This is a genomic window from Stenotrophomonas sp. Iso1, from assembly GCF_027497995.1.
Taxonomy (GTDB): Bacteria; Pseudomonadota; Gammaproteobacteria; order Xanthomonadales; family Xanthomonadaceae; genus Stenotrophomonas.
In genome coordinates, this window is the sequence record NZ_JAODBT010000002.1 from 806286 (window position 1) to 917469 (window position 111184).

The window sequence follows — 111184 nt, forward strand, 5'->3', positions numbered from 1 at the left end:
TCCTTTTGGCGCCCTCTCCCGTATACGGGTGAGGGGAACGGCGGCTTCTCAGCCCGCGTCATGTGGTGCGCGATTGCTTACCCCTGGCCACCACGCAGGCCATCCACGTCGAGAATCAGCGCCATGCGTCCGTCGCCGATCAGGGTGGCGCCTGCATATCCGCGCAACCCTCGCAGCGCGCGCGGCAGGGGTTTGATGACCACTTCCTCGCGGCCGCGTACCTGATCGACCACCAGCCCGAACCGGGTTTCACCCATCTGCAGCACCACGATCGTCAGCAACGTCGTGGGCATCGGAGTGACACCGAGCCATTGGCGCAGGTCCAGCAATGCCAGCGTGTGGGTTTTGCGGTCGAGCACGGCGCGGCCGTCGAACCAGCCCAGCGAGGTGGCGGGTGCATGCAGCACTTCCATCACGCGCGCCAAAGGCAGGGCATAGACGTCCTCGCCAGCCTGCACCAGCAGCGTGGGCAGAATGGCCAGCGTCAACGGCACGCGGATCAGGAAGCGGCTGCCACGGCCCAGTTCGGATTGGATCTGGATCTGCCCGCTGAGTTCGCGGATGCGCGATTGCACGACATCCATGCCGACGCCGCGTCCGGAAATATCGGTGACCTGCTGCTTGGTCGAAAAACCGGGCAGAAACACAAGGTGCAGACATTCCTCGCTGGTCAGGCGAGCGGCGGCTTCGGGATCGATCAAGCCCTTCTCGCGGGCCTTGGCGCGCAGGCGCTCCGGGTCGATACCCGCGCCGTCGTCCTGCACTTCGATGCTGACGTAGTCGCCTTCCTGTTGTGCGGAAAGCCGCACGCGGCCCATGCGCGATTTGCCCTGGGCTTCGCGCAGGTCCGGCATTTCCACGCCGTGGTCGATGGCATTGCGGACCAGATGCACGAGTGGGTCAGCCAGCGCTTCGACCAGGTTGCGGTCCAGCTCGGTGTCAGCACCGATCAGTTCCAGGTCCACTTCCTTCTGCAGTGAGCGAGCCACGTCGCGCGCCACCTTGGGGAAGCGCGAGAACACTTTGCCCACCGGCTGCATGCGGGTGCGCATCACCGCCGATTGCAGGCGGGCGGTGGCGATATCCAGGGTGGATACCGCACGGTCGAGTTCTTCGTCTTTCAGGCGTGTGCGCAACGTCTTGAGACGATTGCGCGACAGCACCAGCTCGCCGATCAGGTTGACGATGGCATCCAGACGTTTGGTGTCCACGCGCACGGTCTGCTCAGGCTCGGCAGCCTTGGCTGCCGCTGCTTTAGGCGCAGTCGCAGGCTTGGCAGGCGTAACGGCTTCAGTAACCGGTGCCGCATGCACTGCGCCCGGTGCAGCACCACCATGCAACTGATCGAGCAGTGCTTCGAATTCGTCCTCGCTGATCAGCGCGTCATCCACCTTGGCCGGCACAGCGCCCGGCACGGTGCCGCCATGCAGTTGGTCGAGCAGGGCTTCAAACTCGTCTTCGCTTATCAGGTCACTGCCTGCGTTGACCGGCGCAGTCGTTGCAACCGGTGCGGTGCTGACATCGAACTGGGCAATCAGCGTTGCCGGGGCATGTTCCGGATCGGTGCCATTGGACACGGCATCAAGCATCGACTGCAGCCAGTCCAGCGATTGCTGGGCTGCGTCGAAGTGATGCGCCTGCAGTTCTGCCTTGCCGGCGCGGGCCATGCCCAGCGTTTCTTCGGCGGCGTGGCACAGCTCGACCATTGGTGTGATCGCCAGAAAACCAGCGCCACCTTTGAGCGTGTGGAAGCCACGGAACACGGCGTTGAGTTGGTCGCTGTCCTGCGGCGCCTGTTCCAGGGCCACCAGTTGTTCGCCCAGCCGGTCGAGGATCTCCTGCGCTTCGAGGATGAAATCGGCGGCGATGTCGTCGGCAAAGGCGCTCATGACTTACAGCCCCAGGTCCGATAAGAGGTCGTCGGCGTCGTGCTGTGAAACCGCGTGACGGTCCAGGCCCTTGAGCGCCGGCCCGGCCAGACCCGGATTGCGGGCTTCTTCTTCCGTTGGCGGCAAACCCAGGGCGCCGAAGCCCTCGTGCACACGGCGCACGATGCCGACCACGCGGCGGATGATCTGCCCGGTGAGGTCCTGGTAGCTCTGTGTGAGCGCCACTTCGGTGAGGTTGTGGCGGATGCGGTCGAGCAGTTGGTCTTGATCCGGGTTGAGGCCTTCTGCGCGCAGACGTTCGGTCAGCTCGCGGCATTCCTCGGCCAGATCCAGGGTGCGATGGGTGGCCTGTTCGGTCATCTGCACGACGTGGTCCAGACGTGCGCAGGCATCGTCCAGTTCGCCGGCTTCGGACGGTACGCTCGGCAGTTCGCCCAGCGCTTGCCCCAACTCGCGGGCCAAGCGACCCAGGCCGGCCATCATCGGTTGCGTGCGCGCTGCGGCCAGCGCGTCGATTTCCCGCCGCCAACTGGCTTCGTCACCGTTTTCCAGCGCCGCCAACGCATCCTGCAGGCGCTGCACCAGGGCCGACTTGTCGCTCAACGCTTCGGCGTGCAGGTCCATCAGGCGCTCGCTGCCAGGCGTTCAAAAATCTTGCCGAGCTTTTCTTCCAGCGTCTGTGCGGTGAACGGCTTGATGATGTAGCCGTTCACGCCGCACTGGGCGGCTTCGATGATCTGCTCGCGCTTGGCTTCGGCGGTGACCATCAATACCGGCAGGGTCTTGAGTTTGGCGTCGGCACGGATGGCCTTGAGCAGCTCGATGCCGGTCATCACCGGCATGTTCCAGTCGGTGACTACGAAATCAAACGGCTGGCTCTGCAGCAGGGCCAGCGCAGCATGCCCGTCCTCGGCTTCGGCAGTGTTGGTGAAGCCCAGATCGCCGAGCAGGTTCTTGACGATGCGACGCATGGTCGAGAAGTCGTCAACGATCAGGATGCGCATGTTCTTGTTCAAAGGATGTTCCTCTTCATGGTTCCCCAAGGCCGGCGTCAGCGGCCTCGAAACTCTTCAGCCGGCCGCGTAGACGCAGCGTGGCCTGGCCGTGGATCTGGCAGACGCGCGACTCGCTTACGCCGAGTACCGCGCCGATTTCTTTCAGGTTCAATTCCTGCTCGTAGTACAGCGAGAGCACCAGTTGTTCGCGTTCGGGCAGCAGCGCGATGGCCTTGCCCAGCTCGGCGCCGAATTGGCTGCGTTCGAGCATCTGCTGTGGGGTAGGGCCGCCGGTGGTCGGGGTGTCCAGCTCGCCGTGGTCTTCGATGCGCGATTCCAGGCTCAACACCTGGCCGCGCGAGGCGTCTTCAATCAGCCGCATGTATTCGGGCAGCGGGATTTCCATTGCCTCGGCCACTTCGCTGGCGCTGGCGGTGCGGCCACTGGCTTGTTCCAGGCGTCGGATGGTAGCGGCGGCGTCGCGGGCACGGCGGTGCACGGAGCGCGGTACCCAGTCGCCACGGCGGATCTCGTCGATCATCGAGCCACGGATGCGGATGGACGCGTAGGTCTCAAACGAGGCGCCCTGTTCTGAATCGTAGCTGCGCGAGGCTTCTATCAAGCCCATCATGCCGGCCTGGATCAGGTCATCAACCTCGACACTCGCCGGCAGGCGCGCTGCCAAATGGTGGGCGATGCGGCGTACCAGATCCGCATGGCGGGCGATGCAGTCATTGGCGGCGTTGCGCTGGACTTCCCGGTATTGGGCTGCGGCATTCATGCGCTCACCTTCTGCTGGAGGATGCGTTCCAGGAAGAACTCGACGCCGCCGCGCGGTGCGGTGGGCGCCTGCCAACGGGCAGTGCGACGGGCGATCTCCTGGATCGCCAGCGACGCCGGGGCCGAGGGATAAAGCTTCACTACCGGTTGCTGGCGCTGCACCGACAGGCGCAGCCAGTCGTCCTGCGGCACGCAGCCCAGGTAGTTGAGCGAAACATCAATCAGGAACTTCTCGCAGACGCGCACCAGTTTTTCGTAGAGGGCGCGGCCTTCGTTGGGATCGCGGGCCATGTTGGCCACCACCTGGACGCGGTCCACGCCACGTTCGCGCGAGAGCACCTTGATCAGTGCATAGGCATCGGTGATGGAAGCGGGTTCGTCGCAGACCACGACCACGGTGTCCTGTGCGGCCTGGCAGAACGTCAACACGCTGTCGGTGATACCGGCGGCGGTGTCGATGATCATCACGTCCAGATCGCGCTCCAGCTCGGAGAACACATTGACCAAGCCGACATGCTCAGCGGGTTGCAGCTCGGCCATGTGGCGGCGGCCCGACGCGGCCGGCACTACCAGCACGCCGTTGGGGCCTTCAACGATGACTTCTTCCAGCGTGCAGCGCCCGGCGACCAGGTCGGCCAGGGTGTGCTTGGGGTGCAGGCCGAGCACCACGTCGATATTGGCCAAGCCAAGGTCGGCGTCGAGCAGCAGCGTGCGTTTGCCCATGCCTGCCAGTGCCACGGCCAGATTGGCCGAGACATTCGTTTTGCCCACGCCACCCTTGCCGCCAGTGACGGCGATGGTGCGCACCGGGCCCGCAGGATCGCGCCGGGTGGCCGATAGCGGGAAGGTGTGGGTCAGCTTGGCGTACTCACGCGACTGCATTGTTCAACTCCGGATTGCAGGGCATATCGGCCGCGCGCCGCAAATCTTCAAGGCGAAGTACAAGATTGGCTGCCGAAGCCCGGTGCAGGTCTTCCGGGACGTCCTGGCCGTCGGTCACCCAGGTGATCGGCAGGCGGTGGTCCACGGCCACTGACAGGGCCGATCCGAAGCGGCCGGTCTCATCCAGCTTGGTCAGCACCAGGCCCTGCGGGTTGGCGGCGCTGAAGCGGCGCACCACTTCGTCCATGTCCTGGAAGGAGGTGTTGGCTGGCAGTACCAGCAACGTGCGGATCTGGCCGGCAGCGCGCAGCCACTGCAGCTGGGCGGTGAGGGCGCGGTCGCGTTGGCCCAGGCCGGCGGTGTCGATCAGCACCAGCTTGTAGTCGGCCAGGCGTTCCAACAGCTGGTTGAGGTTGGTGCTGCTATTGGCCTCGTGCACGGCGATGCCGAGCTGGCGGCCGAAGCCGTACAGTTGCTCGCGGGCGCCGATGCGCTGGGTGTCGGTGGTGACCAGGGCCACGTCGCGGGCGGCGTGGGCATCGGCAAAGCGGGAAGCCAGCTTGGCGATGGTGGTGGTCTTGCCGGCGCCGGTGGGGCCAACCAAGGCGATCACACCACCGGTTTCGATGGGGTCGATGGGCGCAACCGGCAGCTTGCGGGAGATAAGACCCAGCATCAGGCCACGGGCGCGGGCCGGTTCAAGGTCGGCGGGGATCTGCATGACCACGTCACGCGCCAGACCAGCGTCGAAGCCGTATTCGTCCATCAGATCCAGCGCATTGCCACGGACCGCGCTGCCACGCAGGCGTTCGTCAGTGAAGCGGTTCATCTCGCGCTCGATCATCTGGCGCATGCCGACCACTTCCTGACGCAACTGGTTGAGTTCGCGCTCGTTGCCAGCGTTGGTGATCACCTGTGTCATTGGAGCAGGTGCGGCTTCGGCGGCTTGTGGCGCGGCAATGGGTTCTGCGATGGCCGGCGCGACAATCGAAGCAGCAGCGGCTACGGCTTGCGGCATCGCGGCGGCAACGGGTGTGTCGTCATCCTGCGCCGGCGGATCAATGAAGAAGCGTGCGCGCTCGACCGGCTTTTCGCTGGCTGCTGCCGGCAATTGCGGCGGCGCGATGTTGACCGGTGCAGCGCCTGCGGGACGGAAAACCGGCACTACCGGCGGTTCGTCAGCGCTGGCGGGCAGGGTGGCGAAGCGCTGTGCTTCGGCCGGTATCGGCAGCTGCACGTCATCCGATGACGGGCGCTTGAGCATCGAGGCAAAGCGGCTGCCCGGGGCCAGCTCAATGCTGCTGTCGATAGAGCGGCCAGTAGCGCCGACGGCGGAACGTGCCAGTGCAGCCACCGCCGAGGTGGTGGCAGTGACGGGTTCCGGCTCAGGCACCCGGCGGCGGGTGACGGCGGCCATGATGGCTTCGGCGGCGCTGCGTGGCTTGGACGGTGCCGGCGCGGCAGGACGACTGGCGGCTTCCAGCGCCTGCTGTACCGCGGTTTCGTCGTAATGGGCAGCTGCCACGATTTCGACGCCTTCCTCGATGCGGCGGTTGGAAAGGATGACCGCATCCGGCCCATGCTCCTTGCGCACCAGGTTCATGGCGGTGCGCATGTCGGCGGCGACGAAACGTTTGATCTTCATGTTCTGGTACCGGGAGTGGGGCTGGCCCGAAGCAGCGGCGTTGGCGATGGCGGTGTCCTGCATGGCGTGGCGTGCTCCTTCGTGCGGGGTGTCTGGTAATGGGTCAGGTGTCTGTTTTCCGTCGCCAGCGCTGATGTCAGTGTTGGTTTCCGGGCTGCCTCAGCTGATCGTGCCGACCAGCTTCAGCCGCTTGTCTTCCGGTACCTCGCTGTAAGCCAGGACCGACAGCGAGGGAACGCTGTGGCGGACCAGGCGCGCCAGCGCGGCGCGGACCGGCGCCGGTACCAGCACGACCGCGGGCTCGTTGCGGGCCTCCTGCTTGCCGACACACTCGGCAAGACTCTGGTGGAGGCGTTCGGCGAGACCGGGTTCCAGTGCGGCACCATTGCCTTGTGTTGACTCCTGCAAGACCCGTTCCAGTTGCGGGTTGAGGGTGAACACCGGCAGTTCCGGCGACATTCCGGCGATCTCCTGCACGATGAAACGGCCCAGCGCGTTGCGCACAGCGGCGGTGAGCGCGGCGGGGTCCTGGGTAATCGGCGCGGTTTCCAGCAAGGCTTCGGCGATCTTGCGCAGCTGGCGCACCGGGATGCGTTCGATCAGCAGGTTCTGCAGCACGCGCGCCACGGTGGACAGCGGCAACGCCTTGGGCGACAGCTCCTCGGCCAGCTTGGGCGCGCTCTTGGCCAGCGTTGCCAGCAGTTGCTGCACTTCCTCATGGCCGAGCAGTTCCGGTGCGTGCTCGCGGATCAGGTGCGACAGATGGGTAGCCACGACGGTGGCGGGATCGACCACGGTGTAGCCCAGCGATTCGGCATGAGCGCGCTGGTGCGGCTGGATCCAGGTGGCGTCCAGACCGAAGGCCGGATCCTTGCCGGCAATGCCCTCCAGTTTGCCCATGGCGCTTCCCGGGTCCAGCGCCAGCTCGCGGTCCGGGTGGATGTCGGCGGTGGTGACGGGTACGCCATGAATCAGCAGGCGGTACGCGGTGGCCGGTAGTTCCAGGTTGTCGCGGATATGGACTGGCGGAATCAGGAAGCCCAGGTCCTGGGTGAGCTTGCGGCGCACGCCTTTGATGCGCGCCATCAGTTCGCCCCCTTGGGTTTTGTCTACCAGCGGAATCAGCCGGTAACCCACTTCAAGGCCCAGCGGATCGACCGGGCGCAGTTCGTCCCAGCTGAGTTCGGCGGTGGGCGACGCTGGCGGCGCCAAGCCAGGGATACCGGTTTCGGCACCTGTTGCAGCGGCTGCCTGCGGGTTGGCGGCCGCGGCGGCTTCGCGCTTCCAGAGTTTCCAGGCCAAGAACGCCAGAATCGCGGCCAACGTGAGGAAGGCCACGTTGGGCATGCCCGGCACCAGGCCGACCAAGCCGATGATGCCGGCGGCAATGCCCAGCGCGCGGTATTGGCCGAACACCTGGCCCATCATGGCTTGCGCCATGTCCTGCGAACGGGAGGCGCGCGTGACCAACATGGCGACTGCACTGGAAATCAACAGCGACGGCAGCTGCGCCACCAAACCGTCACCGATGGACAGCAGCGTGTAGGTGGCGGCGGCATCGCCGAACGCCATGTCGTGTTGCAATACGCCCACGGCTAGGCCGCCGAGCAGATTGATGAACAGGATCAGGATGCCGGCGATGGCGTCGCCACGGATGAACTTGCTGGCGCCGTCCATTGCACCGTAGAAGTCGGCTTCCTCGCGCACCTCTTCGCGGCGAGCTTTGGCCTCTTCACGCGTCAGCAAACCGGCGTTGAGGTCGGCGTCGATGGCCATCTGCTTGCCGGGCATCGCGTCCAGGATGAAGCGTGCGGTCACTTCCGACACACGCCCGGCACCCTTGGTGATGACCACGAAGTTGATGATCGTCAGGATCGCGAACACCACGATGCCGACCGCGTAGTTGCCGCCGATCACGAACTCGCCGAACGCGGCGATTACCTTGCCGGCAGCCTCGTGACCGTTCTGCCCGTTGAGCAGGATCACGCGCGTGGAGGCCACGTTCAGAGCAAGCCGCAGCATCGTGGTGATCAGCAGCACGATGGGGAAAATGGTGAAATCCAGCGGCCGTTTCACGTAGACCACGGCCAGCAGCACCATCAGCGAGATGGCGATGTTCAGGGTGAACAAGGCATCCAGCACGGGCGCTGCCAGCGGCACCACGACCATGGCCAGCAGCGCCAGCACGATCAGTGGCGCGCCAAGTCCCTGACGCAGCATGTCCATTACGCGGCGCGCGTTGAACCCCGAGGTCAGCGCGCTCATGGCTTGGCTCCCGGGCCAAATTCGTCAACCTCGAGCGGTGGTTGCTGCGGCATCGGGCCGGTGCGCCATTGGCGCAACTGGTAGACGTAGGACAGGATCTGGGCGACGGCCGAATACAGTCTCACGGGGATTTCCTTGCCAAGTTGGCTTTCGCGATACAAGGCGCGTGCCAAAGGCGGTGCGGAGACGATGGCGACCTTGTTGCCGTCGGCCACTTGACGGATGCGCAGGGCGACTTCGTCCACGCCGCGGGCGACCACGGTGGGGGCATTCATGCGGCCGCTTTCGTATTTCAGGGCGACGGCATAGTGGGTGGGGTTGACCACCACCACGTCGGCCGTGGGCACCGCTTCCATCATCCGGCGCTGTGACATTTGCATCTGCATCTGGCGGATGCGGCCCTTGACCTCGGGGCTGCCCTCGCTTTCCTTCATCTCCCGCTTGAGCTCCTCGCGGGTCATCTTCAGCTTCCGCAGCCAGTTCCACTTCTGGTAGGGCGCGTCGATGGCGGCCAGCAGTGCCAACGCACCGCCGGTGGCCAACAGCAGCTTGAGGGTGAAGCCCAGGCCGTTGCTGACGGCGCGTTCAAGCGGTTGGTGCAGCAGGCCGCGCAGGATGTCCATGCTGTGCCAGATGCACAGGCCGGCAGCGCCGCCGATTAAGGCGACGCGCAGCATCGACTTGATCAGCTCGGCCACGGCCTCCCCGCCATAGAGCCGCTTGAGGCCGCTCATTGGGTTCATGCGTTTGAGATCGGGCATCAACGCCTTATTGGAAAAGCGCAGCCCCCCCATCAATACCGGGGCGATGAAGCCTGCCAGCAGACACACCGCTATCACCGGGCTGACCGCCAGCATCAGCCGCAGGATCAGCCAACCGGCGTGACCAAACAGTGCCTGGGGGGTGTCCAGCAGGGAGGGATCGGGGCTGAGCGCCGCCTTCATCCATTCGCGGGAATTGTCAGCGACCGGCCCGGACAGCGTCGCCAGCGCCACCACGGCAGCCGTGAACACGGCAGCGGTCGCGAGTTCTTTCGAGCGCGGGATATTGCCCTGTTCCTGCGCATCACGCAGGCGTTTTTCGGTGGGGAGTTCGGTTTTTTCCCCGGCCTGTTCGTTCTCGGACATGGCACGGCGCGGATAAGGAGGTTATCCGGGTCGTGCAAGAACTGTTCCGAAATCGGGTGGTGGCGATCAGGGCGCCCGGCGGTACGGTTCGCTGCTGAGTACGCGCCTCTGTCGCGAGGGAAAAGGGAGAAAGGCTTTAAAAGCCGCCGTGGCCGACAATGTCCAGGCTTGCGGCGCGCTGAGCGCCTCGCCTGCTGCGGAAGTGGGGGCGGGGAGGCGACGCTATTCCGATGAAAACGCCAACGGGCAGGTCATAGACCTGCCCGTTGAGTGCAAACCACAGCGATTGGATCAGCCAAGAATTCCCGGCAAATCCAAACCCTTTTCCTTCGCGCAATCGATGGCAATCTCATAACCGGCATCGGCGTGGCGCATGACGCCGGTGCCGGGGTCGTTCCACAGCACGCGGGCGATGCGCTGGTCAGCGGCCTCGCTGCCATCGCAGACGATGACCACGCCGGAGTGCTGCGAGTAGCCCATGCCGACGCCGCCACCATGGTGCAGGCTCACCCAGGTGGCGCCACCGGCGACGTTGAGCATGGCGTTGAGCAGGGGCCAATCCGAGACCGCATCGGAGCCATCCTTCATCGATTCGGTTTCGCGGTTGGGCGAAGCAACGCTGCCGCTGTCGAGGTGATCACGACCAATCACCACCGGCGCACTCAACTCGCCGTTTCGGACCATTTCGTTGAAGGCCAGGCCCAGCTTGTGGCGCAGGCCCAGGCCGACCCAGCAGATGCGCGCAGGCAGGCCCTGGAACGCAATACGCTCACGTGCCATGTCCAGCCAGCGGTGCAGGTTCGGGTCATCCGCGATGATTTCCTTCACCTTGGCGTCGGTCTTGTAGATGTCTTCCGGGTCGCCGCTCAGCGCCACCCAGCGGAACGGGCCGATGCCGCGACAGAACAGCGGGCGCACGTAGGCGGGCACGAAACCGGGGAAGTCGAACGCGTTTTTCAGGCCTTCATCGAACGCCATCTGGCGGATGTTGTTGCCGTAATCGACGGTCGGAATGCCCGCCGCATGGAAGGCAAGCATGGCTTCCACATGGACCCGCATGGCGGCCTTGGCGGCATCGCGCACCTTTTCCGGGTTGGCCTGCTGTTCGGCCAGCCATTGCTCCACGCTCCAGCCCAGCGGCAGGTAGCCGTGCACCGGGTCGTGGGCGCTGGTCTGGTCGGTGACGCAGTCCGGGCGAACACCTCGGCGCACCAGCTCCGGCAGGATTTCAGCCGCGTTGCCGAGCAGGGCGATGGATTTGGCTTCACCGGTAGCGGTGTATTTGGCGATGCGAGCGAGCGCATCGTCGATGTCGGTGGCCTGTTCGTCCACGTAGCGGGTACGCAGACGGAAATCGATGCTGCTCTGGCGGCATTCGATGGTCAGGCTGCTGGCACCCGCCAATGACGCCGCCAGCGGCTGCGCGCCGCCCATGCCGCCGAGGCCAGCGGTGAGGATCCACTTGCCGCTCAGGTTGCCACCGTAGTGCTGGCGGCCCATCTCGACGAAGGTCTCGTAGGTGCCTTGCACGATGCCCTGGCTGCCGATGTAGATCCAGCTGCCTGCGGTCATCTGCCCGTACATCATCAAGCCCTTCTTATCGAGCTCGTTGAAGTGCTCCCAATTGGCCCAGTGCGGCACGAGGTTGGAGTTGGCGATCAGCACGCGCGGTGCGTCCGGGTGGGTGGGAAATACACCGACCGGTTTGCCCGACTGCACCAGCAGGGTCTGGTTGTCATCCAGGCGTTTGAGCGTTTCCAGAATCTTGTCGTAGCTCTCCCAATCACGCGCGGCGCGACCGATGCCGCCGTACACGACCAGCGAGGCGGGGTCTTCGGCAACCTCGGCGTCGAGGTTGTTCTGCAACATGCGGAACGGTGCCTCGGTCTGCCAGGACTTGCAGTTGAGCGTGTTGCCGCGCGGAGCGCGTGGGCTGCGGGACGGATCGTGACGGGTCATGCGTTTCTCCGGGAAGCGAAATCCAGGCAAGCGGCCAGCACTTGCTGCAAGGTGTTGCGGACGGGGGCGGCGTGCGCCGGGTCATAAGGCGTGGGCCAGCGGTGTTCGTCGACGTCGGCAGGGGCCGGCTCGTGCATGTAGCCACGGCAGCCCAGCTCCATCTGCAATGTGTGCACGCCATTGGCGGTGTTGCTGTAGTGGCGTGTAATCCAACCACCTTTGAAGCGCCCGTTGCGCACGTGGCTCATGCCACTCAGCGCGCACAGGTTTTCCACGACGTCAGTCAGTGCGTTGTCGCAGGATGTATCCGGCGCGCCGCTGGGGCCTGCACTGCCGATGTTGAACTGCGGCAGTTCGCCGTCGAACAGATGTGGGATGAGCGAACGAATGGAATGCGCGTCGTAGACGACCACGGTGTCGTGCAGCCCGCGCAGGCGGGCGATCTGGTCTTCCATCGCAGCGTGATACGGATCGAACCAGGTTTGCCGACGGCGCTGGATTTCAACGTCATCCGGCACGTGACCTGCGCGATACAGCGCTTGGTTGTCGAAGGTAGTCGTCGGGCACAGACCCGTCGTGTTCTGGCCGGGGTACAGCGAGATGCCAGACGGGTCGCGATTGACGTCAATCACTGAGCGCGAGATCGCCGTGCGCACGGTGGTGGCACCCAGTTCCCTTGCAGCGAAGGCGTATAGCTCGTGGACCCACCAATCGGCATCACGACGCGCCAGCCATGGCGAAACAAAATGGCTGACCAGTTCGTCAGGCAGCTCGGTGCCGGTATGCGGGAAGCTGACGATCAACGGCGCTTGCCCTTGGTGGATCTGCAGCCAATCCGGTTGGGTGGTCATGGTGAATTCCTGGGCTAGGCGGGGGAGAAGCAGGTACGTGGAAAAGATCGCGGCGTGGGATGGTGAAATCCGATGCAGTCTCTTCTCTCGCTTGCGGGAGAAGAGATTGCATTGCTGCTTGCAGCAATGACTGCATGATCTGAAAGATCACGGTGTTGGTTAGCGAAGTGCAGTGCAGTCTCTTCTCCCGCGAGCGGGAGAAGATGCCCGAAGGGCAGATGAGGGGAGCTCTTTGCGGTGAGCTTCAAAAGCCCCCTCATCCGACGCTTCGCGCCACCTTCTCCCGCAAGCGGGAGAAGAGATTGACGCACGGCGGGCACACGACGCCACATCCGCAATCCGCTCAGCTACCCACGACATCCACGCCCGGCAGCTGCACGCCCAGGCCTGCAGCCAGCGCACCACTGCGCACCAGCTCAGTGGCGAGCACCATGTCCGGGTGGAAGTAGCGGTCGTCTTCCAGCGTCGGCACCTTTGCACGCAGCGTGGCGCGCACCTGCTCCAGCGCATTGCTCGAACGCAGCGGCACGTGGAAGTCGCAACCCTGGCCGGCAGCCAGCAGCTCGATGCCGATCACATTGGCGGCGTTCTCGGCCATCGCGATCAGACGGCGCGCACCATGCGCGGCCATCGATACGTGATCTTCCTGGTTGGCCGACGTCGGGATCGAATCCACACTCGCCGGGTAGGCGCGCTGCTTGTTCTCCGACACCAGCGCCGCAGCGGTGACCTGCGGAATCATGAAGCCCGAGTTCAAACCCGGCTTCGGGGTAAGGAATGCCGGCAGGCCCGACAGCGCGGGGTCCACCAGCATCGCGGTACGGCGCTCGCTGATCGAGCCGATTTCGCAGATCGCCATCGCCAGCATGTCGGCGGCAAACGCGACCGGCTCGGCGTGGAAATTGCCGCCGCTCAGTGCTTCGCCGGTATCGGTGAACACCAGCGGGTTGTCGGAGACGCCGTTGGCTTCGATCTCCAGCGTGGTCGCCGCCTGACGCATGATGTCCAGCGCCGCACCCATCACCTGTGGCTGACAGCGCAGGCAATACGGGTCCTGCACACGCACGTCGTTGTCGCGGTGGGATTCGCGGATGGCCGAACCCTGCATCAATTCGCGCAGCACCGCAGCGGTGACGATCTGGCCGCGCTGACCACGAATGCTATGGATGCGCGGATCAAACGGGGTGTCCGAGCCCTTGGCAGCTTCCACCGACAGCGCGCCAGTAACCAGCGCGGCCTGGAACACGACTTCGATCTCGAACAGGCCCGCCAATGCATAGGCCGTGGAGTACTGGGTGCCATTGAGCAGCGCCAGGCCTTCCTTGGCACCAAGCACCAAGGGCGTCAGGCCTGCCTGTACGAAAGCCTGCTCAGCTGACATGCGCACGCCATCGACGAAGGCTTCACCGACACCGATCATCACGCTGGCCAGGTGCGACAGCGGTGCAAGGTCACCTGAAGCACCAACCGAACCCTGACACGGCACCACCGGCACTACGTTCTTCTGCAACATGGCTTCCAGCAGTGCCAGCGTCTGCGGACGAATGCCCGAAGCACCCTGGGCCAGGCTGGTGAGCTTGAGCGCCATCATCAGCCGTACGACGTTGGCCGGCATCGGCTCACCGACGCCCGCAGCGTGCGACAGCACGATATTGCGCTGTAGGGTTTCCAGATCCTCGCGTTCGATGCGCACACTGGCCAGCTTGCCGAAGCCGGTGTTGATGCCATAGACCGGCTCGCCCTTGGCGACGATGGCATCAACCACCTGTGCACTGCGCAGCACGGCAGCCTGTGCCGATGCGTCCAGACGGATATCGGCGCCACGATAGATCTGCCGCCATTGCGCCAGCGGAACGTGACCGGGAAGAAGCGTAAGGGTGATGCTCATGAGTGCTCCAGCTGTGCGTGTAGTGCGATATTTCAGACAGGCAGCCCGCGCCAGATGCGGGCGTGCAGGGGGTTGAAGCCGATGCGGTAGACCAGATCGGCAGGTGCTTCGATGTCCCAGATGGCAAGGTCGCATTCCATGCCGGGCGCAAGTTTTCCGATGCGGTCGCTACGGCCTAGTGCGCGGGCGGCTTCGCGGGTAAACCCAGCGATGCACTCGTCCACGGTCAGGCGGAACAGGGTGGCGCCCATGTTCATGGTCAGCAGCGGGCTGGTCAGTGGGGAGGTGCCGGGGTTGCTGTCGGTAGCCAGCGCAATCGGCACGCCGGCATCACGCAACTGTTGGATTGGCGGCAGCACCATTTCGCGGGTGAAGTAGTAGGCGCCTGGCAGCAACACCGCGACCGTGCCGGCCGCACGCATCGCGGCAATGCCGGCAGCATCAAGGTGTTCAATATGGTCCGCCGAGAGTGCGCCATGCTTGGCGGCCAGTTCGGCACCGTGCTGGTTGGACAGCTGCTCGGCATGGATTTTTATCGCCAGTCCATGTTGCTGTGCAGCTTCAAAAACCTGCTGCGCCTGTGCAGGCGAAAACGCGATGTTCTCGCAGAAGATGTCGACTGCTTCAGCCAGCCCCTCGGCAGCGATGGCAGGAATCATCACCGCGCACACTTCATTGATGTACGCCTGTGCCTCGTGGCCCGGCGGTACCGCGTGTGCGCCGAGGAAGGTCGGCACCACTTCCACCTTGCGCAGCGTGCCCAGTTCGCGCGCCACGCGCAGTTGCTTGCGCTCGTCGGGCAGGCTCAGGCCGTAGCCGGATTTGATTTCGAGGGTGGTGATGCCTTCGGCCAGCATCGCGTCGAGCCGGGGCAGGGTGGCCTTCAACAGCGCCGCATCGTCGGCGGCGCGGGTGGCGCGCACGGTGGAGACGATGCCGCCGCCGGCGCGTGCGATATCGGCATAGCTGACGCCCTGCAGGCGCTGCTCGAACTCACCGGCACGGTTGCCGGCATAGACCAGATGGGTGTGGCAGTCGATCAGGCCCGGGCTGATCCAGCGGCCTTCACAATCGACGCGCTGGTCGGCCTCGAAGGCGGGCGCGGCATGTGCGGGGCCTGCGTAGACGATGCGGCCATCGCGTGCGGCGACCACGCCATCATGGACCAGCCCAAGGCCGCCGCTGGCGTCGTCCAGTGTCATCAGGTTGGCGTTGTGCCAGAGTGTGTCGCAGCGCATGTGCACTCATTCCGTCAATTTGTATATACAATAACGACGGAAAACGGAGAGTGTCCAGTGATGCCTGACAACGCCAGCAAATCAGTTCGTTTCCACGCCGCCCAGGCGCTGCTGCCCGAGGGCTGGGCGCAGGATGTGCGCATTGAAAGTGTGGATGGGCGCATCACTGCGGTGACGACCGGCACCGCCCGGGAAACGGGTGACCAGGCATTGGGTACCGTTGTGGCCGGGTTGGGCAACCTGCACAGCCACGCCTTCCAGCGCGCGATGGCTGGCTTGACCGAAGTGGGCGGGCGCTCGGGCGACAGCTTCTGGAGCTGGCGCGAGCTGATGTACCGCTTCCTCGATCGCATCAGTCCGGATGACTTCCAGGCCATCGCTGCGCAGGCCTACATGGAAATGCTGGAAAGCGGCTTCACCCGCGTCGGGGAGTTCCACTACCTGCACCATGCTGCCGACGGCAGCCGCTATGACGATCATGCCGAAATGGCCGGCCGGGTTGCCGCCGCTGCCAACGAATCCGGCCTGGGCCTGACCTTGCTGCCGGTTTTCTATGCGCATTCGGATTTTGGCGGTGCCGCACCGATGCCGGCGCAACGTCGCTTCCTGCACGACCTCGACGGCTTCTCCAGGTTGCTCGATGGTTGCCGCAGTGCTTTGTCGCGCACACCTGACGCGGTGCTGGGGCTGGCGCCGCACAGCCTGCGCGCCTGCACACCACAGGAACTGCAGGCCCTGGCCACCATGGCGCCGGGGCCGGTTCACATCCACATCGCTGAGCAGACGCGCGAAGTCGATGCCTGTCTGGCCTGGAGCGGACAACGCCCGGTGGAGTGGCTGCATGCCAATGTGGACGTCGACGGGCGTTGGTGCTTGGTGCATGCCACCCACGTCACCGCGCAGGAAGTAACTTCGATGGCAAGCAGTGGCGCAGTGGTCGGCCTGTGCCCGATCACCGAAGCCAATCTGGGCGATGGCGTGTTTCCAATGCGCGAGTTCGTCGCCGCCGGTGGCCGGTTTGGTGTTGGCTCCGATTCCAATGTACTGATTGACGCCGCCGAAGAGCTGCGGTTGCTCGAGTATGGCCAGCGCCTGACACTGCAAGGCCGCAACGTGGTCTCGCCTGGCGCGCTTTCCAGTGGCCGCTGGTTGTATCAGCAGGCCGGCGACGGCGCGGCACAAGTGTTGGGTGTGGGCGCAGGATTGGCGGTGGATGCACCTGCAGATTTGCTTGAGCTGGAGACCGAGCACCCGTCGCTGCATGGACGCCAAGGCGATGCCTTGCTTGACAGCTGGCTGTTCGCCGCACGTAATGGCGCCCTCCGCAGCGTCTGGCGTAATGGCCGCGAATGGGTGCGTGCTGGTCGCCACGTCAATCGCGAAGCGATCACCACGCGCTACCGCGCCGCGTTGAGCCGAATACTGGCCTGACACACGCAACTGCCGGGCGCCGTCCATTCCAGGAATTCCGAGTGAAGAGCAAGAAAGCTCCCACCCTCAATCACCGCATCCGTAACGAGATCGAAAGCCGCATCCTCAGTGGCGAATGGGCACCGGGCTTCCGGATTCCATTCGAGCACGAGTTGATGGCGCAGTACGGCTGTTCGCGCATGACCGTGAACAAGGTGCTTACCACGCTGGCCGAGAGCGGCATGATCGAACGCCGGCGTCGCGCGGGTTCGTTCGTGGCACGGCAGCCTCCGCACCTGGAACAGGTAGCGCTGGAGATCCCCGACATTGAAGTCGCGGTCACCGAGCGTGGCCATGAGTACGGCTACCAGTTGCTTGATCACGCGCATCGCAAAGCCAAGGCGGATGCACCCGAAGAGCTGTTGTTGGTAGGCGAGGGCAAGCTGTTGGCAATGCGCTGCCTGCATCTGGCAGACGGCAAACCGCTGGCGCTGGAGCGGCGTTTCATCAACCCCGACGCGGTGCCGGAGACGCTGAAGGTGGATTTCGCCATTCACGCACCGGGCAGTTGGTTGCTGCAGAACGTGTCATGGACGCGCGGCGAGCATCGCATCAGTGCGGTAGCCGCCACCGCTGACGAAGCGGCGGTGCTGAAAGTGCCAACCGGTACGGCATGCCTGGTGATTGACCGCCAGACCTGGCGCGGTGATCAGCAGATCACCTGGGTACGGCAGAAATTCCTTGGCGACGCCTACGACCTCATTGCCCGCTTCGCTCCCGGCTCACGTTGACAGCGGAGCGGCGACGTCAAATACCTGCAAAAACCAACTCAGTACGTGCGGCACTGCCGCCAGCGCACGGACTCTTCAACACCCGGGCGCGGGTTGAGCTGCACGCGTACCGTGCGCAATGCCGGGTAGCGTTCCAGCTCCTGGCAGATCAATGGCCAGACTTGCGCATCGTCACCGCTGCGTTCGACCGACAGTGTGGAGCGTGTCAGCCAGATACCGCTGACCACGCCCGGTGTGCGTGCAAGCGCCTTGGAGACCGATTGTTGGTAGCGCAGCAGGGTGGCCGGATCCGGATCGGCGATCTGGGTGGCTGCATCGACCGGTGCGCCGGCTTCTTGGTCATCCGTGCTGGCCGTAACCGGAGCTGCAGCTTCATGGGTATCAGCAGCGTTCGCTTTGGCAGGAGCGAGCGCAGCACTCGCTGCGGATGAGGCCGCCTCATCCGTCTGCATCGTGAGGTAGCCCATGCCGGCGAGCAGGCCGATGGTCAGGGCCGCAAGGCCGGCAATACCGGTGTGGCGCGCGGCTTCGCGCTGGGCAATGCCGGTGACCGTTTGGCGCATGTCATCGGAGACGTAAGGCTTGAGCAGCTGCCACAGGTTGCGCTCGTCGAACACTTCGATGGACTGCTTCTGTGCTTCATTCAGGCCATCACGATCGACATGGCCCTCGGTGATGAGCAGGCCGCCCACCGCGCCGGTCAGACGCATGGCCGAGGCCAGCTCGCTCACCGCGGTGGCATCAAAGCGATAGGCGCGGCCATGTTTGCAGGACACCAGCCAACGTTGTTCGTTCTGTTGCAGCAGAAAGTCGCTGCTGGTGCCGCGGTCGTTGTCTTCGTTGTCGGTCAATGGCAGCAGGTTGCGTTGGTCGGCCATGGCTTGGCGCACGATCTGCGAGAACTCGCGCCAGCGCAGGCCGGCCAGTGCAGCCAAGCCGTGGCGGATTTCGGTTTTCCTGCGCTTTACCAGCCACATATACGCCGCAGCCAGCCCCCACAGAACCAGCGCGAGCGCCAAAGCCAAAATCCAGGAAAACATCAACAGCACCCAAAGCAGAGAGTTGGATCGGAAGTCTATCGTTGTTGGTGTGTTCGGAAGGTCGTCCTGCCCCGTCTATTTTCTGAGACGGGGTTGGCGATTCAGACTGCTGATGCCTAGCCCGGCCAATAGTGGCTGTCTGGCACGGCACGCGCGCCGAAGATTGCCTGACCGACGCGGACCACGCTGGCACCTTCCTCGATGGCGATTTCAAAATCGCCGGACATGCCCATCGACAGCTCATCCAAGCCAACGTTTGCTGGAGCGTCTTGGCGCAACCGGTCACGCAGCTCGCGCATGCGTACGAAGCAGGCACGCACGCGCTCGGCATCAGCTGAGAACAGCGCCAGTGTCATTAGCCCACGCACGCGCAGGGCCGTGAACTGCGGCAGCGCCCGGAGGAAGGCGGCTACATCGCTCGGTGGCAGGCCGAATTTGCTGTCCTCGCCTGAACTATTGACCTGCACGAATACATCCAACGAGCGGCCTTCGTGTTGCAGGCGGCGGTCCAGTGTTTCGGCCAGACGCAGGCTGTCCAAGGCCTGGAACTCGCTGGCAAAGCGCGCGACCAGCTTGGCCTTGTTGGTCTGCAGATGGCCGATGACCGACCACTGCAGGTCACCCAGATCCTGCATGGCTTCCCACTTGTGGTGGGCCTCCTGCACTTTGTTTTCGCCGAGCAGGCGGCAGCCGGCCTGGTAGGCCAGACGGATACGGGCTTCATCAATGGTCTTGCTCACCGGCAGCAGGCGCACCTGTGCGGGGTCGCGGCCGGCGCGCCGGCAGGCGTCGGCAATGCGCTTGTGCACCACCGCCAGGTTATGGGCGAACTCCTCGACCGTTTCGGCGCGGGGGTAGCGCCCGTGCTGGTCGTGGCGGGTGGGGGTGTCGGGCGATGCGGGGGACATGGCAGTTCTCTTCCCGGCGCCGTATTAAACGCCAGACACAAAAAACCCGCCATCCGGTGCCGTGAGGGGAGGGAGACTAACGGCGCGGTACTGCTGGCGGGTTGATTGATTCTTGCTCAGTCTTTGCTGCTTTGCAACATCAGTGTTCTTCAGGTTTCGCCGCTGTGTGTGAGGAGCGGCTTTCGGCCCGGCTCAGGCGCCGGTTGAGTGCGTCGAGACGTTCATTCAAGGCTTCGATGTCCGAGCGGCTGGGGATGTCCATCCGCCGCAGCACGCGGTGCACGCTGTCATCGAGGCTTTTTTCGACCCGGTCCCAAGTGCCGGCAGCGCGGTCGCGTGCCTGGCCCAAGGTGTTCTCAACGGTATCGCGCAGGCTCGCGCCTCCTGCCGATTCCTCGCGCGAGCGCGCTTCGGCGGTTTCGCCTTCCTTGACCAATGAATCGAACAGCCGGCTGCCTTCGTCCTGGGCGCGTGCCAGCGCGCCCAATCCTGCAAGCCAGACCTGCTGAGCGGAATGAGTCACCTTGCGTCCCAGGCGCTCGGCCTGGTCCTGCAAGCGGGGACCGCCGCCATTTTCGTCCCCGGTGCGATGTTCATGTGAGTTCATTACGGTGCTCCTGAGTCTGGGAATCTAGCGCCCAGAAACACCGTAACCGGCTGATTGCCAGCGCCGCGTGATGGGGCCCGATTCAGCCGAGCTTGTCAGTCAGCACGCGTTGAATTTCGGATTCGACCATGCCCTTCATCGCTGACAGCAGGAAGCCCAGTTGCGCTTTCACCCGCACTGCGCCGGGCAACAGTTCGATGGCACCTTCCACGCCGGACCGGGTGAAGTGCAGTACCTGGCCTTCCCAGCGGGTGGTGACATCAAAGCGTTCCTGCAGTTTTTCGGCTACTTCCCCGATGGCGCTGCGGGCCTTGTCGTCAGACAGGGAATGGGAATGCTGGATGTCGATGTTGGACATGGGGTGTTCCTGCGCACGGCTTGATAAAAGAGGTGCGGCATTGTGCGGACGTTGGCGATGCACTCCAAGCCCCGCCGCCATCTTCTGAATGATCCAGTGACCTGCTAGTCTGCCACCGGTGCGAACTTTGCAAGTCCATTTCAGCAATCGACAACAACCCGACCAGCCGATAACGCCGGGCGTTCAGCGCATTGTGCGCCATGCTTCGGGCCAGGTACGGCTGGGCGATGACAGCGTCGGTCCGATGTTGCTGGCCCAGTTCTGTTCCGATCAACGCGGTGTTTGGCTGCAGGTTGCCAGCGGCGTGCGCGGCATCCATGTGAACGGGCGGCCGGTGCGGCGCATGGCGCTGTTACGGGCCGGTGATTCGGTCTATGCCGACGGCGCCGAGATGTTGCTGCGAGGCAGCTGCGAGCAGATCCCGCACCCGCCAGAAGCGGCCGCCGATCAGGTCGAAGACCTGCGCGTGTTGCTGCGCGGCATTGGCGGCCGCCACCACGGGCGCAGTTTCACCTTGGAGCACCCTCGCACCGTTGGCAGCGAACCGGGCAGCGACATCGTCATCGACGATCCCGCATTTGCCGGGGCCCATGCCCGTTTTGAGCGGCATGGCGAGAAAGTTCTGCTGCGCGACCTGGGCTCGGCGGAGGGCACACTGGTCAATGGCGTGCTCAGCCGGCACTGCTGGCTGCAGGCGGGCGACCAGGTGGTGTTCGAGGGCAGCCACCGCTTCGTCTTGGAAATGCCACTGGGGCAGGGCGTGCCGAACCAGGCGTTTGTTGCCGACGAGGCGCCCTTGACCCCCGAACCCGAGATCCAGGCGCCCAGGCCGCCGCGTTCACGGCGTTGGCCGTGGCTGTTGCTCAGCGCCTTGCTGTTGGGTGCGGCGATCAGTGCCTTGCTTATGTTTGGCGCCCGCTGATCCAGCGCGGGTAGCGGCGGCCCATAATGCGGCGGCTGGCGGACAAATCGCCCCATTTATTGGGTGCAGATGCAACCTTTTCCGTGTCCCCAAAGGCTGTTGCGCTGCGGCATACTAGGGGTTCTGCCTAAAGGTGTGACATGACGCGCGCATTCAATTTCAGTGCCGGCCCTGCAACGCTGCCGGAGCAAGTTCTCCGCCAGGCGCAGGAGGAAATGTTGGAATGGAATGGCGTTGGCGCGTCCATCGTCGAGATAAGCCACCGCAGCGCCGATTTCATGGCAGTCGCGGCACAGGCGGAAGCCGACCTCCGCCGTCTGATTGGCATTCCGGATGATTACGCGGTGTTGTTCCTTGGCGGTGGCGCCACCACCCAGCAGGCACTATTGCCGCTGAACTTTGCCAGCCCTGGCCAGCGTGCCGACTACGTGGTCAGTGGTCATTGGGGCAAAACGGCAGTCAAACAGGCCCAGCCGTATGTGGATGCGCATATCGCCGCCAGCGGTGAAGCCAGCGGCTATCACGACATCCCTTCGGTGGCGCAGTGGCAGCTGTCCAAGGACGCGGCCTATGTGCACATCACCGCCAACGAAACCATCCACGGCATCGAGTTCCGCGACGTGCCGGACGTCGGCAATGTGCCGTTGATCGCCGACTTCAGTTCGTCCATTGCTTCCGAGCCGATCGACGTTTCTCGCTACGGCGTGATCTATGCCGGCGCGCAGAAGAATCTTGGCCCGGTGGGCATTGCGGTGGTGATCATCCGCCGTGATCTGCTGGAGCGCGCCGGCCAGCCGCGTGCGGATATCTTCGACTACAGCTCCCATGTTGCGCGTGATTCGATGCTCAACACACCGCCGACGTGGAACTGGTATCTGGCCGGATTGATGTTCAAGTGGATGCTGGCACAAGGCGGCGTGGAAGCATTTGCCAAGCTCAGCCAGGCCAAGTCGGCGTTGGTGTACGACGCTATTGACGGCTCGGGTGGCTTCTATCGCAACGACGTGGTGCCCTCGGTGCGCTCGCGCATGAACATACCGTTCTTCCTGCAGGACGACGCGCTCAACGTGCGCTTTGTCAGTGAGTCCAAGAACGCCGGGTTGCTGGCGCTGAAGGGTCACAAAGCGGTGGGCGGCATCCGTGCCTCGCTGTACAACGCCATGCCGCTGGAAGGCGCGCAGGCGCTGGCTGCATTCATGCTTGATTTCCAGCAGCGCAACGGCTGATCAACTTTTTACGCCGCGCGCCTGGCGCCGGCCTGCAACAGGTAGAAAATTCCATGGCATCCAAGCCACCCAAGACTCCCGCCAAGCCAAAGTCCGCGCTGACCAAAAAGATCGCGAAAAAGACGGCCGCGAAGAAAGATGTCGTCGTCCCCGTCGCCAAGCCGGTGCTGGCCGACGTACGCGCCAAGATCGATCACATTGACCGCAGCATCCAGGCGCTGATTGCCGAGCGCGCCCAGTTCGCCCATCAGGTCGGCAAGGCCAAGGGCAAGCTGGCCGCTGCGGTGGATTACTACCGGCCCGAGCGCGAGGCGCAGGTATTGCGCATGGTGGTGGACCGCAACGAAGGTCCGCTCAGCGACGAAGTGCTGGTGCATGTGTACCGCGAGATCATGTCCGCGTGTCTGGCCCAGCAGGAGCCACTGAAAATAGGCTACCTCGGTCCGGAGGGCACCTTCAGCCAGCAGGCCGTGCTCAAGCATTTCGGTCGATCGGTGATGGGCCTGCCGATGGCCAGCATCGAGGAAGTGTTCCAGGAAGTGGAAGCGGGCAACGCGGATTTCGGCGTGGTGCCGGTGGAGAATTCGGGGCAGGGCACAATCCAGATCACGCTGGATATGTTCCTTACGTCCAACCTCAAGATCTGCGGCGAAGTGGAGCTGCGCGTGCAGCAGTTCCTGATGTCGCGCAGTGGTCGTATCGACGACATCGAGCGCATCTATGCGCACCCTCAGTCGTTCATGCAGACCTCGGCGTGGTTGCGCGCCAACCTGCCCAAGGCCGAGAAGATTCCGGTTTCCAGCAATGCCGAAGGCGCGCGCCGCGCGCGCAATGCCGACGATGCAGCCGCCATCGGTGGTGAGAGTGCCGGTCATGTCTACGGCCTGAAGAAGGTGGTGACCAAGCCGATCCAGAACGACGCGGACAACACCACTCGCTTTTTGGTGATTGGCCGCCAGTTCTTCCCGACCTCCGGCCACGACCGCACCTCCGTGCTGGTATTCATCCACGACAAGCCGGGCGCGCTGTTCGACGTGCTCAGCCCGTTCGCGCGTCATGGCATCAGCATGAACCGCATCGAGTCGCGGCCGTCGCATCAGGCCAAGTGGGAATACGGCTTCTTCATCGACCTTGCTGGCCATATCGAAGACGAATCCATGCAGGCCGCACTGGCCGAACTCAAGGCGCACTCGGCAGAGATCAAGGTGTTGGGTTCGTACCCGGTCGCCGTGCCCTGAGTTTCTTGAGCCCTTCTCCCGAGTACGAGAGAAGGGTGAGGGCAGGTTGGCAGGCCATTCATCAGAATGGTCTTCACCAGTCGCTGCCCCGGACCCTCATCCGCCCTTCGGGCACCCTCTCCCGCTGGGAGAAGGAAATGCCAACACGCACACGCGCACCGAACACCAGAGAGAATTCGCATGACCTCCCAGCCCTACTGGATTGCACGCAAAGGTTCCGCCCTGCAGGGCACGCTCGACATTCCCGGTGACAAATCGGTCTCCCATCGCGCGGTGATGTTTGCCGCGCTGGCCGATGGTGTGTCGCACATTGACGGCTTTCTGGAAGGTGAAGACACCCGCGCCACCGCAAACATCTTCGCCCAGATGGGCGTGCGATTTGAGACCCCGTCGTCGTCACAGCGCATCGTGCACGGCGTGGGCGTGGATGGCCTGAAGCCGCCTCAAGGTGAACTGGATTGTGGGAACGCTGGCACCGGCATGCGCTTGTTGGCTGGCCTGCTGGCCGCCCAGCCGTTTGATACCACGCTGGTCGGCGACGAATCGCTGACCAAGCGGCCGATGCGCCGTGTTACGGGCCCCTTGGCGCAGATGGGCGCACGGATCGACACCCAGGACGATGGCACGCCGCCGCTACGTATCCACGGTGGCCAGTCACTGCAGGGTATTCACTACGAACTGCCGGTGGCCAGCGCGCAGGTAAAGTCGGCGGTGTTGCTTGCCGGTTTGTACGCGCAGGGCGAAACCACCGTGGTCGAGCCGCACCCGACCCGCGACTACACGGAGCGCATGCTACGCGCGTTCGGCGTGGAGATTGATTTTGAGCCGGGCAAGGCACGCCTGCGCGGTGGTCAGCGCCTGCGCGCGACCGATATTTTGGTACCGGCAGATTTTTCCTCTTCGGCGTTCTTCATTGTCGCTGCCAGCATCATTCCCGGCTCGGAAGTACGCCTGCGGTCGGTGGGCCTGAACCCGCGTCGCACTGGCCTGCTCACCGCGTTGCGCTTGATGGGCGCGAACATTACCGAAGAGAACCACGCAGAGCATGGTGGCGAAGCGGTCGCCGATCTGTTGGTGCGTTATGCGCCGCTCAAGGGTACGGAAATCCCGGTGGACGTGGTGCCGGACATGATTGACGAGTTCCCCGCATTGTTTGTCGCCGCCGCCGCCGCTGACGGCCAGACAGTGGTGCGCGGTGCGGCAGAGCTGCGCGTGAAGGAATCGGACCGCCTTGCAGCCATGGCGACTGGCCTGCGCACGCTGGGCCTGCGCGTGGATGAAACCGACGACGGCGCCACCATCTTCGGTGGCCCGCTGGGCAGCGGCACGATTGAAAGCCACGGTGACCATCGCATCTCCATGGCGTTTGCCATCGCTGGTCAGCTGAGCACAGGTGAAGTGCGCATCAACGACGTCGCCAACGTGGCAACCTCGTTCCCCGGCTTCGACACGCTGGCAACCGGCGCAGGTTTCGGGCTCAACGCCCGGTCCTGAACTCCACGGGCACTTGCACCACGCTCGGTACCGCCTGGCCATCATGCATGGCCGGGTGGAAGCGCCACTGACGCAACGCGGTCACGGCCGCATCATCCAGACGCGGGTCGGTAGCACCTTCGTGCGCGACGATACTCAGCTGGACCACGCGGCCGTTGCTGTCGATCTGCAGACGTGCGATCACGTCACCTTCAATTCCAGCCTGTAGGGCCTCTGCCGGGTATTCCGGCAGTGGATTGCCCGGCATCGGTTCGGCGTCGCCATTGGCCGTTTGCGGGGCGCTGACCGGCGTGTGGTGAATGAGATCAGCGGGCGCGGAAACCACAGCGGATGGGTTGTCTGAAAGCGGCTGCGCGAGGTGCCGGGCGAACAGCAGCATGCCAATTACCACGGACGCTGCCAGCAGCACCCATAGCCAAGCAGCCACCGCGCCCGAATGCGGAGTGGTGGTGTTGGCACTGGCTTGATCGTGGGGAATGCTGGACATCGATTTGACCGCCTTGCACGTTCTGCAATGGGGGCAGTCTGGCGATGGCGGAGTGACCTGAGGCTAAATCCGGACGTGGTCCGACGCTCAGGGTTCAGCTTACTGAGCGGGTTTGAAATCGAACGGGATTTCGAGAGTGCCCTGCATCGGCTGGCCGTTGCTCTGTGCTGGCTGGAAACGCCAGCCACGCACCGCATCCAATGCAGCACGATCCAACGCGCGTGAACCACTGCGCTGAATCACCTTGGCGTCCAAAGGCTGGCCTCTGGCGTCCACTTCCACCTGCACTACAACCGTGCCGCTCTCGCCACGGCGCAGGGCCGCCGGTGGGTAGCTTGGGGCAGGGCTTTGGTCGGGCAGGGGAACCGGCCGGTCGGTCGGCGCTGCGGCGATCGGAGCGGGTGCCGGTGCTGGCACGGGTGCGGGCTGTTCAGCGATAGGGGTCGGCGGCGGAGGCGTGGTTTCCACCAGTTCGGGCGTTTCCTCGACCACCCCCGGGCGTGCGTCAGGCATGTCACTGGCACCGGCGCCAGCCGGAAGGGGAGCCGGCAACGGCGTCACTTCGGCGACTTCTGCCTGCGGCTGGGCAGGCCCGGCACGGTAGAAATCGCTGTTGCGGCGGGCATTGAGCCAGACCAAGGCGAATAGCAGCACGCCAGCGCCAAAGGCGATGCCGGCTATTTTCAGCGCGTTGCGGGGCAACTGGAACGTGATGTTCTGGTCGGAGCGGGAGCGTGATGCGGACATGGGCTGGACCGGATTGAACAGGGCGATTCTTGCATAACCATAATGGCACGCGGCAGAAAGTCGCGGTTCGCGCGATAATCGCCTTTCATACCCGTACATAGTGCCTGCCCATGCTTGATCCAGCCCTTCTTCGCCAGCAGCCCGCCGAACTTGCCCAACGCCTGCGTGAAACGCGCGGCTACGAGCTTGACGTGGCCGCCTTCGAATCACTTGAGGCCGATCGCAAGCGCATCCAGGTGCGCACCCAGGAATTGCAGAGCCTGCGCAACAGTCGCTCCAAGGCGATTGGTTTTGCCAAATCAAAGGGTGAGGACGTATCGGCGATCATGGCCGAAGTGGCCGCGTTCGCCGATGAGCTGAAAGCTTCTGAAATCCAGCTGGACGTGTTGCGCGAAAAGATCGATGTGCTGTCGATGGGCATCCCCAATCTCCCGTCGGCCGATGTGCCTGCCGGCAAGGATGAGAGCGAGAACGTCGAGCAGCTGCGTTGGGGCACCCCGCGTGAGTTTGATTTCCCGGTGTTGGATCACGTTGAGCTGGGCGCCCGCAACGGCGGGCTGGATGCCGAGACGGCAGCCAAGCTGTCTGGCGCGCGTTTCACCGTGCTGCGTGGACAGATCGCGCGCCTGCACCGTGCACTGGGACAGTTCATGCTCAACCTGCACAGCAACGAGCACGGTTACGAAGAAACCAACGTGCCGGTGCTGGTCAACGCGGATTCGCTGCGCGGCACCGGCCAGCTGCCCAAGTTCGAGGAAGACCTGTTCAAGACCGCGCTGGGTGAATCCACGCGCTACCTGATTCCGACCTCGGAAGTGCCGCTGACCAATATCGTGCGCGATGAAATCATCGACGCCGAGCGCCTGCCGCTGCGTATGACCGCCCACTCGATGTGCTTCCGTTCGGAAGCGGGCAGTGGTGGTCGCGATGTGCGCGGCATGATCCGCCAGCATCAGTTCGAAAAGGTTGAGCTGGTCAGCGTTTGCGCCGCCGAAGACAGCGAAGCCGAACATCAGCGCATGACCCAATGCGCCGAGGCCGTGCTGCAGAAGCTCGGCCTGCCGTATCGCAAAGTGCTGCTGTGCACGGGCGACATGGGCTTTGCCGCGATCAAGACCTATGACTTGGAAGTCTGGTTGCCATCGCAGCAAACCTACCGCGAGATTTCCTCGTGCTCGAACTGTGGTGACTTCCAGGCACGTCGCATGCAGGCGCGCTGGCGTAACCCGGGCGGGAAGCCGGAGCTGTTGCACACGCTCAACGGTTCGGGCGTGGCAGTGGGTCGGACGATGATCGCGGTGATGGAGAACTACCAGAACGCTGACGGCTCGATCACCATTCCGGAGGCATTGCGCCCGTACATGGGCGGCGCTGAGCGCATCGGCTGACCCAAGTTCGCGCAGTTCGACGCAAGCAAAAAGCCCGCCTTCTGGCGGGCTTTTTTGTAGGTGCACATAGAAATGATTGAACCGTAAGAAGTTTTTGTTCAGGGAGCGAAATGCGCGTTGTTCCTAAATAGGACTGTTTGCAGCCTGATTTGCAAATACAGAACAAGGATGGTTGAATTCGGCAGTTCGTTCCATTTCCGGGATCAATCCATGCAAGACCTCAACGACCTCTACTACTTTGCAATGGTGGTGGATCATGGCGGTTTTGCCGCCGCTGAACGCGCATTGGGCATTCCCAAGTCGCGCCTGAGCCGGCGCATCAGTCAGCTGGAAACCGAGCTGGGCGTGCGCTTGCTGCAGCGGTCTACCCGCCGCTTCGCGGTAACTGACGTCGGCATGAGCGTGCATCGACACGCACAGACGATGTTGTCTGAGGCACAGGCGGCGCGTGAAGTGGTTGACCGATTGAGCGCAGAGCCGCGCGGTTTGGTGCGCGCCAGCGTGCCGGTGTCGCTGGCGCAGATGCAGCTGTCCAAGCTGCTGCCGAAATTCCTTGCGCAGTACCCGAAGGTGCGCCTGCAGTTGGCTATCACCAACCGGCGCGTGGACATCATCAACGAAGGTTACGACGTCGCGCTGCGCGTGCGCTCACGGCTGGACGACGATGGCAGCCTGGTGATGCGCAGCTTCGGTCAGGTGCAGGAACTGCTGGTCGCCAGCCCGGGTTATCTGGACCGTGCCGGCCGGCCGGCGTCGCCGCAGGATATTTCCAACCACGTCACCCTGAGCATCAGCGAAGACGAAGCGCGCCAACGCTGGGAGCTGCATGGCCCGGGTGGCGAAGTGCATCGCGTGGAACTGCAGCCGCGAGTGGCTGGCTCGGATTTCCCCTTGCTGCAGTCGATGGTGAAGGACGGCTTCGGCATCACCATGCTGCCGGAAACCATCTGCGCCGAAGCCGTGCGCAACGGCGAGCTGGAAGTGGTGCTGCCCGATTGGTCGCTGCCGCAGGGCATCTGCCATGCGGTGTTCGCTTCGCGTCGCGGTCTGTTGCCGGCGGTGCGCGTGTTCATCGACTTCCTGGCCGAACATCTTCCGCCTGAGCTTGAAGCCTCACGCCTGCATTGCGGCGGCGCCTGCGAACGGGCCAAGGAAAAGATCCGCGCCTCGACCGTCGGTGCATTGGCGATTGAGACGGGTTGAGCAAAACCCAGGCAAGCATGCGAGAATGCGCGCCCGGCCACGCACGTCGTCGCCGGGCTCAAGCACAGCAAGGACAGATGGCCGAGCGGTTGAAGGCACCGGTCTTGAAAACCGGCGAAGGGTTAAACCTTCCGTGGGTTCGAATCCCACTCTGTCCGCCAAAAGTTGATCTAAGCCACTGAAATAGGTGGCTTTTTTCATGCCGCAGAATTCTTCCCCGTGCTCTGCTCCACACTGGGTGGCATGTTTTTTCATACACAGCCCAATGATGAAGACATCGACTTGCGGGCAACCAGTGGCGTGGTAGGGCGTATGCATCGCTTCCCTGTAACTGGCCGTACTGATCGTCATTCCGCTTGTTCGACGGACCAGTGTTGCGTCGTACGTGCGACGATTTGGCATGTTCAACAAGCCCACCAAGCAGAGGTAAGGCGTTCCCGTGATAGAGACCCGCCTGCTTCAACAGTTCATTGCCGTCGCCGAGGAGCTGCATTTCAACCGCGCCGCGGAGCGTCTGCATATGGCGCAGCCGCCGTTGAGCCAGGCGATCCGCCGGCTGGAGCGCGCGATTGGTGCGCCCCTGTTCGAGCGCACCAACCGCAGCGTGGCACTGACACCTGCTGGTACGGCGTTCCTTGAGACCGCACGCAGCACGCTGCAATCGCTGGACGAAGGGGTGGCGCAGGCGCGTCGAGTTGCCCAAGGCGCGGAAGGTCACCTAACCCTGACATTCATCAACATCGCGCCTTATGTCCCACTGCTGCGTGCGCTGCGCAGCTTTCGACATGCCTCTCCCGGCGTCACCTTCAGCATGGTGGAGGCCACCACCCAGGAGCAGATCGAGGCTCTGGAGCGCGGCACCGCAGATCTCGGATTCATGCGAGCACCGGGGACGACGACACCGAAACTGCGTATGGCTACCTTGCTGCGTGAACGGATCTGCGTTGCGCTGCCCGCTGGTCATCGGCTTGAAGCAAACGTGACCATCGCCTTGGCAGCGCTCAAAGATGAAGCATTTGTTGCCTCGCCAAGGGCACTTGGCAAGGGATTCCACGATCAGCTCATCGGCCTGTGCCTGAGCGCGGGGTTCGTTCCAGACATCGTGCAACATGGTCGGCAAATGCAAACGTTGATCGCCCTGGTGGCCGGCGGCTTCGGCATCGCATTGCTGCCTGCTTCGCTGGCAACGGAAGTGCGGGAAGACGTCGTATTCCGCCCACTCGATGTGGATGCCACCGAGGAGCAGTCAAAACTTGACCTTCTCATGGCATGGAACGAGAACCATGTATCCCCCATTCGCGACAGGCTGATTCACGCGGTTCGGCATGCTCTGTTGACCGCCGTCTGAGGCGGTGAGACGCACCGCGTCTTATTCCGATATGAAAACGGTCCTTCACGGGTACGAAGCGGGCTACTAGTCTTCAGCAGCACTGCTGTTGGGGAACTGAAATGCCTGCTGCCATCTATGTGTTTTCGCTGTGCGCGTTTGCGTTCGGTCTCTCCGAATTCGTTGTCGCCGGCCTGTTGATCTCCATTGCCAACGACCTCGATGCGCAGATCGCCATCGTCGGCACCGCCATCGCCGCCTACGCACTGGGCGCGGCCATCGGCGCGCCCTTGATTACAGCCTTGGTCTCCCATTGGCGGGACCGGCAGATACTGTTGCTGGCCACTGCCTTGCTAGGGCTGGGTAGCCTGCTGATGAGCGCGTCTCCCAATGTCCTGGTCCTGCTTGCCATCCGCTTCGTGGTCGGGCTCGGTCACGGTGTTTTCATGGCGGTGGCTTCCGACGCTGCCACCCGACTGGTAGATCCGTGCCGTTCCGGTCGAGCGCTATCAGTGGTGTGGATCGGATTGACGCTCGCGCTGGCATTCGGTGTTCCCATCGGCACGTATCTGGGAAGCCTATGGTCGTGGCGGGTGGTCTTCCTTGCGATCGGTGTGCTCAGCGTGGTGGGTATGTTGGGACTGGCGTTGTGCTTGCCGCGGCACGAGGCCGAGGGCGACGCGCGACGCGCAGGTGCATGGCAGGGTATCCGGGCCATCACGCATCCCCAGCTCCTCATAACTGGCGGTGTGGGTGTGCTCGTAAGCGTTGCGACCTTCACGTTCTTCACGTTCGTCTCGCCCTACCTGCAACAGATCACCGCTGTAGACGTGCAGTGGTTGAGCCTGGGCATGCTGTTGTTTGGTGTCTGCTCGATTGCAGGCAATCTGCTGGGCGGATATCTGGCAGATGCGTTGGACGTGGATCGCAGTATTCGTTGGGCGTTGCTGGCATTGGCCCTGAATCTGTTCTGCCTGTATGGCTTCGCCAGCATGCCGGCCATGATGCTGCTCTTGATCGGCATGCTGGGCGTCTGCTTCTTCTCCATCGTGACGCTGCTGACATTGCGTCTGCTCAAGCAGGCCCAACGTTTCATTCCGGGCTACAGCACGGTGGCGGCTGGCTTGAATATCGCGTCCTTCAATCTGGGCACTGCGCTGGGCGGTGCATTGGGTAGCCTCACGATCACCTACACGACGCTGGCGCTGGTGCCCTTGGTGGGAGCGCTGGCAGCAGTGCTAGCGGTGGTAGTGCTACATCTGCAGGGGCGCCGTATAAATTCGCCGGAAGCCTCTGTCAGTTGACGATGCGCGGGGGCCCAGAGGCTGGCATGGCATGCAGTGATGGAAGGCTTATTCCCTCAATCTGGCGTGCAGCTATGGCAGCTGGCCAGATCGCACGCATCTACCCTCGCATTCCCGTCGTGGGAAGCGAGGACAGGAAGCAGGGTGATCACTCCGGCGTGTTGTGGAACGAGGACAGTCGCGCGTCCAATGCGGCTTGGCGGGCACTACCGCCATGCAGGCGAATGAAGCTTTCCGCGCTGACGGCGCGACCCAGCAGTACGCCCTGCAGTTGGTCGCAGCCCAAGCGTTCCACGTAGGCCCGCTGCGCCGGGGTTTCGATGCCGGCAGCGACCACCGACAGGTTCAGTGCATGGCCCAGGGCCACGATGGCCGAGACGATGACCACATCCTCGTCGCTTTCTTCCAGGGTCAGTACGAAGGCGCGGTCAATCTTGATCTCGCTGGCGGGCAGCCGCTTGAGATGCAGCAGGCTGGACACGCCGGTGCCGAAGTTGTCGATGGAGATGCCCACGCCCAATGCGGCAACGTTGCGCAGCACCGCGATCGTGGTCTCGGTATCACGCATCATCGCGCTTTCGCTGATTTCCAGCGTCAAGCGTGCCGGCTCCAGCTCATTGCGTTCCAGCGCGCTGCGGACATCGTCCAACAGCTGCTGCGAGCCCAGTTGGCGGTCGGACACGTTCACCGAGATGATCCAGTCGTGGTAACCGGCATCCTGCCAACAGCGCATCTGCCGGCACGCTTCTTCCAGTATCCAGGTGCCAAGCACGCTCATCAGTCCGTTTTGTTCGGCCAGGCGGATGATGCGCTCGCTGGGAACATAACCATGCTCAGGATGACGCCAGCGGATCAGCGCTTCGGCGCCGCTGACGTGCCCATTTTCAGCATGGACGCGCGGTTGGTAGTGCAGTGACAGCTGGGAGGTGCCGATGGCCTTGCGGAGGTCTTCGAGCAGGTGACGATCCTGCTCGACGTTGTCATTCATCCAGTCGGCGAACACCGTATGCGTGTTGTGCCCGGCCTGCTTGGCATAGCGCATGGCGGTTTCGGCCATGGCGATCAGTTGCGCAGGCGAATTGCCGTGGTCAGGATGCAGCGCCATGCCCAAGCTGCCGGTGATGCGCAGGTCGCGGCCGCCGCCACGCGCGGAATTGACGGCCAGAATGATGCGCTCGGCGTAGGCGTCGACTTCATTGGCGGTCTTCAACGTGGTGGCGATGACGAACTGATCGCCACCCAGCCGGCCAACCAGGTCTTCGGGTGGAAGCATCCGCCGCAGTCGCTCGGCGATGTCCATCAACACGGCGTCGCCCACGGGTGAACCGAAGGCACCGTTGATGTGGCGGAAACCGTCCAGATCGATCGACATCACCGCGAACGCGTTGCCATCCTGCAGGAGCTGCTCGATGCGCTCGTGGGACAGCTGGCGATTGGGCAAGCGGGTCAGGGCGTCGTGTTGGCTGGCGTGGAACAGCTCTTTGCGGGCATCGTCCAGCGACGCGGCCAGCATCGAATTGCGCAGATGCAGTAAACGCGACTGCATGCGCTGCTCCTGCAGCGAGAAGATCAGAACGATGGCCATGACGCCCACGGTCAACAAGACCACGCAGGCGGCGAGCCATTCGGTGGGAACGCCGCCGCTGGCTGCCGCGCCGCATACCGCGTCGGCCGGGAAGCGGGCAGCGGCCATACCGGTGTAGTGCATGCCGACGATGGCCAGGCCCATCACCACCGAGGCGATCAAGCGTGGCAGCAGCGCGTGTTCGACGGTGCGCAGGCGGAAAGCGATGTAAAGCGCACTCCATGAGGCACCCACAGCGATCACGATGGAAAGCACGAACCAGACGCGGTCGTAGTCGATGGCCGGCTGCATGCGCAGCGCCGACATGCCGACGTAATGCATCCAGGCGATGCCCAGGCCCATCAGCAACGCGCCCAGCGCGAGCCGCAGGTGAGGCAGGGTAGCCCGGGACACCAGCCACAATGCGAACAAGGACGCAGCCACTGCGACCAGCAGCGACTCCAGGGTGAGCCACAGGTCGTAACCCAGCGGAATGGGCAGGCGGAAAGCGAGCATGCCGACAAAGTGCATGGACCAGATGCCGGCACCCATGGCCACGCCACCGGCAAGCAGCCATCGGGCAGCAGTACGCCGGGGCTGGGTTGCAGATACCCGCGAGGCCATGTCCAGCGCCGTGAACGAGGCCAGGATGGCGACCAGGATGGAAAGCACGACGAACAACGGGTTGTAGCTGCCGACGAGCATCAAACCCACTCCCTTTAGTGTCCGTACCGCATGGCGCCATGCCCCCGCATGACGAATGACCATTCAATCCGTGCTGGTCTATTGCAGCTGACTATCGCCAGCTACCGCGATGGCGGCAATAGCCAGTGAACGCAATAGGAAAACCGGACGCACGAGCTGTGGAGTACATCACATTGTTACCTGCCGTGCTGCATCGAACGTGGCATCGAACAAGCGTTGCACCGGCGGACCCATTTCCCCGGACAGCAGCACCAGCAACAGCAGGCCCACCAGCAGTGCGACAGGCAAGCCAAGCTGGATGGGGTTGAGCGCAGGTGCTGCGCGGGCCAGTACGCCAAAGGCAAGGTTGATGGCCAGCATGGCGACCACCAGTGGCAATGCCAGCGACAGCGCGCCGCGAAAGATCTGCAGCGCCAGTGTGGGAGCAATGCTGGCAACGGCAAGCGGGTCGGGCAGGGCGGTTCCGATGGGCAGCGCCTTGTAGCTGTCTACCAGCAGTGCGATCACTGCCAGATGGCCATTGCTGGTGAAAAACAGCAGGCCGAACAACAGATAGAACCACTGCCCGATGACACCCGAGCTGCCGCCGCGCAGCGGATCACTCATCTGCGCGAATGCTAGGCCGGTGCTCTGCGCGACCATTTCGCCGGCCATGGCCCCGGCTTCAAAGATCAACCGTAAGAGAAAGCCCATGGTGATGCCCACGGCCAGCTCGCGCAGGATGGTAAGCACGGTGATGGAATCGAAGCCGTAGAACAGCGGTACCGGTGGCAGTACGGGCGCGAGTGCGACTGACAGCGTCACTGCCAACAACCCGCGAATGCGGCCCGGCACCGCGCGCGTACCGATCATCGGCATGGCCATCAACATGGCGCCGATGCGCAGCATGATCCACAGGGTATTGCCGATGATGGCGAAGGCCTGCTGGCCATCGACGACCATCTGGGTGGCGGAATCCATCGCCGTGCTATCCGATCAGGTGCGGTATGCGTTGAAACAGCTGGATGGTGAATTCGACCAGGTGGCCGATCAACAGGCTGCCCAGCGCGAACAACGCGGCGGTGAGGGCAGCGGCTTTTGCGACGAACGCGATGGTCGGTTCATTGAGCTGGGTGGCCGCCTGGATCACACCCACCACCACACCGACCACCAGGACGGTAAGCAGCAGAGGGCCGGCGACCCAGAGGGTGGCGACGAGGCCGCCACGCAGTTCGGTAAGGGCAAGTTCGGGGCTCATGCAGACATTGAATGCAAGGTTGGTGCCAGTGACGTGACGGAATTACGGCGGCGCGAGTTTGGCGGCGCGTCCTGCGGTGGCTTTCGTAGCGGCATAGAGTGTTTGCCCTCGTCTGCGTCGGGCACAGGGGAGGGAGAACAAAAAAAGCCGTGATCGGGTCACGGCTTTTTTGGGGGAACCATCTAGCGCAGGTCAAACCACATTGAAGCTCGCAGCCAGCGTGCCGACGACCAGCACCCAGCCGTCCACCAGCACGAACAACAGAATTTTGAACGGTGCTGACACCAGCATCGGCGACAGCATCATCATGCCCATCGACATCAATACGCTGGACACCACCAGGTCGATGATCACGAACGGGATGAAAATCAGGAAGCCGATCTCGAACGCGGTCTTCAGTTCGCTGGTCACAAACGATGCCACCAGTACCGGGAACGGAACGGCATCTGGACTCGCATAGGCGCCATGCCCGGCCAGCCCGGCGAAGGTCATCAGATCGGTCTCGCGTACTTGCGCCAGCATGAAGGCGCGCAGCGGGGCGGTGGTCAGTTGCCAGGCAGTCTGGAAATCGATCTGGCCATCCAGGTACGGCGCCATGCCGGTGGACCATGCCTTGTCCCACACCGGCATCATGATCATTGCAGTGAGGAACAGCGCCAGCCCCAACAGAATCTGATTGGACGGCGTCTGCCCGGTGCCCAGTGCCTGACGCAACAGCCCCAGCACGATGATGATGCGGGTGAAGGCAGTGAGCACCAGCAGCATCGATGGCAGCAGGGTGATGGCCGTCATCAGCAGCAGGGTCTGCAGCGGCAGGCTCACCGGCTGGCTGCCGATCTTGCCGACATTGACGTCCGGCAATGCCGGCATCTGCGGTGTGCCCGGTGCGGCAAAGGCGAACAGAGGCAGTGCCAGCATCGCCAGCAGCAGGAACAGTTGCCAGCAATGACGCTGGTTGAGGCGAAGACCCGGCATGATCAGGAATCCTTGCGCAGCTTCTGCGACAGCAGCTGTGCGAAATTCGGAAGTTGTTTGAGATTGGGGAGTGCGGGAGCGGACATCTGCGGCAGCGGCTCGGGCAGGGTGTGCAGGGCGCTGATGCCGCCTGCCGTCACGCCCAGCAGCAGTTGCTGGCCGTTGACGTCCACCACCACCACGCGCTCTTTGGCGCCGACGTTGATGCTCGCCACCACCTTCAGGCCTTCGGCCGGGCGGAACGCACCACCGGGCAGGCGTTTGAGCACCCAACCCAGGCCGATGATCAAACCCAGCACGACCAGCAGCATGAACACCGCGCCGAACATGCTGGGCGCGCTCGCCGCATGTTGGCCGACCGGCGTCGCCGCCTTGGCAGCAGGCGCAGCGATGGCGAGCAGTGCGATCAACGCAGTCTCCGGATCCGCTCGCTGGGGCTGACCACATCGGTCAGGCGCACGCCGAAGCGATCATTGATGACCACCACTTCGCCGTGTGCGATGAGCGTGCCGTTGACGAACACGTCCAGTGATTCGCCGGCGCCGCGTTCCAGTTCCACCACCGAGCCCTGGTTGAGCTGCAGCAGGTTGCGGATTGGCAGGCGGGCGCGGCCGACTTCCAGTGACAACGTCACCGGAACGTCAAGGATCACGTCCAGGTCGAGGTCGGTGCCGCTGGAGGCGTCGGCGTGCAGATTGGCGAACTGTGCCGGCGTGGCAGAGGCGACGGTATCGGGGGCTTCGGTGTCATTCATTGGATGTGTCCTGGATCACGGGAACGATGGGACGCTTGCCCGGCGGATGGGTTGCGGTGATCTTGATGGCGTTGCGGTCGTTGGCGACGCCAAACTGGCCGGTGAAAACCGGAATGCCCTCCACACACAGTGGAACTTCCTTGGGCATATCGATGGGCAGGATGTCGCCGATCTTCAGCTTGGTAAGTTCACGCAGGCTCATGCGGCGGTTCGCCAGCACGCTGGAGAGTTCGACCTCGGCGGTATTGAGCTGCTCGCGCAACATGATGGCCCAGCTCTCATCGCGATCATTGCGGTCGCTTTGAATGCCGGCGTCGAGCAGTTCGCGAATCGGTTCCAACATCGAGTACGGCAAGGTGATGTGGATGTCGCCGCCGCCGCCGTCGAGTTCGACGTGGAAACGGCTGACCACCACGTACTCGCGCGGGCTAACGATATTGGCGAAGTGTGGGTTGATCTCGGAGTTGATGTAGTCGAAATCGACGTTCAACACCGGGCCCCAGGCCTCGCGCAGATCAGCAAAAGTCTGCTTGAGCATCAGCTGGATCACGCGCATCTCGGTAGCGGTGAACTCGCGGCCTTCGATGCGGGTGGGGTAGCGGCCGTCGCCACCAAAGAAGTTGTCGACGATGGCAAATACCAGCGTCGGCTCGAACACGATCAAGCCGGTACCGCGCAGCGGTTTGAAGCGGATCAGGTTGAGGTTGGTCGGCACATACAGCGAGTGCAGGTAGTCGCCGAATTTGATCAGCTCGATACCGCGTACTGACAACTCGGCCGAGCGGCGGATCAGGTTGAACAAGCCGATGCGCCACAAACGTGCGAACCGTTCGTTGACCATTTCCAGCGTCGGCATGCGCCCACGGATGATGCGGTCCTGGCTGGCGAAGTCGTAGGAACGTGCTTCCCCGGGTACCGGGGCCGGCTCGGCAGTGCTGACATTGCCGGAATCGACACCATGCAGCAGGGCATCGATTTCGTCCTGTGACAGCAGGTCGTTGATGCTCATCGTGTTCCCTTACTGGGTGACAAAACTGGTGAACAGCAGGTCATCGGCCGACTTCTTGCCGGTCTCGGCTTTCATCAGCTTCTGCACCTCGGCCAATGCCGAGGCCTGCAGTGCTTCCTTGCCGGCGCGGTCGGCGATCTGCGCCGGCTCGACCTGCGAGAACAGCATCAGCAGCTTGGCGCGGATGGCCGGTGCGTGGGTCTGCATGGCCTGGAGCGCCAATGGGTCGCGGGTCATCAGCTGCACATCTACCTGCAGATAGCGTGGGCCATCGATGGGGCCGTTGAGGTTGACCACGAACGAGGGGTCCAGCGCGAAGTACTGCGCCGGTGCAGGCGTCGCAGCAGCAGGCTTTTTGGCTTTGGCGTCGCCTTGGCCCTGAGTGAAGTACCAGACCGCGCCACCGGCACCGCCGGCAGCGACCAGTGCGATCAGTGCGATTACCAACAGCGGACGCCGCGACTTACCCGTCGCCTCCTGGGTCGGTTCGGGTTTACGGGATTTGTCGGCGGCAACAGCCACGGTGTGCTCCTCAAGAATGCTGCCCGTTCACATGCAAGCAGCGTGCCGGAGGAGCAGAGGAGGGCGGTGGCGGAATGTTGACGGCGTGCTGATGGACCTCTGCAGAAGCAGTACCCCGGCACGCGCAGGAGCGGCCGAGACGACGCACGGAGGTTCCAGCGCGTCCGTTCACCCATGAACTGGCGATGGCGGCGCGCGCCGTTGGTCAGGCTTTACCCGCTTTGTGGGCGAAGCAACCGCATCCTGCGATAGCCGGTGTGCTGTTCAGGCGTAAGCATCCAACAACCCACGCATGCGCAAGGTTTGGCTGGTGGGTGCCGGCATATCGACGCCGGAATCCTGACCGTCGGTAAACGAGCCGCCGGCTGCCGCGTGGCCATCGCTTCCCTGCTGCTGCGAGGTCGGTTGCTGGCCGACGTCGGCTTGCGCCAGTTGCAGGCCTTGTTCGCCCAGCATTTCGCGCAGACGGGGCAGGCTGCTTTCCAGCGCATGGCGGACGTCGGCATGGGCGCTGGTGAAGCTGGCATGGACGCGGTCGCCGTCCAATTGCAGCTTCACTTCCACCAGGCCAAGGTCGTGCGGGGTAATGCGGATATGGGCGTGGCCGATCTTCTGGTCGGCCATCCAGCCGACGCGGGCACTGAAGGTTTCATCAAAGTCGCCGCTGTTGATGTCCGGCGTGGCGGTGGGTGCCTGCACGCTGCTGCCCGGCGCCGTGGGGCGCACATCGAGCAAGGCAGGGTTCTGCAGCAGCGCGTTGAACGTCGTGGGTACAGGGCTTTCTGCGCTATCGAGCGTGCTGCCGGCCATGTCATCCGCGCCTTGTGCGATGGCAGCAGTCAACGCGGCAGGGATTGGCTCAGCGCTTTCCGCCGCCGATGCCTGCGCCGCCGGGATTGCGAGCGTTGCAGGCAATGGCGTAGCGCCGGCCGGTAGCGCGGAATTGGCGCCTGGCCGGGCTTCGCCCTGAGCAACCGGTGACGTCACGGTCGGCGTCGGTGAAGGCTCGGGCGCCGGCATCAACATGGCCGACAGGCCGAGCGGCGGCCACGGTGCTTCGTCCGTTTGCTCGGCGGTGTTGCTGTTGGAATCCTCAGTGCTTGCGGGCGGCATGGATGCGGCGTCTTCGCCTTCGCTGTGGCTGGCTTCGTCGCTGGCTGAGGACGACTGGCTGGGTTTGGAGTCCTGGACTGCTGGCGACGTGGCCTCGCTCTTCTGCGTTGCCGGCTTCTCCTGCAGCAATGCGTCGAAGCCTGATTTTGATTTGCTGCCGGTGCTGCCGGTGCTGCCATTGGTGCGTGGCGGGCTGCCCGTTTCAACATTGCCACCAACAGACAGGCCCGAAGTCAGCACGTTCATGCGTCTTCTCCTTCCGCTGCGGCTTGCGCCAGACGCACGCGACGGGCGCCGATCTCATCCATCTCGCGCTGGTCGCGGCGATCTTCGGCTTTCTTTTCCTGCGCGCGATAGCTGGCCGCAAGCTGCTCCAGCACCTGCTTGTCGCGACTGGCCAGCAGCAGGCGGGCGCGCTCGGCATCCACGCGCTCGCGGTTGCTGTCCACGGTCTTGCTCTGAGCTTCCACGGCGTTATCCAGGCGATCCAGAAACGCGCGGCGGTTGAGCAACTGCGCGGCGCTGGTCGTCGACATCTGCGCGTTGGCATATTCCTCAGCGTACTGGCGCAGTTCGGACAAACGGGATTGATGGACGTCCAGCGCCTGCTGGCGCTCGGCCAGTTCCTTGGCAACTTCATCCTGACGGTCCTGCGCGTGGCGCAGCAGGGGATCCATGCGACGTGAGGGGCTCATGCGGCGCGCTCCTTATCTACCAACTGTTGCAATGCGTCGAGGCTGTGGCCGAGGTCGGCGGCGGCGTGCACGTCCTGACCGAGGAATTCCATGATTTCCGGCCAGCGATCCAGCGCTTCGTCGGTGACCGGATCGTTGCCGCGCTGATACGCGCCGATGGCGATCAGGTCGCGGTTGGCGGTGTAGGCAGATACCAGCCGCTTGAGCTTGCGGATACGCAAGCGCCATGCGTCGTCGGCGATGTCCTGCACCACACGGCTGACCGAGGACTCCACGTCGATGGCCGGGTACAAGCCGCTATCGGCGACACGGCGTGACAGCAGGATGTGACCATCAAGAATGGCGCGGGCAGCGTCGGCAATGGGGTCTTGGGGATCGTCGCCTTCGGTCAGCACGGTGTAGAACGCGGTGATCGAGCCGCGCCCTTTGGCGCCGTTGCCGGCGCGTTCCACCAGTGCGGGGAGCTTGGCGAACACGGAAGGCGGGTAACCGCGCGTGGTCGGCGGCTCGCCGACGGACAGGCCGATTTCACGCTGCGCCTGGGCAAAACGGGTCAGCGAATCCATCAGCAGCAGGACGTTCAAACCTTGGTCGCGGAACCACTCGGCGATGGCCGTGGCGCGGTAAGCACCATGCAGGCGTGCCAGTGGCGGGCGATCGGCGGGGCTGGCCACGACAACGGCGCGACGCAGGCCTTCTTCGCCCAGCGTGGTTTCGACGAAGTCACGGACTTCTCGGCCACGCTCGCCGATCAGGCCCACCACAATCACGTCGGCGGCGGTGTAGCGGGTCATCATGCCGAGCAGCGTCGATTTGCCGACGCCGGAACCGGCGAACAAGCCCACACGCTGGCCGCGGCCAATCGGCAGCAAGGCGTTGATGGCACGTACGCCCACATCCAGCGGCTGGATGATGGGTTCGCGGGCGAGCGGGTTGATCGACACGCCGGCCATGCTGACATTGCCTTCGGCGCGGATCGGACCCTTGCCGTCCAACGGCACACCGTCGCTGTCGATGACGCGGCCGAGCAGGCCTTCACCCACCTCCACGCCGCTGCGCCGGTACGACGGCACCACGCGTGCGTTGGGCAGCAGACCATGCAGTTCAGCGCTGGGCATCAAATAGGAACGGTCACCGGAGAAGCCGACCACTTCGGCATCCACCCAGCCGCCATCGATGATTTCCACTTTGCAGTTGGCGCCCATCGGCGCTTCACAGCCAACGGCCTCCAGCGTGAGGCCCACCGCGCGACGCAGAATGCCTTCGCGAACCAGACCATGGCCGCCCGTCGCATCCAGTGAAATGCCATCGAGTCGAGATGCCAGTCGCAGGTTGCGGGCGGCGGCCCATTCGGCGGGTGCAGGCGTGGGCGCGGCAGTCATGGGTTGGCTCCGGAACGACGCAGCACGGTGCTCAATGCGGCGCGTAGACGCGCGTCGAGCGTGCCATCGATGCGCACGGTCTCGGCGTGAACACGCAGGTCGCCGCGGCTCAGGCTGGTGTCGGCGGTAAGACGCTGGCCTTCCGGCAACGACAGCAGGCCGCTGAGCGCGGCGATATCGTCCGGGTGCAGTCGTACTTCAACCTCGCGGTTGGCGCCGCTGACGGTGTCCAAGGCTTCGTTGACCAGTTCGGACAACAACGAAGGATCGGCCTCGTAGGCGCGGCCGATCAATGAACCGGCAATGCGCACCGACAATTCGCCCAGCGCACCGACCACTTCATTCTCCAGACGCACCAGCGGCCGGCTGAAGTTGTCGAGAATGCCTTCAATCTGTGCGACCAGGCGGCGCACTTCAGCCTGACCCTGGGCGTAACCTTCCGTGTGGCCTTGCTGGAAGCCTTCTTCCTGCGCGGCATCGCGGATAGCCTGCACTTCCTCCAGTGTTGGCAACTGCACCGGTGGTGGAGCAGGTTCGGCGGTGATGGTTTCGATCAGGTCCGACGCGAACCCGGGTGCTGCTGTTTCAGCAGACACCGGCGTTGCGTTCAGGTCCGGCGCAAGCCAACGGACGGCATTGTTCACAGCATTGCCTCCGCGCTGCCGCCGAGGGTGACGGTACCTTCATCGGCCATGCGCTTGACGATGGCCAGAATCTCGCGCTGCGCACCTTCCACGTCGGACAGGCGCACGGGGCCACGGGCTTCCATGTCCTCAAGCAGAATTTCGGCGGCGCGCTGCGACATGTTGCGGGTGATCTTGTCGCGCACTTTGATATCGGCGCCACGCAACGCAAGGCCGAGGCGTTCGCCGCTGACTTCGCGCAACACCAGCTGCATTTCGCGGTCGTCCAGGTCCACCAGGTCGTCGAACACGAACATCAGGTCCTGGATGCGGTTGCCCAGCGGTGCGTCGATGCGCGCGATCTCGCTGAGGATGGTCTGGTCCTGACCGCCGTCCATGAAGTTGAGGATGTTGGCCGCGCACTGCACGCCGCCAATGTTGGACGATTTCAGATTCTGGTTGCCGGCGAACTGGCGCTCCATGATCTCGTTGAGTTCGTTCAACGCATTGGGCGGAATGCCGTCGAGCGTGGCGATGCGCAGCAACACGTCTACGCGGGTGCGGTCGGGCAGCAGCTTCAGTGCCTCGGCGGCCTGGTCGGTTTCCAGGTGGGCCATGACGATGGCAATGATCTGCGGGTGCTCGTTGCGGACCAGATCGGCCACCGCACGCGGGTCCATCCACTTCAACGCATCCAGCCCCGTCGTGTTGCGGCCGAGCAGGATGCGGTCGATCAGGTTGCTGGCTTTCTCGTTACCCAGCGCCTGCACCAGCATGTTGCGGATGTAGTCGTCCGAGCCGACGCTCAGCGAGGTTTTGTTGCCCAACTGCGAACCAAAGTCGTCCATCACCTGCTGCACCTGCTCGCGGGTGACATCGCTGAGCGTGGCCATGGCGATGCCGATTTTCTGTACCTCTTTGGGCTCCATGTGGCGCAGCACTTCAGCCGCATCGGTTTCGCCGAGCGACAACAACAACACGGCGGCGCGCTGCACGCCGGTCATGGGAACTACGTCAGTCATTTGCCACCCAGCCCTTCACTACTTGTGCGACACGCTTGGAATCCGTGCGCACTGCCTCGCGCGCCATACGTAGGCGTTCTTCATACGCATCGACCGGCAGGGCGAGCTTGGCGTCGTTGTCCAGACGCAGACGGTCAGCCGCCAGTTCGGGCATCTGCGCGCCATCGTCCAGCACCTGCACGTCGGCGCTGAGCGGGTCGTCGTTCTTGCCCGGCAGTGCCTTGGGTGGGCCGGAAATCTGGCGCAGCGCCGGGCGCAACACACCGAACAACAGGGCCAGTACCACGATGGCGCCGAGTACCAGGCGCAGTGCATCACGCAGCTGCGGGTTCTCCCACCAGTTGGGGGTTTCCACCGGGATGGTTTCACGCACGAACGGTGCGTTCATCACCGACACGGTGTCGCCACGCTCGGCACTGAAGCCCACGGCCTGCTTGACCAGCGCTTCGACGCGGGTGAGCTCGGCCGCGCTGAGCGGCTGATCGCTGACCTTGCCGTTGGCGCCGGCACGCGGCACGTGATCGACCAGTACCGCCACGGATACACGCTTGACCCGGCCTGCCGGCTGGCGGGTGTGCTGCAGGGTGCGGTCCAACTCGTAATTGCGGGTGGCGTTCTTGGAGGTTTCCGTCGGCGCCGCTGCCGTGGCCGGCGGAGGCGTTGCCGCTGCACCCGGTGGGGTATTGCTGGCAGCGCCGGGGATGCCCTGTGGGCCAGCGGTGCTGGTGGAGTTTTCGCTGATCTGCTCGCTGCGGATCTTCTGGGGCTCGGCGTTGTACAGCTCGCGCGCTTCTTCGGTGACGGAGAAGTCCATGTCCACGCTGACTTCCGGATTGACGCGGCCAGCGCCGGCCATCGGCTCCAGCAGTTCACGGATGCGTTGGTTGTACGAACCTTCCAGGCGGCGCACCTGATCAAACTGCGCAGCATTGAGTGCGGCATCGCTGTTGGGGTCGGCGATGGTCAGCATGCGGCCGCTCTGGTCGACCACGGTCACGCGCTCGGGGGCGAGATCCGGAATGCTCGACGCGACCATGTGCACGATGGCGTCCACCTGGTTGCGTTCCAGCTGTTGGCCCCCGCGCAGTTCCAGCACCACCGACGCGCTGGCGACATCGCGCTGACGGGTGAAGGCGCTGGGCTTGGGAATGGCCAGATGCACGCGGGCGTCACGCACCGGGCGCAGGGTGGAGATGGTGCGCACCAGTTCGGTTTCCAGCGCGTGCTGGTAGCGGGCGCTTTCAACGAACTGGCTGACGCCGAAGCCCGGGTCGCGCTCCATCATTTCAAAACCCAGACGGCCGCTCTCGGTCAGGCCGGAGCCTGCCAGCTTGAGGCGAGCGTCATGCACGTTCTTCTCCGGCACGCTGATGGCGCCGGTGGTGGCATTGAGTTCAAACGGAATCTGCGCGGCACGCAGCAGGTCGGTGGCCTCGGCGGTCGCCTTCTGATCCAGCCCGGTGTAGAGCGGCATCATCTGTGGCTTCTGCGCCCAGAAAAACACGAGCAACCCCGCTGCCACAGCCACGGTGATCATCGCCATCAATCCCAGGCGACGGGTGATCTGCAGGCTTTGCAGGCGGTCGAACCAGGCACCTGCCTGTTGGGTGTTCAACGAATCTTTTGGAAGCGCGAGGGCCATGCGTTTCTATCCTTACAGCGGCATGTTCATCACGTCCTGATAAGCCTGGACGAGACGGTTGCGGACTTCCACGGTGGCGCGGAACGCCAGCTGGGACTGTTGGGAAGCGACCATCACTTTGGCCAGATCAGCACCGGGTTCGCCGCGCTCGAAAGCGGCGGCCAACTGCCCGGATTTCTGCTGTGCCTCGTTCACCCCTTTGATGGCGCCCTGCAGGGTCTGGCTGAACGATGGCGCATTGACGTTCTGGCCTTCGCTCAGCCCTTGGATTGCATTGCTGCGCGGCATATCAGCAGGCGGTGCAACCTGAGCCACCTGGGTCTGCAGGGTTCGGATCTGGGAAAGAACAGAGGTGATGGAATGAGACATCGAAACGGATTCCGGAGAGAGAGCTTTCTGCCTTCACAGTTGCAAGTGGCGTGCCACGAATGTGAAGCCATTAATCCGGCACGGGGCAGGAATGCGACGTCTGCAATCGGGCGTGCTGTCGGGTTTCCGGCGTTACGGGGCGATCAGTGTTGGCACAGGGCAGGCCAGTGGTGATGCGGGAAGGGCGTCGCCGGTAGCAAAGGTGCCTGGATTCCATTGCCTTGATATGCAGTGCTGGGCTCAGCGGGGGCTTCCGGATAAAAGCCCGGCGCAACCTGGCGGGGCTCTAGAGGCTCGACAACCGCCTTGGCGGCGGTGCAGCCTCGGCTCATGCGCCTGCGTTGCTGTATTGCCGAGCCGTGCTCGGTGGTGTCTTGTGCGGTTACAACCCCGGCGCAGCGTGGCTACGCTCGACCGAACACTATCTGTAGTGGCGGTGGCACCGACGAGTACTTCATTTCGGCCTACGAGGTAGCAGGCCTGTAATGCAACGCGGTGCTCGGTTGAGCCCTCTCAGCCGGTAGCTTCTAGCTGATCGCGTTCGATGCCGTACTTGCGCAGCTTTTCCACCAGCGTGGTGCGGCGCAGGCCGAGCAGTTGGGCCGCATGTGCAACGACGCCCTGGGTGCGTTCCAGCGCTTCGTTGATCAGCGACAGTTCGATGCCGGCCATATGGTCGCGCAGGTCCATCCCCTCACTTGGCAGATGGGTTTGATCGTGCGCCGGCGTGGCATGCACACCATTGCTGATCGGCGTCGGGCTGCTGGCAACTGACACCGTTGTCGAGGTCGGCCGCAGTGGACGTTCGTCGTCGCCATGGGCAGCCTGCAGGGCCTGTTGATCACCGCGGTAGCGGCTGGGCAGATCCTGCACCCGCACCAGTCCATTGGGATGCAGCACGGCCAGGCGCTCGACCAGATTGGTCAGCTCGCGCACATTGCCCGGCCATGCATAGCCGGCTAATGCCTGAAGTGCTTCAAGGGTAAAACGCACTTCACCGCGGCCGGTGCGTGCCAGTTGCGTGGCAATGGTTTCCACCAGCGCGGGAATGTCCGTGGTGCGTTCGCGCAGGGCGGGCACGTCGATGGGGAACACGTTGAGGCGATAGAACAGATCCTCGCGGAATTTGCCTTCGGCGATGCGGCGCTCCAGGTCGCGATGGGTCGCGGCGATGACACGCACGTTGCAGCGGATGGTCTGGTTGCCGCCGACGCGCTCAAAGCTGCGCTCCTGCAGCACACGCAGCAACTTCACCTGCATCGGCAGGCTCATGTCGCCGATTTCATCCAGCAGCAATGTGCCGCCTTCGGCCATCTCAAAACGGCCCTTGCGTGCGCTCAGCGCGCCGGTGAATGCGCCTTTTTCGTGGCCGAACAATTCACTTTCCAGGAGATCCGGTGGGATCGCACCGCAGTTGATCGCAACAAACGCGCCGTCGCGGCGGGGCGAGCGCTGGTGGATGGCGCGCGACACCACTTCCTTGCCGGTGCCCGATTCGCCCAGCACCAGCACGGTGGTGTCGAAATTGGCGACTTGCTCGATCAGTTGGCGCAGGTCGGTGACGGCCGGACTGTGGCCGGTGGGGCCAGTGTCGTCGTTGGTGTTGGCCTGATGCTCGGCGTCGAGGCGGTTGAGGCTGGCACGGCGCAACAGTGCTTCCACCTGCGCATGACGCATGGGCTGCTCCAGCGGCCAGACGTTGGCCTCATGCAGGCCGTAGTGGCGAGAAAACGCCAGCGGATCACTTTCCGCCAGCAGAATCGGCGGCGGCAGCGATGCAGCCGCCAGCCAGTTGAAAAAGCCTGCCGCACGATCAGCGTCTTCCAGTGCGCCGACCACGATGGCCATCCAGTCGTTGGCGCGATGGCGGCGGGTGTCGATGTCCTGTGCTTCGCTGACCCAACGCGGGTTGAAATCCATGAATTCCAGCAGCGCGATGGTGCGCTCGGCCCGGACGGCATCGGCATCGATGACCAGAATGCGCGACTCACTCATGACTGGGATCCTTCAGTGTTTCCAGGATCGGCATGACTTCCTGGATATAAGACAGTTTGCTGACGAAGTTGTCGGCACCGGCGCGCAGTGCGTGCTCGCGGTGCTCGGAATCATCGAAATGGCTGGCGATGACGATATAGGGCGCGTCGTCCTGGCTCTTGATCAGGCGCGTGGCCTGCAGCCCGCCCATCTCGGGCATGGCCAGGTCCATCAACACCACCTGCGGGCGCATCGATTCAGAACGCTCAATCGCTTCCAGCCCGTTGGCGGCACTGCCGACAACCTCCAGCCAGTCGATCTTGCGGAAATGGCGCATGGCGGCGTTGATGAAACCTTCATGGTCGTCGACCAGCAATACGGTGAGCTTGCTCATGGGAATCCTTGGTTTCAGCCCACACGGGCCAGCGGTGGCTTGGCGTTGCAACGGCGACGTTCACGGGCCGGCGCGATATCAAGCTGTTCGCGATACTTTGCGACGGTGCGGCGGGCAATGTTCACCCCTTGGCGTGCGAGCAGTCCGGCGATGGCTTCGTCTGCCAAGGGGCGTGCAGCCGGCTCGGAGTCGATCAGGCGCTTGACCATGGCCTTGACGGCCTGCCCGGAGACGCTGGCGCCTTCCAGTCGTACCGCGAAGAAGTGCTTGAGCTCGAACGTGCCGCGTGGCGTTTGCAGGTACTTGCCCGAGGTGATGCGTGACACGGTGGACTCGTGCATGCCGATGGTGTCAGCCACTTCCTTCAGGGTCAGCGGTGCCATGGCTTCTTCACCATTGACCAGGAATGCAGCCTGACGCTCGATGATCACCCGCGCGGTACGCAGCAGCGTGTCGTAACGCATCGACAGCCCGCGCGTCAGCCAACGCGCTTCCTGCAACAGTTCGCGCAGCGGCTGTGCGGCTTCGCCTGCGCTGTCGGCCACCACGCGCTCGTAGCTGGCGTTGATGCCCAGTCGCGGTGTGGTCGCCGGGTTGAGCGCGATACGCCACTGGCCATCGGCGTGCCAGGCCACCACGTCCGGGATAACGGTCAACTCCGGTTGCGGCTGCAAAATTTCTGCCGGACGCGGCTGCAACGACAGCACCAGGCGGAATGCTTCACGCACATCGTCCAGCTCCGCGTCCAAGGCCTGCGCCAAGGCGGGGAGATCGTGATTGGCGAGTAGTTGGATGTCTGCATCCAACAGGCGTGCAGCGAGATGGCGCGCAGGGACGCGGCCTGGCAACGAGGTCAGCTGTGCCAACAGGCACTCCCGCAGATCGACCGCCGCCATACCGGCCGGCTCGCCATGCAGCAGGCGCTGGCGAACCATTTCGACATCAGCGCTAGTGCGGTCCAGTCGCGCACACGCCAATTGAGTAAGTGCAGGCAGTGATGCCTGCAGATAACCGGCATCGTCACACTGTTCCAGCCAGTACCGGGCGATGACGAGATCGGCTTGATCCAGTTCCAGTGCGAGCGTTTTGAGAATGCGCAGTTGCGGATCGCTGGATTCGCCAGCGGCAATGCGCGCCATATGGTCGTCATCGGCGCCGTTCCAACTGGAAGCGGGCACGTCCCACATGGTGCTTTCGGGAAGCTCGTCGAACGCAGCGGTTTCGACCTGCGCCTCATCGGCCGCAGTGGACGGGGCGGCGTCTTCGCGCTCTTCGCTCAACTCCAGCAGCGGGTTGTTTTCCAGCGCTTGCCGCACCTCCAGCTCCAGCTGCATGCCGTTGAGTTGAAGCAGGCGAATGGATTGGAGTAGGGCGGGGGTCAAATGCAGCTGTTGACCCAGTTGTGCGGACAGCGTGGTTTTCATGCGTATTTCCCGTTGCGCCGCTTCAACGGCACGTTGTGGAACGCATCTTGCGTGGCCGCTGTCAGGGCCGTAATAGGTGCCCGCCTGAGGGCTGTAGTTGCAGCACCCACATCATGTAGGGATTTCCCTTACATGGTGACGGTTATATGGCGCCTTAGTTGGCTGGAAATTATCCAAGTAGCTGATTTACAAGGATTGATGCTCAGTTGGCGTCGGAAACCCGTTTCTGTGACGTCCGGCAGGTTTGGCGGCGCCTGCGGGCTCAGGCCAAGTCTTTTTCGTGGCGTACGGCGAGCAGCAGCAGGTCATTTGCGCGGCGGCAGCCCAATACTTCCATCATCCGGGCGCGATGGGTTTCCACCGTCTTGACGCTGATGCCGAGTTCGGCCGCGATTTCCTTGGTGGTCTGACCATTGCCCAGATAGCGCAGGATCTGACGCTGACGCGGTGACAGTGCGGCAATGCCGGTAGGGCGAGCACGCGACAGCAGCGGGGCCAGCATCTTGGCGGAGATCTGTGGGCTCAGGAACACCTGTCCGGCATGTGCGGCCCGCAGCGCCAGTTCCAGTTCGGCCGTTGCCGCGTCCTTGACCAGGAAGCCGACCGCGCCGCGATCCAGTGCATCACGGACATGCGAGGCATCGTCATGCATGGACATGATTACCGCGCGTGCATGCGGAATGCGTTCGCGGATGTCGCTTAATGCGTCCAGTCCGCTGCGACCCGGCAGCGACAGATCCAGCAATATCAAGTCCGGCACATGAAACAACGCCATTTCCAATGCCTGCTCGGCATTGCTGGCTTCGGCGACGACTTCGATACCGTCGAACGACTGCAGCAACCGGCTCAACCCGGCCCGTACCAATGTGTGGTCGTCAACGATCAGAACGCGCACAGGAATGAGTTACTCAACGGAATGCAGCACCTTAACGGAGCAGGGGAGCAGGCGCCAGCAGGCCAGAAGTACCGGTTGTTTCAACGGTTGCGCCGACTGTCGGCAATTTGACGACGATGCAGGCGAAACAGGTGTCTTTCCAGTGCTGAACCGAGCGCATCGCTTGCATTCTGCAGCTGTAGCCACAGATGAAAGTGACCTGCTGTACCCGTCTCGGCCAGCACCACTACGGGCAGTTCGATAGTGTCGGGCAGCCAGTCCGCTGGTTGCAGTTTCACTAGGCCGTCGGTGCCGGGTGATACGCCTGTGGCGTGTTCAAGATCGATACGCAGACCGTGACGCGACCAGCGCACCGGGCGTGCCGGCAATGCGGCGCTGGATTGCTGCAGCAGACGCCCAAGCAGCACCAGGGTCAAATCCATGCGGGCTTCCAGGCGCTGCAGCTGCGCGCTGCTTTCGACGCGCTCCTCGCTGTCGTCGCTGCCACGCGAATCTTCCACCAGCGCAACGCTGCGCAGGAGCATTTCCGATGCTCCGGGGCGCTGCACGCTTGCACCGGCCTCAAACATCACCGGTAGCGTGACGTCACACGACAGGGTGTCGTCAAACAGTTCCACTTCGGCGGGATGCGAGAGGCTGGGGGTTGTCATGGCAATGCGCCGGCCTGTTGGTAGGCGTTGACCGCGCGGGTGGATTGCCGCTCCTGGCGCAAGTGGGCGGCAGCTTCATCGCGCAGCTCACGCATGCGCGCGATCAGTGCCTGCTGCTGTTTATGCAGCTGTTGCAGTGCCGGCATTTCCGTTTCCACGCCATTGGCCTGGACGTAAGCACGCAGGCGCTGGTCGTGATCGTTGACGATTTTCTCGGCCTGTGCGTGATCTTCGGCGTCAATGGCGTTTTTGAGCGATTCCAGATCGTCCTGCAGGGACTGCAGCACGGTGCTGTTGTCAGAAGGCATGTCAGGCTCCGTTGGCGACCGGGCGGCTGCGCTGTTCGAGCGGGATCGCGTTCCATGCCGATTCGATCTCGCCCAGCAGGGAAAGCGATTCCTGCAGTGCGTTGATGTCATTGTTGAGGTTGGCTTCGGTCAGGCGTTGCACGATGTAGTCGTAAAGTGCGGACAGGTTGCCGGCAACTTCGCCGCCGGCGCCGTGGTCAAGCGAGCCATTGAGGTGGCCGACGATGGCACAGGCTTCACCGATGGCTTTGCCTTTCAGGGCCTGGTCGCCCTGGGCCAGAAAGGCTTCGGCACGACGCATGCGCTCGTTGGCGCCTTCCAACAACAGAGAGACCAGTTTGTGCGGGTCGGCATCCACCACGCGGGTGGAGACGCCGATTTGGCGGTATTGCTCGGCGAAATTGCGGCTGGGGCCGTACATGTACTCAATCTCCTGGTGTTCGCGCAGTGAAGACGACTGCCGATACATCGTGTGTGTGGCTTGATCAGCTATCGGCCATCAGGGCCGCTGACTTGAGTGTATTTGAGGCCGTCAGCCGGACATCGCGGCGAACTGTTGCGAGAGATAGCTGCTGGTGCCCTGCATCTGCGACACCAGTTTGTCCATTGCCGTGAACTGGGCGGTATAGCGCGCCGATACCTTCTCCATGCGGAGGTCGAGGTCGTCGAGCTGCTTCTCCAGCTTCTTGATTTCCTTGTTGAGCGCATCGGTGCGCTGCACCAGCGTGCCGGTACCGGTGTCCAGGTTGCTCTTGAGGATGCTGTTCATGCCCTCGTAAAGACTGCCGCTTTTTCCGACCAACGCTTCGGCGGCCGCAGGGTTCTTGGCCATGGCTTTGTCGAAGGTGCTGGCGTCCAAAGACAAGGTGCCATCTTTGGTGATGGTCAGGCCAAGTTCCTTCAGGTCGATCACATTGGCGCTGAGCTGGCCACGCAGCTGCTGTTGCATGCCACGGATCATCGAATCGCCGGTCAGTACCGAGGCCTTGTCCTTCTCTGCGTCGTAAGCGCTGGACGTCTTGAGCAGGCTGGTGGCAGCGTTGTAGGCGGTGACAAAGGCCTGTACCGCGGTTTTCAACGGTTCGTTGTTCTGGGTGATGCTCAGGACGGTGGTGGTGCCTGCCTCGGCCTTGGTTAGATCCAGTGTCACGCCGGCGATGATGTCGCTGATGCTGTTGCTGCTGGATTCGCGGTCAAAACCGTCCACGCGAACATGCGCGTTGGTGGGCGCGCTGGTCTGGGTCAAGCCGCCGCTGGTGCCGTCCCAGGTCAGTGCGGACAGGCCGCCGTTTCCACCGCTGGCGGTAACCTTCAATGCGCCGTCGGTGCCTGAATTCACCGCATTGAGCACCAGGTGCTGGCCGTCGTTGGCGGTGATGACGGTGGCATTGACACCCTTGCCGCCTGCCGCGCTGTTGATGGCAGCGGCGATGCTGGCCAGGTTGCTGCCGGGAGCGATGTCGACCGAAATGGAGTCTTCTTCGCCCCAGGCAATGGAAAGCTTGCCGTCGCCAACCAGTGCTTCGGCATCGAACGCGCCGGAACTGAGCTTCTGCGGTTGCGCCAGACTGACGACTTCGATGTTGTAGCTGCCCGCAGCCGCCAAGGTTTTGCCGGTGGCAGGATCGGTGACGATGGTGGCGCTGAAACCACTCTTTTCCGGTACGGAGGTTTTATAGGCGCGCACATCGGCGGCCTTGCCCATCGCTTCCATTGCTGTCTGCAAGGTGCTGAGTGAGCTCTTGATGCTGCCCAGCGCCGACAACTTGGCGGTCGCGGTGGTTCCCTGGTTGTTGATGCGGTTGGCTGAAGGCGCGCGTTCAGCAGCGACCAATTGCGCAACGATGGTAGGGATGTCCAGGCCGGAGCCGATGGTGGACAGGGAAGACGTAGCCATTGGGTTTCCTCTTGCGGCAAGGGGATGACGTTGCAGCAGGCATCCCAGATATCGGCACCAGGGCGTATAGCTTTAGCCAGGTGATCGCGCAGGGAAATGCAAGTGGCGTGCCAGCAGGTAAGGGAGCGGATTGCCGGGAGCGATCATGGTTGCGGTGCTGGTGATGCAGCTGGAGCGGGCTTACCTGTAGTTGCCAGCAACGCGACGATCAGGACGTTTTCCGGCGTCGCGTCTGTGGACGCTCCTGCACAGGCACTCCCGTTCTTCCACAACAACAAGCCCCGCCTTTGAGGGGCGGGGCTTGTGTTGGCGATGACGCTTTCACGTCGCTGCCGGGTGCCGCTTACTGGATCAGCGCAGCAGGCTCAGCACGTTCTGGCTGGTCTGATTTGCCTGGGCCAGCATGGCGGTACCAGCCTGCTGCAGGATCTGCGTGCGGGTCAGCTCTGCCGTTTCCTTGGCGTAGTCGGTGTCACGAATACGGCTACGTGCCGAGGACATGTTTTCCGACGAGGTGTTCAGGTTGGCAACCACCGAGGTGAAGCGGTTCTGCACAGCACCCAGGTCGGCACGTGCCGAGTTGATGGTGTTCAGTGCCGCGTCCATTGCGTTCAGTGCGTTGTCGGCACCGCTCGTGGTGGAGATGTCCAGATCCTTGAAGCCGGTTGCTGCAACGCCGGCCGCCCAGTTGGTGGTGGTGTCAGCGGTCAGGCCGGTCTGCTCAGTCAGGGTGGTGCCACCCCCGCCAATGGTGAACTGGCCCGACGAAGAAGCCAGCTGCAGCTTGCCTGCGCTATCGAGCGAAGCGGAAACGCCAGTGTTGTAGCTCTGGTTGTTGATCGCCTTGACCAGATCGGTAGCGCGCTGTGCGCCACTGCCGGCTGCGCCGAAGTTGATGGTGGCGGTGCCCTTGGTGCCGGTCAGGGTGAAGTTGCCGGCGGTGAAGCTTGCCGGGGTGCCACCGGTCTCTGCTTGTGCCGTAACCGTTGCGGTCAGCCCGCCGGTGACGGAGATCGCGGAAGTGTTGGTGTTGCTCAAATCGACGTCGGTGCCACTGACGGTGGCGGTCAAGCCGGCAACACTGGAGCCAACGGCTGCCTGAACAGCGGTTGCGAGGCCTGCGGCCGTGGTGCGTGCTGCATCGGCTGCAACGGTGATTGTTTGGCTACCGATCTGGAAGCTCAGTGCGTCAGCGGCAGTCAGACCCGACAGGTCCAGGGTGCCGGAGCCTGCGGTAATGGTGCCGGCAACGTAGCCACCGTCTGCAGCAACGCCAGCGGCGGTAGCGGCGGTGTCGACCTTGTTCCAGTTACCCAGGTCCTTGATGTTGGCGTTGGCGATCTGGGCGATGTCGATGGTCTGGCCCTGGTCGGCGCCGATCTGGAACGACTGGCTCTGGAAGCCGCCGTCCAGCAGCTTGGTGCCGTTGAAGTTGGTGTCTTCGGCCACGCGCTGGATTTCGGCCTTCAGCAGCTGGACTTCAGCGTTCAGTGCTTCGCGGTCGGACGGCGAGTTGGTGGCGTTGCGGGCCTGCACCGACAGCTCACGGATACGCTGCAGGTTGTTGCCGATTTCAGTCAGCGCGCCTTCGGCGGTCTGCGCCAGCGAGATGCCGTCGTTGGCATTACGGGCAGCCTGATCCATGCCGCGAATCTGGGTGCTGAAGCGTTCGGAGATGGCCAGGCCAGCAGCGTCGTCTTTGGCGCTGTTGATGCGCAGGCCCGAGGACAGGCGCTGGATCGAGGTGGCCAGGCTGGAGCCGCTGGTACCCAGGTTGCGCTGGGCGTTGAGCGACATGATGTTGGTGTTGATGACTTGTGCCATGATTCGAGCTTCCTATGTGGCGTTTGGTCCGGCACATCACCTGGCCGGTACTGGGTGCAGTGGGGCGGGGGGTAGGAGCCGTAGCACCGCTGCTGATACCAATAACGGCAGGTTTTCGGGGAGCTTTAGGGCATTGCCTGAAAGTGATTTCAACGCCATGAAAACGCACAAGCCCCGGTTCCCCGGGGCTTGTGCGTTTCTGTCGTGCTGTAGCGCCGAGCCATGCTCGGCAGGAAGTCTTGGCAGGAAGGCTCCAGCCGAGCTTGGCTCCGCGCTACAGGTGCTATGTGCTTACTTGAGCAGGCTCAGTACGTTCTGCGGCGACTGGTTGGCCTGGGCCAGCATGGCGGTGCCGGCCTGCTGCAGGATCTGCGTGCGGGTCAGCTCTGCGGTTTCCTTGGCGTAGTCGGTGTCGCGAATACGGCTGCGAGCGGCAGACAGGTTTTCCGAGGAGGTATTGAGGTTGGCGATGGTCGACGTGAAGCGGTTCTGGATGGCACCCAGGTCCGCACGCGCCGAGTTGATCGACTCCAATGCCGAATCGATGGCGTTGAGCGTGTTGTCGGCAGCATTGGCCGAAAGCACGTCGATGTCCTCAAAGCCGGTTTCAGCGGTGCCTGCGACCCAATTGGTGGTCGTGGCAGCGGTCAGGCCAGTCTGTTCGGTCAGCGAAGCACTGCCTGCAATGGTGAACTGGCCCGATGCCGACGCCAGCATCAGGTTGCCACCGGCATCCAGCGATGCAGTCACGCCAGTGTTGTAGCTCTGGTTGTTGACGGCCTTGACCAGGTCAGCAGCACGCTGCGCGCCGCCGCCAGCCGCGGCGAAGTTGATGGTGGCGGTGCCCTTGGTGCCGGTCAGGGTGAAGTTGCCGGCGGAGAAGTTGGCCGGAACGATGCCGGTGGCAGCCGCAACGGTGACAGCGCCACCAAACTCTGCAGCATTGGGGCCGGTCGCCGCGATCGTCACGGTGTTTCCGCCGTTGGTGATCACGCCGGTGGTTGTATTCACCTGCAAGCCGGCTGCACCACCCACCGTGGCGTTGCCGTTGATCGCAGTGGCAATGTTGTTCAACAGCTTGGACTGCGCATCGGCGGCACTGGTGCCGGTGGTGACACCTGGGACGCTGACGGTCGTGCCATTGATGGTCAGGTCAAAGCCCTGATACGTCAGCGTGGGAGCGGTGCCGGTTGCAGCACCGAAGTCGGCGACATCAATCGTGCCTGCGGTGGCATTCGGCGTGCCGGCGTTTGCACCACCGGTTGCGGCAGCGCCTGCTGCGGTCGCTGGTGTATCCACGCGATTCCAGTTGCCCAATTCCTTGATGTTGGCGTTGGCAATCTGGGCGATGTTGATGACCTGGCCCTGGTCGGCGCCGACCTGGAAGGCCTGGTTCTGGAAGCTGCCATCCAGCAACGGGGTACCGTTGAAGTTGGTCTGCTCGGCCACGCGCTGGATCTCGGCCTTCAGCAGCTGCACTTCGGCATCCAGTGCGGTGCGGTCCGAGGGCGAGTTGGTAGCGTTGCGTGATTGCACCGCCAGCTCGCGGATACGCTGCAGGTTGTTGCTGATTTCACCCAGCGCGCCTTCGGCGGTCTGCGACAGCGAGATGCCGTCATTGGCATTCCGTGCGGCCTGATCCATGCCCCGGATCTGCGTGGTGAAACGCTCGGAAATTGCAAGGCCGGCGGCGTCGTCCTTGGCGCTGTTGATACGCAGGCCCGAGGACAGGCGCTGGATCGAAGTAGCCAGGCTGGAACCGCTGGTGTTCAAGTTGCGCTGAGCGTTCAGCGACATGATGTTGGTGTTGATGATCTGTGCCATGGGTACGTCTCCGTTGTGCTCGGTGCCTTGCGGTGTGGATTGGCAGGTGTGCTGCCGTGGATGTGGATCAGCGGATCATGTTGAACAGCGACATCGACTGCATCTGGCTGAAGATGGTCTGTGCCGCTTGCAGCGCCGCGCCTTCGAGCTGGTATTGCCCAATGGCTTCGGCGTAGTTGAGGTCACGCATCTGCGAGAGCGAGCTCTTGAGCGTGACGGTGTTGGCTTCGCGCAGCGAAGCAGCGTTATCGATTGCGATGAGCTGGGCGCCGCCTGCTGCCCGCGTATCGATCATGGTGTTGGAGGCCTGGCGAACATCGCGGATGCTGGCCTGCAGTGCGTTCTGCTGGGCTGCACGCGCGGCCGGGGTGGAAGTGTCCATCTGCAGCGTCTGCACCAGTTGATCGATGGTGCCGAACACGTCGCGTGCACCTGCGGTGCCGACGGTGAATTCGTCGCCGACGGCAGGTGCGCCGTCAATGCGCAGGCGCAGGCCCTCGAAGACGACGTCTTCGCCGCTGGTGTAGGTTCCAGTGCCAACGACGGCGTTGTTGGCGTCAACGACTTCATAGGTATCTGCCGCGGTGAAGCGCAGGGTGTAGCTGGAGCCGTCCCAGCCACCGGAGGCGTCGCGGCTGACATCAGTCAGCACCGCCTGGCCGGTGTTGGTGCCCGCAGCGCGCCCGTCCACGGTGCCATCGCCGGTGCGGATGCGCATGAAGATCTCGCTGCCTGGCAATGCGTCCTTGACGAACGTGCCAGGTGCAACTTCCACCTGACGTTGGGTCTGGTCGCCGCTGTAACTGACCACGCCATTGCTCAACGAAAATGGCGCGCTGGCGTCGGCTGCGCCGCCGAACAGGTAGCGGCCGGTGCCATCGGTGGTGTTGGCCAGTGCGAGCAGCGAATCCTTGATGGACTTCAGCTCGCTGGCCACGGTCTTGCGGTCTTCAACCGAAAGCGCCGGATTGTTGGCCTGGACGGTGAGGTCGGACACGCGCGTCAACATCTCGCCGGCTTGAGCGAGCACGTTTTCCTGCAGGCCAAGACGGTTCTGCACGGTGTTGGCGTTCTTGCCCAACTGCTCCAGTTCGGCCAGTACACGATCCATGCCCACGGCGGTGCCGGAAGCCACGGGATCGTCCTTTGCGGTGACGATTTTCTTGCCGGTGGCAAGTTGCTGCTCCAGATGCGAGAGCTTGCTTTGCTTGGACAGCATCAACGCCACGGACTGGTCGTACATCATGTTGCTGGAAATGCGGTTGTTCATCAGCCCACCGCCCTGAGGATTGTCTGGAACATGGTGTCGGCAGTGGAGATCAGCTGCGAGGCGGCCTGATAGGCCTGCTGCAGGCGAAGCATGTCCGCTGCCTCTTCGTCGAGATTGACGCCGGAGATTGAATCGCGCGTTGCCTTGGCGTTGTCATTGATCACTTGCTGCGCCTGCAGCGAGTAGTCCGCCGCGCGGGCGGCCGAACCGACCTGCGTGGTCAACCCGCCCAGCGCGCCGTTGAGTGTCACCGTGCCGTTGTTGAAGGCTTTTGCATCTTCCACACCGGCCAGTCGCGATGCGTTGCCGTTGTCGCTCGACCCGGCAGCCGTCTTGCCGACGGTGAAACTGTCGCCAGCAGCGGGTTTGCCATCGAGCACCATGCTCCAGCCATTGGCACTGATGGTTTGCCCGGGTGTGTAAGGGAACGGGCCAGCGCCATCAATGGTGTATTGGTCGGCGTCGATGAACGCGATGTTGGCCGGGTTCAACAGGGCAGGGTTGTTCGCATCAAGCACGTCAACCTTGCCGAGCACGCCTGTACCGGTGTTGCCGACGTTCGAGGACGCCTTCACCGGGTTGGCTGCGGCGATCCGCGACGGATCGGTGATGGCTACCGACAGACCACTGGTGGCGCCAGCTGTGGGTTGCAGCAGGAAGCGGTCATTGGCTGCGGGCGTACCGCCGACAACGAAACTCACGCCATTGACCATGAAGGGATCAGCAGCGGTGCCGGTGCCGGCCATCGGTACTGGGGCACCGGTATCGGCGCGGTTGGCTTCCCAACTGGTGCCGTTGAACTTCAGCAGCAAGTTCTGCCCATCGAGCGCTGCTGTGTCGCCGTAGCTCGCGGTGAGCGTGGCGCTGCCGGTATTGCCACTGTTGGCAGAGATTTTGGGCGGCGAGAGGTTGAAGAAGTCCGTCCCCATCTCGCCATACATGTCCATGCCTTCGGTGTGGGCCTGGTTGAACGACAGCGCCATGCCTACTGTGATGCGGCCAAGTTCGGCCTGTGCCGGCGTCAGCACCGTGTCGCGGAATTCCATCAGGCCGCCGATCTGGCCGCCCATGGCATTGCTGTCCAGCGTGACTGTCATGCCTTGTGTCTTGATCGCCAACTGCAGGCGCTCGGGGCGATAGGGATCGGTGGCGGTGGTGATCTGTGAGGCCGTGGTGCCAATTACCAAGGCGTGGCCACCAGCCGAGTAGACGTTCATCACCCCGCCGTCCTGAATCACTGCGGTGCCGCCAGTGAAGCCGACCAGTTGCGAGATCAATTGATCGCGGCGATCCAGTAGATCCGGCGCGGCCGCTGCAGCATTGCTGCCGATGGCGCCGTTGAGCTGGGCGATTTCCGTAGCCAGCCGGTTGACCTCGGTGGCGCCGGCGATCAGCCCGTTGTTGACCTCGCTGTTCAGCGAATCCAGGCTGGAATTAAGCTGCTTGAAGCGATTGACCAAGGTCGTCGCATTGTCGAGGACGTTGCGGCGATCGGCGGTAGCCGACGCATTGGACGACAGGCTGTTGATCGAATCAAAGAAGTTTGACCACACACCGGTAACGCCCGTGGCCGAATCGGAGAACAGCGCATCCACGCGATCCGCCATGCCGGACAGCTGCTGTAGCCGCGCCAGCTCACCATTGCTGTCGAGCAGACGCGAGATGGCCAACTGGTCGGCAACGCGACGGATGTCGGTGATCTTGGTGCCGTTGCCGACGTCGCCATAGCCGACATCGGTGGGATTGCGCGTGGCGAAATCTACCTTCTGTCGGCTGTAGCCGTCGGTCTTGATGTTGGCCACGTTGTGGCTGACGGTCGCCAATGCACGCTGGAAAGCGAGCAGGGCACTGGTACCGGTGGAAAGAACATTGGACATGGACGTCTATCTCAACGACGGGTGATGCCGGTCAAACCGGCGGTGCTGGCAAAGCTCTGGCCCATGCGGACGCCTGCATCGCTGATGGCAGCGACGGCACGTCCGATGGTGGGGCCGGCGGCAATGGCGGCGATCTTGGCGGCGTAGGCTGGGTCGGTGGCGTAGCCGGCGCGCTGCAGGCCCTGTGCGAAACCGCGCACATCGGTACCGGCCTTGAGTGCTGCCTGGTAGCGCGGACTGTTCTTCAGCATGCGCACGTAGTCACCAAAGCTCTCGCCGACTGATCCATAGGCACGGAAGCTGGCGGTTTCGTTGCGACGCTGGCCGTTGACGTACTCGTGAGTGCCGGTGGTGGCGCGCTCGCCGCTCCAGCCGGTGGCCTTGATACCAAACAGGTTGTGGCTGCTGTCGCCGTTTTCGCGGCGGATGTGGCGCTTGCCCCAGCCGGTTTCCAATGCGGCCTGCGCGACCAGTGCGCGCGGGTCTACGCCCAGCTCACGCCCAGCGCGTTCGGCATGCGGCCAGATGCTGGCGACAAAGCCTTCCGGTGTGTGTGTGCCCAGTTGGTTCGCAGCCAGGTTGGCGGTAGTCGTGTCCACCGCATCGCCACGCTCGGCGGCGGTGACCTTGCTCCAGCTGTCACTGCGCATTGTCCAGTCCGGCGCAGCGAGGGCGTCGGCCGGTTGATAGGGATTGTGGCTGCCAAGGGCTGCGTGCAGGTCACTGGTGTCGCGGCCGGCGATCAAATCCAGCGCCTGTGCCTGCGGCGTCATGTAGGCGGCACGCTCGCTCGCGCCCAGGACGTCGAGAGGATCTACATCTGCCGGCGATTCGGTCTGCAACGGCAGCGCCGCCGGTGCCGGGGCGCCGAGCTGGTAAGCGCGTGCGGCGGCAGCCGGGCTGATGGTGCCGTCCAGTGGCGGCGTGTTGGCGGCATCACCGCCGCCGAGCTGGCGGGCGATCATTGCCGACAGGCCAAGGCCACGGCCGCGCGTCATCGACTCCGCCATGCGCTGGTCGTACATCTCGCGGAACATCTTGTTCTCGCCGGGAAACAACGAGTCGCCGAAGCTGGCTTCACGCATGCTTTTGATCAGCATCTGTGCAAACTGACCTTCGAGCTGGCGTGCGACCTTGTCGATCTTCGCCGGGTCGTTGGCGAGGGTCGGGTTCAGTTCCAGTGGCGAGCCGCTGATACGCATGTCAGATGACCTCAAGCTCGGCGCTCAGCGCGCCCGCCTGTTTCAGTGCTTCCAGGATGGCGATCAGGTCGCCCGGCGCAGCGCCGACTTCATTTACCGCACGCACGATTTCATCCAGCGTCGCACCGCCGTCGAAGCGGAACATGCGGCTGCCTTCGTTGCTGGCAGTAATGGTGGATTGCGGTGTGGCGACGGTCTGCCCGCCCGCGAAGGCATTGGGCTGGCTGACCTGCGTCGACTCACTGACGGTCACCGTCAACGAGCCGTGCGCGATTGCCGCAGGGCTGACACGCACCTGCGAACCAATCACCACGGTACCGGTACGCGAGTTGACCACCACGCGAGCCGGTGCGGTGCCCGGCGACAGCTCCACGTTCTCGATGCGGGCCAGCATGCCGATACGCGCTCCCGCGTCGGTCGGGGCCTGTACGGCAACGGTGACGCCATCCACCGCACGAGCGGCACCCTCGCCGAAGGTGGCGTTCAATGCATTGACCATGCGCGAGACGGTGGTGAAGTCGTTCTGGTGAAGGTTCAGGGTGATCTCGCCGCTGGCGCCGAACACATCCGGCAGGGCGCGTTCCACCGTGGCACCGTTGGGGATGCGGCCAACGCTGGGAATGTTGACCGACATGCGCGAGCCATCTTTGCCTTGCGCGCCGAAGCCACCGACGATCAGGTTGCCTTGCGCAATGGCATACACCTGTCCATCGGCCCCCTTCAGCGGAGCCATCAGCAACGAGCCACCACGAAGCGACACCGCATTGCCAATCGAGGAGACCGTGATGTCGATCGGCTGACCGGGTTTGGCAAAGGGCGGAAGCTCGGCGTGAATGGCAACAGCCGCCACATTTTTCAGCTGCGGGTTGACGTTGCTGGGCACGTTGACGCCCAGTTCGCCGAGCAGATTCTTCAAACTCTGCACGGTGAATGGCGCCTGGCTGGTGCGGTCACCGCTGCCATCCAGGCCAACCACCAGGCCGTAACCGACCAGTGCGTTTCCACGCACGCCGCCAACCTGTGCCAGGTCCTTTATGCGCTCGGCGTGAGCGGGCATGGCGCAGGCCAATGCCAGTGCGACGACTGCGTAGCGAAGTAAGGAGAAAGTACGCATGGTCATGCTCAGAATGGCGCCAGCGCCGACGTGAAGAAGCGGCCCAGCCAGCCCATCGCGTTGGACTGCGCCATCGCACCGCGGCCGCCGTAGGCGATGCGTGCGTCAGCGACCTTGCTGGAAGAAATGGTGTTGTCCGGCGCGATGTCAGCGGCGCGGACAACGCCCTGGATCTGCACCAACTCATCGCCCTGGTTGAGCCGCAGGTTCTTCTGTCCCTGCACGACCAGGTTGCCGTTGGGCAGGCGCTGAATCACGGTGACGGTCACGCTGCCTTGCAAGCGATTGCTCTGCGCACTGTTGCCCTTGCCGGCGAAATCACGTTCACCGCCTGCAGACGCACCCAAGATGTCTTTTCCACCCAGCGTTACCGGCGCACCGAACAAGGTCGGTGTGCCGATGTCGATGTTCGACTCCTTGCTGATCGCGGTGCTGGCCGTGGTAGTGGCCGTGGTGTTTTCGATCAGCGTGATCGTCAGCAGATCGCCGACGTCACGCGCGCGACGGTCGCCATAAAGGTTCAGCCCCGGACCAGCAGCGTAAATGGCGCCCGCCGTCGGTGCGGCCGATGGCGCAATGATGGGCTGGATGGGAGCCATCGCCGGATACGGACGGACATCGCCGGCCAACACGCACCCACCTAACAGGGCGACGGCGATGGCGGCGGAAAGATGACGCAGTAGCGTGGTGCAGCTCATGGCGGATTTCCTGGGCAACTCAGACGTTGTTGTTGAGGTAGCCGAGCATCGAATCGGTGGTGGAGATGGCTTTTGCATTCATCTCGTAAGCGCGCTGGGTTTCGATCATCGACACCAGCTCTTCCACCACGTTGACGTTGCTGCCTTCCAGTGCTCCCTGCACGACGGTGCCCAGACCATTGAGGCCTGGCGTGCCGTTCTGTGCGGGACCGGAAGCGGTGGTCTCCAAAAACAGGTTTTCACCCTTGGCCTGCAGGCCCGCCGGGTTGATGAAGTCGGTAAGCGTCAACGAACCGATTTCCACCGAAGCCGCTTCGCCAGACATCTTCACGCTGATGGTGCCGTCGGTGCCGATGGTCATCGACTGCGCCCCTTCGGGCACCTGGATACCGGGCTGCACTGGGTAGCCGCTGTTGGTGACGACTTCACCCTGCGCATTGATCTGGAAGCTGCCGTCGCGCGTATAGGCCGAGGTGCCGTCCGGCATCATCACCTCAAAGAATCCGCGACCATTGACCATGACATCGAGCGCGCGACCGGTTTGCTGCTGGCTGCCTTGTTCAAAATGCTTGGACGTAGCAACCACGCGTACGCCGGTACCGAGCTGCAGACCTGTAGGCAGCTGCGTCTGTGCCGATGAAGAACCGCCCGGCTGACGCACCTGCTGATAGAGCAGGTCTTCAAAGCTGGCGCGGTCACGCTTGAATCCGGTGGTATTGGTGTTGGCCAGATTGTTGGAGACAACGGCCATGCGCGTCTGTTGCGCATCCAAGCCGGTCTTGGCGACCCACAATGCCTGATTCATGGAGCGGTTCCTCTGCTGCTGATGCCGGCCACGATGGCCCTTGCTGCAGTCAATGCATGGCGCGTGCCAGAAACGGTGTCGGGATGCTGGCGCACGGAAACGGCTGCAAGCCGTGAAGCGAAAGGTGGCTTCGAAGGCCCTTCTCCCGTTTGCCGGAGCGGGGTTGGGCTGAGGCCGCTTTCAGTAGCGAAATAGGGGCTGCCTCAGGACCAAAACAGCCCTCATTCAACCAATGGGGGCACCTTGATCCGCGTCCCGGTCACGCACAGCGTGCGTGGCGTTTCAGTCATGCACGAGCCGATGGCTCGCAAGTCGCTTGCCGTCGCCCCGTAAGGGGGACAAGGGAGTCGTTCCAGTGCTTGTCGCGCCTACCGTTCCTGCAGCTTCGACGTCAGCCGTTCAATCGCAACAGGCTGTTCGCACTGCGTGCATTCTCATCGCCGTGCTTGATGACCTTCACCTGCATTTCAAACTGACGTTGCAGCTGAATCATCTGCACCAGCGCGCCGGCCGCGTCGACATTACTGGATTCCAGCATGCCGCTGTCCAGTGCCTTGCCCTGGCGTTGCGCGAAGGGCTGTTCTGGGTTGGTGTTGCGCATCAAGCCATCCAGCCGCCGCGTCAATTGATCGTCGGCGGCGTCTACCACCCGTAGGCGGCCAATCATCGCCATCGTCTGCGGGCCTTCACCCAGCGGAATGATCGACAGCGTGCCGTCGTGACCAATCTCGATGGCCTGATGTGGCGGGACCGCGACCGGGTTGCCGTTGTCATCGAGTACGGCGTTGCCTTCTGCGGTGACCAACTGGCCGTTGGGCGTCAACGACAATGCGCCACCACGCGTATAGGCCTCACTGCCATCACCGGACTGTACTGCCAGCCAGCTACCCGGCTGCAACGAGAGATCCAGCGCATTGCCGGTGATCTGCTGCGCACCAACGCGGCGGTTGAAACCGGCATCTACATGCAAAGCATCCACGCGCGACGGAAAGCCCGGCCCCTGGATGCGGAACGCCTCGGTGTTGGCCAGCGCTTCTTTGAAGCCCGGCGTATCCGAGTTGGCCAGGTTGTGCGACACGGTGGCCTGCGCCTGCAGTGAAGCGCGGGCGCCGGTCATGGCGACGTAGAGGGCTTTGTCCATAAGGCGGGGATCATGTGACCGGGAAAGGGAAACGAGGATTCAGGTGTGCGGTGGCAGCGATGAAGGGCAGTGAACGGAAGATCGGAACGCAGGACGTCACCAATCACTTGAAGTGCCTGGTTACCTGTTCCCTGCGCTTCATCGCGGGTTTCTCGCGTTAGCGGATATTGATGATCGTCTGCGTGATCTGGTCCTGCGTCGAAACCATCTGCGCGTTGGCCTGGAAGTTGCGCTGCGCCACGATCATGTTCACCAACTGCTCGGTGAGGTCCACGGTGGAGGCTTCCAACGAACCGGCCTGCACCTGGCCCAGATCGGACGTATCCGGTGCACCGGTACGCGGGCTGCCGGAGGTGAAGGTCTCCGACCACAGGTTGTTGCCCTGGTTCTGCAGGCCCTGCGGATTGTTGAACGTGGTCAGTGCGACCTGGCCCAATGCCTTGTCATCGCCATTGGTGTAGCGGGCATACACCACGCCTTCTTCGGAGATGCTGATCTCGTTGAGCTTGCCGGCGGCATAGCCGTCCTGACGCGTGTCGCGCAGTGCGAACTTTTCGCCGTACTGGGTGGAGCCGGTCACATCCAGGGTCAGGTTGACCACGCCGGCGCCGGTCGTCGGAGTGAACGGATCCAGTGTGATCTTGCCGCCGACCGGGCTGGTCAACGCGCCGCTGTTGGAGAACTGCAGCAGCGTGGGCGCGCCTGCGGCCTGGCCATCAACGTAGTTGTGCACTTGCCACTCGTTCGGATTGCCGGTCTTTACGAAGTACGACGTCTGCGTATGGCTCACGCCCAGCGAGTCATACACGGTGACGCCACCGGTGGAGTGGTTGTAACTGTTCGAGTCCGCAGGGTCGAACGCGGCCACCGTGGGCGCGGCGGCATTGCCGGGCAGGGTGAATGCCATGTTGACCGAGGTGCTTTGCTTGGGCGGGCTGTCGGTGGTGAGCAGCTGCAGGTCGGTCAGGCTGCCGTCGAACTTGGTGCCGTCGGCATTGGGCGTAAACACCTGCAGACGCGCGCCTTGCGGGTTGACCACATAGCCGTTGTTATCGGTCTGGAAATTGCCGGCGCGCGAATACACACGCGCACCGTTCATGTTCATGGTGAAGAAGCCTTCGCCTTCGACCGCCAGATCCAGGCTGCGCCCGGTCTGGTCGATGTTGCCCTGCGAGAACTGCTGGGCCACGTTGGTCAGGCGCACACCGGCACCGACTGCATTGCGCGACAGGCCGTAGCTGGTCGAACTGAACAGGTCGGCGAACTCGGCACGCGATTCCTTGAAACCAGTGGTGTTGACGTTGGCGATGTTGTTGGCGGTGACGTTCAGGTCGGCGTTGGCGGCGTTGATGCCGGACAGCGATACGTTGAAGCCCATGGCGTTTACTCCTGCGGAATGCGTGGGTTGGCTCAGCTGATGCGGAGCACGTAGTCGAGCGGGGCGGTGCCCAGGCCCTTGAGATTCAGGTACAGGCCGTCAGCGCCGACGGTCACGCTTTCCACCTCTGCCTGCACGTAGGTGTTGAGCTTGCTCTGCGCGCCGGCACTGTCGGTATGGGTAGCGGTGATGGTGTAGCTGCCCGGCGGCATGCGCTTGCCATCGGCATCGGTACCGTCCCAGTCGAAGGACACTTCACCGGCCGCGTCGGCAGGCACGCTCAGCTGGTCCACCTTCACGCCATTGGCATCGGTGATGTCGATGGTCACTGTGCCTACGCCGGGTGCGGCCACGGTGCCGGTGGCGCCGCCTTCGGCTTCCAGCGACAGCTTGGTCGAGGGCACCAATACCTCATGGCCCACCAATGCGGCGCCACGCAGAATCTGGTCGCTGGACATCGACTCCTGGAAGCCCTTGACCGTGCTGTTGAGGTCGTTGATGCCCTGCACGGTGGACAGCTGCGCCATCTGCGCGACCATCTGGCTGTTGTCCATCGGCTTGAGTGGATCTTGGTGCTGCAGCTGCGTGGTCATCAGGCGCATGAAATCCGCTTGGTCCAGCGTGTCTTTCTTCTTGGTGCTGGTGTTGTTCGGCGCATTGAGGCCGAGCGAACTGTAGAGATCGGTATTGACGCCTGTACTCATGGCGGCGGTTTCCTTCAGTGATGGGCTCAGCGGCCCATGGTCAGCGTGGCCAAGGCAAGTTCCTTGGCGGTGCTGAGCATTTCCACGCCGGCCTGGTAGTTGCGCGAGGTGGAGATGAGATTGACCATCTGTGCGACGGGGTCCACGTCTGGTGCGTAGACGTAGCCATCGCCATCGGCCAACGGATGATTGGGCTCGTAGCGTTTGATCGGCGGCGCATCGCTCTGCACGACTTCCTTGACCTGCACGCCCGTGAGGTTGGGGTCGGTGCGGCTGGTGACGGCCTGGAAGATTGGCTCCAACGGCCGGTACACCGCGTCCGGCGACCCGGCGACGGAGTCGGCATTGGACAGGTTGGAGGCGATGGTGCTCATACGCACCGACTGCGCCTTCAGGGCGGAGCCGGCGATGTCAAAGATCGGCAGATTGCTCATGGCAGCGTTCCTTATTGGCCGGTGATCGCGGTGAGCATGCTGCGCACCTTCGATTCGACGAAGCTCAACGAGGCGCGGTATTCCAACGCTGCACGACCATAGGCGGCGCGCTCGGTATCCGGGTCGACGGTATTGCCGTCCAGGCTGGGCTGAGCAGCCTCACGGGTGATCTGGAATGGATTGAGCCCATCACCGCCGATGGCGAAATGCTGCTCCGAGGTGGCGGTCATCAGGCCATTGCCGGTCGCGCCTTGGGCATGGCGCAGGGCGGCATCGAAGTCGAGGTCGCGTGCCTTGTAGCCGGGAGTGTCGGCATTGCTCAGGTTGCTGGCGATCAGCTTCATGCGCTGCTCGCGCAACGGCATGGCCTGGGCGTGGATGCCCAGGTAATCGGAAATCAGGTTGGCCATGTGGAACCTCCCACGGAACGTTGCCGGGGAAGTTGCAAGGCGCGTGCCAGAGAGGCGAGAGCAAGCAAGAACAATTACTTCTCACCCGCCCGTCGGGCCCCTTCTCCCGTTCTACGAGAAGGGATGGGGTCCCGCACAAGTTGGGGAGCTGAGTCCGTTCATCCGCCTGCGGGAGACGGGGCCCGACGGGTGGATGAGGGCAAGCTCTTCGTTCTAAAGGCCTTTCAGGCCCAGCCTCAAGCTGCCTCAGCTACATGCCGCAATCGAGTCAGTACGAAATCCGCCAATTCATGCGGGCTGTACTTGGCAACGAAGGCATTGGCGCCCACACGCTCGACCATGGCGTTGTTGAAGACGCCAGAAAGGGAGGTGTGCAACAGCACATACAGTCCGGCCAAGCCCGCGTGGCGGCGGATTTCCGTCGTCAGCGTGTAGCCGTCCATCGCTGGCATCTCGATGTCGGAGATCACCATGGCGTAACGTTCAGCCGGATTCTCGCCGGCCGCGTGGATCTGCAGCAGGTGGTCAAGCGCCTGCTTGCCATCGGACAGTAAAGTGGCGGTGACGCCCAACTGGTCGAGCACGCTTCGGATCTGCTGGCGCGCCACCCGCGAGTCATCGACCACCAGCACCTGCATCGGTGGTGCATCGGCCGGCAGGACCATGGACGGATCCAGCACCGCTTCGCCGCGTAACTGGGCGATATCGGCCAGCACGCTTTCCACGTCGATCACCTGTATCAGCTCGCCCTGGAAGCGCGTTACCGCCGTCAGATACGTGGATTCGGCCCCCAACTCCGGCGGTGGTTGGATGTCTTCCACTGCGATATTGACGATCCGTTCCACGCCGCTGACCAGGAAGCCCTGTACCGAGCGATTGAATTCGGTGACCACCAGGTAGCCCGGCGATCGATCCGCCTCGGGTTCCCGCTCCGGATGGCCGATGGCCAAGCCCAGGTCGAGCACCGGTACCGAGCGCCCGCGTACATCGGCCACCCCAGCGAACTGCGGCGGCAGGCCCGGCACCTGGAACAACGCCGGGCGGCGCAGTACTTCCTGCACCTTGAATACATTCACGCCAAAAAGCTGACGGCCGCCGAGACGGAACAACAGCAGCGCAAGGCGATTGTGGCCGGCCAGTCGCGTGCGCTGGTCGATGCGGTTGAGCAGGTCTTGTGACATGCACCCTGTATCGGCGGGCAGGGCGCGCAACTTGAGCGTCGGCGGCATCGAGTTCTGGCACGCCACTTGCCTGTGTAGGGCGTACTTCATAGCCGGGAGGCTCTGCCCGCATGCGCCTGCTCCTTTGTATATGTGTGTTGCTGCCGGTTGCGGCGTGGGCCGGTGCTTTCCAATCGGTCGAATCGATCCGTGCGGCCGCCTTGACCACGCTGGCGACGGGTGAAGAAGGTGAGGCCGGCGTAGATGCCGGGCTGCGCCTGCCAGCCTGTCCGGCACCTCTCCAGGCTCGCGCAACGGCCAACACCACGGTCGAAGTGTCCTGCCCACAAGGCAGTGGCTGGCGCTTGTTCGTGCCGGTAAAGGTGCGCCGCGAGCAGCAGGTGCTGGTACTCAACCGCGGAGTGGCCGCTGGAGAAACCCTCGCCGCCGCCGATATCGGCACCGTGAAACGCGACACTGCACGTATTGCCGGAGCGGTGCTGTCCGCGCCAGAGGCCGCTGTCGGCCAGGTAGCTCGCCGTGCCCTGTCGGCCGGCAGCTTATTGTCAGCGACCGATCTGGTAGCGCCTCGAATTGTTCGTCGTGGCGACAATGTGGCTCTGGTGGCGCGTCGCGGCGGAGTGGAAGTGCGTGTTGCCGGGCGTGCCCTGGGGGATGCCGGGGCAGGCGAGCGGGTCTCGGTGGAGAACCTGTCTTCACGCCGGGTGATGCAGGGTATCGCCGCGCCGGGTGGCGATGTGCTGGTTACCCGATAATTTTTGCTAAAGAACCTCCGGCCATTGCCGTTAACGTTTTTGAACCGAATCAGGATTTCCGTCACATGAGCCAGAAAATCGACGGTGGAATCGCAGCCGCAGCGCAACTGCGCAGCGTTGCAGTCAACACCAAGGTAGCCCCGGCCGGTGAAGCCAAGACCCAGGCCGTGCAGTCCGTGGACAGCGTGCGCCTGACCGACGAGGCCACCCAGCTGCAGGCCATGCAGCGCGAGCTGAGCACGGCCCCGGCCGTTGACATGGCCCGCGTGCAAGCCGTCCGTGAGGCCCTGGAGAATGGCAGCTACCGGATCGATCCGGACGCCATCGCCTCGCGCATGCTGGATCTGGATCAGCAGCTGCGCGGATGAACCTCACCATGGCTGATCCGCTGCAGCGGCTGAGCGATGCGCTGGATGGCGAGCAACAGGCGCTGGTCGAGCACGACGTCGCCGCGTTGGTCGCGGCCACTGGCAAAAAGCTCGACGCCCTGCGTGAGCTGGAGCGGCATCCGCCGCTGCATGAAGCCGCGCGCCTGAAGGAACTGGCCGACCGCAACCACGCCAACGGCGTGCTGCTGTCCCGCCGCCGCCGTGAGGTGAACTGGGCATTGCGTCAGCTCGGCCGCAGCGAAGACGCCCCGGCCTACGACGCCAAGGGCCAGGCGCAGACGATGCATACCCGCCGCCCACTCGCGGTGGCCTGAGATATCCCGCACCCGCCCCGAGTACGGGGCGGCAAGCGTGCGGCGCATCCAGCTATAGTGGCGGCCCATCCTCGCGCCGTGCCCGTAGCCGTGACCCAGCCTTTCAGTTCCCCGCTTGCTTCCATGCCATCCCAGGCCGTCCTGCGTGCGCTGGGTGAGCAGGTGAAGCTCGGAATTCTCGTATTCAACGGCAAGTTTGAAGTCAGCATTGCCAACAAACTGGTGCGCGAGCTGTTTGGTGTGGATGAAGTTGCCGCCAACGCATTGGCGCGAAATCTGGAAGCCTTGCTGCCGCCGTTCGCCTTGTCGCAATCGCGTGAAGCCGGCACCTGGACCGGCAGCCTGCCCATCGGCGAGCGGGTCATCACGGTGCACCTTCACCACCATGCCGAAGGCGGCAATGAAGCCTTTCTGGCCATGTTCCAGCAACTGGAAGGGCCGGAGGATTACGAACGTGAGTTGCAGCAGCGGCATGCCGAACTGCGCCAAGCCTATCTGCGCCTGAACGGTACGCAGGAAAAACTGCTGCAGTCGGAGAAAATGGCCTCCATCGGTCAACTCGCCGCGGGTGTCGCCCATGAAATCAACAATCCCATCGGGTACGTGCACTCCAACCTGGGCAGCCTGCAGGAATACCTGCGCAGCTTGTTCACGGTGATCGAATCCTACGAACGTGCGCTGCGTGCGCCCGACCCCAAGGCGTTGATCCCGGAGATCGACGACATCCGCAACCGCCTGGATATCGACTTCATCAGCCGCGATCTGCCGCAGTTGATGGCCGAGTCGCGCGAAGGTATCGAGCGGGTGACGCGCATCGTGCGCGACCTGAAAGACTTCTCGTATTCCGGTCGCGACGAATCATGGAAGCTGGTGGATCTGCATGCCGGCCTTGAATCGACCATCAACATCATCTGGAACGAACTCAAATACAAGGTGACATTGGAGCGGCGCTACGGCGAACTGCCGATGATTGAATGTCTGCCGTCCGAGTTAAACCAGGTCTACATGAACCTGCTGCTCAACGCCGGGCACGCCATCGCGGATCGCGGCAGCATCATCGTCAGTACCGGTGTGGACGGTGACGAAGTGTGGGTTGAGTTCCAGGATGACGGTGCCGGTATTTCGGCGGACCTGCGCCAGCGCATCTTCGATCCGTTCTTCACCACCAAGCCCGTCGGTAGCGGCACCGGCCTGGGCTTGTCGATTTCCTACGGCATCATCAACAAGCATCACGGCCGTATTGATCTGGAAAGCACGGTGGGTGAAGGCTCACGCTTCCGTATCGTGCTGCCGATCCGTCAGCCGAAGTAACGGCTTCCGTGCTTTGTGCGCTGGGCCGCAGTGGGGGCCGCCGCCGTTTCAAGTCTGATGGAATTCACGCGCTGTCGCCCGGGTAGGCGAAGCGCGCCCGGGCTGTCTGGCGAATGCCAAAGATCCATGGCATCCACTTGGCTCTTGCTCGGCTCCCTGCGGCCGCGTGCGTTGGGCCAGGGCATTCGGCCGCTACGCCGGAACGCCGCCGCGCTTCTCATCATGCGTACGGAAAGCCTGACGAATATGCTCACGCAGATCATCGTCGTTCCAGGGCTTGGTCAGGAAGCGATAGATTGCGCCGCGGTTGATGGCGTCGGTAACGGTGTTCAGATCGGTGTAACCCGACAACACCAGTCGGATCGTATCCGGGTACAACATCTTTACCCGGCCCAAAAACTCGGTGCCGCTCATGTCGCTCATGCGCTGATCGGACAGAATTACCTGCACGTCATTGATCGCCAGCAGGTCGAAGGCATCGCGCACATTGCCGGCAGCTAGAATCCGGTAGCCATCGCGGCGGAACAAACGTACCAGCGAGCGCAGCACGTTTTCTTCGTCATCCAGCAACAACAGTGTGCGGTCCGGTCGGGTTTCGGCGAATGCTTCCGGGCGTAGATAGCGGCGCCGCAAGGTCATGCCGGCAGCGTCGGCGGACATCGGCTCGCCAAACAGATACCCCTGGAACACGTCGCAATCATTGCGTCGCAAAAAGCCCAGCTGCGCCTGTGACTCCACGCCGTTGGCAATCACGGTCATGCCCAGCTGATGGCCCATCGCGATGATGGCGCGACTGATCGCGGCCTCGCGGTTGGCGGCTGGCGCACTCTTGATGAAGCTACGGTCGATCTTGAGCTTGTCCACCGGGTAACGCACCAGCGCGCTCAGGCTGGAATCGCCGGTGCCGAAGTTGTCCAGGCTCAGGCTGATGCCTTCGTTGCGCAGGTTGGCCAGCGTTTCGTGGACGAAATTGACGTTGTTGGTCAACGCGCTTTCGTTGATCTCCAGCGTCAACATGCGTGCCGGCACGCCAATGGACTGCAAGGCCGCCATTACTTCGGTAAAGAAGTTCGGGCGTAGCAGCTGCAGCGTTGAAACGTTGACCGCAACGTTGAAATCCTCAAAGCCCTGGTCACGCCAAGTGCGTGCCTGGCGCAACGTCATCTCCAGCACCCAGGCTCCAATCTGCACGATGATGCCCAGACGCTCGGCGGTGCGCATGAAACGTTCCGGCACCAGCATGCCGAGGGTTGGCGATTGCCAACGCAGCAACGCCTCCATGCCGACCACATGACCATCGCGTGCACTGACCAGGGGCTGGTAGCGCAAGCGCAGTTCACCGTTGTCGATGGCATCCACCAGCTGCCGCGAGATGATGCTTTCGCTGTGCGCGCTGCTGGGCTTGTGCAGTACATGGACATGTACGGTGTTGCCGCCTTCGCGGCTGGCCTGATGCAATGCATCCTCGGCCAAGTCCAGCAGGCCAGTGGCGCTGGTGCTGTGTTCCGGGCACAGACTGACGCCGATCTTGCCGGTGAGGAACAGCGTGTACGGCAGCACCGAAAGTGGAAGCTCGATCTGCTGACGGATCTGCTCGGCGATCTCTTCCGGTGCAGCAGTATCACTATTGCGCTCGATAGCGAGCAGGAACTCATCGCTGCCATGCCGCCACAAGCGGCCGCGCCCGGCGAGGAACTCACGCAGGCGTTCGGCGATCATCACCAAGGCCTGGTCACCCACTTCCGCGCTCATGTTCTCGTTGACCGAGGCGAAGTGATCAATGTCCAGATGCAGCAGCATCAGCGACGGGCCGTGCCGATTGGCAGCGTCCACCATCGCTAGAAGTTCGGGGTTGCCTGCACCCAGGCGGACAGTGCGCGCATCCGTGCGGTCAGGGGTGGGCGGGGGGCTTGGGCTCCACATATCAACGTTGTCCTGGGTGTTTCGTCAGCGTGCGGTGGGGGTGTAGGGCAGGCGCAGATTGATGCAGGTGCCTTCGCCGGGTGCGGTTTCTATCTGCAGGCTGCCACCTGCGCTTTGTGCGCGCTCGCGCATCACAATCATGCCCAGCCCACGCGGCGCGGCGGGATCAAAGCCTTCGCCATCGTCGACAACCTGCAGCAGTAGCTCACCATTGCGACCATCACGTAGCAGCAGCGATACCTGGCTGGCGCGGGCATGACGCAGTGCATTTGTCAGCCCCTCCTGAGCGATACGGAAGCACGCCTGTTCAACTTCGTTACCGGGCCGATGGGCGAGGGTGTCCACATTGAGCAGCAGTTCAACGGGGGTGGAACGGAACAGCATGTTGGCCTGCCACCGCAGTGCGGCCTCCAACCCAAGTGCGTCCAGCTGAGGCGGCCGCAGCAGCATCGACAGATTGCGCAGTTTGACGACAGTACTGTCGGCCAGCTCGATGATCTGGTCGATGTCTTCTTGCCTGCGCGTGCAGTCTTCTTCGTCACGCGCGGCCCCGGCGGCCAGCTTCATTGCGGTGATGGCTTGGCCGATGTCGTCATGCAGATCGCGCGAAATGGAACGGCGTTCGTCTTCCTGCAGTGAGAACAATCGGCCGGCCATGGCCTGCAGCTCAGCATTGCTGGCTGCCAACGCATGACGTCCGCGTTCCAGCTCACTGAGGTCATGGATCACGAATAGTTGGCATGGCTGCCCGTTGTAGGCCACCGGACGAAAGCTGACCGATGCATTGAATGGTGTTCCGTCGGGCCGCTGCAGCGGTATCGGCATGGTGGAGGGGATGGCGCCGTCTGCGTTGTTGCTGACCGCAGCAAGCAGAATTCGGCCGATATCATCCGGGCGTGCCGCCTGCAGCATCATCGCAGCCGCGGGATTGGCGTAATGCACCGTTTGTGGGCTGACGATCACCAGGCCGTCGACCAACGCCGCCCCCAGTTGCTCAACGAAGTGTGTGGTTTCATCACCATCGCGCAGAGGCGGAACGCTTACGCGTGCACGCCGCCATTGCCACGCGCCGATCAAGGCAGCGATCACGATCAACGCGATGGCGATCACATTCCAGATCATTCTGATGCTGCCCTTTTCATTCCTGAAACGGCTTTCAGCGCGCCACGGATCATGGCTGGCAGAGTCGCCGCGTAAGCAGTAATTGCGGCGCAGCGCAGCCCGCTTGGCAGCAGGGCTGGAACAGGCGCGGGAGGCGGTAGGGCCGGGCCGGCATCCATCAGGGCGTAAGAGTTCGGGGCTAGCAAAGTGCCATCTTAGCGAGTTGTAAGGATGTGAACGACGGAATGCTCAATTCTGGGCGGCGCATGCCGTTATCGGTTTAGTCCCCGGTTTGTCGGGCATGGAGATTGAGCGCGTGGATCGCGGCGTAATTGCAAGCCTGCTCAGCCATCCGTTGGATGCAGCCGTGGTGCTGCTGGATACGGATGGCCACCCCTTGGCTGCCAATGCGGCGGCCAAGGAACTGGGGTTGCCCGGACGTCTGTCACGCTACACCGGCCAACTGTCCGGCATCCGTCAGCAAGTGGTAGCGAACGGGCCGTTGGCTTGCCCGTTGCCCGGCACCCAGGCGACGCAGCAAGGCTGGTTAAGCCGGCTGCAGGCGCCGTCAGGCGCTCCGCTGGGCTATCTGTATTCGGTAAGCAATGACATGGCGTCGGCGGACATGCTGTGCCGTATGGCGATGCAGTCGGCTGGCCATGAACTTTGGGATTGGGATGTGGTCGCCGACCGCGTCACTCATTTCGGGGCAGTGCCATCCGAGCAGACACCTTCGCTGGCGGGCTTGCTTGAGCATGTCCATCCGGACGAACGCGTTGTGGTGAGAGACGCCATTGCCGCCCATCTGCGTGACCCGAGCACACCCTTCGCCTGTCAGTTCCGGCTGCGCGACGCGAAGGGCCAGTGGCGTTGGGTAATCGACAAGGGCAGCGTGACTACACGCGGTGTAGACGGCCAGCCGCTGCGCATGGTCGGCACGCGCACGGAGTTGCCGGCACATAGGCCGCTGGAAGAAGAATTCCGTTCGCAACTGACCTTGTTGCAGCGGGCTCAGCAGGCGGCAGGTATGGGCAGTTGGGCCTGGGATTGCCGGCAGCAGCGGATGCATTGGTCAACCGAGGTTGCCGCTGCCATCGGTTGGGATGGCGACACCTTGCCAAGCGGGCGGCAGTGGCTGCGCCAAGTGCCGTCCGATGCACGTCAGCAGCTGCTCGTCAGCTGGCGCCGTTTGTTGGCTGACCCGCAGCCGTTGTGCTTCGAGCTGGCCTGGGGATTGGACCCACTGCTGCAACAGCAGCTGCGGGTGTGGGTGGAGCCCGAATGTGACGCCAACGGCACCTTGTTGCGCGTGATCGGCCAAGTACAGAACATCAGTGGGCAGCGGCGCACTGACGCGCTTATCCGCTGGCGTACCGAATTATTGAATCGTGTCTCGGCATTGGGCCGCATCGGCGGCTGTGAGATCGAGGTCGAGACGCGGGGCATGCAGTGGACTGAGGAGTGCTACCGCATCCATGGTCTGCGCAAAGCCCCGATCACGCTGGATGAAGCGTTGGCGCTTTACACGCCGGACTCCCGTGACAGTTTTGAAGCTGCCCTGCAACGTATCGTCGACGGCGGTCTGCCGGAGCAGCTCGACCTTTGCTTCTACCGTCCGTCGGGACAGCGCATCTGGGTGCAGGTGCTGATCGAACTCGACAAGCGCGAAGGCCTACCCGAGCGACACGTGGTGCTGTTTCGCGACATCACCCGTGAGCGGGAAGCGGATGAGCGCATGGAACTGCTCGCGCATTACGACCTGCTCACCGGCCTGCCGAACCGCATGCTGCTGCGTGAGCAGGCATCGGAAGCCATTCTGGAAGCGCGCGATCGCGGCGCGATCCTGGCCATGCTGTTTGTAGATCTGGATGGCTTCAAGGCCATCAACGATACCTATGGCCATGCGACCGGCGACATTCTGCTGAAGTCCGCCGCCTCGCGTCTGCATCAGAATCTGCGCACTGCGGATCTATTCGGGCGCTTCAACGGTGATGAGTTCATCGTTGTGCTGAGGAACCTGGTTGAGCCGGAGGACGCCGGCCATGTGGCCCGCAAGTTGATTGCTTCACTGACCGAGCCGCTGTATCGCGAAGATGTCACCCTCAAAGTCGGGGCGAGTGTCGGCATCGCACTGTTGGACAACAGTCGCTGTGATTTCGACAGCCTGCTGCGTGCGGCTGATGCGGCTATGCACGCGGCCAAGGAAGCCGGGCGCAACACGTATCAGTACTACAGCCAGGACGCCTTGGCGCGCACACAGCGGCGGCTGGATATCGAGCACGCGCTTAATGGTGCCATCGACCGCGACGAATTCAGCCTGGTCTACCAACCGTTGGTACATGCCGTTGGCGATCATCCGCCATCCATCGAAGCCCTGCTGCGCTGGGAAAGCGCACGCCTTGGTCCGTGCAGTCCGGCCGAATTCATTCCCATTGCTGAAAAGTGCGGAGAAATCATCCGCATCGGTGATTGGGTGTTGGATGAGGTCTGCCGGCAAGCGCGGGTGTGGCAACAGGCGGGGCTGAGCTTTGACCGTGTTGCGGTCAACGTGTCGGCACTTCAGCTGCGCGAACGCGGTTTTGCAGAGCGCGTCATCGCCCTATGCAACCGACATGGCTGGTCACCTTCGCGGCTCGAGCTGGAGTTGACCGAATCTGCCTTGATCCGCGACACAGACGCATTGCGACAGTGTTTTGATGTGTTCGAGCGGCACGGTGTGCCGTTGGCAGTGGATGATTTCGGAACCGGCTTCTCCAACTTGCACTATCTCAACCGCTTTCCCGTGCAGCGTCTGAAGATCGACCGCAGCTTTGTGCAAGGAATGCTGCACGACGCCGGCACGGCGGAAGTCACCCAAGCCATCGTGCATCTGGGCCACGCATTGGGAATGCGCGTGGTTGCTGAAGGTGTAGAGACGTCGGCCGAAGCGTCAATGCTGCAGCGACAAGGCTGCGACGAGTTGCAGGGGTATCTGTTCTCTCAACCGCTGCGTCCCCGCGAGATGGTGCAGTGGCTGCGAAGCAGCCAGGAGGGTGCACTGAGCGCACCTGCTGCGCTGATAGCCGCGCAGATTTCAGTGCCGCTTAGTTTGAGCGGGGAGTAGGGCGGGGAAGAGGGATTCTGTAGTCAAGTTGGTCTTGGCAGTTTCTTCAGCGTCCATGCCTTCATTCTTCCAGCGCTCGGCTTCTTGTCCAACGAAGATCGGATCGTCGTCGCTAAGTGCCCCTGTGCCGTGTTGGTCAAGCTCGGCCTGTAAATGTGGGGCATCGCCCTTCAACGCTAGCCCTAAATCTAGCAGGCCTAACCCCGGGGAAGCAGAGTGCACCTCGGGGCTTTCCTTTGGGCGATACGAAGCCAAAAAGGTGATGAAGTGTTCGGCGCTCAATGGCCGGTGTTCGGCACTCACGTGAAACCCGAATGCCGCGCGCTTTTACGCGCTACGTGACTTCGTCTTCTTCAGCTGACTAGAAAGCACCGGAGATCCGTACACGCAGGCGAGCTTTCAATTGAAGGGTTCAGGACGCGCCTTCTTGCACGCGCAAGACTCAGCCGCAGCGATAGTGGCCGGTGGTCGGGGTTCTGTGATGTCCATGCGTGCACGAAGCCGACGGTCTTTCAGTCACTCGATGTTCCAGCTGAGCAGCAACGAATGCAGCCGCGAGCATCTCTTGAGTCCAGCAATCGTCAGAGATGCTGAAGCGGTCGGGGCTCGGTATATGCCGTCCCTACATCGAACGGACTGCACTCAGCTGCGAAAGTCTTCGGCAGTCATCCATCTACGGATCAGAGCGCCGACAAATCCCAGTCGATGCTGCTCACTAGCCAATCCGATGCGTCCGGCGTTGTGCATTGCGCACGCAATAGCGCGATTTCGTGTTGCACCGCCTGCTCAAGCTGACTCAGCTGCTGCCTGCGCTTGGGCGCCATTGCAACTGCAGCGGAAACAGGCAGCAGCGAAGGCTCTTCGGTGGTTGCACCCGTTTCCGGGCCATGTTCAGGCGTGTTCGATAACGTCATAGTTGTTCGAGATGAGCACATGACAAAGCCCCGGTCATGAACCGGGGCTTTGCTGAAAAGCACGGAAGGGGAGAATCAGAACAGCTCCACTGTGCCGGCACCCATGCTCTGCTGTGTCACCGGCTTGTGCGGCGGACGCTCCCATTCGCTACGCATTTCACGCAGGCGGCTGCCGGTGCGCTGCAGGGTAGCGACCATTTCACCATCGAATACGCCGCCGTTACGGTGCAGCAGTTCCTGCAGTGCGACAGCCTCACGGTTGATCGCACCCAAGCGGTCCAGGTGCGTATGCACGCCGCCCAGTGCCTGGGTAGCGATGTCCTCGAATTGCAGGGCGCGCACGGCTTCGGCCACACTGCCGTCGATGGCGCGGCCGCATTCGGAGATCTCGCGCATACCTTCGCCCAGCGAGGCATTGATGGCCGCAACATTGTCCAACATTGAAGCGGCTTCCTGACGCGCTTCACGCGAGCGGTCCATATCGCGTGAGGCCATATGCGACACCGTCTCGCGGACCTTGGCGATAGCGTCCTTGGAGCTGTGCGCCAGCTTGCGGATCTGTTCGTTGAACGTTGTGGAACGCTCGGACAGGTTGCGCACTTCATCGGCAACCACGGCAAAGCCACGACCGGCTTCACCGGCGCGCGCAGCTTCGATGGCGGCATTCAGTGCCAGCAGATTGGTTTGGTCAGCGATGGATTTCACGTCTTCCAGCAACGCGAAGATGCCATCCAGGTGCTGGGCCATCTGGTCGATGTGCTGCACGGTGTTGGAGCTTTGGCCGCTGACTTGCTCCAGCGCTTCCACCAGCTGTTCCATCTGGTGACTGGCGTGCTGCGCAAAGCGTGCGACATCCAGCCCGGCACTGCCTTCGTCGCCGGTACGGTCAACGATTCGGGCCAGCGCCTGGCTTTGCTGGCGCGAGCGACGGTTCATTGCGTCGAAACTGCCGCCCAACCCGCCGACGGCCTGGCGGATGAGTTCACGGGCGCGTTCGATTTCACTGCGCGAGCCGTCGATTTCATTGCTGACGAAGCTGCGCAGTTCGTTGAGCAGTTGGTCCTGCTCGCGCAGCACCTTGGCATGCTCGGGAGAACGCTTGGTCTGCGCGTGTACGCTCCAGTAAGCGAACACCAGCCAACTCAGCACCATGGTGGTCAGGATCGCCCAGACGGCGGCCGTGGGCCATGCAAGTGCGGCAGCAAGCGGCAGCAGAAAAGTGAGGGCCAGCGGGGCGGCCAGGCGGATTGCAATACGTGAGTACATGGACGTTCTCGGGAGAGTCACGAGTGCAGTATCGGCCGTAGGCCAAGCCTCTTTAGCACTGCGATCACAATCTGCGAACGTTTGCCGCAGCCCCGTGCAAACAGGGCTGCGCATCGAAAGACCTCAGCGCAGGCGTCTTTCGATCGCTTCAAGCATGGTCTTGCGTGAGAACAGGAAATCCATGTAACTGCCGCCCAGCTGGCGCCAGAGTACCGCCGAGCGGACGGCCGCCAGCAGCAGGGCGCGGATCTCCGACACCACGGCCGCCTGGCCCAGGTAATGCGGGTTGCCCTGCACCATGATCTTGGGCTTGAGCTGGCTGATGGTGTCCGCATACAGGCTGCCCAGCGCTGACAGAACGTCCGGATGGCTGCTGTCACCCAGCTCCTGCGCGCGTGCAGCTGCGCGTTCGATGCCAGCGGTCACCTTGTCCACGGTGGCGTCTTCACGCACGAAGCGTCGTTCCAGCTGCAACACCGTCAGCGCCAGGCGCGGCAGCAGATCGTCCTTGCCTTGATTGCGGAAATAGTCGCGCAACAGGCGCAGGCCCGCTTCAACCTGGGTCGGACTGCCGTAGACCGCGCCCGGTGAGCTGGCGTCGATGCGCATCACGCTGTCCATCGCGGTACGCACGATGGCGTTCTCCGAATGGCCGGTTTCAGCGATGCGGCGCACCTGCTGCAATGCCTGGGCAATGCCGGCCAGGGCAAGTACGCGGTCATCGATGGGAAAGCTCATGGGTTACCTCTCAAGGGGAAACAGGGGCGCCCAAGCGGCGCTCCAATGGGGCATCGGTGGCGGCGATCACAGCGCCACCCAGGCACTGTGCGCCGTCATACAGCACCAGCGACTGGCCGGGTGTCACCGCACGCTGTGGGCGGCTGAAGCGGACATCCAGTGTGCCGTCGTCGCGCACCTGTACGGTGCAGGGCTCGTCCGGCTGCCGGTAGCGGGTCTGTGCGGTGCATTCAAACTGGCGGGCGGGCGGTGCCCCGGAAATCCAGTGCATGGCTTCACTACGCAGCCAGTTGGATTGCAGCCACGGGCTGTCATGGCCCTGGTCTACATACAGGATGTTGCGCTCCACGTCCTTGCCCACCACGAACCACGGTGCGGCAGGACGGCCGCGCACGCCACCGATGTTCAGGTCCTCGCGCTGGCCCAGGGTGAAATAGAACACACCTGGGTGACGCGCGATGACCTGGCCGTCCGGATCGTGAATTTCACCTTCGCGGGCGGGCAGGTACTGACCAAGAAATTCGCGAAAATCCCGCTCGCCGATGAAACAAATGCCGGTGGAATCCTTCTTGGCATGGGTGGGGAGGGCGGCATCGCGGGCGATGCGGCGCAACTCGCTCTTTTCCAGGTGACCAATCGGGAACAGGGTTGCCGCCAACTGCGACTGACCCAGCTGGTGCAGAAAATAGCTCTGGTCCTTGCCGCGGTCGGCGCCTCGCAGCAGTTGCCAGAGGCCGCCGGATTTCACCACCTGCGCGTAATGGCCGGTGGCGATGCGCTCGGCGCCCAGTTCGCGGGCGGCATCAAGGAAGTGCTTGAACTTGACCTCGCGGTTGCACAGCACGTCCGGATTAGGCGTGCGGCCTGCCGCGTACTCGGCCAGAAAATGTTCGAAAACGCCCTGCCAGTATTCACTGGAGAAATCCCGGAAATGGAAGGGGATGTCCAACCGGCCGCAGACGGCCACCGCATCGCGGCGATCGTCTTCGGCACGACAATGGCCACTGCCGTCGTCGGCCCAGTTCTGCATGAACAGGCCCGCGACATCCTGGCCTTGCTGGACCAGGGTCAATGCAGCAACGGAAGAATCCACACCGCCGGAAACACCGACAACAACACCAGGACTACTCACAACACTTGCCTCAGGATCGATAGCGGATGACGCTGGCCAGCCAGCCAATCAGAGACTGTCTGCCAGACCAGCGGGCTACGCAGCCGCGCTAGGTCGGCCTGCAGCTGCGCTGGCGTCAGCCAAATTGCCTGCACGATGCCCGCGTCCAACGGCTGCTCCGGGTGATGAAGCAGGGGTTCGGCGGCGAAGGCAAACCGCAGGAACGGCGTGCCGTCAGCGGCGGTCCATTGGTAGGTGCCGATGAACCCGGTCAAGCGAACGTCCCAACCGGTTTCCTCGCGGGTTTCGCGTACGGCGGCCTCAAGCAGGCTTTCGTCCGGCTCCAGGTGGCCCGCCGGCTGGTTCAATACCCGCCGGCCGTCCTTTTCCTCTTCCACCAACAGCAACTGCCCAGCGCGAGACACCACGGTGGCAACGGTGACGCGTGGTGCCCATCGCTGGGACTGCAAAGCATTCACGCTTAGTAATCGTCCTTCTTGGTCAGTTCCAGCTCGATGGCATCAGCGCTGCGGGAAGCGGCATCGATGGCGTCGGAGAGCTGTTCTGCATTGGCATTGGCATCAATCTTGACCACGAACATGGCCAAGTCTTCCTGCTTCACCCAGCTGCCCATCTTGGATTCATTGGAATCTTCAAGCAGGCGGTTGGCAACAGCCGCCGGGAACTGCGGGGCGGCCGATTTATAGCCCGGCGACCAGATTTCACGGACCTGATGGCTGCCGTAGGTTTCAACACTGGAGCGCACGAAGACCATCTGGGTGCGGTCGCCCTCCAATTCAAATACCAGGCGATAGTCACCGTCTTCATCGACCTCGTACTTGTATTCCAGCGTATCGAGCAGGCGGCCGGTAGCTGCGTCGGGCTCGGCGGCAAGTGCGCTTCCTGCGGCGCTGGCCATCACGGTGGCCATTGCGATGCTTGCCAGATACTTCTTCATGCGATCCCCATCGTTGGTTGGTTGACTGATCTGCAAATTGTGCGGGGACGAGGGGGCCTGCGTCCATTGGCAGGAGGGTTGGGTGGGAGGAAACGCTATAATCAGCCGATGCCTTCAACGCCCCAACACGAAAACGACCATGGCCTGCTGGTCGCCCCCAGCAAGCCCGAGCTCGCGCCTCCGCCGCAGTACCAGGTGATGTTGCTCAACGACGACTACACACCTATGGACTTCGTTGTGACGGTGCTGCAGAACTTCTTCTCTATGGACATGGACCAGGCCACTCAGGTGATGCTGCACGTCCATACCCGTGGGCGGGGTGTTTGCGGTATTTACAGCCGCGAAGTAGCTGAAACCAAGGTCGCGCTGGTCAACGAGTTCTCTCGGATGAACCAACACCCGTTACTGTGCACGATGGAGCGGGCCTGACGGCCCTCTTGTACAAGCTTGGCCAGGCAGGCCGCGCAGACAGTGCCCGGCGCTGCGCGGAAGCAGCCGTTGTGTCTGCCCAAACAGCTCGCAGCAACCCTCTGTTGACTGGGAAACAGCATCCCGTCCGAACACGCAATGGCCTGCCACGACCACGCAATGGCGGCCTTTTCGTGCCCAAAAAGCTGAATGCAGGATTCACGGGCCCCGGGTTTGCCGTTTTTTTCTAACGCGGCGTGTACATCGCCGTCGCTAGGGTGCTGGAAAACGCGAAGCAAGGCCGCATATTGTCTTCAACCGTAACCGGAGTGCCTTATGTTCAGTAAAGACCTCGAGCAGACCATTGGTCAGTGCTACAAGCGCGCCCGGGAAGCCCGTCACGAGTACATGACGGTTGAACATTTGTTGTTGGCCCTGCTTGAAAATGCATCCGCCCAGGCTGTCCTGAAGGCTTCGGGCGCCGACCTTGAGCGCCTGCGCGCCGAGCTGGAGAAGGCGGTCAACGCCTCGGTGTCGATCCTGGCGGAAGACGATGGCCGCGACACCCAGCCCACGCTTGGCTTCCAGCGGGTGCTGCAGCGCGCCGTCTACCACGTGCAGTCCTCTGGAAAGAAGGAAGTCACTGGCGCCAATGTGCTGGTGGCGATCTTCGGCGAGAAGGAATCGCACGCGGTTTATTACCTCAACCAGCAGGACGTGACCCGCCTGGACGTGGTCAATTACCTGTCCCACGGCGTCGCCAAGAGCGGCGACGAGGCCGACTCGTCAGGGTCGCTTGAGGGCGAAAGCCGCGTGGAAGGTGCCGACAGCGAGAGCAAGGGCGATTCGCTGGCCGAGTTCGCCAGCAACCTCAACGAACTGGCCATGGCCGGGCGGATCGATCCGCTGGTCGGTCGCCGTGACGAGATCGAACGCACCATCCAAGTGCTATGCCGCCGTCGTAAGAACAACCCGCTGTACGTGGGTGAGGCCGGCGTGGGCAAGACCGCCATCGCCGAGGGCCTGGCCAAGCGCATCGTCGATGGCGAAGTGCCGGCGGTGCTGGCCGATGCGGTCATCTATTCGCTGGATCTGGGCGCGTTGGTTGCAGGCACCAAGTACCGTGGCGATTTTGAGAAGCGCCTGAAGAACGTGATCAGCGCGCTGAAGAAGATCCCCAATGCGGTGCTGTTCATCGATGAGATCCACACCATCATCGGCGCTGGCTCCGCCTCGGGCGGCACCATGGATGCCTCTAACCTGATCAAACCGGCACTGGCGTCGGGCGAGCTGCGCTGCATCGGTTCGACCACGTTCCAGGAATACCGTGGCATCTTCGAGAAGGACCGTGCATTGGCACGTCGCTTCCAGAAGATCGACATTGTCGAGCCGACCATCAGTGAGACCTACGAGATCCTGAAGGGCCTGCGCCCGAAGTACGAGGCGCACCACAGCGTCACCTACGGCGACGACGCCTTGCAGGCGGCAGTGGACCTGTCGGTCAAGCACATCGGCGACCGGCTGCTGCCGGACAAGGCCATCGACGTGATCGACGAGGCGGGTGCGCGCCAGCAGTTGATGCCCGAGGGTCAGCGCAAGGCGCATATCGACATCGAGGAAATCGAAACCATCGTGGCCAAGATGGCGCGCATCCCGGCAAAGCAGGTCACCGCGACCGACAAGGATGTGCTCCGCCACCTGGAGCGCAACCTGAAAATGGTGATCTTCGGCCAGGACCCGGCCATCGACAGCCTGGCCTCGGCCATCAAACTGTCGCGCTCGGGGCTGGGCAATCCGGAAAAGCCGATCGGCAACTTCCTGTTCGCGGGCCCCACCGGTGTCGGCAAGACCGAGGTCACCCGCCAGTTGGCGCTGCAGTTGGGCATCGAGCTGGTGCGCTTTGATATGTCCGAATACATGGAGCCGCATTCGGTCAGCCGTTTGATCGGCGCACCTCCGGGCTATGTCGGTTTCGACCAGGGCGGCCTGCTGACCGAGAAAATCGTCAAGACGCCGCACTGCGTGCTGCTGCTGGATGAGGTGGAAAAGGCGCATCCGGACATCTTCAATATCCTGTTGCAGGTCATGGATCGCGGCATTCTCACCGACACCAACGGGCGTGAAGCCAATTTCAAGAACGTAATCCTGGTGATGACCACCAATGCTGGTGCCACCCAGGCCGCGCGTCGTTCGATTGGCTTCACCAAGCAGAACCACGCCACCGATGCCATGGAGATCATCCGCAAAAGCTTCACGCCGGAGTTCCGCAACCGTCTGGATGCAGTGGTGCAGTTCCAGCCGCTGGGCTTCGAGCACATCCTACGCGTGGTGGACAAGTTCCTGATTGAGCTGGAAATGCTGCTGCAGGACAAGCACGTTTCGCTGTCGGCCACACCGGCGGCGCGCGAGTGGTTGGCACAGCATGGCTTCGACCCGGAAATGGGTGCCCGCCCGATGAGTCGCGTGATTCAGGACAAGATCAAGCGTCCGCTGGCTGACGAGTTGTTGTTTGGCAAATTGGTGGGCGGCGGCAAGGTCAGCATTGACGTGCGCGATGGCGAACTGGCAGTCGATACCCAGGCCGAGCCGGAGCATCTGTTGCCTGCGACGGTGTAAGTGCGTGGGGAGGAGGAAGCGAGTGCTGGGGATGACGGAATACGCTCTCCCGTGCTCGCCGCCTGCTTAGCGTGCTCTCCGAACTCATAGAAATGGTTTGCGCCGCGTTACCGAGACGATTCCCGCCGCAAGATGCCCGTTTCGCGCTAGCCGCGACGCGGGCATTTTCTTGTGTGGCGGTTATTCGTCCGACGACTGAGCTTGGCCGGCGAATGTTTCTAGCCTTGCGGCGTGAGCTGCTCTTTCCGGGTGGCAGATGGCTGCCTGGCCTCTGTGTGCGAGGCGCACGTGGCTGCTGGCAGCGGTTCGCGGCGAAGCGCCACTTCGCGTTGCTTTTTCAACCTGCCGGAAGGGCGCCAAGTACCCACTTGCGTCATTCTCCGGGACGCGTTGTTTGTCCGGGTCACGCGGGCGATATCCACCGCGCGGGCACGCAAAAAAGCCAGCCACGAGGGCCGGCTTTTCTGGCTAACGCCTTGTTTACCGCATTATTTCATGCGGTAGGTGATACGGCCTTTGGTCAGGTCGTATGGCGTCATCTCGACCTTGACGCGGTCGCCGGTCAAGATGCGGATGTAGTTCTTACGCATGCGGCCGGAGATGTGGGCGATGATTTCATGCCCATTTTCCAGACGAACACGGAATGTGGTGTTCGGCAGCGTCTCGCTGACGGTGCCTTCGAACTCGATGGAGTCGTCTTTCGACATGTAGTCCTGTGCAGTTCTGCGGACGGCCCTTCTGGGCCTAAGGGCGGGGATTTTACGCCGAGACGCGCAATCATGCAAAGTTTGCGTTAAGCGGTTGCGGATTCAGCAAGGAATTGGGCGGAAAGCTCGCCAAACCGGCCTGTCCACGTACCCACTTCGGCGGGCTGCTGTACCAGCCTCCGCATTTCGCGCAGGAAATCGGCGCGGGGCAGGTGCTCGGCACCCATCCGCATCAGGTGCGGGTTTTCGACCTGCGCATCGATCAACGGCCAGCCCCAGTCGTTCAGAGTGCGCGCCAGCGCGGCCAGCGCCACCTTGGAGCCGCCACTGCGGCGGCTGAACATGCTTTCGCCGAAAAACATCCGGCCGATTGCCACGCCATAGATGCCACCGACCAGTTGCTCCTCGTCGAACACTTCCACCGAATGCGCATAACCGAGCCGGTGCAGTTCCACATAAGCGCGGTGCATGTCGTCGGTGATCCAGGTGCCATCCTGGCCGGGACGGGGTGCGTGCGCGCAGGCTTGCATCACTTCTGAGAACGCGGTGTCAGCGCGTATGCGCCATGACGATGCACGCAACGCTCGACGGAACCGCGAAGACAAATGCACGCTGTTGGTACGGAACACCATGCGTGGATCCGGCGACCACCACAGCAGCGGCTGGCCGTCCGAGAACCACGGAAAGATGCCGCCTGCGTAGGCGTTAAGCAGACGCAACGGGCTAAGGTCGCCGCCAATGGCGAGCAGCCCATCCGGTTCGCGCAGCGCGAGCTCGGCGGGTGGGAACGAAGCGTCACTGGCTTCGTCCAGCAGGAACGGGCCTTTGTTGCTCATGGCGTGTCCTGCGATTTGAAGGGGGAGTGACGTTGCAAGGTCGCGTGATAGGCATTGACCTCGGCGCGTTCACGGGCACACCAATCACTTAGCGCGTTGCGGAACTCGGGATGTGCGATCCAATGGTGGCTGCGCACCTGGGTCGGCAGGAAGCCCCGCGCAAGCTTGTGTTCGCCCTGTGCACCCGGTTCGAAGCGATCCAATCCTTCGCGAAGACAGTACTCAATGCCTTGGTAGTAACAGGTTTCAAAGTGCAGGCCGGGTAGGGTGGCACCGCCCCAGTAGCGCCCGTAAAGCGTGTCGGCGCCGCGCAGGCACAATGCTCCGGCAATCGGTTCGTCATCCTGCAGGGCTAGAAACAGGACCAGCTGGCGCGGCAGTTGCGTCGCCAGATGCCGCAGGAACGGCAGCGTCAACGCAGGTGAATTGCCGTATTCGGCGAAGGTCTGCAGGTAAAACCCGTGCATCGCACGTAGTTCGTCAGCACTGGCATCGTCGCCATGACGGACGATGAAACGAATGCCGGCGCGGCTGACCTTGGCGCGTTCCTGGCGAATATTCTTGCGGTGTTTGTGGTCCATCGACGCGAGAAAATCATCGAAGCTCCGCCATTGTGGTTGTCGCTGCCACTGAAATTGCACGTCATTGCGTTGCAACCAAGCGTCATCGAACAATGCAGAGTCTTCGGCCAGATGGAAGTTGATATGCGCCGATGACAGCGTTTCGTTCTCTGCATGCGCGACGATGGCCGCGAGCAGGGCATGGCGATCCGCATCATTGCGGGCAAGCAGGCGCGGCCCGGTCACCGGCGAGTACGGCACGCCGCCCAGCCATTTCGGAAAATACTCCATGCCGTGCCGCGCATAGGCGTTGGCCCATGCATGGTCGAACACGAATTCACCGTGCGAGTTGTGCTTGAGATAACCCGGCGCTGCTGCGATCAGTTCATCGTCGCGCCACAAGGTCAGGTGCTGCGGCTGCCAGCCCCATTCCGGACGCAGACAGCCGTATTGCTCCAGTCCACTCAGGAACGCATGGCTGACGAAGGGATTGCTCCCGTCGTGCAAAGCATCCCAGGCGGATGCCGGGACGAGTGCGAGTGATGCAAGAACCCGGAGTTCGGTCATCAGGGCCGCAGCTGTAACAGGTCGATCGTGGGTGGATTGAACAGCCGCAGAGGCAGGCCAATCTCACCAACACCACGGGTGGTGAACACTCGCACGGTGCCCTGCGGCGTCTGTGCGAATTGTTCGCCGCGATCAAAGCCGTACTGGCTGGGCATGACCTTGTGATATATCCAGGGAATGCGGATCTGCCCGCCATGGGTATGCCCGGCCAACAAGATGGCGGTCTCGCCAGGGTGCAGTTGCCTCGCGCTGTCAGGGTTGTGTGCGATCACGATCAGCGGACCATGTGCAGCGCCGGGAATGCGCAGAAAAGCGGGATCATCCTTGCCGGCCCAACGGTCGCCCAGGCCGGCCCATTGGCGGCCGGCGGCATCGGTGAGGATCTGGCCTTCGATTACTTGCACTCCATGGGAGAGCAGGGCGGCGCGCAATGGCACTTCAAGATCGCGACCGGGCGGTTGCTGGTCGTGGTTGCCCAGAACGGCGTAGACCGGTTGATTGAGGCGCGCGAGCGGCGCGAACAGATCCTGCAGTTCACTTGCCTTGGCCTCGTAGGTCAGGTCGCCAGCGATCACAACCGCATCCGCCGGCAACGTGTTGATCCGATCCACCAGCCGCTCCAGGAAACGCCGGTTCTTGTACACGCCCAAATGAATGTCGCTGATCAGCGCGATCCGCGCGGAAACGCCGGTGCCGGTGAGCGTGGTTTGCTCGACCTGGATGATCTGCGGCTCGACGAAGCGCGCCCAGGCGAACAAACCGCAACCCAGAAAAAAAATGGCGAGCAGCCAACGATGTTGGCCGCCGCGCCAGCGCCACAACAGCCAGGCGATGGCAGGGAAGACCAGCCAGCTGCCGTGAAACAGCAACTGCTTGATCAGCACCTTATCCATGCCGGCGGTTGCGAGTTCGGCTGATCAGACGCTGTGCGCGTCCAGGAAGCGCTCGGCATCCAGTGCCGCCATGCAGCCGAAACCGGCCGAGGTGATCGCCTGACGGTAATGCTGGTCGGCGACGTCGCCGGCGGCGTACACGCCTTCCACCGAGGTCTGGGTAGCGTTGCCGCCCAGGCCCGAACGGATTTCCAGGTAACCGTTATTCATCGCCAGCTGACCCTTGAACAGGTCGGTATTGGGCGAATGCCCGATGGCGACGAAGAAACCGTGCGCATCAATGTCGCGGGTGCTTCCGTCCTGGGTGGACTTCACACGCACACCGGTCACGCCCATTTCGTTGCCGAGCACTTCATCGATCTCGTGGTGCCAGACGGTTTCGATCTTGCCGGCAGCGACCTTGGCGAACAGCTTGTCCTGCATGATCTTTTCCGCGCGCAGGGTGTCGCGGCGGTGTACCAGGTAGACCTTGCGGGCGATGTTGGACAGGTACAGCGCTTCTTCGACCGCGGTGTTGCCGCCACCGACCACGACCACGTCCTGGTCCTTATAGAAGAAACCATCGCAGGTAGCACAGGCCGACACGCCGCGGCCCTTGAAGGCTTCTTCAGACGGGATGCCCAGGTACTTGGCGGTAGCGCCGGTGGCGATGATCACCGCGTCGGCGGTGTACTGGGCGTTGTCGCCGATGAGGGTGAACGGGCGCTTGGACACGTCGGCGGTGTGAATGTGGTCAAACACCACTTCGGTCTCGAAGCGCTCGGCGTGGGCCTGCATGCGTGCCATCAGGTCCGGCCCCATCAGCCCGTGCGCGTCGCCCGGCCAATTGTCCACTTCCGTCGTGGTCATCAACTGGCCACCCTGCTGCAGGCCCGTGATGACCAGCGGCTTGAGATTGGCGCGCGCGGCATAGACGGCGGCGGTCCAGCCGGCAGGGCCGGAGCCCAGAATGATCAGCTTTTGATGGCGGGTGGGCAGGGTCGGGGCGCTGGAAGTGCTCATGTATACTCGCGAAAGTCGGGGTTGAAGGCACGATCGCTGCATTGCGCAACCGTCCGGGCAAGCCCATAGAGTGGCGGTCGAGTCACAGTGAATCAAGGCACGTGAATGGAACTGCGCGGCCCGTGTGATGACAATCCTTCCTTTGCTTGCATGTCACCGCCGCTATCCGGCGGTTTTTTGGCGTTTTCTGTATCTGCGCAGTACAACAGTGTCTGCCGAGCGGATGAAACACCGCGTTCCGTCGTTTAATATCAAGCACTAACCGTGCATTTCTAAGGTCTGGTCAAAGGTGGCGAAACAGGTCCCGGAACGTGGCAAGAACTCCAGCGCGGGCGCGGGCGCCCGCAAGCAGGCTGCCGCGGTGGACAACCCCCGCCGGCACAAGCTGTGGCGCGATCTGGCGTTGATCGCCATCGCCCCAGCGCTGTTGTATCTGCTGGCGAGCCTTTTCACTTATTCACCCACAGACCCCGGCTGGTCCCAGGCCGGCTCGGTGGTTGCGCCCGTGCATAACGTGGGCGGGCGGGTGGGGGCGTGGATCGCCGATGTCATGCGGCAGTTGTTTGGTTATGTGGCCTACCTGATTCCACTCGTGCTGGCAGCAGTGGCGTGGATTGCCATGTTCGGCCTCAATCGTGAGGAGCGCGGCCAGGATGATCTGGGGCCTGCATTACGGCTGGTGGGCATCGTTGGTTTCCTGATCGGTGCCACCGGCTTCCTGTATCTGCGCCTGCCGCCGGGGGACGTTGCTCGTGCCGGTGGTGGCCTGGGTGTGCTGGTCGGCAAGTCGCTGCAGAGTGGTTTTGGCCCGGTCGGCAGCAATTTGTTCCTACTGGTGCTGCTGCTGACCTCAATCACTCTGGCGACCGGGCTGTCCTGGTTCCTGGTGATGGAGAAGATCGGCAAGTGGGTGTTGGCGCTCGGGCCGTTGTTGGCCAAAAAGACCGAACAGGCCAGCGAATGGCAGCAGACCCGCGTCATGCGCGAAGAGCGCGAGGAAGTACGCAAGGTCGATGCCGAAGTACGCGCCAAGCGCGAGCCGGTGAAGATCGAGCCGCGCCCGGCGCCGGTGATCGAAAAGAGCGACCGTGCCAAGCGCGAGACGCAGATTCCGATGTTCCAGGGTGTCAATGGCGACGGTTCGGATATCCCGCCGTTGGCCCTGCTGGATGATCCCAAGCCGCAGCCCAAGGGTTACGACGAGCAGACGCTGGAAACCCTGTCACGGCAGATCGAATTCAAGCTCAAGGATTTCCGCATCGATGCGGTCGTGGTCGGGGCGTATCCGGGCCCGGTGATCACCCGTTTCGAGATCGAACCCGCGCCGGGCATCAAGGTCAGCCAGATCAGTTCGCTGGACAAGGACATCGCACGCGGCCTGTCGGTGAAGTCGGTGCGCGTGGTGGATGTGATTCCGGGCAAATCGGTGGTCGGGCTGGAAATCCCCAATGTCACCCGCGAGATGATCTACCTGTCCGAGCTGTTGCGCTCGAAGGAATACGACAAGTCGACCAGTCCGCTGACCCTCGCACTGGGCAAGGACATTGCAGGCCGCCCGACCGTGGCTGATCTAGCCCGCATGCCGCACTTGCTGGTGGCCGGCACCACCGGTTCGGGCAAGTCGGTGGCTGTCAACGCGATGGTGCTGAGCCTGTTGTACAAGGCCAGCCCGAAAGACCTGCGCATGCTGATGATCGACCCGAAGATGCTGGAGCTGAGCGTCTATCAAGGCATCCCGCATCTGCTGGCACCGGTGGTCACCGACATGAAGGAGGCCGCCAACGGGCTGCGTTGGTGCGTGGCCGAGATGGAGCGCCGTTACAAACTGATGAGCGCCGTGGGCGTGCGCAACCTGGCCGGCTTCAACAAGAAGATCAAGGACGCCATCGACGCTGGTCAGCCGCTGATGGATCCACTGTTCAAGCCGAACCCGGAAATGGGCGAAGCACCGCGTCCGCTGGAGCCGCTGCCGTTCATCGTCATCTTCATCGACGAATTCGCCGACATGATGATGATCGTCGGCAAGAAGGTCGAAGAGCTGATCGCGCGTTTGGCACAGAAGGCGCGAGCGGCTGGCATCCATTTGATCCTGGCCACGCAGCGCCCGTCGGTGGACGTGATCACCGGCCTGATCAAGGCCAACATCCCGACCCGCATCGCGTTCCAGGTCAGTTCCAAGATCGATTCGCGCACAATCCTTGACCAGTCCGGCGCCGAGGCGCTGCTGGGCAATGGCGACATGTTGTATCTGCCGCCGGGCACCGCGCTGCCAGATCGTGTGCACGGTGCGTTTGTGTCTGATGAGGAAGTGCACCGCGTGGTCGAGCACCTCAAGGCCAGCGGTCCTGCCGACTACATCATGGGCGTGCTGGACGAAGTGCAGACCATGGGTGACGGCATCGTGGTTGGCGCCACCGGCCTGCCGGAGTCCAGCAGCGGCGGCGGCGATGAATCTGACCCGTTGTATGACGAAGCCCTGCGCATTGTCACCGAAACCCGCCGCGCCTCGATTTCCGGTGTACAACGGCGCTTGAAGATCGGCTACAACCGCGCCGCGCGCCTGATTGAGGCGATGGAAGCGGCGGGCGTCGTCAGCCCACCGGAACACAACGGCGACCGTTCGGTATTGGCGCCGCCCCCGCCGAAATAAACATCCGGGCGGCATTCACATTCGAATTGCCGCCCATTCAGATTGAAAGAGGCAGACTCTGCCTCACTCCATCCATCCAGATCGCGACCCGCCATGAATGCTTTCCTGCGCCATTCGTTTATTGCTGTTGCTTTGGCCTGCACCGGTGTTGCGGCAAACGCCCATGCCGGCGCCCGTGACGACCTGAAGACCTTCACCACCGGCCTTCGCGGACTAGATGGACAGTTCTCGCAGCAGGTGTTTGATGCTCGCGGCAAGCTGAAGGAAACCTCCAGCGGCCGTGTTGCACTGTCGGCGCCGCGCTTGTTCCGCTGGGAATACACCCTTCCGCATCCCCAGCTGATCGTCGCTGACGGCGCAAAAGTGTGGGTGTACGAGCCGGACCTGGAGCAGGCCACGGTGCGTGAGCAGGGCGCTGAAGAACAGAACAGCCCACTGACCGCGCTGATCAATCCGGCTCTGCTGGAGCGCCAATACGACCTCAGCGAAGAAGCCGCGCCGCGCGACGGCATGCAGTGGCTTTCGCTCACCCCCAAGCGTGAAACAGAAGCCAGCTTCCAATACGCCGCTTTGGGCTTTACCGCTGGCGGCTTGAGCCGCATGGAAGTGGTAGACGCGGTGGGCCAGCGCACCATCATTGATTTCAGTGCTTGGAAGAAGAATCCCGGCTTTGCTGCAGGCACGTTCCGTTTCGTGCCAGGCAAGGATGTGGACGTCATTGGCGAGCGCTAACTCTGGCTTTTAGGGCCGGAGTGCCGGGTAAATCCCTTCTGGCGCGCCGTGAGAAAGGCATTCACTTATGCCCCGGCGTGAGCGCCTTCGAAGGACAGCAGAGCAGTGGTTGGCAAATTGCAGCCCCCTCAACCCGCCCGCCGGAGAGGGGTTCAGTGCCAATCGGGCCTTGCCAGGGCAGGGGCCTTCGTTGCCGCGTTCTTGATCTTTGGCTGAGACACCATGCTGATGCGTTGCCGGCGTGGAGCTATGAAGTGACCGCGTTAGAATGTCGACGTGGCCAGATCCCGAAACATCTTCATAGACGACGCCCCTTCCGACCTGCTCAGTGTCGATAGGGAAAGCATGCGCCCGCTCGCCGAGCGCATGCGCCCCCGCACACTGGATGAAATGGTAGGCCAGAAGCGCCTGCTCGCTGCCAACACCGCGCTGCGGCGTGCGGTTGAATCCGGCCATGTGCATTCGATGATTCTGTGGGGCCCGCCAGGGTGCGGCAAAACCACACTTGCACTGTTGCTGGCGCAGTACGCAGATGCCGAGTTCAAGGCGATTTCTGCCGTGCTTTCCGGTCTGCCGGAAGTTCGTCAGGTGTTGGCTGCTGCCGCGCAACGCTTTGCCGACGGCCGCCGCACGGTGTTGTTCGTGGACGAAGTGCACCGTTTCAACAAAGCGCAGCAGGATGCCTTTCTGCCGCACATCGAGCGCGGAACGATCATCTTTGTCGGTGCGACCACCGAAAACCCCTCCTTCGAATTGAACTCCGCCCTGCTGTCGCGTTGCCGCGTGCATGTGCTGGAGTCGGTATCACCGGAAGATGTGGTCGAAGCCCTGCAACGTGCTCTGGCGGATGACGAGCGCGGCTTTGGCGGGCAGGACATCACCGTATCGCCCGAGTCGTTGCTGGAAATCGCCCGCGCTGCCGATGGCGACGTGCGCCGGGCATTGACCCTGTTGGAAATCGCCGCCGAGCTGGCCACGGGCGAGGGCGGGGAAATCACCCCCGAAACCCTGCTGCAAGTACTGGCCGACCGCACTCGCCGTTTCGACAAGAACGGTGAACAGTTCTACGACCAGATATCTGCGCTGCATAAATCTGTGCGCAGCTCCAATCCCGACGGCGCGATCTATTGGCTGGCGCGCATGCTTGATGGCGGTTGCGATCCGTCCTACCTCCTGCGCCGGTTGACCATCATGGCGGTGGAGGATGTAGGCCTGGCCGATCCGCGAGCACTGGAAATGGCGATAAACGTCTGGAACGCCTATGACCGCATCGGTGCGCCAGAGGGCGATATCGCACTGTCCAACCTGGTGGTCTACCTGGCCAGTACCGCCAAATCCAATGCCAGTTACATGGCGTTGAAGGCCGCGCGCAAGGACGTCGCCGAGCTCGGCACGCAACCGGTGCCAATGCACCTGCGCAATGCGCCTACGCGTTTGATGAAAACGCTGGGATACAGCCAGGGCTATCAATACGATCACGATGTCGAAGGCGGCATCGCGCTGGACCAGACGGCGTTCCCGGATGAGATGGGCGAACGCGTCTATTACCAGCCGGTGGAACGCGGGTTGGAGATCAAGCTCAAGGACAAGCTCGACCGCCTGCGCATCGCGCGCGAGCAGGCGCGTGCTCAGCGCAAGCCCGGGGCCTGATGCTTCGTCACCAGCCCCCATTGGGAGAATGACCGCATGTGGCTTTCCTTTCTGGCTATCGGCGTCGGCGCAGCCCTCGGCGCCTGGCTGAGATTCGGCCTCAGCGTGTGGCTGAACCCGATGACAGGCTCGGTGCCGCTGGGCACCCTGGCCGCCAACCTGCTGGGTGGCTATGCGATTGGGCTTGCACTGGCGTGGTTGGCATCGCGCCCAGATCTGGCACCGGAATGGCGGTTGTTCCTAGTGACCGGGCTGCTGGGCGGGTTGACTACCTTTTCGACTTTTTCCGCCGAAGTGGTAGACATGCTGCAGCGGCAGCACTTCGCCTGGGCGCTGACCACCATCGGCCTGCACCTGGGCGGCTCGCTGTCGATGACGGCATTGGGATGGTGGACCTGGCGGGTGCTGCGACCGTTGGTCTGAAAGCAGCATTCCAAACACTTGGGTGATGCCGCATCATGCGCGCACCATTGACCAAGAGCGTCAAAAACATGTCGCAGCTGCGAGCAAAGGGAAGGGCAGGCCTGTGGCCTTGAACAAGAGTGTCGCCGTTGTGGAAGCCGGTGGAACCGCTGAGCCCATCACCCTGATTGGCGCCGATGTCGGCGGTACCTACGCCCGCCTGGGCTGGGCCGAGCTGGTGCCGGGACAGCCCATCGAAATACGTGATTTCCGTAAATACGCCTGCGCCGACCATCCCAGTCTGGCCGCCATCCTGCGCGACTACATGCAGTCGCTGCAGCAGCCGGTGCAGCACGCGGTGGTGGCCATTGCCGGTTTGCTGGATGGCGACCTGCTGCTGAACACCAATCTGGCGTGGCCGGTGTCACTGGCCGCCACCCAGCGTGATGCCGGGTTGGAGCGGCTGGAGCTGATCAACGATTTTGTGGCGGTCGCGCAGGCAATGCCGCATGTGGACCGCAATACGCTGCACCGCATCTGTGGCCACGCTGATGACATCAGCCATGGCCCGGCCCTGGTGCTCGGCCCGGGCACCGGCCTGGGGGTTGCGTTGCGTCTGGAGGCGGGCAACCCGTCTGTCTTGCCCAGCGAGGCCGGCCACGCCGCACTTGCGGCAAACACGGCGCTGGAGCGGGATGTGTTGCAGCTGTTGTCGCAGCGTTACGAACATATCGACAACGAACGCGTGCTGTCCGGCCCCGGTTTGATGGCGTTGTATGCCTGCCTGTGCGAGCTGCGTGGCGCCGCCGTGCGTTGGCGTGACCCTGCGGAGCTGGTCGCTGCCGGTCGTAGTGGTGACCTGCTTGCGCGGGAAAGCATCCAGGCGTTCTGTGGTTGGATGGGCAGCCTTGCCGGCGATCTTGCACTGACATTCGGTGCGCGTGCGGTGTACCTCACTGGCGGCGTTGCTGGCCATTTGGCCGCCGAGCTGCATGACGGTACTTTCCAGAAGCGTTTCTGGAGCAAAGGCGCGTTGTCTCCGGCCTTGCGGCAAGTACCGGTGTGGCGCGTGGATCACGGGGAGCTTGGCGTGCTCGGTGCGCTGGCCTGGCATGCCGATCGCCTGGGCGCTGGCACTTCCAACAACGCAGCAGGAGTTTGATTCATGAGTACACGCAGACAGTTCCTGCAGACCTCGATGTTGCTGGGCGCCGCTGGCGCCGCACCGGGGCTGCTAGCTTCGCCGACGGGCGCATCCGGTGCTCGAGTGGTCTCCACCTGGGATTTCGGTGTGGGTGCCAACCAGGCTGCATGGAAGGTACTGGCTAGCGGCGGCAATGCGCTGGACGCCGTGGAAGCCGGTGCGCGCTGGGCAGAAAGCGAACTGTGCAATCCCACCGTTGGCCGCTGTGGCAATCCGGACCGTGATGGCGTGCTGTCGCTCGATGCCAGCATCATGGCCGGCGACGGCCGTTGCGGTTCCGTAGCGGCGTTGAGCGACATCCTGCATCCGGTATCGGTTGCACGCCGGGTGATGGAACAGACACCGCATGTGATGTTGGTAGGCGAAGGTGCCCAGCAGTTCGCTGTGCAGCAGGGCTTCGAGCGCCAGCATCTGCTCACGCCGGAAGCTGAGAAGGCTTGGCGTGAATGGTTGAAGACCGAACACTACGCGCCGCAGATCAACGCCGAGCGCCGGGGCCGCCCTGGTGACAAGGACAACCATGACACGCTTGGCATGCTCGCTATCGACGCACACGGGCAAATGGCCGGTGCCTGCACCACCAGCGGCATGGCGTGGAAGCTGCACGGTCGCGTGGGCGACAGCCCGATCATCGGTGCTGGCCTGTATGTAGACAATGAGGTGGGGGCCGCAACCGCATCGGGAGTGGGTGAAGAGATGATCCGCAATGCGGCATCGTTTCTGGTCGTCGAACTGATGCGACAGGGGCTGTCACCGGCCGACGCCTGCCGCGAAGCGATTGGCCGCCTCGTGCGTAAACGCCCGGAAGCCAGCCGCACGTTGCAGGTGTGCTTCCTGGCCTTGAACCGCAATGGCGAAGTCGGCGCATATGCCTTGCACCGTGGTTTCGTCTACGCCGTATGCGATGCAAAGCGACAGGACGCGCTGCTCGAATCGTCTTCGGTGTACACGAGCACGCAGACGTGACGGCAGGGTATCTGCTGGAGATCGCCTGCAATTCCGCAGCGTCTGCGCTGGCGGCACAGCAAGGCGGGGCAGACCGCGTGGAGTTGTTCGAGAACCTGGAGCAAGGGGGCACGACACCGGCTTACGGCACGCTTGCGGTGGCACGTGACCGCCTAACGATTCCCCTGTTCGTGCTGATTCGTCCGCGGCCGGGTGATTTTCTGTACGACACGCTTGAGCGCGACATCATGCTGCGCGACATCGAAATCTGTCGCCAGCTTGGTTGTGACGGCGTGGTGATTGGTGCATTGAATTCGACAGGTGATATCGACCTACCGTTGTGCCGCGAGTTGGTGGCCGCCGCCGGACCATTGGGCATCACCTTCCACCGCGCTTTTGATGCTGCACGAGATCTACCCGCCGCCCTTGAAGATGTAGTGATGCTGGGTTGCCAACGGATACTCAGTTCGGGCGGAGCGGCCAGTGCGCTGGATGGCAGTACGGCGTTGTCCCACTTGGTGGCACAAGCCGGTGCACGGATTCAACTGATGGCCGGTGCGGGTTTGAATGCACAGAACATCGCACTCGTGGCCAAGCAAAGCGGTTGCAGGCAGCTGCATGCGTCCGCCAAAGCGGTGCGCAGCTCGTCAATGCATTTCCAGAACCCGGCGTTGATCGGCCTGCAGAACGATTGGACACAAACGGATGCCGCGTGTGTAGCTGCGTTGCGGCAGGCGCTGCAACGCAACGCTTAAGGGCGTCGGTAGTCAGCGCAGGCGCGGAGGAGCTGTGCTCTTTTCGAGCAGCGTGCGCGCGCCGGCAATGAGCATGCCCAGCATCACTTCCATCTGCGCATTGCCATAGGTATCTACGCCCAACTCGGCAATCCTGCTTAGATTCTTATACGTGACAGGTTCCGCGTCCCGCAACGCAGCCTTGAGGGCGCGGGTACGGGGGCGATCACCTTCGGCGGATGACTGAGTGGCATCGCGCGCATGGCTCAGTGACATGGAAATCAACATCGCCACCAAGCGCACGGCTGTTTCATCAGCAAAGCCTGCGTCATTCAAGCGTTGGAACAACGCTTCGCTGGGCTCCAAAGCCCAGGCCGCGACGGAGCCGCCGAACCACAGGTATTCGGCCAGGCCACCAACGCCAAGCACGCCCTCGAAGAAACCCATGCCATAGATTCTGCAGGCGTCTTCCCAACTGTCCGCTTTGGTGACATCGGTTCCGGAAAAGCGTGCAGAAAACGCATCCATCGCTACCAAGCCAAGCAGTGTTTGTTTGTCTTTGACGTGGTAGTTGAGCGCCTTGCGATCCACCCGGAGGCGATCGGCCAGCGATTGCATGGACAACGCATCGACATCGATCAGCCGCGCGGCATCGACGATCTGCTGCAGATCAAGACCTGCGCGTTTGCCCGGCTTGCGTTGCGTAGCGGCGGTGGTTGGCTTGGGGGTTCTGGGCATGAATCACTATGACGGCGTCGGAGAGGGGCATTGTCAGTGCAACAAGGATTCGCGCCAACTCTATCCCGCCTGCGCGGTGTGGCAGGCGGTCGAGCCCGGTACGGCCCGGCGGATCGTTGCAGGCCAATAAATGCTGCAAGCGCACTTGACGACTAAAAACTTCTGGAATAGCGTCCGCAACAGCAATATTCCCGGGCGGGAATATTGTCTCTAAAGGACAACCAGATGAATACCAAAGCAAGCAACGTTGCGACCCAGCCGAACAAGGTAGTGACCCGCCAGCGGCTGTTGGGCAACGAAAACCGCTGGCGGCGCCACGGCGAGCCAACGCCTGCCGCCTCCGATGACGCAGTGGATGATGGCGTCTTCGGGCCGGGTTCGGTGGCCTGGGATGTGTTGTTGCACCCCGCCACGATCGTGTTCCAGACCGCCGCTCAGGCCGTACTGCAGTTCACCTACAAGCCTATCTACGCCGGCTTGCGTGATTGGGACCCAATGTCGCGTAAAGGTCGGGCAGGGCAGTTGACCATTTTTGATGTGTTCGACCGCCATCAACGCAACTCCGGTATCCACGCCCCCATGTGGCTGGGCGATACCGAAACCGCAAAGCGAGTGGCGCTGCACTTGGCGCGAATACACGACAAGGTAAAAGCTGACCTAATTGATGGCGGCGATCAGGCATTGGGAGGCTACGCGGCAAATTCACCGCGCGACTCGATGTGGGCAGCACTGACCGAGCTTCATTCAATGCTGTGGTTGTACGAAGGCTTGGCCTTCCGTGGCGGGTGGTTCCCGCGCCGTCTGCCTGCGGAAGTACGCGACCAATTCGTAGCTGAGGTAGCGGAGTACTGCAAATTGTTCCCGGCCCGCGAAGAGGCGCTGCCCACCACCATGGCCGAACTTCAGAGCCTGTATAAGCGCGACGATCGCCTGTTCGGTATGCCGCATTCCATGCAGACCATCCCTGAGACCGGTGAGAACTACCCGCAGGTAGTAATGGATTCAATCCATAAGAACCATCATCCATCGCAGTACCGAGTGAAGATCCAATTGTTCCTGCAGCAACGTGTGTTACGTCTGCCGGTATTGGGTGCGGTATCGGGCAAGACGCGTCGTTCAATGGGCATCGGCCCCTGGAAAGGGCGAGCGATTCTTGCTGCGCGTTATCTGCTGCTGCCGATGATCTGGTTTGTGCAGCAACCTCCCGTAGAACGCTATTTCATGCGGATGATGTGGGGCCCGGATGCGGTCAAGTTGATCCACGCGGCACGGCAGAAACAACGTGCCGCCCGGCAGGCGCGTCAGTAATAGACGACGCAGTGATGGCATGCATCGGCGACTCGTCCTGCGGCCGCATTGAAAGCGCCCGCGCGGCAAAAAATGTAACCCGGTAAGCATGATCTGGTTCTCACGGTAGGCGACACATCGCCTGCCGGCGTCGCCGCATGTCCTGAAGGCGGCAACTGAGGCCCCGAATCTGCTCTCCGGCCCCTCGGATGATCTTTTGTTGAAGAAACTGAAAATGAGCATTTCGACTATCTGCTGGACAACCCCCGCCATCAGACGCTGGTTGCAGGCAATGTCTGCAGCATGCATGTCATTACCCGCAGGCCTGGCCTGCGCGGCCAACACGGATGGCAACGTGGAAACCGCGTCCAATACAGCAGCACAAACCGTACCTTCCACGACAAACGATGAAGCAAGCATCTACGCCGCGTTTGATCGGTTGCGAGAGCAGGGCACCTTGGTCAAGGTGCCCTCTATCCGGGACTCGGTACTGCGCGATGCAGGAGGCTTTCGCTCGGCGCTTGCCAAGCATGGCATTGGCGTGACGCTGATCAGCCTCAACAGCTCTAATTACGATCTTTCCTCCCCGGTAAAGACACCGCCGCAGCGTTACAACGGCCAAGACCTGACCGGCACCAGCGTGCAGCAATTGCTCGTCACGTATGACTTGGGGCAGGAGGGAAATGACCAGAGTCAGTTGATCCTCGGGGTCACTTCGGTAGCGGTAAGCTGGGAGCCGTTGGGCCCGCGTACCAAAGCTTCGCTCAGCCGGCTGGCCTACTACCGCACCTTCAACAATCGCCAGTGGGAGCTCAAACTTGGCTATCTGAGCAACGGACTGGAATACATCGGCGTTTATACCGGCGGCTCGTTGGCCAGTAGTGCACAGGGGCCCAGCGCGGTGATTCCATTCCAGCTGGGCCTGGCCCGTTTGCCGATGGCCGCGCCGGGGCTGAACCTGCAGTACAACGGGAAAAACGGCTTCTACAACAAGCTGGGACTACAGCGCAGTACCAGCCCAGACGGCCCGCAGGCAGAGGTGGATACGCATTCGGCTGGCTTTCGTTTTCGCACGCCGCAGAGCAACCTGCTTGTCATCAACGAAGTGGGTGTCAAGCGCGATGCCACGCCCAGCCGCCAATCCGTTTGGTTGCGTGCTGGAGCCATCTTCAACAACTCCAATTACAAGCGCTTTGATGAATCCTCACGCAGTAATTCCAATCGGGCCTTATACGTCGCAGCCGATTTACAGCTGACCTTGCCGCCCAACCGCGTCCTGCCATTCCAAGGCTGGTACGCGGGTGCAAGCGTGAATTACGCACCGCAGGATAGAAACCTCTACTCCCGCTACTACGAAGCCCGTGCCTACAAGATCGGGACGTTTCAAAATCGCCCGCTAGACATGCTGTCAATGACTTACAGCCACACCAAATTCAGTGACGACGCGGCAGACCTGTACGCAGTACGCGGCTTGCTCAGCGAAAGCAGTACCTCCGCAGTGACCGTGTCGTATCTGACGCGCGTGCACTCTGGTACGTATCTGAGTACCGGTTTAAGTCATATTTCCAATCCCACGTTTAGTCCGCGCATGGATGATGCGTTGAATTTCATGGTGGGATTGAACATGTTTTTCTGAGCTGTTTGAGCAACGGGGGAGCAGCCTGGGACATATTCAGAAGCGGCCCTCGCGCTATGGCCGAGAGTTCCATGGCGTCTTCCAGATCGATGTCTTGCAGGAAGTCTCACTGACCTTCCAGGCAGAGCTCTCGCTTTACGCTGACGAGCTGAGCGGGGCTGTGTTTGCGAACGATTGCTTCACTGCAGCCTCGGTACTGAGGCTGCAGTTGCAGGGGAGGGCGGGACGCACTCGCAACACGACGGTTTGCACCGTGTGCAACGTTCAACGATCCCCCGCTCGTATGCCGCAGGCCGTGGCAGTTTGCTCACCATGCGCAGGTGCTGGAGTGGTGATGCCAAGTTGCCCGCAAATAATTTAGTGTTTCGTCACTAAATTGGTGAGGGTGGTTCACTCCCTGGCAGCTCAGCCCCCACACGTTCGGCGTCTGTTGCCTCACCAATCGGTGGGCGCATAGTCCTTCAGGAACTGGCCCCAGACATGCTCACCCGTGTTGAAGCCATGGATGATTGGGTCAACGATACGCGCGGCGCCGTCAATGATGTCCAGCGGAGGATGGAAGCGCTCTTCCTGCACCTTGCGTGCGGCAAGGCCTGCCGGATCTTCGTCGGTCACCCAGCCGGTGTCCACACTGTTCATGTGGATGCCGTCGTTCTGATAATCAGCCGCAGAGGTTCGCGTCATCATGTTCAACGCAGCCTTGGCCATGTTGGTATGCGGGTGCCGAGTGGTCTTGAAGTTGCGGTAGAACTGCCCCTCCATCGCTGACACGTTGACGATGTGCTTGTCGCGCTCAGGTGTCGCCAGCATCAGCGGCTTCAAGCGCGCATTGATGATGAAGGGTGCGATGGCATTGACCAACTGTGTTTCCAGCAGTTCCACCGAAGGCACTTCAGCCATGCGCAAACGCCAGGAATTGCTATCGCGCAGATCTACCTGCTGCAGATCCTGATCCAGCCGTCCTTCCGGGAACAGATGGTGCTGGCCCAGCAGTTCATCTGCCAGTAGCGGCACTTGCGACAACTCCGCGGCACGGGTCAGGCCATCAGCACCGTTGGAGCTTTGCGGTGCCGACAATGCGGCAGTGGCTGCAACAGGCAGTAAATCCGCACTGCGCAGGCCTTCGTACTTGCCAAGTAGCTTGCGGATTGTTTCGGGCAACGCCTGTAACGCCGCAGTTTCTCCGGCCATCATGTGCGCATAGAACTGCGGTGGACGGCGCACGGTCTGGCAGGCGTTATTGATGATGAAATCCAACCGTGTACGGGTGGCCAACAGTTCGCTGCAGAACGCTTCCACGCTGGGCGTGTGACGCAGATCCAATCCGTACACCTGCAAGCGGTGGCCCCAGATGGCGAAGTCGGGTTCTTCGGCATAGCGCGCGGCTGAGTCACGCGGAAAGCGCGTGGTTACAATCAGTTCGGCACCGGCACGCAACAGCTTCAGGCCGGCTTGATAGCCGATCTTGACGCGGCCACCGGTGAGCAATGCGACGCGCCCGCGCAGATCCGCGGTTTCTGTGCGCTTGATGTAGTTCAGATCGGCACAGGCCGGGCACATCTGGTCGTAGAAATGATGCAGCTGCGTGAATTTCTGTTTGCACACGTAGCAATGCCGCAGCTCCGGGGAGTGCACCGGCTCCTCCGCCGCAGCGATACCTTCACCGTTGTGCGCGTCATGTAGACCCGCGGCGTGCGGCGGGAAATAGTTTGGGGTGCTGAACACCGGCTTGCGGCGCAGGGCACGGATGCCGGTTTGTTCGAGCAGCGCCTCGGCCTTTCGTACCTTCTCTTGGTGGCGTTCACGCGCCTGCTGTTTGAGCATCTGCCGCCGCGCTTTGGGCTCAGGGTGATAGACCTTCGCTACCACCTGATGCAAGCGCACGCGGTCAGCCTCGGGTAGCGCATCAAGCATGCTGCGATCGGCTTCAATGGCCTCCAGTAGGTCCAGCGCTTCACGCAGGCGGTCAGTCAAGGGCAGGGCGGCGGCAAGGGGGGCGGCGATGGTGTTCAATTCAAATCCGGAAAGTGCGGCAGCAAGCCGAGAATGGACAGCAGAGCGATGACCGCCTCAATGCGGGTCCATGCTGTAGCGGACCTGGTATGCCAGGTCGGCGGCAATTGTCCCCGATATCAGGGCGTTGGCGCCAATGCCGGGGCTGGTTGCGGCAAACAAAGGACGCATGGACCTCCTTCACCGGTGAAGGTTTGCAGCCGCAGGCAGCCAATCGGTGCGGGGTTCGTTCCCCTGCAATCCCAAGTCCCGGGAGTTCAACTGAACTTCGTTTTGGCGCTTTATTTAGGCACCCTATTTAAGTGATTCGTCACTTAATTCAAGTTGAATAGCCTGGGATCTTGCAGACCGCCGAACGGCAGCATCTGAATCGCCCAGGCTTTTGTAGACAGTCTTCAGCTGCTTAGTGCGTACTGCCGCTCAAACTCTATCGGGGCGTTTCCGATGCGACTTACTACGTTTGGAAGTCGAAGTAAGGCGGCATGGAAGCTTCGGATATGCAGCGACTTCGTGACGTTGAAGCCGAGCACGCCAAGCTCAAGCGGATGTACGCCGAGCTGGCCATGGAGAACCATGCACCGAAGGATCTGATCGCAAAAACCCTGTAGAGCCGGCGCATAAGCGCCCGCTCTTGGCCTGGCTACAGAACAGGCGAGGGGCCCGCAGCAGGGCGGGCCCATGGCGTTGGCCGAGCGACTCAGAACACCCAGGTCACATTGGCCTTCAGGCCGTGGTCGCGAGCGCCATCGCCGTGCTGGCCGCTGTAGGCAGCGCCTACGGTCAGGTTCGGGCGCAAGGTGAGTACGACGCCGGCTTCGATGGCCAACGCGTCGTCGGCCACTGGCAGCCCATTGATGGCAAAGCCGCTGCTGCCGTCGTTGGCAAAGGACAGTCGGGCGCTTCCGGTCACATCATTGAAGGCATGCCGCCAGCCCGCCATCACCCGCCAGTTGGCCTGCAGGGTGCCGGCGCTGAAGGCGCTGCCTGCACGTACACCGAGCGTTGAGAACAGCGTATCGGTCGTCTCTTTGCGCGCAGTCAGTGCGCTGATGCCGGCATGCTCACGGAAGCTTTCCGAGGTCATGCCGACGTAGGCCAGGTTGGCAAACGGTTCCAGTTCGACCTCGCGTGTCGGGAGCTTCCAGCCCAGCTCGCCGAAGGCTTGAACGCTACTGGTGTGGTAATCGGCACGGTTGCGTTCATTGACGCCGGTGAAGGTGATCGTTCGGTCGGTTTCGATCAAATGGCGGCCAAACAGCGCGCCGCTGCGCAGCTGGAGCGCTTTGCCCAGCGTGGTGCCGGCGTACAGGCCAAGCTGGTAGCTGTCGACCCTGGCATGTGAGCGTCGTGGATCAATGTCCAGCTTGCTATGGCTTGCGGCGGCCATCAGGCCGACGTTCCAGTTGCCGAACTGACGGTCGCTACCGGCCACGATGCCGCCAGCGGAGCGCTTGCTGCGTGCCGCGTTGCCATCGCCATCCTGGCGACCCCAGCTGCCATACATCCGGCCCCATGCATTGCCATCAGTGGACAGGTCACTGGCTGCATCCTGTGCTCCTTGGCGCTGGCGCAAGCGGTCGATGGCTGCCTCGCGCACGAATCGACTGTCTTGGATCAGATTGGCGCGCACGCCGGCGTGCACTTCACCGGAGAGTTGGTCGAAGGCCGATACCGCGTTGCCTTCATCCAGCTGCACCACCGCGTCGTACAGGCTTTTACCTGCGCCCAGGTTCTCAATCGCGGTACTGGTGGCGACCTGGTTGGGCGTGGTGGCTACCGCTGGGAACAGCACGTGATTGCGGGCCAGCGTCAGCGACAGGGTGTGGCCATCGTTGGCCAGGGTCGGAGTCAGGAAGGCGAAATTGGTGCTGACTTCGTCAAAGGCGCCGCTGATTCCAGCACCGGCACTGAGCACCTGGTAGGTGGTGCTTGGAGACCAGCTGCCATCAGCGGCCAGCACCATGGCGCTGCCGCCCTTCAGGGCGATCGTGCCACTGGCATGGATGTGGTCGGCGTTGCCGTCAGGCGTCGCTTCGATCTGGTACGTGGAACCCGAAGCGAAGATGAGATCGCCGGCCACGTTCAACCGGCCGATGGAGTTGCCCGGCGCGATGGTGCCGCCGTCCATCACCACGGTGCTGCCGACGCTGCCGGTACCTTTGAGTGTGGCGCCGTCATGCACGTTCAGCGTCCCACCCAGTGCCCCGTTCACTGCCAGCGTACCGGCGTTGATGTGGGTGGTGCCGGTAAAGGTGGCGCTGTCGCCAGTCACATTGAGTGTCCCACCACCGCTCTTGTTGATGCGGCCGCTGCCAGTGAACAGGTTGGCGAAGCTCACATCGCTGTCCTGCTGCATCGATAGCGTAGCGGCCGCTGCGATATCGATTGCGCCGCTGCCGAGGTTGCTCGCGTTACCAACCAAGGTGCCTGCGGTAATGGTGGTGCCGCCGCCGTAGCTGTTGTTTCCGCTGAGCGTGGTGGAGCCGCTGCCGAGCAACCGCACAGCACCACTGCCGGAAATGTTGCCGGTAAACACCACGTCATCGCTGCGGTTGAACGCCAACGTGCCGTGGTTGAGTACATCGCCGGCAATCGCACCGCTGATGCCGCCATTGCCGACCTGCAGGGCGCCTGCAGTGACGGTGGTGCCACCGCTGTAGCTGTTGTTTCCGTTGAGCGTGGTAGTGCCACTGCCGATCTGCTGCAGCACGCCGCTACCAGTGATGTTGCCAGCAAAAGCGACGTCATCGCTGCGATTGAACGCCAGCGCAGCGTTGTTGATCACGTCACCGGTAATCGAACCGCTGATGCCGCCATTGCCGATTTCCAGGGTGCCTGCCGTGATCTCGGTGCCACCGCTGTAGCTGTTGTTGCTGGTTAGTGTCGTTGTGCCACTGCCGAACTGCCGCAGCATTCCGCTACCGGAGATGTCGCCGGCAAAAACCACGTCATCGCTGCGGTTGAACGCGAGCGCAGCGTCGTTGATCACGTCACCGGTAATCGAACCGCTGGTGCCGCCATCACCGATCTGCAAAGTGCCTCCGGTGATGGTGGTTCCACCGCTGTAGCGGTTGGCAGCGGAGAGGATCAAGGTGCCGCTGTCCATCTTCGTCAAACGTGCGCTGCCGGTGAGCTCGGTCGCGATATGGGTGCTCACGGGCGAAAGCGCGCCGTCGCCTACGCGGATGATCGCATTGGTGCCCGTCAGTTCAAGGGCATCGCCAGTGAGGGCATAGCCATCGGTGGTGAACTGCAGACCGGTAACGGCGACGGGCCCGCTGTGATCGTTGTCGACGGTCACCGTGCCGGCATTGCCCTGGAAGACGGCAAAGACCGGTTGAGGTGTGGCCGCGCCATTGTGTGTGCCATCGAGATCAGTCCAGTTGAGGCCGCCGGCGGTCCAGTTGCCGCTGCCACCATCGATCACACTGTTGTTGAAGTTTCCGGTGTTGCCGCCATCCCAGAACTGCAGCGTCTGACCTGCCTTGTTGATCAGATTGACCTGCCTGGCGACCGATGTCTGCACGCTGAAGTCGCTGCTGCCCACTGCCAGGCCCGCACCGGAAAGCGCGCCGGTGTAATCGGCCAGGCGATAGACGCCTGCGCTCAGGCCGCCGCCATCAAGCACATTGAGGCTGCCGTTGAGCGCCAAGTCACCGTTGACTGCAACCAGGGCGGTAGAGGAGGGGAGGCCGAGTATCGCGGTGACCTTCGCGTCAGCGCCAAGCGTGAGCGCCCCCGTGTGCAAGGTGCCCCCCCGCATCAATTGGAGCGTGCCGCCATCGTGGATGGTGATGGCGCCGGCAATCGTGCCGCTGCCGGCGAGGGTGCCGCCAGCGCCGACAGAGACCACGCCCTCGCCGAGCAGGCTGCCATTGACCACCAGGGTGCCCGCATCCACCGAGGTCGTGCCGGTGTAGACGTTGTTGCCGGTCAGCACGGTGCTGCCGCTGCCGCGCTGCTCCACCGCGCCACTGCCGGAGATGTTACCGGCCACCGTCAAGAGAGCGTTGCCGTTGAAGGCCAGAGTAGCGTCGTTGACCACATCGCCACTGAGCGCGCCGGCGCTGCCGCCATTCCCGATCTGCAGGGTGCCATTGGTGATGAGGGTGCCACCCGTATGCGTAGCCGCGCCAATCGACAGGGTGCCGCTGCCAAGCTGCTGCAGCACGCCGTTCCCCGAAATGTCGCCGGCAAAATTTACATCATCGCTACGATTGAACGACAACGTGGCGTTGTTGATCACGTCACCAGTAATGGAGCCGTTCGTCCCACCATCGCCGATCTGCAAAACGCCGCCAGCAACGGTAGTACTAACTTGGGTCAGGTCGCTATCAATGGTCCAGCTACCCGCACTCTGCTTGAACAGGATGCCGTCGAGATGCGTATTGCCGGTAACCGCAGCCGAAAATAGTTGTGATCCGGTGCCGTCCAAGGTCAGCAGGGAGGCCGTGTGCTTGCCGATATCCAGATCACCGTCAATGCGGGAGCCAGCGAACAGGGAGACCTGATTCACTTCGTCACTCAGGGAGACATCGCCTTCGATCATGCCGGCATTGCTCAGGGTAGTGGCATCGTGGCCATACACTGCGGTTTCGCCGGCATGGATCGTCGCGCCAATCTCGTTGCTCAGCCAACCACCCTGCGTGAGGGTCACACCTTGCCGCTGTCCGCTGATGGTGCCGCCGGCGGAGTTGATGACCGTTCCCACACCGCCGTCGATACTGATGCCGCGGCTGGTCCCAATGGTGCTGCTGGCGATGATCTTCCCGCCACGATTGATGACCGTGCCGCCTGCGCCAAGGATGACGCCGGATGCATCGCCGGTGATGCTGCTTCCTGCATTATTGGTGATCAATCCGGCGCCACCAAGAACCTGGATGCCGAGACTATCCGTGTCTGTACCGGCGATGGTCGCGCCGCTGTTGGTGACCGAACCACCCGCTCTCAACATCACGCCAAGGACCTTGCCGCTGATGCTGCCACCGGGATCGTTGTTGACCTGGCCACTGGCCCCATCGATGTGGACACCCCAGCTGCCCGCGCTGATTTCGCCTCCGCGATTGTTGATGGTGCCGCCGTCGTACAGCAGGACGCCATAACCGTTGCTGCGAATAGATGCGGTGGCCGCGTTGTTGATGGTCGCGCCGCCCGTGGACTGCACGCCGAAGCCGCTACCGGCCTGCTCAATCGCGCCGTGATTGTCGAGCGTGCCGTTGTTGTCGATGAACACCGAATTGGCAAGGGTGATCCCGGCATTGACCTGCAGGGTGGCGTTATCGCCGGCAGCGTCGTCGACCACCACCTGATGGCTACCCAGCGCCGAATCATGTGCAACTGCCAAGGTGCCGCCAAGCACTTGGGTGCCGATGCCGCTGTAAGCATTGGCACCTCTCAGAATCAGGGTGCCGTTGCCAACCTTGATCAAGCCGTTGCGCAGGCCGCTATTGATCAGGCTGCTGTCGATGGTGGCACTGACCCCAGTGTCGGTGTTGATCGTGGCGTAGCTGCCACTGGCCGGGCTCAATGCCAGGGTGCCGCCGGTGAGTAGATAGCCATTGCTTGCAAACTGCAGGGTGTCAAAGCGTTGCGTGCCGACCACGCTGACCGCCCCAGCAACGCCGCCAAAATGGGCCACCGAGCCTCCCCAGTGGCTGTTGATGGTGGCGCTGTCATTGGTCCACGTTGTATCGGCGCTATTCCAGTTGCCGATACCCCCAGCGCCCCCAATGAGGCCGCTTGGGCTGGTGTGGGAGCCATCCCAGAATTGAATGCTTTGGCCGGCGGCCAGCACCGTCAGGTTGACCTGGCCAGCGGTGGCCATATCCACCGCATGGCTGGCCACAGTGAAGCCCGCACGGGAGGAGCTGACATCGGTAACGTCGAAGGTGCCGCTGAGGTTGCCGCCGTAATTGAACAACCGGTACCAGCCGGCCGAGGCGGTCTGCGCCTGCAAGGTACCGCCCAAGGTGAGATCGCCACCCACCTCGACCAGATCATTGGCCGGTCCACCTGCAACCTCGGCCTGGCCAAGTTCGAACACACTGGTAGAGCGGGCATCGAGTGCCAGGTTACCTGCGATGCGCAGCGTGCCGGGGCTGTTGCCCGCTGACAGCGTGCCCAGCACGTTGACGCTGCCGCCGATCTGGCCACTGCCGGCCAGCGTGCCCGCAGCATTCACCTGCACATCGCCCGTCACCGAGCCGTTGATGGCCAACGTGCCGCCGCTCACGCGGGTGCCTCCGGTGTAGGTATGGGTGCCCGTGAGCGTGGTCGTTCCGGCCCCCACGTGAAGCAACGTGCCGGTGCCGCTGATGGCGTTGTCTACCACCAAAGCATCGCTGCGATTGAAGACCAGCGCGGCATTGTTGATGACGTTGCCACTGCCCAACGTGCCGGTGGTGCCACCGTCGCCCACCTGCAAGGTGCCGGCGTTGATGGTAGTGGTGTCGGTGTAGGTATTGGTGCCCGTGAGCGTGATCAAGCCACTGCCGCTCTGGGCGAATTTACCGATGCCACTGATGTCGTTGTCTACCACCAAAGCATCGCTGCGATTGAAGACCAGCGCGGCATTGTTGATGACGTCGCCACTGCCCAACGTGCCGGTGTTGCCACCGTCGCCCACCTGCAAGGTGCCGGCGTTGATGGTAGTGGTGTCGGTGTAGGTATTGGTGCCCGTGAGCGTGATCAAGCCACTGCCGCTCTGGGCGAATTTACCGATGCCACTGATGTCGTT

97 protein-coding genes, 1 tRNA gene and 2 pseudogenes are annotated in these 111184 nt (G+C 62.8%); 29 read left to right on the forward strand and 71 right to left on the reverse strand.

The genetic code is table 11. The annotated features are described in order from the left end of the window. Positions 1-77: 77 nt before the first annotated feature. The 12 genes from PAN08_RS12445 to hutI form a co-directional block, all read right to left on the reverse strand. Complete coding sequence (locus tag PAN08_RS12445) at positions 78-1889, reverse strand: chemotaxis protein CheA (protein ID WP_269791795.1); 1812 nt, start codon at positions 1887-1889, stop codon at positions 78-80. Between the two features lie 3 nt (positions 1890-1892). Further along, positions 1893-2513, reverse strand: coding sequence for a protein phosphatase CheZ (locus PAN08_RS12450; protein WP_269791796.1), 621 nt, complete (start codon positions 2511-2513; stop codon positions 1893-1895). Continuing rightward, positions 2513-2905: a chemotaxis response regulator CheY gene (cheY, locus tag PAN08_RS12455; protein WP_057635444.1), complete on the reverse strand. Its 393-nt coding sequence runs from the start codon at positions 2903-2905 to the stop codon at positions 2513-2515. The genes PAN08_RS12450 and cheY overlap by 1 nt, the downstream gene beginning before the upstream one ends. Before the next feature lie 13 nt (positions 2906-2918). Beyond that, entirely contained in the window at positions 2919-3665 is a 747-nt protein-coding gene (locus PAN08_RS12460; RefSeq protein WP_269791797.1) for an RNA polymerase sigma factor FliA, read from the reverse strand. Further along, entirely contained in the window at positions 3662-4546 is an 885-nt protein-coding gene (locus PAN08_RS12465; RefSeq protein WP_057635446.1) for a MinD/ParA family protein, read from the reverse strand. The genes PAN08_RS12460 and PAN08_RS12465 overlap by 4 nt, the downstream gene beginning before the upstream one ends. Further along, on the reverse strand, positions 4533-6191 hold the full coding sequence (gene flhF / locus PAN08_RS12470) for a flagellar biosynthesis protein FlhF (protein WP_269791923.1): 1659 nt from the start codon (positions 6189-6191) through the stop codon (positions 4533-4535). The genes PAN08_RS12465 and flhF overlap by 14 nt, the downstream gene beginning before the upstream one ends. A gap of 159 nt (positions 6192-6350) precedes the next feature. After that, positions 6351-8456: a flagellar biosynthesis protein FlhA gene (flhA, locus tag PAN08_RS12475; protein ID WP_269791798.1), complete on the reverse strand. Its 2106-nt coding sequence runs from the start codon at positions 8454-8456 to the stop codon at positions 6351-6353. Continuing rightward, positions 8453-9583 (reverse strand): flagellar biosynthesis protein FlhB, encoded by a 1131-nt coding sequence (gene flhB, locus PAN08_RS12480; RefSeq protein ID WP_269791799.1) that lies wholly within the window; start codon positions 9581-9583, stop codon positions 8453-8455. Before flhB ends, flhA begins: the two co-directional genes overlap by 4 nt. A 291-nt stretch (positions 9584-9874) precedes the next feature. After that, a complete protein-coding gene (gene hutU / locus PAN08_RS12485) occupies positions 9875-11542 on the reverse strand; it encodes a urocanate hydratase (RefSeq protein ID WP_269791800.1) in 1668 nt (555 codons plus the stop codon). Continuing rightward, on the reverse strand, positions 11539-12393 hold the full coding sequence (hutG, locus tag PAN08_RS12490; protein ID WP_269791801.1) for an N-formylglutamate deformylase: 855 nt from the start codon (positions 12391-12393) through the stop codon (positions 11539-11541). Before hutG ends, hutU begins: the two co-directional genes overlap by 4 nt. 343 nt (positions 12394-12736) lie before the next feature. Then, on the reverse strand, positions 12737-14281 hold the full coding sequence (gene hutH / locus PAN08_RS12495; protein WP_269791802.1) for a histidine ammonia-lyase: 1545 nt from the start codon (positions 14279-14281) through the stop codon (positions 12737-12739). Between the two features lie 32 nt (positions 14282-14313). Beyond that, on the reverse strand, positions 14314-15519 hold the full coding sequence (gene hutI, locus PAN08_RS12500) for an imidazolonepropionase (protein ID WP_269791803.1): 1206 nt from the start codon (positions 15517-15519) through the stop codon (positions 14314-14316). Positions 15520-15579: 60 nt separating this feature from the next. Here hutI and PAN08_RS12505 point away from each other — a divergent pair, with 60 nt between their 5' ends. After that, positions 15580-16950: a formimidoylglutamate deiminase gene (locus PAN08_RS12505; protein ID WP_269791804.1), complete on the forward strand. Its 1371-nt coding sequence runs from the start codon at positions 15580-15582 to the stop codon at positions 16948-16950. A gap of 41 nt (positions 16951-16991) precedes the next feature. Next, positions 16992-17720: a histidine utilization repressor gene (hutC, locus tag PAN08_RS12510; protein WP_269791805.1), complete on the forward strand. Its 729-nt coding sequence runs from the start codon at positions 16992-16994 to the stop codon at positions 17718-17720. A 38-nt stretch (positions 17721-17758) separates the two neighbouring features. Here the strand turns inward: hutC and PAN08_RS12515 are convergent, their stop codons facing one another. The 4 genes from PAN08_RS12515 to PAN08_RS12530 all read right to left on the reverse strand — a co-directional run bounded on the left by PAN08_RS12515 (position 17759) and on the right by PAN08_RS12530 (position 20633). Beyond that, positions 17759-18760, reverse strand: coding sequence for a restriction endonuclease (locus PAN08_RS12515; protein ID WP_269791806.1), 1002 nt, complete (start codon positions 18758-18760; stop codon positions 17759-17761). 116 nt (positions 18761-18876) lie between these two features. After that, on the reverse strand, positions 18877-19668 hold the full coding sequence (locus tag PAN08_RS12520) for a YggS family pyridoxal phosphate-dependent enzyme (protein WP_269791807.1): 792 nt from the start codon (positions 19666-19668) through the stop codon (positions 18877-18879). Between the two features lie 139 nt (positions 19669-19807). Next, positions 19808-20275 carry a phasin family protein gene (locus PAN08_RS12525; RefSeq protein WP_269791808.1) on the reverse strand — a complete coding sequence of 156 codons (468 nt, stop codon included), beginning with the start codon at positions 20273-20275 and terminating at the stop codon, positions 19808-19810. An 82-nt stretch (positions 20276-20357) separates the two neighbouring features. Beyond that, complete coding sequence (locus PAN08_RS12530) at positions 20358-20633, reverse strand: polyhydroxyalkanoic acid system family protein (RefSeq protein ID WP_269791809.1); 276 nt, start codon at positions 20631-20633, stop codon at positions 20358-20360. A 118-nt stretch (positions 20634-20751) separates the two neighbouring features. On the opposite strand from PAN08_RS12530, the gene PAN08_RS12535 reads away from it, so the two are divergent. The 4 genes from PAN08_RS12535 to aroA all read left to right on the forward strand — a co-directional run bounded on the left by PAN08_RS12535 (position 20752) and on the right by aroA (position 25513). Next, a complete protein-coding gene (locus PAN08_RS12535; RefSeq protein WP_269791810.1) occupies positions 20752-21555 on the forward strand; it encodes an FHA domain-containing protein in 804 nt (267 codons plus the stop codon). Between the two features lie 140 nt (positions 21556-21695). Next, entirely contained in the window at positions 21696-22781 is a 1086-nt protein-coding gene (gene serC / locus PAN08_RS12540) for a 3-phosphoserine/phosphohydroxythreonine transaminase (RefSeq protein WP_269791811.1), read from the forward strand. A gap of 53 nt (positions 22782-22834) precedes the next feature. Then, positions 22835-24019, forward strand: a complete 1185-nt coding sequence (pheA, locus tag PAN08_RS12545) for a prephenate dehydratase (protein WP_269791812.1) — start codon at positions 22835-22837, stop codon at positions 24017-24019. Positions 24020-24199: 180 nt separating this feature from the next. After that, the gene (aroA, locus tag PAN08_RS12550) at positions 24200-25513 is read left to right on the forward strand and encodes a 3-phosphoshikimate 1-carboxyvinyltransferase (protein ID WP_269791813.1); all 1314 of its coding nucleotides are present in this window, start codon (positions 24200-24202) and stop codon (positions 25511-25513) included. Here the strand turns inward: aroA and PAN08_RS12555 are convergent. Continuing rightward, positions 25497-26000, reverse strand: a complete 504-nt coding sequence (locus PAN08_RS12555; protein ID WP_269791814.1) for an energy transducer TonB — start codon at positions 25998-26000, stop codon at positions 25497-25499. The genes aroA and PAN08_RS12555 overlap by 17 nt on opposite strands. A gap of 99 nt (positions 26001-26099) precedes the next feature. Then, on the reverse strand, positions 26100-26747 hold the full coding sequence (locus tag PAN08_RS12560; protein ID WP_269791815.1) for an energy transducer TonB: 648 nt from the start codon (positions 26745-26747) through the stop codon (positions 26100-26102). 110 nt (positions 26748-26857) lie between these two features. Between PAN08_RS12560 and serS the strand changes: the two genes are divergently transcribed. The 5 genes from serS (at position 26858) to PAN08_RS12585 (ending at position 31969) form a co-directional block, all read left to right on the forward strand. Next, the gene (gene serS / locus PAN08_RS12565; RefSeq protein WP_269791816.1) at positions 26858-28135 is read left to right on the forward strand and encodes a serine--tRNA ligase; all 1278 of its coding nucleotides are present in this window, start codon (positions 26858-26860) and stop codon (positions 28133-28135) included. A gap of 210 nt (positions 28136-28345) precedes the next feature. Beyond that, positions 28346-29338 carry a LysR substrate-binding domain-containing protein gene (locus PAN08_RS12570; protein WP_269791817.1) on the forward strand — a complete coding sequence of 331 codons (993 nt, stop codon included), beginning with the start codon at positions 28346-28348 and terminating at the stop codon, positions 29336-29338. Between the two features lie 71 nt (positions 29339-29409). Then, positions 29410-29499, forward strand: a tRNA-Ser gene (locus tag PAN08_RS12575). Between the two features lie 278 nt (positions 29500-29777). Next, a complete protein-coding gene (locus PAN08_RS12580) occupies positions 29778-30686 on the forward strand; it encodes a LysR substrate-binding domain-containing protein (RefSeq protein ID WP_269791818.1) in 909 nt (302 codons plus the stop codon). A 101-nt stretch (positions 30687-30787) separates the two neighbouring features. Beyond that, entirely contained in the window at positions 30788-31969 is a 1182-nt protein-coding gene (locus PAN08_RS12585; RefSeq protein ID WP_269791819.1) for an MFS transporter, read from the forward strand. 148 nt (positions 31970-32117) lie between these two features. On the opposite strand, the gene PAN08_RS12590 is transcribed toward PAN08_RS12585, so the two are convergent. The 15 genes from PAN08_RS12590 to fliE all read right to left on the reverse strand — a co-directional run bounded on the left by PAN08_RS12590 (position 32118) and on the right by fliE (position 45581). Next, a complete protein-coding gene (locus PAN08_RS12590) occupies positions 32118-34238 on the reverse strand; it encodes an EAL domain-containing protein (protein WP_269791820.1) in 2121 nt (706 codons plus the stop codon). A 168-nt stretch (positions 34239-34406) separates the two neighbouring features. Beyond that, the gene (gene fliR, locus PAN08_RS12595) at positions 34407-35198 is read right to left on the reverse strand and encodes a flagellar biosynthetic protein FliR (protein WP_269791821.1); all 792 of its coding nucleotides are present in this window, start codon (positions 35196-35198) and stop codon (positions 34407-34409) included. A 7-nt stretch (positions 35199-35205) separates the two neighbouring features. Next, entirely contained in the window at positions 35206-35475 is a 270-nt protein-coding gene (locus PAN08_RS12600; protein WP_269791822.1) for a flagellar biosynthetic protein FliQ, read from the reverse strand. A gap of 192 nt (positions 35476-35667) precedes the next feature. Then, the gene (fliP, locus tag PAN08_RS12605) at positions 35668-36450 is read right to left on the reverse strand and encodes a flagellar type III secretion system pore protein FliP (protein ID WP_269791823.1); all 783 of its coding nucleotides are present in this window, start codon (positions 36448-36450) and stop codon (positions 35668-35670) included. A 2-nt stretch (positions 36451-36452) separates the two neighbouring features. Further along, complete coding sequence (gene fliO, locus PAN08_RS12610) at positions 36453-36860, reverse strand: flagellar biosynthetic protein FliO (protein ID WP_269791824.1); 408 nt, start codon at positions 36858-36860, stop codon at positions 36453-36455. Beyond that, a complete protein-coding gene (gene fliN, locus PAN08_RS12615) occupies positions 36857-37204 on the reverse strand; it encodes a flagellar motor switch protein FliN (protein ID WP_269791825.1) in 348 nt (115 codons plus the stop codon). Before fliN ends, fliO begins: the two co-directional genes overlap by 4 nt. Beyond that, on the reverse strand, positions 37197-38213 hold the full coding sequence (gene fliM, locus PAN08_RS12620; protein ID WP_269791826.1) for a flagellar motor switch protein FliM: 1017 nt from the start codon (positions 38211-38213) through the stop codon (positions 37197-37199). The genes fliN and fliM overlap by 8 nt, the downstream gene beginning before the upstream one ends. A 9-nt stretch (positions 38214-38222) precedes the next feature. Next, positions 38223-38735: a flagellar basal body-associated FliL family protein gene (locus PAN08_RS12625; RefSeq protein ID WP_269791827.1), complete on the reverse strand. Its 513-nt coding sequence runs from the start codon at positions 38733-38735 to the stop codon at positions 38223-38225. A 264-nt stretch (positions 38736-38999) separates the two neighbouring features. After that, the gene (locus tag PAN08_RS12630) at positions 39000-40094 is read right to left on the reverse strand and encodes a flagellar hook-length control protein FliK (protein WP_269791828.1); all 1095 of its coding nucleotides are present in this window, start codon (positions 40092-40094) and stop codon (positions 39000-39002) included. Further along, on the reverse strand, positions 40091-40543 hold the full coding sequence (gene fliJ / locus PAN08_RS12635; protein ID WP_269791829.1) for a flagellar export protein FliJ: 453 nt from the start codon (positions 40541-40543) through the stop codon (positions 40091-40093). Before fliJ ends, PAN08_RS12630 begins: the two co-directional genes overlap by 4 nt. Then, complete coding sequence (fliI, locus tag PAN08_RS12640) at positions 40540-41925, reverse strand: flagellar protein export ATPase FliI (RefSeq protein ID WP_269791830.1); 1386 nt, start codon at positions 41923-41925, stop codon at positions 40540-40542. Before fliI ends, fliJ begins: the two co-directional genes overlap by 4 nt. Beyond that, positions 41922-42569 carry a FliH/SctL family protein gene (locus tag PAN08_RS12645; RefSeq protein ID WP_269791831.1) on the reverse strand — a complete coding sequence of 216 codons (648 nt, stop codon included), beginning with the start codon at positions 42567-42569 and terminating at the stop codon, positions 41922-41924. The genes fliI and PAN08_RS12645 overlap by 4 nt, the downstream gene beginning before the upstream one ends. After that, complete coding sequence (fliG, locus tag PAN08_RS12650; RefSeq protein WP_269791924.1) at positions 42566-43552, reverse strand: flagellar motor switch protein FliG; 987 nt, start codon at positions 43550-43552, stop codon at positions 42566-42568. Before fliG ends, PAN08_RS12645 begins: the two co-directional genes overlap by 4 nt. Before the next feature lie 10 nt (positions 43553-43562). Further along, positions 43563-45212, reverse strand: a complete 1650-nt coding sequence (gene fliF, locus PAN08_RS12655; RefSeq protein ID WP_269791832.1) for a flagellar basal-body MS-ring/collar protein FliF — start codon at positions 45210-45212, stop codon at positions 43563-43565. Between the two features lie 12 nt (positions 45213-45224). After that, entirely contained in the window at positions 45225-45581 is a 357-nt protein-coding gene (gene fliE / locus PAN08_RS12660; protein WP_269791833.1) for a flagellar hook-basal body complex protein FliE, read from the reverse strand. Between the two features lie 330 nt (positions 45582-45911). Here fliE and PAN08_RS12665 point away from each other — a divergent pair, with 330 nt between their 5' ends. After that, complete coding sequence (locus PAN08_RS12665) at positions 45912-46067, forward strand: hypothetical protein (RefSeq protein ID WP_269791834.1); 156 nt, start codon at positions 45912-45914, stop codon at positions 46065-46067. Between the two features lie 27 nt (positions 46068-46094). Here the strand turns inward: PAN08_RS12665 and PAN08_RS12670 are convergent, their stop codons facing one another. The 22 genes from PAN08_RS12670 to PAN08_RS12775 all read right to left on the reverse strand — a co-directional run bounded on the left by PAN08_RS12670 (position 46095) and on the right by PAN08_RS12775 (position 68985). Beyond that, a complete protein-coding gene (locus tag PAN08_RS12670; RefSeq protein WP_269791835.1) occupies positions 46095-47576 on the reverse strand; it encodes a sigma-54 dependent transcriptional regulator in 1482 nt (493 codons plus the stop codon). Continuing rightward, positions 47569-47949 (reverse strand): response regulator transcription factor, encoded by a 381-nt coding sequence (locus tag PAN08_RS12675; protein ID WP_269791836.1) that lies wholly within the window; start codon positions 47947-47949, stop codon positions 47569-47571. Before PAN08_RS12675 ends, PAN08_RS12670 begins: the two co-directional genes overlap by 8 nt. A gap of 14 nt (positions 47950-47963) precedes the next feature. Beyond that, a complete protein-coding gene (gene rpoN, locus PAN08_RS12680) occupies positions 47964-49373 on the reverse strand; it encodes an RNA polymerase factor sigma-54 (protein ID WP_269791837.1) in 1410 nt (469 codons plus the stop codon). 262 nt (positions 49374-49635) lie between these two features. Beyond that, complete coding sequence (locus PAN08_RS12685) at positions 49636-50268, reverse strand: response regulator transcription factor (RefSeq protein WP_269791838.1); 633 nt, start codon at positions 50266-50268, stop codon at positions 49636-49638. Positions 50269-50348: 80 nt separating this feature from the next. Then, positions 50349-50918 carry a PilZ domain-containing protein gene (locus tag PAN08_RS12690; protein WP_269791839.1) on the reverse strand — a complete coding sequence of 190 codons (570 nt, stop codon included), beginning with the start codon at positions 50916-50918 and terminating at the stop codon, positions 50349-50351. Beyond that, positions 50915-51226 (reverse strand): hypothetical protein, encoded by a 312-nt coding sequence (locus tag PAN08_RS12695; protein WP_269791840.1) that lies wholly within the window; start codon positions 51224-51226, stop codon positions 50915-50917. The genes PAN08_RS12690 and PAN08_RS12695 overlap by 4 nt, the downstream gene beginning before the upstream one ends. Before the next feature lies 1 nt (position 51227). After that, positions 51228-51647, reverse strand: coding sequence for a flagellar export chaperone FliS (fliS, locus tag PAN08_RS12700; RefSeq protein WP_269791841.1), 420 nt, complete (start codon positions 51645-51647; stop codon positions 51228-51230). 111 nt (positions 51648-51758) lie between these two features. Beyond that, entirely contained in the window at positions 51759-53123 is a 1365-nt protein-coding gene (fliD, locus tag PAN08_RS12705; RefSeq protein ID WP_269791842.1) for a flagellar filament capping protein FliD, read from the reverse strand. Between the two features lie 351 nt (positions 53124-53474). Beyond that, positions 53475-54947 (reverse strand): flagellin, encoded by a 1473-nt coding sequence (locus tag PAN08_RS12710; protein WP_269791843.1) that lies wholly within the window; start codon positions 54945-54947, stop codon positions 53475-53477. Between the two features lie 291 nt (positions 54948-55238). Next, the gene (locus PAN08_RS12715) at positions 55239-56771 is read right to left on the reverse strand and encodes a flagellin (RefSeq protein ID WP_269791844.1); all 1533 of its coding nucleotides are present in this window, start codon (positions 56769-56771) and stop codon (positions 55239-55241) included. A 67-nt stretch (positions 56772-56838) separates the two neighbouring features. Beyond that, positions 56839-58041, reverse strand: a complete 1203-nt coding sequence (flgL, locus tag PAN08_RS12720) for a flagellar hook-associated protein FlgL (protein ID WP_269791845.1) — start codon at positions 58039-58041, stop codon at positions 56839-56841. Then, on the reverse strand, positions 58041-59918 hold the full coding sequence (gene flgK, locus PAN08_RS12725; RefSeq protein WP_269791846.1) for a flagellar hook-associated protein FlgK: 1878 nt from the start codon (positions 59916-59918) through the stop codon (positions 58041-58043). The genes flgL and flgK overlap by 1 nt, the downstream gene beginning before the upstream one ends. 11 nt (positions 59919-59929) lie before the next feature. Beyond that, on the reverse strand, positions 59930-61120 hold the full coding sequence (gene flgJ, locus PAN08_RS12730) for a flagellar assembly peptidoglycan hydrolase FlgJ (protein ID WP_269791847.1): 1191 nt from the start codon (positions 61118-61120) through the stop codon (positions 59930-59932). Between the two features lies 1 nt (position 61121). Beyond that, positions 61122-62234 carry a flagellar basal body P-ring protein FlgI gene (locus tag PAN08_RS12735; RefSeq protein ID WP_269791848.1) on the reverse strand — a complete coding sequence of 371 codons (1113 nt, stop codon included), beginning with the start codon at positions 62232-62234 and terminating at the stop codon, positions 61122-61124. Between the two features lie 8 nt (positions 62235-62242). After that, the gene (flgH, locus tag PAN08_RS12740; RefSeq protein ID WP_269791849.1) at positions 62243-62932 is read right to left on the reverse strand and encodes a flagellar basal body L-ring protein FlgH; all 690 of its coding nucleotides are present in this window, start codon (positions 62930-62932) and stop codon (positions 62243-62245) included. Positions 62933-62951: 19 nt separating this feature from the next. Beyond that, positions 62952-63737, reverse strand: a complete 786-nt coding sequence (gene flgG, locus PAN08_RS12745) for a flagellar basal-body rod protein FlgG (protein WP_269791850.1) — start codon at positions 63735-63737, stop codon at positions 62952-62954. 391 nt (positions 63738-64128) lie between these two features. Then, entirely contained in the window at positions 64129-64878 is a 750-nt protein-coding gene (locus tag PAN08_RS12750) for a flagellar basal body rod protein FlgF (protein ID WP_269791851.1), read from the reverse strand. 157 nt (positions 64879-65035) lie between these two features. Continuing rightward, positions 65036-66256, reverse strand: coding sequence for a flagellar hook protein FlgE (gene flgE / locus PAN08_RS12755; protein ID WP_269791852.1), 1221 nt, complete (start codon positions 66254-66256; stop codon positions 65036-65038). A gap of 32 nt (positions 66257-66288) precedes the next feature. Beyond that, a complete protein-coding gene (locus tag PAN08_RS12760) occupies positions 66289-66960 on the reverse strand; it encodes a flagellar hook capping FlgD N-terminal domain-containing protein (RefSeq protein WP_269791853.1) in 672 nt (223 codons plus the stop codon). Between the two features lie 26 nt (positions 66961-66986). Next, positions 66987-67394 (reverse strand): flagellar basal body rod protein FlgC, encoded by a 408-nt coding sequence (gene flgC / locus PAN08_RS12765; protein WP_057633232.1) that lies wholly within the window; start codon positions 67392-67394, stop codon positions 66987-66989. A gap of 11 nt (positions 67395-67405) precedes the next feature. Further along, on the reverse strand, positions 67406-67804 hold the full coding sequence (gene flgB / locus PAN08_RS12770) for a flagellar basal body rod protein FlgB (protein ID WP_269791854.1): 399 nt from the start codon (positions 67802-67804) through the stop codon (positions 67406-67408). 236 nt (positions 67805-68040) lie between these two features. After that, a complete protein-coding gene (locus PAN08_RS12775; RefSeq protein WP_269791855.1) occupies positions 68041-68985 on the reverse strand; it encodes a chemotaxis protein in 945 nt (314 codons plus the stop codon). Positions 68986-69095: 110 nt separating this feature from the next. Between PAN08_RS12775 and flgA the strand changes: the two genes are divergently transcribed. The 4 genes from flgA (at position 69096) to PAN08_RS12795 (ending at position 71754) form a co-directional block, all read left to right on the forward strand. After that, positions 69096-69740, forward strand: coding sequence for a flagellar basal body P-ring formation chaperone FlgA (gene flgA / locus PAN08_RS12780; RefSeq protein WP_269791856.1), 645 nt, complete (start codon positions 69096-69098; stop codon positions 69738-69740). A gap of 65 nt (positions 69741-69805) precedes the next feature. After that, positions 69806-70108: a flagellar biosynthesis anti-sigma factor FlgM gene (flgM, locus tag PAN08_RS12785; RefSeq protein ID WP_269791857.1), complete on the forward strand. Its 303-nt coding sequence runs from the start codon at positions 69806-69808 to the stop codon at positions 70106-70108. Beyond that, entirely contained in the window at positions 70105-70443 is a 339-nt protein-coding gene (locus tag PAN08_RS12790; RefSeq protein ID WP_269791858.1) for a flagellar protein FlgN, read from the forward strand. The genes flgM and PAN08_RS12790 overlap by 4 nt, the downstream gene beginning before the upstream one ends. Before the next feature lie 123 nt (positions 70444-70566). Beyond that, the gene (locus PAN08_RS12795; protein ID WP_269791859.1) at positions 70567-71754 is read left to right on the forward strand and encodes an ATP-binding protein; all 1188 of its coding nucleotides are present in this window, start codon (positions 70567-70569) and stop codon (positions 71752-71754) included. A gap of 192 nt (positions 71755-71946) precedes the next feature. On the opposite strand, the gene PAN08_RS12800 is transcribed toward PAN08_RS12795, so the two are convergent. Continuing rightward, positions 71947-73677 (reverse strand): EAL domain-containing protein, encoded by a 1731-nt coding sequence (locus tag PAN08_RS12800; RefSeq protein WP_269791860.1) that lies wholly within the window; start codon positions 73675-73677, stop codon positions 71947-71949. A 24-nt stretch (positions 73678-73701) separates the two neighbouring features. Then, positions 73702-74655: pseudogene (locus PAN08_RS12805) on the reverse strand (histidine kinase); the annotation flags it as partial. Between the two features lie 439 nt (positions 74656-75094). Here PAN08_RS12805 and PAN08_RS12810 point away from each other — a divergent pair. Further along, positions 75095-77881 carry an EAL domain-containing protein gene (locus tag PAN08_RS12810; RefSeq protein WP_269791925.1) on the forward strand — a complete coding sequence of 929 codons (2787 nt, stop codon included), beginning with the start codon at positions 75095-75097 and terminating at the stop codon, positions 77879-77881. Here PAN08_RS12810 and PAN08_RS12815 read toward each other — a convergent pair. From PAN08_RS12815 to PAN08_RS12840, 6 genes are all read right to left on the reverse strand, one after another. Further along, positions 77852-78184, reverse strand: coding sequence for a hypothetical protein (locus PAN08_RS12815; protein WP_269791861.1), 333 nt, complete (start codon positions 78182-78184; stop codon positions 77852-77854). The two genes, PAN08_RS12810 and PAN08_RS12815, sit on opposite strands and share 30 nt — an antisense overlap. 686 nt (positions 78185-78870) lie before the next feature. Next, a complete protein-coding gene (locus PAN08_RS12820; protein ID WP_269791862.1) occupies positions 78871-80061 on the reverse strand; it encodes a methyl-accepting chemotaxis protein in 1191 nt (396 codons plus the stop codon). Between the two features lie 123 nt (positions 80062-80184). After that, positions 80185-80799, reverse strand: coding sequence for a high frequency lysogenization protein HflD (gene hflD, locus PAN08_RS12825; RefSeq protein ID WP_269791863.1), 615 nt, complete (start codon positions 80797-80799; stop codon positions 80185-80187). A gap of 10 nt (positions 80800-80809) precedes the next feature. After that, positions 80810-81931 carry a tRNA 2-thiouridine(34) synthase MnmA gene (mnmA, locus tag PAN08_RS12830; protein ID WP_269791864.1) on the reverse strand — a complete coding sequence of 374 codons (1122 nt, stop codon included), beginning with the start codon at positions 81929-81931 and terminating at the stop codon, positions 80810-80812. Beyond that, positions 81928-82389 (reverse strand): NUDIX hydrolase, encoded by a 462-nt coding sequence (locus tag PAN08_RS12835; RefSeq protein WP_269791865.1) that lies wholly within the window; start codon positions 82387-82389, stop codon positions 81928-81930. Before PAN08_RS12835 ends, mnmA begins: the two co-directional genes overlap by 4 nt. Positions 82390-82391: 2 nt before the next feature. Continuing rightward, the gene (locus PAN08_RS12840) at positions 82392-82868 is read right to left on the reverse strand and encodes a hypothetical protein (RefSeq protein WP_269791866.1); all 477 of its coding nucleotides are present in this window, start codon (positions 82866-82868) and stop codon (positions 82392-82394) included. A 108-nt stretch (positions 82869-82976) separates the two neighbouring features. On the opposite strand from PAN08_RS12840, the gene clpS reads away from it, so the two are divergent. Further along, positions 82977-83297: an ATP-dependent Clp protease adapter ClpS gene (clpS, locus tag PAN08_RS12845; RefSeq protein ID WP_269791867.1), complete on the forward strand. Its 321-nt coding sequence runs from the start codon at positions 82977-82979 to the stop codon at positions 83295-83297. A 315-nt stretch (positions 83298-83612) separates the two neighbouring features. Beyond that, positions 83613-85892, forward strand: coding sequence for an ATP-dependent Clp protease ATP-binding subunit ClpA (gene clpA, locus PAN08_RS12850; protein WP_269791868.1), 2280 nt, complete (start codon positions 83613-83615; stop codon positions 85890-85892). 488 nt (positions 85893-86380) lie between these two features. Here clpA and infA read toward each other — a convergent pair whose 3' ends face one another. The 5 genes from infA to trxB all read right to left on the reverse strand — a co-directional run bounded on the left by infA (position 86381) and on the right by trxB (position 90457). Then, positions 86381-86599, reverse strand: coding sequence for a translation initiation factor IF-1 (infA, locus tag PAN08_RS12855; RefSeq protein WP_005409596.1), 219 nt, complete (start codon positions 86597-86599; stop codon positions 86381-86383). Between the two features lie 86 nt (positions 86600-86685). Continuing rightward, positions 86686-87435, reverse strand: coding sequence for a leucyl/phenylalanyl-tRNA--protein transferase (gene aat, locus PAN08_RS12860; RefSeq protein WP_269791869.1), 750 nt, complete (start codon positions 87433-87435; stop codon positions 86686-86688). Further along, complete coding sequence (locus PAN08_RS12865; RefSeq protein ID WP_269791870.1) at positions 87432-88562, reverse strand: GNAT family N-acetyltransferase; 1131 nt, start codon at positions 88560-88562, stop codon at positions 87432-87434. The genes aat and PAN08_RS12865 overlap by 4 nt, the downstream gene beginning before the upstream one ends. Continuing rightward, positions 88562-89455 (reverse strand): metallophosphoesterase, encoded by an 894-nt coding sequence (locus PAN08_RS12870; RefSeq protein WP_269791871.1) that lies wholly within the window; start codon positions 89453-89455, stop codon positions 88562-88564. The genes PAN08_RS12865 and PAN08_RS12870 overlap by 1 nt, the downstream gene beginning before the upstream one ends. Before the next feature lie 24 nt (positions 89456-89479). Beyond that, positions 89480-90457 (reverse strand): thioredoxin-disulfide reductase, encoded by a 978-nt coding sequence (trxB, locus tag PAN08_RS12875; protein WP_269791872.1) that lies wholly within the window; start codon positions 90455-90457, stop codon positions 89480-89482. 289 nt (positions 90458-90746) lie between these two features. Between trxB and PAN08_RS12880 the strand changes: the two genes are divergently transcribed. From PAN08_RS12880 to PAN08_RS12910, 7 genes are all read left to right on the forward strand, one after another. Further along, positions 90747-93107 (forward strand): DNA translocase FtsK, encoded by a 2361-nt coding sequence (locus PAN08_RS12880; RefSeq protein WP_269791873.1) that lies wholly within the window; start codon positions 90747-90749, stop codon positions 93105-93107. A 93-nt stretch (positions 93108-93200) separates the two neighbouring features. Beyond that, on the forward strand, positions 93201-93839 hold the full coding sequence (lolA, locus tag PAN08_RS12885) for an outer membrane lipoprotein chaperone LolA (RefSeq protein ID WP_269791874.1): 639 nt from the start codon (positions 93201-93203) through the stop codon (positions 93837-93839). Between the two features lie 345 nt (positions 93840-94184). Further along, positions 94185-95489 (forward strand): replication-associated recombination protein A, encoded by a 1305-nt coding sequence (locus PAN08_RS12890; protein WP_269791875.1) that lies wholly within the window; start codon positions 94185-94187, stop codon positions 95487-95489. Between the two features lie 36 nt (positions 95490-95525). Continuing rightward, positions 95526-95912 (forward strand): fluoride efflux transporter CrcB, encoded by a 387-nt coding sequence (gene crcB / locus PAN08_RS12895; protein ID WP_269791876.1) that lies wholly within the window; start codon positions 95526-95528, stop codon positions 95910-95912. A gap of 103 nt (positions 95913-96015) precedes the next feature. Continuing rightward, positions 96016-97053, forward strand: a complete 1038-nt coding sequence (locus PAN08_RS12900) for a glucokinase (protein WP_269791877.1) — start codon at positions 96016-96018, stop codon at positions 97051-97053. 3 nt (positions 97054-97056) lie between these two features. Beyond that, complete coding sequence (locus PAN08_RS12905; protein WP_269791878.1) at positions 97057-98061, forward strand: N(4)-(beta-N-acetylglucosaminyl)-L-asparaginase; 1005 nt, start codon at positions 97057-97059, stop codon at positions 98059-98061. After that, positions 98058-98795 (forward strand): copper homeostasis protein CutC, encoded by a 738-nt coding sequence (locus tag PAN08_RS12910; RefSeq protein ID WP_269791879.1) that lies wholly within the window; start codon positions 98058-98060, stop codon positions 98793-98795. The genes PAN08_RS12905 and PAN08_RS12910 overlap by 4 nt, the downstream gene beginning before the upstream one ends. A 12-nt stretch (positions 98796-98807) precedes the next feature. Here the strand turns inward: PAN08_RS12910 and PAN08_RS12915 are convergent, their stop codons facing one another. Beyond that, positions 98808-99512 carry a TetR/AcrR family transcriptional regulator C-terminal domain-containing protein gene (locus tag PAN08_RS12915; protein ID WP_269791880.1) on the reverse strand — a complete coding sequence of 235 codons (705 nt, stop codon included), beginning with the start codon at positions 99510-99512 and terminating at the stop codon, positions 98808-98810. Between the two features lie 225 nt (positions 99513-99737). Here PAN08_RS12915 and PAN08_RS12920 point away from each other — a divergent pair, with 225 nt between their 5' ends. Both PAN08_RS12920 and PAN08_RS12925 read left to right on the forward strand, forming a co-directional pair. Then, a complete protein-coding gene (locus PAN08_RS12920) occupies positions 99738-100820 on the forward strand; it encodes an oxygenase MpaB family protein (RefSeq protein WP_269791881.1) in 1083 nt (360 codons plus the stop codon). A gap of 199 nt (positions 100821-101019) precedes the next feature. Further along, on the forward strand, positions 101020-102435 hold the full coding sequence (locus tag PAN08_RS12925; protein ID WP_269791882.1) for a carbohydrate porin: 1416 nt from the start codon (positions 101020-101022) through the stop codon (positions 102433-102435). Positions 102436-102870: 435 nt separating this feature from the next. Here the strand turns inward: PAN08_RS12925 and PAN08_RS12930 are convergent, their stop codons facing one another. Then, a complete protein-coding gene (locus PAN08_RS12930; RefSeq protein ID WP_269791883.1) occupies positions 102871-104448 on the reverse strand; it encodes an SDR family oxidoreductase in 1578 nt (525 codons plus the stop codon). 434 nt (positions 104449-104882) lie between these two features. On the opposite strand from PAN08_RS12930, the pseudogene PAN08_RS12935 reads away from it, so the two are divergent. Next, positions 104883-105047: pseudogene (locus PAN08_RS12935) on the forward strand (transposase); the annotation flags it as partial. Between the two features lie 98 nt (positions 105048-105145). Here the strand turns inward: PAN08_RS12935 and PAN08_RS12940 are convergent. Continuing rightward, the gene (locus tag PAN08_RS12940; RefSeq protein ID WP_332840105.1) at positions 105146-111178 is read right to left on the reverse strand and encodes an autotransporter-associated beta strand repeat-containing protein; all 6033 of its coding nucleotides are present in this window, start codon (positions 111176-111178) and stop codon (positions 105146-105148) included. Positions 111179-111184: the final 6 nt, after the last annotated feature.

Coding starts and splice junctions, on each gene's coding strand:
- PAN08_RS12445 (WP_269791795.1), bottom strand. CDS start 1,889: ATGAGCGCCTTTGCCGACGACATCGCCGCCGATTTCATCCTCGAAGCG.
- PAN08_RS12450 (WP_269791796.1), bottom strand. CDS start 2,513: ATGGACCTGCACGCCGAAGCGTTGAGCGACAAGTCGGCCCTGGTGCAG.
- PAN08_RS12460 (WP_269791797.1), bottom strand. CDS start 3,665: ATGAATGCCGCAGCCCAATACCGGGAAGTCCAGCGCAACGCCGCCAAT.
- PAN08_RS12465 (WP_057635446.1), bottom strand. CDS start 4,546: ATGCAGTCGCGTGAGTACGCCAAGCTGACCCACACCTTCCCGCTATCG.
- flhF (WP_269791923.1), bottom strand. CDS start 6,191: ATGAAGATCAAACGTTTCGTCGCCGCCGACATGCGCACCGCCATGAAC.
- flhA (WP_269791798.1), bottom strand. CDS start 8,456: ATGAGCGCGCTGACCTCGGGGTTCAACGCGCGCCGCGTAATGGACATG.
- flhB (WP_269791799.1), bottom strand. CDS start 9,583: ATGTCCGAGAACGAACAGGCCGGGGAAAAAACCGAACTCCCCACCGAA.
- hutU (WP_269791800.1), bottom strand. CDS start 11,542: ATGACCCGTCACGATCCGTCCCGCAGCCCACGCGCTCCGCGCGGCAAC.
- hutG (WP_269791801.1), bottom strand. CDS start 12,393: ATGACCACCCAACCGGATTGGCTGCAGATCCACCAAGGGCAAGCGCCG.
- hutH (WP_269791802.1), bottom strand. CDS start 14,281: ATGAGCATCACCCTTACGCTTCTTCCCGGTCACGTTCCGCTGGCGCAA.
- hutI (WP_269791803.1), bottom strand. CDS start 15,519: ATGCGCTGCGACACACTCTGGCACAACGCCAACCTGATGACACTGGAC.
- PAN08_RS12505 (WP_269791804.1), top strand. CDS start 15,580: ATGCCTGACAACGCCAGCAAATCAGTTCGTTTCCACGCCGCCCAGGCG.
- PAN08_RS12515 (WP_269791806.1), bottom strand. CDS start 18,760: ATGTTTTCCTGGATTTTGGCTTTGGCGCTCGCGCTGGTTCTGTGGGGG.
- PAN08_RS12520 (WP_269791807.1), bottom strand. CDS start 19,668: ATGTCCCCCGCATCGCCCGACACCCCCACCCGCCACGACCAGCACGGG.
- PAN08_RS12525 (WP_269791808.1), bottom strand. CDS start 20,275: ATGAACTCACATGAACATCGCACCGGGGACGAAAATGGCGGCGGTCCC.
- PAN08_RS12530 (WP_269791809.1), bottom strand. CDS start 20,633: ATGTCCAACATCGACATCCAGCATTCCCATTCCCTGTCTGACGACAAG.
- serC (WP_269791811.1), top strand. CDS start 21,696: ATGACGCGCGCATTCAATTTCAGTGCCGGCCCTGCAACGCTGCCGGAG.
- pheA (WP_269791812.1), top strand. CDS start 22,835: ATGGCATCCAAGCCACCCAAGACTCCCGCCAAGCCAAAGTCCGCGCTG.
- aroA (WP_269791813.1), top strand. CDS start 24,200: ATGACCTCCCAGCCCTACTGGATTGCACGCAAAGGTTCCGCCCTGCAG.
- PAN08_RS12555 (WP_269791814.1), bottom strand. CDS start 26,000: ATGTCCAGCATTCCCCACGATCAAGCCAGTGCCAACACCACCACTCCG.
- PAN08_RS12560 (WP_269791815.1), bottom strand. CDS start 26,747: ATGTCCGCATCACGCTCCCGCTCCGACCAGAACATCACGTTCCAGTTG.
- serS (WP_269791816.1), top strand. CDS start 26,858: ATGCTTGATCCAGCCCTTCTTCGCCAGCAGCCCGCCGAACTTGCCCAA.
- PAN08_RS12570 (WP_269791817.1), top strand. CDS start 28,346: ATGCAAGACCTCAACGACCTCTACTACTTTGCAATGGTGGTGGATCAT.
- PAN08_RS12585 (WP_269791819.1), top strand. CDS start 30,788: ATGCCTGCTGCCATCTATGTGTTTTCGCTGTGCGCGTTTGCGTTCGGT.
- PAN08_RS12590 (WP_269791820.1), bottom strand. CDS start 34,238: ATGCTCGTCGGCAGCTACAACCCGTTGTTCGTCGTGCTTTCCATCCTG.
- fliR (WP_269791821.1), bottom strand. CDS start 35,198: ATGGATTCCGCCACCCAGATGGTCGTCGATGGCCAGCAGGCCTTCGCC.
- PAN08_RS12600 (WP_269791822.1), bottom strand. CDS start 35,475: ATGAGCCCCGAACTTGCCCTTACCGAACTGCGTGGCGGCCTCGTCGCC.
- fliP (WP_269791823.1), bottom strand. CDS start 36,450: ATGCCGGGTCTTCGCCTCAACCAGCGTCATTGCTGGCAACTGTTCCTG.
- fliN (WP_269791825.1), bottom strand. CDS start 37,204: ATGAATGACACCGAAGCCCCCGATACCGTCGCCTCTGCCACGCCGGCA.
- fliM (WP_269791826.1), bottom strand. CDS start 38,213: ATGAGCATCAACGACCTGCTGTCACAGGACGAAATCGATGCCCTGCTG.
- PAN08_RS12630 (WP_269791828.1), bottom strand. CDS start 40,094: ATGAACGTGCTGACTTCGGGCCTGTCTGTTGGTGGCAATGTTGAAACG.
- fliJ (WP_269791829.1), bottom strand. CDS start 40,543: ATGAGCCCCTCACGTCGCATGGATCCCCTGCTGCGCCACGCGCAGGAC.
- fliI (WP_269791830.1), bottom strand. CDS start 41,925: ATGACTGCCGCGCCCACGCCTGCACCCGCCGAATGGGCCGCCGCCCGC.
- fliG (WP_269791924.1), bottom strand. CDS start 43,552: ATGACCGGCGTGCAGCGCGCCGCCGTGTTGTTGTTGTCGCTCGGCGAA.
- fliF (WP_269791832.1), bottom strand. CDS start 45,212: ATGGCCCTCGCGCTTCCAAAAGATTCGTTGAACACCCAACAGGCAGGT.
- fliE (WP_269791833.1), bottom strand. CDS start 45,581: ATGTCTCATTCCATCACCTCTGTTCTTTCCCAGATCCGAACCCTGCAG.
- PAN08_RS12665 (WP_269791834.1), top strand. CDS start 45,912: ATGCGCCTGCGTTGCTGTATTGCCGAGCCGTGCTCGGTGGTGTCTTGT.
- PAN08_RS12670 (WP_269791835.1), bottom strand. CDS start 47,576: ATGAGTGAGTCGCGCATTCTGGTCATCGATGCCGATGCCGTCCGGGCC.
- PAN08_RS12675 (WP_269791836.1), bottom strand. CDS start 47,949: ATGAGCAAGCTCACCGTATTGCTGGTCGACGACCATGAAGGTTTCATC.
- rpoN (WP_269791837.1), bottom strand. CDS start 49,373: ATGAAAACCACGCTGTCCGCACAACTGGGTCAACAGCTGCATTTGACC.
- PAN08_RS12690 (WP_269791839.1), bottom strand. CDS start 50,918: ATGACAACCCCCAGCCTCTCGCATCCCGCCGAAGTGGAACTGTTTGAC.
- PAN08_RS12695 (WP_269791840.1), bottom strand. CDS start 51,226: ATGCCTTCTGACAACAGCACCGTGCTGCAGTCCCTGCAGGACGATCTG.
- fliS (WP_269791841.1), bottom strand. CDS start 51,647: ATGTACGGCCCCAGCCGCAATTTCGCCGAGCAATACCGCCAAATCGGC.
- fliD (WP_269791842.1), bottom strand. CDS start 53,123: ATGGCTACGTCTTCCCTGTCCACCATCGGCTCCGGCCTGGACATCCCT.
- PAN08_RS12710 (WP_269791843.1), bottom strand. CDS start 54,947: ATGGCACAAGTCATCAACACCAACATCATGTCGCTCAACGCCCAGCGC.
- PAN08_RS12715 (WP_269791844.1), bottom strand. CDS start 56,771: ATGGCACAGATCATCAACACCAACATCATGTCGCTGAACGCTCAGCGC.
- flgL (WP_269791845.1), bottom strand. CDS start 58,041: ATGAACAACCGCATTTCCAGCAACATGATGTACGACCAGTCCGTGGCG.
- flgK (WP_269791846.1), bottom strand. CDS start 59,918: ATGTCCAATGTTCTTTCCACCGGTACCAGTGCCCTGCTCGCTTTCCAG.
- flgJ (WP_269791847.1), bottom strand. CDS start 61,120: ATGCGTATCAGCGGCTCGCCACTGGAACTGAACCCGACCCTCGCCAAC.
- PAN08_RS12735 (WP_269791848.1), bottom strand. CDS start 62,234: ATGCGTACTTTCTCCTTACTTCGCTACGCAGTCGTCGCACTGGCATTG.
- flgH (WP_269791849.1), bottom strand. CDS start 62,932: ATGAGCTGCACCACGCTACTGCGTCATCTTTCCGCCGCCATCGCCGTC.
- flgG (WP_269791850.1), bottom strand. CDS start 63,737: ATGAATCAGGCATTGTGGGTCGCCAAGACCGGCTTGGATGCGCAACAG.
- PAN08_RS12750 (WP_269791851.1), bottom strand. CDS start 64,878: ATGGACAAAGCCCTCTACGTCGCCATGACCGGCGCCCGCGCTTCACTG.
- flgE (WP_269791852.1), bottom strand. CDS start 66,256: ATGGGCTTCAACGTATCGCTGTCCGGCATCAACGCCGCCAACGCCGAC.
- PAN08_RS12760 (WP_269791853.1), bottom strand. CDS start 66,960: ATGAGTACAGGCGTCAATACCGATCTCTACAGTTCGCTCGGCCTCAAT.
- flgC (WP_057633232.1), bottom strand. CDS start 67,394: ATGAGCAATCTGCCGATCTTTGACATCGCCGGCTCCGCCCTGAAGGCG.
- flgB (WP_269791854.1), bottom strand. CDS start 67,804: ATGGCCAACCTGATTTCCGATTACCTGGGCATCCACGCCCAGGCCATG.
- PAN08_RS12775 (WP_269791855.1), bottom strand. CDS start 68,985: ATGTCACAAGACCTGCTCAACCGCATCGACCAGCGCACGCGACTGGCC.
- flgA (WP_269791856.1), top strand. CDS start 69,096: ATGCGCCTGCTCCTTTGTATATGTGTGTTGCTGCCGGTTGCGGCGTGG.
- flgM (WP_269791857.1), top strand. CDS start 69,806: ATGAGCCAGAAAATCGACGGTGGAATCGCAGCCGCAGCGCAACTGCGC.
- PAN08_RS12790 (WP_269791858.1), top strand. CDS start 70,105: ATGAACCTCACCATGGCTGATCCGCTGCAGCGGCTGAGCGATGCGCTG.
- PAN08_RS12795 (WP_269791859.1), top strand. CDS start 70,567: ATGCCATCCCAGGCCGTCCTGCGTGCGCTGGGTGAGCAGGTGAAGCTC.
- PAN08_RS12800 (WP_269791860.1), bottom strand. CDS start 73,677: ATGTGGAGCCCAAGCCCCCCGCCCACCCCTGACCGCACGGATGCGCGC.
- PAN08_RS12820 (WP_269791862.1), bottom strand. CDS start 80,061: ATGTACTCACGTATTGCAATCCGCCTGGCCGCCCCGCTGGCCCTCACT.
- hflD (WP_269791863.1), bottom strand. CDS start 80,799: ATGAGCTTTCCCATCGATGACCGCGTACTTGCCCTGGCCGGCATTGCC.
- PAN08_RS12840 (WP_269791866.1), bottom strand. CDS start 82,868: ATGAAGAAGTATCTGGCAAGCATCGCAATGGCCACCGTGATGGCCAGC.
- clpS (WP_269791867.1), top strand. CDS start 82,977: ATGCCTTCAACGCCCCAACACGAAAACGACCATGGCCTGCTGGTCGCC.
- clpA (WP_269791868.1), top strand. CDS start 83,613: ATGTTCAGTAAAGACCTCGAGCAGACCATTGGTCAGTGCTACAAGCGC.
- infA (WP_005409596.1), bottom strand. CDS start 86,599: ATGTCGAAAGACGACTCCATCGAGTTCGAAGGCACCGTCAGCGAGACG.
- aat (WP_269791869.1), bottom strand. CDS start 87,435: ATGAGCAACAAAGGCCCGTTCCTGCTGGACGAAGCCAGTGACGCTTCG.
- PAN08_RS12865 (WP_269791870.1), bottom strand. CDS start 88,562: ATGACCGAACTCCGGGTTCTTGCATCACTCGCACTCGTCCCGGCATCC.
- PAN08_RS12870 (WP_269791871.1), bottom strand. CDS start 89,455: ATGGATAAGGTGCTGATCAAGCAGTTGCTGTTTCACGGCAGCTGGCTG.
- trxB (WP_269791872.1), bottom strand. CDS start 90,457: ATGAGCACTTCCAGCGCCCCGACCCTGCCCACCCGCCATCAAAAGCTG.
- lolA (WP_269791874.1), top strand. CDS start 93,201: ATGAATGCTTTCCTGCGCCATTCGTTTATTGCTGTTGCTTTGGCCTGC.
- PAN08_RS12890 (WP_269791875.1), top strand. CDS start 94,185: ATGCGCCCGCTCGCCGAGCGCATGCGCCCCCGCACACTGGATGAAATG.
- crcB (WP_269791876.1), top strand. CDS start 95,526: ATGTGGCTTTCCTTTCTGGCTATCGGCGTCGGCGCAGCCCTCGGCGCC.
- PAN08_RS12905 (WP_269791878.1), top strand. CDS start 97,057: ATGAGTACACGCAGACAGTTCCTGCAGACCTCGATGTTGCTGGGCGCC.
- PAN08_RS12915 (WP_269791880.1), bottom strand. CDS start 99,512: ATGCCCAGAACCCCCAAGCCAACCACCGCCGCTACGCAACGCAAGCCG.
- PAN08_RS12920 (WP_269791881.1), top strand. CDS start 99,738: ATGAATACCAAAGCAAGCAACGTTGCGACCCAGCCGAACAAGGTAGTG.